Consider the following 115,343-nt stretch of genomic DNA (forward strand, 5'->3'; position numbering starts at 1 on the left):
ATTATCAGTGTCGTTTTAGCCGTTCTTGTTAGTATTATTATTTTCGGTGGTATTCAATCTATTTCAAAAGTTGCTGAAAAGATTGTTCCATTTATGGCAATTATTTACATTCTAGCAACTATCACTATTCTTGCTTTCCACTGTGATCAAATTATTCCAAGTATCGGCTTAGTCATTAAATCAGCCTTTACTGGAAAAGCTGCAACAGGTGGTTTTGCTGGAGCAACAGTCATTACAGCTATCCAAGCCGGTATTGCTCGTGGTATCTTCTCTAATGAATCAGGTCTTGGTTCTGCGCCAATTGCTGCTGCCGCTGCTAAAACTGATCAACCAGTTGAACAAGGTCTTGTATCAATGACTGGTACTTTCATTGATACTATTATTATTTGTACTTTAACTGGTTTGTCAATTATCGTCACTGGTGGTTGGTCAAGCAAACTTAACGGAGCAACGTTAACACAGTCTGCTTTCTCTACTGTTTTTGGCAACTTCGGTGTCTATGCATTGACTTTTAGCTTGATTCTCTTTGCTTTTACAACTATTCTTGGATGGGGTTATTATGGAGAACGTTGTTTTGAATTCCTTTTCGGAGTGAAAGCTATTCCGGTTTACCGTATCATTTTCATTGCTATGGTTGCTCTAGGTGGTTACATCAGCCTTGAAACTATTTGGGTTATCGCTGATATCGTTAACGGTTTGATGGCAATTCCTAACTTGATTGCCTTACTTGCCCTTTCACCAGTTATCATTAAAGAAACAAAACAATATTTTGATAGTCATAGATAAAAAAGCTAGGTTTTTAACCTAGCTTTTTTACTCTCTTTATCACTTATAAGAAAGCGCTTCTCAGGCGCATTCTAATGCCCCATCAGCTTGTTTTAGTGATATAATAGAAGATAGCCTTAATTTAAAACAATTTACTTATGTACTATTATAACCTCATTTGAATAAAGGAGGCATTTCTTATGTCAACACCAGAAGAAAATCTTCGTTTAGCAAAACGAGGACCCATTGTCAGTATCATCGCTTACCTTGTCATTACTTTGCTAAAGCTCATTACTGGTTACTTTTTAAATTCATCTTCATTGATTGCTGATGGTTTTAATAACTTATCTGATATCCTCGGAAATGTTGTGCTTTTAATTGGACTTCATTTAGCCAGTAAACCTGCCGATGAAGATCACCGCTTCGGACATTGGAAAATGGAAGACTTATCTAGTTTAATCACTTCATTTATCATGTTCTATATCGGTTTTAAAGTTCTCTTTCAAACCATCCAAAAAATCATCTCAGGTAGTTTAACACCAATTGATCCTGAAGGTGCTATTATCGGTGTCATCTCAGCTTTAATTATGTACGGTGTTTACCTTCATAATAAACGCCTCTCAAAGCGTGTTAAATCAAGTGCATTATTAGCTGCTTCAAAAGATAACCTTTCAGATGCTATTACTTCTATTGGTACCTCTGTGGCTATCCTAGCAGCCTCATTTAACTTGGTCATCATTGATAGGCTAGCAGCTATCGTTATTACTTATTTCATCTTAAAAACCGCTTATGATATTTTCATGGAAAGTGCCTTTAGTTTGTCAGATGGCTTTGATCAAAAAGAACTTAAAAAATACAAAGAAGCCATTCTAAAACTTCCAAAAGTCTCAAATGTGAAATCTCAACGTGGTCGCTCTTACGGAAGCAATATTTATCTTGATATCGTTGTTGAAATGAATCCAGACTTATCAGTTTATGAAAGCCATGAGATCACAGAACAAATCGAAGAACTTCTTCGTAAAGATTTCTCTGTTTACGATACTGATGTTCACGTGGAACCCGGAGCTATTCCAGAAGATGAAATTTGGGATAATGTTTACAAGAAACTCTATAAAGCAGAAAAAACAATCCTTGCTAAAATTCCGGATTACGAAGAATTAATCTCAGACAGCTTCTATCTCATAGATGTAGATGGCCAATCATATACCAAGTCTGAGATGACTGCTCGAGAAAGACATTATATGAGTAACATTAAAGATTTTGAAATGACTTCTATTAGCCAAAAAACAAAACTCATCACTTACAAACTTGATGATAAAACTCACACCAGTATCTGGAGACGTAAGGAAAAATGGTTCCTTGTCTTTCACCAAATCACCCCACAAATTAATAATTCTCAAGATTAACCGCAAAACCAGGATTAATACTCCTGGTTTTTTAGATGCTTAGAATTAATCAGTTATTTTAATTAACCGGTTAACCATTTTATATTATAACACTCTCAAATGGATATTCAAGTAAAAACATTTAAAAGATAATAAAAAGTTCTAAGCATTTCTACTTAGAACTTTAAGACATTATTTTTTAACAGCATCAGTTGCGACATCAGTACCAAACCATTTGTTTGAGATTTCTTGGAATTTACCTTCTTGATAAAGTTTTTGGAAAGCCTGATTGATTTTCTTAACCAATGTTTTATCAGCTTTTCTAGCACCAACAGCAAAGTCTTCGCCATCAAATTCGCTAGAAATGATATTGTAGTTATCCAGTTCACCTTCTTGCTCAAGGTAATAGTTGGCATAAACTTTATCAATCAAGAGTCCATCAATACGATCATTTTTAAGGTCAATAAGCGCTTGTGTGAAAGTTTCATACTGAGTTGCATCTCCACCAGATACAATATCTTTCAAAACTTTCGGATTAGCATTAAAAGCATCGTAACCTGACGAACCTGATTGAGCACCAAGAACTTTGCCTTTCATGCCAGCAAAGCTTGTAATACCTGATGATTTTTTAGTTACCAATACTTGTTCATTGACCATGTAAGGATTTGTAAAGAGAACTTTATCAGCACGTTCATCAGTCATAGAATAACCATTCCAAATCAGATCAATTGTACCATTGTTCAACTCAGTTTCTTTCATATCCCAGTTGATTGATTGCCATTTAACTTTGATACCATATTCTGCAAAAACTGCATTAGCTAAATCGATATCAAACCCAACATTTTTTCCGTCTTCATCTTCATATCCCATAGGAACAAAAGTATTATCAAAACCAATAGTGATTTTACCATCTTTTGTGTAAGTATCCCATTGATCAGTTTTAACAACTTTTTTTGAAGATGATGAACCACAAGCAGCTAAAGTAACTGTTGCAACTAGCGCAAAAGCACTTAAAAGAACTTTTTTGAATTTCATAACGCACCTAATAAGACTTTCTTTTATTTTGGATTAATTTTTAAAATGTGATCTGAAATAGTTTCTGCAAATTGCAAATCATGGGTTACTACAATCTGAGTCATTCCAGCTTCACGGTTTTGTAAAATCAACTTTTCAACTTCTTGACGCAACTCAGGGTCAAGTGCTGACGTTGGTTCATCGTAACCAATAATTTGTGGATCAATCATCATCGCACGTGCTAAAGCAACACGTTGCTTTTGACCACCAGATAGTGAGTAAGGATAGGCATCCGCATGTTCTCCTAAACCAAGACGTTTCAGAAGACCGAGCGCCTTTTCCTTTGCAGCTTCTTTTGTCATTCCCATTGTTTTAACAGGAGATAAAATCAAATTATCTAGTACTGATAAATGTGGGAACAATTGAAAATCTTGAAATACAAAACCAAGTAAATTAAGTGTCTCTAAGTGATCAATCGGAACAACTTCACCATTGTAGATAATCTCACCTGAATCAATTTTTTCAAGACCAGCTAACATACGAAGTAAAGTCGTCTTACCACCACCTGAAGGTCCAACGAGAGACAAAATTTTACCATCTTCAATTGTTAAATTAAAATGATCAAAAATTTTCTTTTGACCAAACTGTTTGGAAATATTTTTTAATTCTAACATCTGGTCACCTCTTATTTATAATAATCAAATTTTTTCTCAGTTTGTTTTGAAATCAAAGTTACAATACCAATCATAAGCAAGTAAATAGCTCCCGCAACAAACATTGGTGCTAAAGTTGCATCACGGTTGGCTGCTGTTTTACTAGCAAGTAATAAATCACCAACACCAAGGACATAAACAAGCGAAGAATCTTTGACAAGGTTGATAATTTCGTTGAACACACTTGGTAAAACAATTTTGAAAACCTGCGGCAAAATAATATAGTGAATAGTTTGCAACTGGTTCAATTTCAAAACTTTTGCAGCTTCATATTGCCCCTTAGGAATAGCCGCAATCCCACCACGGAAAATTTCAGCAAAATAAGCCGCATAATTTAAAGTAAAGGCTAAAATTGCAGCAGGCATGCGATCCATAACTACTCCTACACTTGGTAAGACATAGTAGAAGAAAATTAATTGTAAAAGCAATGGTGTACCACGCATAATCCATACATATAAAGTCAGCAACCATTGCAAAGGTTTAAATTTAATCTGCATTAAAAAAGCTAAGATAGCACCAAACGGAATGGAAAGCACAATAACAATACAGAAAACTTGCAATGTTACTGCAGCGCCATCTAACAAGCTTGGCAGAACTTGTGAAATATATGACATGTTATCTCCTAAAAAGAATTTGTTACTATTATAGTATTATATCAAATTTTAAACCAATTTGGGAGCAATGAAGAATATTTTATCATTTGACCTTATAAAAATAAAACGATATAACATAACTAAATTTACGTAAAACAATTAGCTAGTAAAAAACGCTATGGAATATTTAATCCATAGCGTTACCTTAATTATAGTTTTTTAACAAACTCTGATTTTAATTTCATAGCACCGAATCCATCGATTTTACAATCGATATTGTGATCACCTTCTACAAGACGAATGTTTTTCACACGAGTTCCTTGTTTAAGGTCTTTTGGTGCACCTTTTACTTTCAGGTTTTTTACGATAGTAACACTATCTCCATCAGCAAGACGAGTACCGTTGCTATCTAGAACAACCAAGCCATCTTCTTCTTCAGCTGAATCACTTGGGTTCCATTCATAAGCACACTCTGGGCAAACTAACATTAATCCATCTTCGTAGACATACTCAGAGTTACATTTTGGACAATTTGGTAAAGACATAATTTCTCCTTATCAAAAATAGCTATAACTTTATGACTGTCCTAAAGTTAAAAGTTACATTATCCATTCTACCTTAGAAAATAAGTTTTGGCAAGAGATTATTCAACAGTAACCGATTTCGCAAGGTTACGAGGTTTATCAACATCCAAACCGCGTTGAAGAGTTGCATAATAAGCAATCAATTGAGCTGGTACTACCATAGCAATTGATGACAAGAATGGGTGTACAGTTGTTACAATAATATCATCACCTTCGCGAGCTTGACTTTCATCAACAATTGTAAGAACACTTGCACCACGAGCGGCAACTTCTTGGATGTTACCACGAGTATGTGAAGCAAGAACAGGGTTACTTGAGATAAGAGCAATAACAGGTACTCCTTCTTCAATCAATGAGATTGTACCGTGTTTCAATTCACCAGCTGCAAAGCCTTCACATTGAATATATGAAATTTCTTTCAATTTCAAGCTTGCTTCCATAGCTACATAATAATCTGATCCACGACCAATGTAGAAAGCATTACGCGTTTCTTTAAGAAGTTCTTCTGCTTTAGCAGCAATTTTATCTTTTTCAGAAAGTGTTGCTTCAATTGATTGTGCAACGATTGCTAATTCATGAACCAAGTCAAATTCAGCAGCTACTTCATTACCATTAGCATCACCAACTGCTTTAGCGAGGATAGCTAATGTTGCAATTTGAGCTGTATAGGCTTTAGTTGAAGCAACCGCAATTTCTGGACCAGCATGTAAAAGCATTGTGTATGTTGCTTCACGTGATAGAGTTGATCCAGGAACATTTGTAATTGTCAAACTTGGAATACCCATTTGATTTGCTTTAACCAATACTTGACGGCTATCAGCAGTTTCACCAGATTGAGAAATCATCACAAAGAGTGGTTTTTTACTCAAAAGTGGCATGTTGTAGCCCCACTCAGAAGCAATACCAAGTTCAACTGGTGTATCAGTTAATTTTTCAAGGAATGATTTTGAGGCAAAACCAGCATGGTAAGATGTTCCTGCAGCTAAAATGTAAATACGATCTGCTTCTTGAACAGCTTTAATGATTTCTGGATCAACAGTCACTTGATTGTTATCATCTGTATAAGCTGTGATTAATTTACGCATTACAGTTGGTTGTTCATCAATTTCTTTCAACATGTAGTAAGGGTAAGTTCCTTTACCAATATCAGACAAATCAAGCTCAGCAGTGTAAGAATCACGTTCAATGGCATTGCCTTCATAATCCATTACTGATACAGAATCTTTTGTCAAAACAACTAATTCTTTATCATGGATTTCCATGAACTCACTTGTTTCACGAATCATAGCCATGGCATCTGAACAAACCATATTATAGCCATCACCCAAACCAATCAAAAGTGGTGATTTATTTTTAGCAACGTAAATTGTATCTGGATCTTCAACATCCACTAAAGCAAAAGCATATGAACCTTCAATAATATTCAATGCCTTTTTGAAAGCTTCAAGAACTGATAAACCTTGTTCAACAAATTCTCCAACTAAGTGAACTGCGATTTCAGTATCAGTTTCTCCTTTAAGATGGTGATTTGAAAGATATGTTTCTTTAATTTGTAAATAATTTTCAATAACACCATTGTGAACTAAGACAAAACGTCCAGTTTCAGATGTATGTGGGTGAGCATTTAATTCAGTTGGTTGACCATGTGTTGCCCAACGTGTGTGACCAATACCTGTATAACCAGCCATATCAATTCCGATTTTAGCACGTAGGTCAGCAATACGTCCGACTGATTTAATTAAACGACCTTGGTTAACGCCTTCAGTAACATAAATTCCTGCTGAATCATAACCACGGTATTCTAATTTTTCAAGACCTTGCATCAAGATATCTGTTGCGTTTTTATTTCCAACAACACCAACAATACCACACATATTTTTTTACCTTTAGTAGGGAATTCCTACCATCTCTTTCTTATTTTTTAAAATTGGTATAGTCTAATAAAGACTCTCTAAAACCTTACAGCAACAGTATATAACTTTACTTATAGCTTGTCAACAAAAACATTGGTATAGTTTTAACTATACCAATTAATGATTGGTATAAAAGCAAAAACAGAGTAGCTTAACTACTCTGTTGTAATAAATCCAAATTGATTAAGAGGTAAAACTTTAAAAGTTACAACACCTCTTATTTGACTGTCTTTAATTAGACCAAAACTACGACTATCATTTGTATTCTGACGATCATCATTTAAAACTAGATAGCTTCCCTTTGGAACCTTGTCATATTTTCCATTAGAAACAGTGTTAACAGAAAAATCAGAGGTAAAAGGTTGTTGCGTATCAGAAGTCGACAAATATTCAGATTTAATTTTACTAATGTATGATTCTTCTTTAACTTGATTATCGACGTAAAGAATATCATCCATTACTGTCGCACTTTGCCCTGCTGTTGCAATAACACGACTGATATAAAAAATACCATCTTTCTTGTAAACAATGAAATCTTTGTAGCGGGGTTCTCGATTACGATTAACAACTACAACATCACCGTTAGAGAGGTATGAATTAGCAGCATCTTCATGCACTCTAAATGTTGAAAAAACAAAAATTCTCAACAAGAATATCACTAAAATAGCAATTAAGACCAAAATAATATTTCGAATAAAATCGCGCTTAACCATAATTTCTCCTATTCTTTATTCCATTATACCATGTTTCGCAATATAAAAAAAGTAACCATGTGACTTTTGACACAAAGTTTCATAACTAATTTGCATAACATTCAAAAATTTTATAAAAGAGTTAATTACACCCCTTTTGTGTCCCTTGCTAGCATTTTGACATAAAAAAGCCCTATCACACAGGCGTTAAAGCTTGATATGATAGGCTTTTTTATTATTCAATTATTTTACAGTGCGGGAAATATAGTACTGTTTTTAGTGCGTGTATAATAGTAGAAAACACTGTAAAATAAGCATTTATGCAGGTGAAACATCTGAGCGTTTGAGGCATAAAAATACAAAAGTTTTAAACTTATGCCCCAAAAATGCCCCAAAAATAAGCATTCAATATGTTGCTGTTGTAACCACAATTTGCTAATAAGTCTATTACAACGACAACAAAAAAAGGCTAGCAGAAAGCTAGCCATAAACTCATCACGAGCCAAGATTCAAGTCTTGTTTCATGATCCTATTATATCAAATGCGCGTGGTTTTAATCATTTTTAATTGTGACTTCAATTTTTTGAGGTGCGTCTTTAGCCGCTTTTACTTCCTTAGTAATAGCTTCAGTAGTTGCTTTAGCCTGCTCTTTGGTAACTTTGATAGCTTCTTGGATTTGAGCTGATGTTGAATCTGGGTTTAACGCACGGAAAAAGCGGGCGTACCAAGGTGCTTGATTAGTCCATGTGTAAGACGGAATGTCATGACCGTTGTTGTCTTTATAAATTTGTTGGATGATTTTCATTTCGTCAATATGAGCCAATGCTCGAATTTGGTTTGTGTGCCCATTGTAAAAATAAAGTGTACCTTCGTTCCATTGAGGGTCGCCTTTGATATTAAATAGAAAATCCATTGTTTCTTCTCCTTTAAAATTATTTTGAATTGTGTCATCGTCATCAAGTAAAACTACATTTTTGTCTAATCCGCCAGCAATACCTGTACTGGTGAATTGCCACCAGCGAATACCGTCCATAGACGGGAATATTGACCATACAGGCGTTGGAGTCACGTTGTAGTTTGGATAAGCAGCAATCCATAAGCTGTTTGGATATTTAGTAATGATTTGTTCATAGTAAACATTGGCAAGCGTATACGGCTTATAGCTGTAGTATATCGGCTTGTAACCTGCATTGGCACATTTATCCATAAATGCCAAAACAGCGTCTGTATTGGCTTGTTTTGACGTACTAGCGCTGTCCTCATAGTCACATACAAGATAAGGTGTTTTAGTTGGCAAGTTAGCCAGGAAATAGTTTGCTTCCGCTACAGCTTGACTAACGTTACCGCCAAAACGTGCAAAATGATAATATCCGATTGGTTCACTTGTACTTGCTTGTGTAAAACGATTGGGTGAAAGATAGCCAGTACCTTCGCTAACCTTGATAATCGTCTTGCGTGTGCCTGCGGCTTGACAGATAGCTGTTAAATCTGCCGATTGATAGCTTGACACGTCAATAAAATAGTCATTCTTCTTCATCAACGCCACCTACTTTATTGTAATTAGCTGTGGAAATACCGATACAAGCACCTAGAAATGTCGTAACAGCCGTCACGATAACAAGTGTAATCTGTGTGTATTCCCAGTTGAACGCTGTTCCGATTGTCCCAATAAGTGTGCCTAGTGCTGGTAAAAGCACCACGACCACCCATTTTAAATAATCATAAGTTTTGTTAGTTAGTTTCATCTGTTTTCTCCTCGTCATTATCATTATTTGTGTAATCAGCTTTATCTACGTCAAATTTGTCAGTATCAATATTTTGTCTGATGAATTTGTCAATGTATGGAATATGAACGCCTAAAGCTGATAAGTTAGCCAGAACGCTTGACCCGTAAGCAAATAGCATAGAAATAATAAAAGCGTCTACAGCGACACCCAAACCAGCAAACACGCACAATGGATAAGCTAAAGCCGTCATCAAGAACATAGCCACATGACTGACTAAACCTTTGCGGAACTTAGAGCTTGAATAGCTATGTTGCGCCCATGCCCTGCTAAAACCTAGCAAAATGTCAAAGACAATAACGACCAACAAAGCAAATACTGCTAAGTGGTCGTCAATACCGTCTTCGTAAAAATTGCCGATAATGTGCAAAATGTGCATGAGTCCGTCTGGTTCTGGTTTGACATAGGTCACTTTTTCTTGTGTGATTACTGCTGCAAGAGTTAACACTTCAATAGAACCACCTCATCACTATTCTTCTGTCGTGTCAGCTTGTTCTTCCACAACTTTTTCTGGCAAACCGTAACTTTTACGTTGTTGGTCTGGAATAGTGACGTCTAAATCAGTCACAGTGTTATTGTGCTTATAGACATCAAATTCCATGTCAACACCGTGGATTTCAGCTTCTGCAATCAAGTTACGACAATAGAGCGTTGCAGCGTTTTGTGATTCAAAATTACAACGGTCTGAATATTCGTTTACCCACGTCCGAAGTCCGCTGTAGTTTTGGTATTCCAAAAATTGACCGTCACCGTTTTTGATAACAAATACTGTGTTTGTAGTTGATTCTGCCATAATTATTCTCCTTCTTTTGTTTCTTCTGGTGCAGTTGCTTCTTCTAATTGTTGTTGAAGCTCTGCGTTTTGTTGTTGTAATTGTTCAAGTTGTGCTTGTAGAGTTGCTTTGTCAAGTGACAATTGCGCAATCTCTAAAGCGAGCTTTGATTGAATTTGTTGATTAAGATTATCCATGTTTGCTCCTTATTTTTTCTTCTCTAGTACCCCGTAGTAATAAATATTTCTTACGTAGAGGTCAATTGTTCCACCTGAATTAAAACGTATGCTGTAAGTTCTACTTGGTATAGATGTTCGTCTAGTTGTTGCTGCCATGTATGCGTATTTTTCTGAACTAGTATTATATTCATTAATTGCAATAGAAACATCATTGTCAGGGTTATCGGAATCATCACTAAGATATCTCCAATTTGATAACGTTAAACCATTTCCAGAATAATCGAGTTGTCGACCATTAAAACGAGTTGATAAGTTTTTTTGAATCGTTATACTATCGTCTAGATAGTTTCCCCTTGTATCTCCTACAGCGAGTTTTTTGATTAACGTATAGTTACCCATTCCTTGCACTGTTGCTCCTGTTCCAGAAGATTTACTCCCCCAAAACTGGATAATAGAGGGGGAGATACGGATGGTAGGTGAATAGGTGGACGTTGAACTTTTTGAGCTTATACTTATATATTCATTCGTTATAGTCAATGTATTATTTGTAGAGTTATTAATCGCATTTGTTATGAAAGTTGCCGTGTTACCAGTTAATTTGCTAACGTCAATGGCATTAGCAGCTATTTTATCCGCATTGATTGCCCCTGCTGCTATCTTATCAGTCGTTATCGCACCTGTGGCGATATTCGCAGCGGTAATTGTATTAGCCTTTATCTGGTCACTTGTAATCGTGCCACTTGCGATTTGACTAGCTGTAATACTACCTGCTTTGATTTTGGCAGCGTCCAACGTGCCAGCCGTTATACGGTCACCATTGATACTGTTCGCTGTCATTTTGTCAGTCGTAACAGCCCCTGCTTTGATTGCGTCAGCTGTAATCGCATTGCTTGAAATCACATCAGCTGTGATGATTTTACCGTTAAGATGTGCCGTATTAATCGACTTGCTGGCTATTTTGGCGCTTGTGATAGCACCGTCAACAATCATATTCGCTTTTACGTTAATCTTGTCAGAAAACAGATTAATAGAGTTTTGGTTAACAGCAAAATAAGCCCCAATCGCATTCGCAACATCGGTTGTTGACTTGCCAGCTTTCATGACTATTCCGTCTGCATTAATAGTCAAGCTAGCACTCTTAACCGTTGAACTATCCAACGCGGACACGCTAGCTTTGATTGAATCAGTTGTCTGTTTGATTTCAGACTGCGCACTTGCTAACTTGCTGTCGTAGTCTTCTGGAGCTGGTTGCCAGTCGCTCTTAAGCGAGCCAACACGAATGCTTAAATTGGAAATCGTAACTGTTCCACTAGTAGTCGTCTGATTCAAATTAAGGTAGCGTGATGACACCGCTGTGCCATTGTATTTAATTTTCTTAAACGTACCAGAATAGTGACCTGAACCGCTTGACGTGCTAAGGTCGCTAGACGTATTGTTTAACAAAATCGTATTGTCCCACTGATTAGCTGTGCCGTCAGAGTACGTAATCACTCGATTAATTCGGAACTTAGACGTGCTTGTCGGTGCAGTCACGCTCCAGTCAAACTCGATGATAAGCGTTGCGTTATCAGCTATATCATCGAACGCACTTGATAAGTCATACAGCTTACCACCAGTTGACGACTTAGAATCACCAGTTTTAAGAGCGTAGTTCCGCCCACCAGCGGTTGTAGGTATTTGACCCTCAACGCTACTAATCTTACTGCTTAACTCGTTAGCTTTAGCTGTAATGTTGTTTTCAGCAGTCGTCACACGACCAGACAGCGTATTGAAATCTGTCTGCGAAACTTTAGCGCTTAGACCAGTAGTCAACGAATTAATCGAGTTAGTATGTGATGTAATTGTGTTTCCTTGTGACGTTACTTGCGTGCTAAGCTGTTCAAGACCGTTTGCGGTTTGAGTGAGAGTAGTGTTTAGTTTAGTGATGTCTGCTTCGGTATCCTCAATAGCAGGTACTGGGCTAGTAGCAATACTTCCATCTTCAAGCTGTACGTCACGAATACAAACAATATCGCCAACTTCAAAATCAACGCCATTCCCATAAACTATCCATTGCTTATAAGTGCTAGTCGTTGCTACCGTAAAAGTATTGCTATAGCGTTGCCATTCTGTCGTTACATTAATCGCTTTCGCAGCGTTGCCCCATTCAGGACCAACTTTGATTTTTCGGACTTTTGACATTTTGACATCCATTGCCCACGTCATCTGCTTACCAAAAAAGCGACCGTCAGAGAAATCAAACAAGTTTTTGTAAAAACCGCCACCGCCTGCTTTAGTGCAAGTTGCTTTTAAATACTGACCGCTTTTGGCTGTATTGTCTTTTATTATTTCAAAAGACCAACCGCTTGTGTTTTGAGTCCAACCAGTAGCCGTTAAACCATAATTTCTAATATAGTTACGAGCTCCAACACTTGTCGGTATCTTTCCCTCAACCGCACTAACAGCACTACTAATCTGACCAGGCACTGCTTCAACTTTTGTCTGCAGACTGCTCACATTTCCGTTCGTAGTTTGCAAGCTAGATTGCAAGTTAGCTACTGCCTTATCGTTGCTAGCTTGATAGTTAGCAAGATTAGTCTTAGTAGTGTCGGCGGTTGCTGTAGTTGCTGTTAAGTCATTGCGAATCCCAGTCACATCTTCAGTGTACGTTGATTTAGCAACGTAATCTTTAGCAATCGCTGTACGCTCCGCAGTCAATTGACGTGCTGTTTCAGTCTTAGCACTTTCGAAGTATTGGTTAGCTCGTGTCGATTCACCATTCTTGTACGTTTCAAGCGATTCAATACGTGTCTTAAAGCCCTCTGCGGTTTGGTCTGCAGTTGCTTTGTTTGATTTGACTGTGCCGTCTAATGTTTGGAGATTAGACTGTAAGCTAGCATAGTTTTGGTCTGCAGTCTGCTTATATTCTGCAACTTTTTGTGATAAGTTCCAATCGTTCTCTGAATAATCAGAAACGATATTGCCTTTTTCAAGTTGCATACCACAAATTTCAATGACACCACCACCAGATTGACCGAATTGTAACGAGTGGTTATTTGTTGATTCGGTCGTAAACGTTAACGTGTAACGTTTCCACTCTGTATTCGTGATAGCTGTTTTAAGCTCTCTGTTCGTTGCGCTTGTCGTCCAGCAACGCATTAATAAAGTAACTGAATCAGTGTCAGATTGTGACGAAACACGAGCCCAGCAAGAAACTGTGTACTGTTCACCAAAATCAACTGGTATCGTACGTTGACCTATATCTTTGTTACCGCCGTTGGTATTACCAACAATACGGATAGCTTTAGTGATTTCTGGTCGTGGTGCGTCATCAACATCAAAGACTTCAACGGTACCATTACCGCCAGATAAAGTTTGCCAAGTACCACGATTGTAACTGTCGGTATTGCCTAACGGAATCGTTGACGTGTTTCGCAGAATGTTCTTAGTACCAATTTGCAAGTTTTCAAACTTCGCATTAAGTCCATTCAAACCAGTTTCTAAAGTAGCTGTTTTCTTGCTAGCAGTTTCAGCAGTCGTTTTAACTTGCGATAGCGTTGTTTTCGTACCTGCTAAATCATCCTCAACCGTTTTAGTTCTGGCAGTAACACTTGCAATATTTTTAGTATTACTATCTACTGTCTTGCTTAACTCGCTAACAGTCGTCTTCGTACCGTTAGCGGTTTCTTCAACACTACTTACACGTTTGGTTAATTCAGACTGTGCGCTTGCTTGTGCAGTCAACTGGCTAGCTTGACTGGTTAAATCCTGCTTAGCTTTGGTTAAATCACTTTGCAAATTCGTAGCTTTCGTGTCAACAGCGTTAACAGCACTTTGCAAGTCTGTTTTAGCTTTAGACAAGTCATTAGCTACTGCGGTGAGTTGTTGTTTGGCTTCACTCGCTGACGTTTTAGCGCTGTTAGCAGTATTAGTGACTGTGGTTAAATCAGTCTTGACTTTGGCTAAGTCAGATTTCAGGCTGTTAGCAGTCGTGTTCGCTTGTTCTGCGACTTCTGCAGTGGCTTGGTTGATTTCATCAGCATAGGCTTTTGCGTTTGATTCTGCCTGTGTTTTAGCTGTGTCAATCTGCGTTTCAATTTCCGCTTTTGAGGTGGCGAGTTCATTTCTAACACTGTTTTGATATTCAAGTGATTGTTGCAACATCTCGTTGCTGACTTTTTTAAATTCTTCATCAGCATATTTTAATTGTTGTTGCACTTCTGCTTGAATTCGTGTTGATTTTTGGTCGATTTTTTTAGTAACGAAACTGCCATAAGTATACTGTGCGTCATTTCCAGCTACGCTATCAGCACTAATCGTACTTGTTAACCCACCACTAAAACTAAATGATTGATAAAGCACTGGTACTTTAAAGACTTCGTTTTTGTTAGTCTTGATAGTCACCCACTGACCAACGTCTAACTTTAAATGGCCTTGATAACTCAAATCGTATGGATAATAAACAATGTCTTTCAAAGTATAATAGAGCGAGTTTAACGTATCTTGTGTTGCTAATGGGTTTTCAATTTCAAGTGACCTACCAGTCTGCAAGCCAACTGTCAAAACTTCATCATCCTTAGTTTCGCAAGTGATACCCGCGATTTGATACTCAACTTCGCTTTTTTCAAGACCATGTAAAAAATAATTATCAGCAGTGATTGTAATACCAGATTCAGTCAGTCCTCTTACTTCCAATTCACCATTACGATTAAAGAAACAAGAAAAGCCAAGCAATTGGCTTGCTTGACTAAGAACATCTCTATAAGTGAGCTTATCACCTGTCGGCTCGTCAACGTGTTGCTGAATAGCTGTTGTTCCAAAATTATCACTAGCAAGTGTAACACCAGTCTTAGTGGCGATTTCTAAAATAACATCACGGATTTGCGCTGGGTATTTTAAATCGGTTTTAAAACTTTCATTGAGCTTAAACATTTCGTCCATAAGCTCAATTTCAGTAGTGTTGGCGTTTCGGTCAATCTTAATATCATCAATGTAATATTTCCCCATTTTGACCCATTCGACTTTACTGCCGACTAACAAACCAATTTCTGGATAAACAACATCTAGTTTTTTGAATGATTCGACAATGCTAGTAAACAATATCGAAGCCGTACCAGCATATGTTCCGCCAGGTGTAAAGTCATCACCAGTAATATAGCCATACTTGAAATTAGCACTCTTGATATTTTCTGATGTGAAATCACCTACTCTAATAGCCAAAGTACGGTCATTTGATAGCATTGCTTCGTTAAAAGTTACCATAAATTACCTTTCTATTAGATTGAATTTTAAACCACTCCACGGCTTAAATTTGTTAGTAAATGAATAAGCTGGCGCCGTTCTATCACCAACATAAAATGTCCGTGTTGATTGTCCCGAAATAGGGTCTGGATAGCTCACACTAAAAAATACAGCCGATACTGCATTAAGTATCGCACTGCATTCTGACTGTGTTAACATTCCCCACTCGATTTCTAGTTTGCGTTTAGTGGTTATTCTGTCTCTGACCATATCGCCGTTTGCGTTTCGACCAGTTTCGCCGTCAACGTCTTGTACACCAACTTGAAAACTTTTAGGCGGTACTACTGAAACGCCATTTATAATTAAATTGCTCATTGAACCTCCTAAATCTTAAGCAGTATTTGACCTGCTCGTTGTTGTTCTTTGTTGATTTCCTTAATAGCAATTCTTCCAAATTCACTACCACCAATTTGAATAATGATGTCGCCGTCACCTGAAAAGCCTGACTGTTGATTGCCTGACCCCAGAGCGTTAACGACTGCTGTGCTGACGACACGTCCCATAGTTTGAAGAAAACCAGTATTTTCAAGTGGTACGACCGCTTCTTTACCTGCTTCACCAATCATAGCAAGTGTTGGACTGTCAACAATACCACCACGAGCAAGTTTAGGAATATAAACACGACCAATGCGCCCAAGACTAACACCAGGGATTTTATTAATAACACCAATAACACCATTAATCATGCCTATGAACGAATTGACGACATTTTCAACCGTGCTAAAAGCTGCGTTCATTGCTGAGCGGAAAGCGCCAGAAACAGCCGAACCAATAGCAGTCCCAATATTAGTAAATGAACTTCTGATAGTGTTATAAATTCCTCTAAAGAAATTAGCGACACCACTAAAAGCAGACGTTACATTTGACCAAGCACCCCTGAAGGTATTTCCGAACCATGAACCAATACTAGAAAAAGCATTAGTAACATCATGATAACGTGATTTAAACCAATTACCAATGCCAGTAAAGACGTTTTGAACGTTAGAATAGGCAGTGTTAAAGTTTTGTCTAAACCAATTACCAACATTTGAAAATGCTTTAGTAACATCATTGTATCTATCAGTAAACCACTTACCTATAGATTGGAAAATTTTAGTCAGTCCATCCCACGCTTCTTGGAATTTCTTAGTAAACCATTGACCAGCGCCAGTAAAGGCTTTTACAATGTCGTTCCAACGCTCGCCAAACCATTTGCCGATTGGAGTAAATATTTTGACAATACCGTCCCAGCCTGCTTGTACAACGGCTACAATTGTATTCCACGCTGCTTTGAAGAGTCCAATAAGGGCATTCCATAACATCATGACAAGAGATTCTAGAATGGTAGAGAAACCAGAGAAGATTTGCTTGATACCATCCCATGCCAACGACCAATCACCAGTAAAGACACCTTTAAGAAAATCATTGATACCTTGAAGAATATCAATAACTCCACCAATAATATCAGCAATCTTACCCCAAACATCAAAGAAAACATCTGCCAAATATTGAATAGCAGGTGCTAATATTGGAACTATCCACTCTGCTAGCCAATTGAAGAACGGTTGTAAAACATTTTCCCAGATAACTTTTAAATCATCTATAATATCTCCGAAATAATCTAATGCTTTTTCAATCATTGGTTGAATGTGGTTAGACATTAAATCAGAGAAACCTTGTCCAATGTTGTCAAGCACTGGTTGGATATAAGTATTCCAGCTGTTTAAGAACGTTCCTACGATTTCTGACCAACCACTTGCCAAAGAATCAACAAATGGTTTGATATGTTCGTCATAGGTCGCATTGATAGCAGACATAGTATTTTTAACTAAATCTTTTAGCGAGGCAAAAGCTGGTTCAGCCGCTGAAAGTAGACCTGTTAAATTACGAGTAATCTTGTCTTGGTTTTCAGTCAAGATAGTATCAACAGCACCAAACATATCACGTAAAGACTTAGTGTATAACTCTGCTATGCCCATTCCTGCGTATGTAAACGCTGAAATAATATGGCTACCAATATCAGTAGCAGGCGTGCTTGTGATAGTGTCATAAAAGATTTGTCCAAGCGCTTGTGCAATGTTTCCGATGTGTGCTACTAAGTCACCAGATATTTCGAATTGTCTTATTAACCAACCTTTTATGTCAAATTTGGTTTCATTGAGGGATTTATTAAGGCTTTCAGCGATAAATACCGCAATTCCCATGATGACATTAGCTATAGCTCCTGTTATTTGCCCTAAAGCAAAAGCTAATTTTTCACCAAATTTCGCAGCTGCTGCTAATACTGTTCCGTCCTCAAAAATATCTTTCAGTGACTGCCAAATGCCTTTTAAAGCTTCCTTGAAACGTTCAAGACTATCAGACCTAAATGAAACATCAAAACCATCTTTGAACAAATCTTTTAATTTTGAAAGATAGTCTAAAAGAGGTTTTAACGTCTTGTCCCAACCATCAAAAATACTCTTAAAGTTATTGTCTAGGTCTTCAAGCGCCACTTCAGGCAGAATGTCACTTCCACCACTACCACCATCACCACCAGAACCTTTTTTAGATTTAGGTGTTGTTGTTTTAGGTGATGACGAATCATCAGAATCTTTGTTTGATGATAAACTGTTGATTTCGTCGAAAGATGCTAAACCTAACAGCTCTTTAACAGCTTTTTTAGCACTTTTAGCCGTATTATTTAAATTATCAGCTACATCATCTGATGAATCAGCCGCATCATCTAAATCATCAGCAATATCACCGACTGCATTACCTGCGTCGTTAGCGTTATTGACCACGCCACCTAAACTATCAGCCATGGACTCAAGCGCACTATTTTTAACGGTCGCTTTCTTGTTAAACATTAAGCTAACAAACTCAGCCAATTTAGCCGTTGCATTTTTTAACGCCATTGCTAAGGAGTTCAAAACTGGCATAACAGCATTAAGAATTGGTAATAACGCACTACCAAGATTAAACGCTGTATCTTTTAAAAGCGATTTAAAAAGACTAACACGACTATTTACAGAATTGGAAAGTGTATTACCATATTTCGCCGTTGCTTGTTCCAAAATCGCCATTAATCGGATTTGTTGTTGCGTGTTGTAGTCCAATTGTTGCCAAGACGAATCGCCAGCGTATTTTTTAAACGCTTCTGTTGATTCAATCATGGCAACGTTAACATTAATACCTAAATCTTCAATGGCTTCAGTATTACCAAGCAAACCAGAACGAATGCGTTCCATAACGTCTGTAATGCTTCGACCAGTCCCTTCAGCAATGACAGCTGACGTTTGAAGCATTTTACCTGTATAGGCACTTAGCTTATCAGAATCCTTAATAAAACCAGCAAATAAGTTTCCGTAAATTGATGCGTATTGTGTCGCGTCAGATACAGACATATTCATTGCGTTAGCATTGGTTTCAATCCATTTTAGGAATGCTTGCGAACTTTCGCCCATTTGGCGCTTGATTTGATTGACTGAAGCAACTACTTCTAACGCTGTTTGTGTTGAAGTAACACCAAGATCAAACATTTTTTTACCAAGATATGAAAATGCAGCAATCTTTCCAATTTTAGAAAATGCAGCTTTGATACTAGACGTACTGTTTTGAACTTTGCTATCTGATGCCTTCACTTGATTTTCAAGTTCTTTCATCTTTTGCTTGAATGGTGAAATTTTCGCATCAATAACGACTTGAAGCTCTTCTAAAGTCATACTCATACTTGCGCCCCCTTTCCTCAATTAATTTTTAAAACGTTCATTAAACTGTGTTGCAAACGCACGCATGCGTTCTTTGTGCATTAATAAATCACGTTGTCTGCGTTCTTCCTCGATTTGTTCACGCTCTTTATCAAATAAATCTGGTGCATATTCCCAGACCTCTAACAGTTTAGATTCCGAAGATAGTAAGCAAGAAACGTGATTAGCAATCATTTGCGATAATTGATAGTTGTTTATAATCTGTTCTTTTCGTTTTTGTGTATAGACACGATTATAGCTATTAATTAAATCAATGATTTCAGCAACTGTGTACTCCCAAAAATCAAAAGGACTGCCCTTGATGTCCAAAAACATAGGATACAGTCCATTGATATAATCCTTAGCAGAAATGATTTCAACAGACGTCGTTACTTCTACTTCACTGTAGTTAGTGTCGTTTGGTCGTCCGTTGTTTCTTTCTGACGTGGCATAAAACCCGAATTTTCAAAAAGTGGGATAATAACATCTGTCAATAAAGAAGTTTGGTCACCACCTGCGTCAACATAATCGTCATGCATGTCATAAACATCATCAAGTGTGACACCGTGTTCAAATTTTTGCAACGCTCCGTGAATAACCACCAACATCACTTTAAGTGGTGGTAATGGGAAATCTTCATCTTGGCGTGGCATGAATACCTTAAGAAGATTGACACCAAGTTTTTCTTCGACTGCTACTGCTTGACGTGTTGTTAAACGTAATTTGTGTTCAACTTCGCCGATTTTCCAAATTGCGTATGGTAATGACATTTAATTAACCTCCGATTGGGTCTGTAAATTCAAGTGCCGATTGCAACGCAATGCTTGCTGTAAACTCAATAACACCATTGACAGCACCGCTACCGATTTTAACTGAAACTTGACCAGAGAAATTAACTTTAGTACCGTCTGGGTATTTGTGTTCAAAGTTGGCAACAGTTCCTGCTTCTTGCAATTTACGCAAGACACGGTACGAATCAGCTTCATTAGTATTTGAAAAGGCAAATTTGTATTCCAATTCACCCGCATCACCAATACCAAGTTCGTATTGTTTAACTGAATCTGCCAATGTAGTGTTATCTACTTTTTCTGGATCAACCCCAATTTCAGGAACTTCTTTTAGTCCTGTCAAATTCGTAAAACTAGTTTTACCAGAAGTTGAGTAACCTAGTGTAATTCCATTTGCTAACATAAATTATCCTTCCATTCTTTGTTGATAAACAAGTTCAGAGTTAAGGTCAACGATACCTTCAAAACGCATTAACTTGTGACGTAAATTGCTAGGGTCTGGCACATCTTGGCAAGTCGTACGTTTAAGTCCCAAACTTGCAAATATAGAGTTGATAGACGTAGCCATATCGCTTGTTGTATCGTTGTTAAAGATATCGACCTTATATCTGACATATGTTTTTTGTTCTTGGTTATCGTATTGTTCATAAGGCTTATTTTCCTCTTCCAAATAGATAACCACTGGAAAATGTTCCCAATCATCTGGATAAGTGTCTGTGACATTATCCGTAAGCTTCTCAAGCTCTTTATAAATAAGCGGTTTAATATTAATCATTTGACAATTTCCTTTATCCTTTTGTTAACGTAAGTGCAAATATACTGTGAAACACGTTTCTCGTTATTTTTTAACGCAGGGTATAGATAAGGTTGTGCTGGCTGACCATACATCTTATAAAATTCACCTACTTTTTGGAAGTGATATGGTCCTACATCAATTTGACTTTCATGAACATACCACGGCGTCGAACGATAAGAGACACTGATTTCTGGTGAAATACCTGAATGGTTAGCTTGCCCAACTGGTCCTGTTCCAAGTTCAACGTATATACCGTATTCTTTCGTAACGTAAACAACTGCTATCGCTTCACCAACGCTTTTAGCTTCAGCTTTTACTTGTATGCCTTCATTACGCAATTCACCAGAATTGACAGGGGCTCCTAGCTTAGCTTCACCTTGTACCATTTTTCCACCGCCATTGGCAGCCGTCAAAACAATATCTGTAGTCGTCCTGCTGTCAGACAGTCTGCGTAATTTTGCAATCAATTTATCAGCATTAACGATTTCTGACATCTTCTAATTCCAACACCTTGTGATTGCTGTAGGTTTTTATTGAAATGACTTTATGTGTTATGTTATCACTATTAATACATAGCCCGTCAAGCTCATTAATCGTTGTATTGCGTTCAACTAAAGCATTTAAAATATAACTTAGTCGTTGTCCATATACTTCTGCTTGCACATTGCCTGACGCTGGCCATATTTCTGCATAAATCGTAACACCTTCATCACTATAGCCAGTCCTTTTTAGACCCTCGTTAGTTTTAATCGTCTGATGTTTCTTCAGTAGATACGGTTTTAGTCTGTTCTTTTTCAAACGCATATCCGCCCACCTTTGCCAATCGGTATTGATTAATACTAGCTTTTAACGTCTCTGAAACACCGTCTTTGTAGCTGACCGATACACCGCCTTCACTACGTGATGACTCACCTTCACTACCTTGTTTGTTGTACAGTTCCAGAGCCAACTCAAGCTGTAAGCCTTCCAAAACTGGAATTAGTTTTGTTCGGTTCGTCATTGTCAAAATAATATTTTTAGCCCGCAAAAGTAAAGGCGAAAGTAATTTTGAATCACTTTCGCCAGTTAACGTTTGTAAAGTTTCAAGATTATCCATGAAACCTCCTTACTTGTTACTTAGAAGATTTCTTATCTTCCTTAATAACTTCCACAACTGTATCAGTTTTGACTCCCTGCGATTCAAGATTTTTAGATAGTTCTTTGAAACGTTGTTCAGTCACTTCAATAACTGCTCCTTTTGGGCGTAAAACTTTTGCTTGCCAGTCGTGGAAATCTTGCAACACTTTTAATTTAACCATTTAGCACCTCCAAAAGTTCCTGCTTAGTTAGAGTGCTATAACCCTCAATACCACGTTGCTTAGCTAATTCTTTTAGCTCTTTAACGTTCAAATCTGACAAGCTATCAGCCTCTTCAACTTCCACAGCTTCTTCAACTTCCACAGTCTTTTTAGGTGGGTAATGGCGTCTTAGTAGCATTCCCATAAACGCTCCTTATTCTGATTCACCAAATTTGACGACTTTTGATTGGTCATATAGATAAACACCGTAGTGTTCATCACCAGTGATTACAGTTGTTTTCTTAATAATGTCGCGGTCTGTTTCAACAGCAATGTTACGTTTTAAATTAATAACAAATGCACCATATTTAGCTTCGTCGTCTGGGTCTGTTTCTTTAGCAGATACTTGCACAAGGAAACCTTTGCCTTGTTCTACTTTCTTAGAACGGACGATTTGAACTCCTCCAGCTTCACCAAATGTGCCAGCCACAACCATTTCAGCACCAAGTTCTGAACCTTTAATCCATTCTTTACCAATATTCGCTTTTAGTGAAATGGCATCTTTTGGATTGATGACAGCGACATAACGCACATCTTCTTCATCTTCGAAAATTTGAAGTGCCTTGTCAATTGTTTCAAGTGTTGTTGGCGCTTCAGCAACGTGCTGTGTAGCTGTTTTAGCGATTTCCACAAGGTCATTATCAATTTTGTTAGCAATAGCTAAACCAAGCTGATGAGTTGCTTGTCCGATAGGGTCACCAAGTCCAGATAAAACAGCTTCGTCGGTAATTTCATACCCTTTACCAGCTTTTTTGATAGTCATTGTTGTCTTTTTAGTTGTCAATTGGTCAAGTGGAATAGCTTCACCTTCAGCAACATCTGTGGCATCACCTGCATACTCGAAAGCTGGAACTGTCAGAGTGTCACCTGGTTGTCCTTCAAGCGCTGTTTCGACATAAGCAAGTGGTGTAAATTTTAATAGTTTTGGAAGTTTAGCAGAAACCATATCCGCCATAACTTCTGGATTAATCATGTTTGCTAATTTAGTAGTTCCTGTTGGCATAGTTTAATTATCCTTTCAGTTTGTTATATAGTTCGGGATTACGTTCGAACAGCTCGTTACGGCTCTTGTAACCCATTTTGTCAAACTGTTCTTTGGTAATTTCAGCTGGCGCACTTGGTGCTTTTGGAATTGGTTTACCACCCTTAATACGTTCTGAAACACCTTTTTGAACAGCTTCCTCCCAACTCTTTTGTAGTTGGTCAATTGATTCATGTACACTATCTGCGTCAGTCAAATTGACGTTGTTAACTAACTCAATTGGTAAGCCACGTTCGCTTAGAATAGATTTAGCTTCTGCTGTCAATTCGCGTTTGTTGATTTCTGCTTCACGGTCAGCTAATTCTTGCTCACGTTTTTTAAGTTGATAAGCTTGTTTATCGTCAGCGTTCATCTTAGCTAACTTTTTAGCTTCAGATTCTTTAGCTTCTTGATCAGCTTTCCATTTTGCAAATTTCTTATCAATAATGGCATCAACATCTGCGTCTGTGTACTTCTTTTCGTCTTGTGGCTTTGATTGTTCAGACCCTGCAGCAGTCTTGTCAGTTTCTACCACTTCAACGTTGTCGTTTTCTTCTGCCATATTTGGCACCTCCTACGTTTTAAGTCGTCCCCGACTATTAAATCCATAGCTTTTAACGTCTTCCATGCCTGGACAAACAAAAAAGCCGTATCACTACGACTATTCTTTTAGAGCTTTAATAACCACTTCGATAATCGATAAAATGCTTTAATAAACGCTATTAATGCAATCAATAAAAACACTACTGTAATAAAACCAAATAAAAAACTGGCTAATTGCCAGATGAAATTTACCATAATTTTATCTCCTTTTAAGCATAAGAAAAGCACCTAATCAAATTGACTAAGTGCTTATGATTTCTATTTGTTTAATATTGTCTTCTGAGTACGATTGATTATCTATGACAATTTCATCTTCGCCATCAATATCATAGCCGTCAAACCAATCAGAAACTTTCCCAGAAACAGACGTACCATCATTTAAAATGATACGAACATCTTTATTTATATATTCCCACAATTTCATGAGGTACCTCCTTTAGTTTTATTATCGCTTGGTATTCTTGGAACTAAATGCGTTGTCGATTTTGAAATATGTATTGTAAATTCATCAGTTGCAATTGGGTTAGCCCCTGTTAAATCGTGAATACTATAAGCTACACCACTCTTAGTATCTGTTTTAATAATAGCACTATACTGACCACCCTGACGTCTAATAATTGTGCCGTTCAAATAATTATCGTTTATAATCTTTTGAACAGTCGCATTGTCTACAGTAAGATAACCTGGTATGGGTTTTCCTTTTGACTTATTATGTTGTACATAATTATTATAAGCTTTATGATTTTGAGTGTGTCTATTTTGTTTATCTTGATTAATAGTCAAAGACAAATCACCATTATTTATGTGTTCTTGCAAACGTGATTTAAGCCTTAACTGCTTGTATCCCTCAGCGTTATTATACTTTAAATCAACAAAATCTGCCAATGTTTTAGGAGTTCTTTCAACCCCTAAAATGTCTTTGTATTTGATGTATTGTTGGTTAGCTCTATCAATATCAGACTGTTTCAAACCGTCAACTTTATACAGCGGTTTTACATGTTTAGCGTACCAGTCATCATAAGTCATATCAGCTGGAACAAGTATGTTTTTACCTGTTTTAGGGTCCTTCGCACGTCGTTTCTTACCTTTAGCCCACTTATCATCAAAGTAAGCAATGGTTGTCGAACGACACCAAGGGTGCATAGGTGGATAGTTAACGCCGACTGTCGCTTCTTTCGTCTTATACACTAGTTGGTCATGTTCACGGCAAATAGTAGATGTTCTTAAGTCAAGCGTAGCTACAAATTGATATTGATCGATGTCAGCTTCATCATAGCTTTTCAACTCCATTTGACCATGATAATATGCTGATTCTGTACGAACCAATCGCCTTGAAGCGTTCTTACCAACATCAAAACGTTGTGAAATGATTTCAGCAATATCACGAGTGCTGCGTCCAGTCATAAGTCCAATTAAAAGCTCGTTTTTTAGGCTATCTGCTAGCGCCTGCGTGTTGTTCCAAATTCTGCTTGAATAATTATCCCCATACCAATTAGAACGCTGTAAACGTGAAATCTCACGCTCTGGTAGGGTGTTAAAATCATATGCAACACCAAGGCGTTTTTGAAGCTCGTAAGTATGATGATAATAACTATCATTCATGAAATCAGAATAATAAGTATCCGATTGTTGCTTTTCGCTTCGATATACCTTATTAGAAATATTGTCAATTTGTTTCTGCAAGTCATTAAAGCGATTAATTCTAAAAGCAAATGCTGGGCTGTCTAAATCAGCTAACAACTGATTTATATTTGGGTTATCTGGTTGTGCTTGAAGCTGTCGTTTAAGATTATCAATTGTCTTATCATCTTTTATTGTCTTTAATACTAAACGTGCTTCTTTTTCAGTCAAGCCATAATCACGTTGAAACTTATCAAAAACTTTGTTAGATTGTCTGGTCAAATAGCGTTTGGCTTCGTCGTAAATAGCGTCAAACGAATCAGCCTGTTTTTCTGCTTTATCCATTTGGTTAAAGATAAGCTGTGCTTTACGACGTTCCCAGTAACTTAACTTCTTACTCATCTACATCATCTTCTTGATTTAATGGCAAATTTTGAACAAACGCTGGAACTTCGTCAGTTTTATTTTCTTGCTCTTCCTCGAGCGCTTTTAATTCTGCGTCTGGGTCTTCTACGAACGGCAATAAAGAAATCAATTGACGAAGACTTACTTTACCGTCAAGATTGTTGATAATTTGTGACAATTCAAGTAAGTTCTTAGGCAAACCACGTTTATATTGTGGCACGATTGCTTTTGCGTCAAGTGCAATTTGTTTCAAACCTAAATAATTACAAAACAGCTTAATACGCTTACGAAGTGACTTGCTATAATGCTGTTCTTTAGTCTTAGTAATCATTTCTAAGCCTAACAATTTGTATTCCATAGCCACACCAGACACATTACTAGCGAAATTCTCATCTGTTAAATTAGGAACATGACTAAATGTGTAGATGTCTTGTTTCAACGCTTTACGCAACACCTCAATAGCATTTTCATCTAACACATTATTTAAGAAACCAGCCTTAGCATCTGCTGGCAATTCAAGCAAGCCTTCCTCACTCAAAATCTGCATAGCTTCGTGCGCTTCCTCTGCACTATCTGCTAAACTAGCGCCGTAAAGCACCAAAATAGAATCGATAGCTTGTTCTTTATCATTCACACGATTAGCAGTCAATGAATTATAAGCGTCAATCAAACCTAATTGTTGTTCATAATCACCAATCATAAATCCATTATTTCGATATTCAACGATTGGAATAGCACCCATATGATGTTCTTCTGGTTTTGATGATTCATTATCAGCATTTTCAAAACCACGCAACGTCATGTGATAGTGATAGTTTTCAGTTAAAACTTCTGCTCTGTACGTTGTATTCTGACTGACATCGTCCATAATATCGTAATAATAAACCGCAAATAATGGACGTTGTTCAATCGAATCATCATAAACAATAAATGTGTTTTCTGGTTCGAGACTTCGAATGCTTAGCTCTGTTTCATTTTCTTTCGCAAATACAAATTCATATGCACGACCATAAATAGCCATGTTGAGGGCATTCTCGTTATCTACATGGTCCACATCTGCTTTATCAAACGCATTAAGCAACGCTTCAATATCTGCTTCTGACGTATTTGTGTATGTAATACTGTTACCCATGAAATAGCCAGTTGACGTGTCAGCTATATCTTTAGCATGGTTAGCAACGGTTTTAAAGTTTGGTAAATTTGACCGTCGTTTATGATTTAAAATATCATGCTTGCCAAGGTAATAATCTTTTAACGTTTTTAGTCGTTTGCTTTCTGAAGCATGAACGGTGATAAGTTTATAAATAATATCGAGATTTAAGTTTTCTTCGTCGTATTTGCTACGAGAATAAATCAATGTGTCGTCCTGCATGTGACTCCTTTCTACAAACCATAAGCTGACTTACGTCGAACTTTAGCTTTTGTTTTAATTTTGTTATTAATACTTTCAACAATACCTGTTAGAGCATCTGCTGCGTCATCATGTGCGTTTTTACCCTCGCGTTGGTAAGACATCAGTTCCTGATAGAGTTCAGGCCATTTGTGACGCCAGTTTTCTGGAAAGTAAATGTGTTCAATTGCCCATGTAGCATTTGTTAAAATACGAGCTTGTTTGTTTTGTGACTGATGAAACCAATTAAAAAGCGTGTAATGATTGTTATATTGTGTTTTAGTTAACCTTTCAACGTTACGGGCAAAGCCACGACCACCGTTATTACTTTCAATATCGCATGTATTGACTTCATGCTCCGCTAATTTTCTGGCAAGCAATGGTTCGGTGACTTCCATTGGTTCTTTAGTAAAGACAATATCAAGAATATAAGCTTCATTATCAGATGTCACACCGTAAATATAACTTGATAGATAGTCACTTCCTGTATCTGCCGTATCGGTATAAGCACTAATACGCTTGAATTTAGGTCTTGTATCGTAAGTTTTAAAGCCAGAATATAAACGCCCTTTTAAGTCAATTGGTTCTTGCTGATAGTTAGCAGAAGCTATGTCAGCTCCCATGGTCTTGGTCTTTTGAAGATAAGCTTGTTTACTCAAAACTTCATCACATAGCATGGTATCTGTCGCTTCATCATAAGCTTTCATGCTGATATGTTTGACCTTGTAATCAGACTTAGGAAGTTCAACCAGCGCCTTACCTGCTAAGTCTTGCGAATGCCAACGCGTCATGATAATGATAATTTTTCCGCCTTCTTCAAGGCGAGATAACATAGTATTTGTGAACCACTCCCAATGCTTTTCTAAAACAGTAGCATTGTTAGCTTCTTCGGCATTTTTAATAAGGTCATCAACGATAATAATATCAGCACCAAAACCAGTCGCTGTACCAGTTGGACTGGTAGCCAAATAATTGTTATATCCACCCTCTAAACTCCACAGGTTCATAGCAGCGTCACCATACTTGATATGCGTATCTGGAAAAATGTCATTAAACACAGTAACGTTTTTATCTGCTTTCGTTTCTTGAATAGCATTTCTGACATTCTTTGAAAATACAGTTGATAACGTTTCATTGTATGAACCAGTCATTATCTTTTTGTTGTTGTCATTTCCAAGTAACCATTGAACGAACATGCCTGCCGTCCTTGATTTTCCGTGTCTGGGTGGTTCGTTGATAACTAAAACATTATGCTCATCATCACTTAAAAAGCCTTGCAAATCATTGCAAAGCTCAACTAAGTATTTACGAGACGGCTTATAAAAATCACTTGCCATTAGATGACAATAATAAAAGAAATCACGACGAGCTAACTCAAAACGTGCTTGCTGTTTGATTGCTGTTTTATCCATCATCAATCAACTTCCTTAACTCATCCGTTGTCAGTCCTTCAAATGGGTTAGATTGGTTCACATCAGCCGTAACATTGAGTTGTTTAGGTTCTTCCATACCAGCGTAATCAAGTATCATTTTAGCGGCGTTTAAACGCGCTTGAGGTGATGCATCAACGTCTTTTAAAACATGAATAAGCTCATCAAACGCAACTTCCGCCATTCCTTGAAATCGACGGCGTAAAGCTTGTTTTTTAACCTCTTGCAATTTATCAATTTGTTCAAGTATTTCACTGTTTTTCATGTTTTCAGTTGCTAAATTATCTGCTACTTTATCTGAATAACCAGCATAACGTGCCGCTTGACCTTGCTTCATACCTAAAGCGATTCCTTCAGCAAATTTCTTTTGTAGTTTCGTTAACGTCAATTCATCACCCCCATGCAAAAAATAAAAAGCCACACAAACGTGTGACTACGTATTCCTTTGAACCTTTACACTCTTGCATCAAAGGAGAACGACAAGAGAAGGATTTGAACCTCCAATCTCTGAGTTATCAGCCCAGCGTTTTGCACATGCGTTTCTTTTTTTGATACGTCTATCAACTGTCCACGCTTTATAACTACCTTGTCAATAGAAACAGCAGGATTCGAACCTACGCCTACAGATTAAAAGTCTGTCGCATTCACCCCTTTGCTATGTTCCTACTGCTTATCCAAAAGGTTGCACGAACAAGCATGATACACTCAACCTGGATTGTGTATCGTTTTTTAGGCATCTGTCCACATGATGTTGCATCCTTTACCCTTTATTTTCAACTCTAGCCAGTGTGGTCTGACCTGTTGCGGAACCTATAACTAAAAGGTAAGATTTATTATCTTACCCCCAAACCTTGATGATACTATAATAACACTTTAAAACTGCAATGTGCTGCCTCTTTATGCCAAAATATGCCAATAGCTGTCAACACTTTTCGAGCTGTTTTTGAGCTATTTTCTTAAGCCTGAAATAAGTGCGTTCGCTTATCTTCATTTCGTCCATTACTTCATACATTGACATCTTATCAATGTATATAAGACTTAAAATAGTTCTGCTTGCCGTATCTTCCAGATTATCAATCATATCTTGCAACTCTCTGCGCTTTTGAATTGCTTCAACGGTCTTATTATCAATCTCATCAATCGAATCAAGTAATTCAGCGTATACATCATCTTGCTTACGACTTAGTCCACCTTTGACCTTGTCAGCAGACCACCGAGGGCTTGAAAGTAGTGAAGCATTAAGCCTATCTCGCCGTCTGATTAGACTTTGAATGTATAAATCTAAATTTCTTAAATCTTTCAAAATAGTCTTAGCTCTGCTCACTTTCAAACCTCCGATATGATATAATAGTTATAGCATTTTAAATCATATCGAGCTTGCGTGAGCAGGCTCTTTTTTATTAAAAATGGGCAGGCGCACGACCCAAACATTGAATTACCATGAGGAAATATAGCAGCGCCTTGCATAATCACAGTCGACTGATAAACTGCTTTGAAATGTTTTACAGAAAGATTTAAGGAGTTCCTCTTTTCTAAAAGATTTCAGTCTGTTGCTAGCTAGCCACCCAGTAGACCAACAAGCTATATACTAATTTGCGTAAGAAGAAGTGCGTTAACACCTCTATTCCATTTTTAAATATTCTGGGTATATCTGCATGTGGAATCGAACCACACTAAAGACCGTCACAGATACCGTAAAATAAAAAGATTTGATTAAGGTCTAGGCTACCGACTAGGGAATAGCCATCATGGAACCTGCTTTCTTTATTGTTTTTAATTCCTAGCCTATACCCACGCAAGGATTCGAACCTTGCTACTTGCCTTTGTGGGTAACCAGATTATCAAGCCTGATTTCTAGCAACCGTGCTTTCGCTTGCTCTGGTGACATTTTTTGATAATGCCGCTTGTAGAACGTTCTTAGTTCGGCAGTTGACACCTCGAAAAGATTATCTGGACTAAAGTTAGTATTATCACCGTCAAGATGAATATACCCTTTTGGCATATCTACTCACCTAACAATTTTGGCATATGTTTTGGCGTGCCTTCATATTCTTGACTCATCTCATATGCTTTCAATTGTGTTTCGGCTGCCTTGATAATCTTATCGCTGATTGCGCTGATTGACTTAGCACGTTTTACTTCACGCTCTAGCTCGTCAGCTGATAACTCATCATCATTCAATCGCTCGATTTGCTCGAATAGATGATTATTTAAATCTTCAAATGTATTTCTAACCATAACTACTCCTCAAGTAAGCCTGCATAGCTATCTAAAATCATTTCAAGGTCATCTGCTTTGACCTGGAATTCGTTGAACCAGACACCGCTTTTTGAGATATGCAAATCTTTTTTGACATCTACGAAATTCATTGGAATTAGTAAAATGTAAGGCTCGTTTAGCTCTGCGCCTTTCTCACGTTCCAAAAACGCCACAATAATGTCTTGACTGCCTTTAGCGTTAATTTGCCAAGCTATCGTATCAGTTTTGTAACATTTTCTCGTGTGCGCCGAACTGTATTTAACATCAATCGTTAAATTGCGATAAACAAAATCATAGACTGGATTGTTCTTCATGAATTGCCTGTTGGCGTCAATCGCTTCTGGCACTAGTTTTTGGAATAATGCTTCAGCTTCACCACCCATTTTTTGTGAATGATTGCCATATTTTATCTTGTCTTGGATTTTTAAAACACCTGCTTGTGTCAAAATAATATGCACAAGATAAGGTGGCAAGCCAGATTTTTGTTTGACCTCGTGAAAATCGTTAGTTTCAACGTACAAGTCTATCATTTCTTGCTTAGTCATAACTACCTCCCCAGCTGTCAGCATAATAAACAATCACTTGATTTTCTTCCAAGAGTTTAATTTGTGCCTTAGCCTGTTCAAGTTCTGTTTTTAACTCTGTCATTTCAGACTTGCTTTCACGTTTGCCGATGTCATATCCAACAGCGATGAACAGAAATGCTGCAAGCATGACAATTAATCCAATCACTAAATCTTCATTTTTCATGTTTCAACCTTTCTCACTTTAAAGCTGTATAAACGCTTGTTTCGGTACTGCCATTTAAGACTATTCACTTTTTCAAGCGCTTCTTTGTACGTATCAAAACGATACGTCTCATCAACCATATTGTCAAAATACAACACTACCTCATACATTGCTTACTCCTTTCGCTTGTTTATCTAACCAATCCCAGATAAGATGAAACTGACCATTGACTAACTCATCATTACCGTATTTTTCGCAGATTGCCACAATGGACTGATTAGCCCATTCCCAGTAAGCATAGGTTCCAAAACCAAGTTCTTGTGATTTTTGATTACTAGCTTTCATCCAAGCTGTGACTTCATTTTGAAAGAAATCAATATAATCAATTTTCATGGCTCATGACCTCCTTCATTCTTTGAACTATATTTTTATCTTCTGGTAAGACTTCTCTGTGCAGCAATCGATTTGCTTTGTTTGGAGAAACGTTCAACATCTTACCAATCTCAATATAGTTTTTGAGATGTTTCTTGTGAGCCCATTCGATAAAATCATCTAACACTTCCAAAGCATTTTCTGTGTGACGTTCATAAAATCCAACACAATGCTTTGCTTTTAACTTATTTCCACCCTTGCTACTCATAAGCTTTCTAACCTCACATAAATTCCTACTGTGTCAGCCCAAAATTTCTCAATCACTTCACTAGCTACGCGCGAATCATTCACATAGAATCCTGTTCTTTCCATGCAATCTTTTAATAACTTCACCAGGTTATCCGTGTCGGGTTTCGTATGCTTGTATTGACCGTTAGTTGTTCCTTTTATTTTTGGAAACAACCATTTAGTGGTCAATCTCAACGGACCATCCAACGGTTCATTTGGTGCATATGGTACTAACAACTCCATAAACATTGCTCGTGTTTCCTTTAGCTCGTCTGGCTCATAGAACTGTGGCTTACCATGGATGACACGGACCTTTTTTTGTTGATGTGTGACTGTCGGAATTTTTTTCATCGGGATAAAGAATTCAATCATTCTTCCACATTTAACTTTTTGTTTACTCATTGTACAGCCTCTTCAACGCATCACATATAATGTCTATTTTTTGTTGATCAATCTTGTTCTTCATTTCAAAATATTCATTTGTTGCTTTACAAAAAATCGCTAAAGCAGCCAGTACACAAAAGAAATAAAAAATTAGTATTAGTACACATATCAATGTGTTCATTATTTTAACCTCACCTCAATTTCAAATTCTTTATCCTGAAAGGTAGCTGGAACAACAACACCTTTCATAACACCGTCTCTAAAATAGATTTCTATCATGCTTTCAAGAACTGCTTTACCAATGTCGAGCTGTGGTTCTAATAATTGTTCTTGTAATGTTTCCATTTTATTCTTTCCACTCCGCTTCATAACCACGCGCTGTTAATTTAATTTTCAAACGTACAGGAACATCATCAACGTCAAAATCAATATTGATAGTATCTGCATTACTATCTGTCATTATTTTAAAAATTTCTGCAAGTGTTGTTTGTGTTGTAATCATTTTTATACCTCATTTTTCCATTTTGATTTACAATTGTTTTTCACGCGCTTTGTCAAAGATGAGACAAAGGATAAAGGGGCAGAGCTTACAGCCCCTTTTCCTTTTCTCTTTGACTTTTGACGAAGGAAAAACACTTTTAATAACTCTGGAAGAGTTATAACTTGTTTTCTTCCGGAAAATAACATGTTTTTTTCTCGTTTTTTTCCTAGTAAGAAATTTTTGAAAAAAACGTTATTTTTCGTACCAAGAAACGAAAATAACATACTCTTTCATGTTGTTTTCAACATGTTTTTTTCTTTCTTTCGTAAAATGCAGTTTTTGAAAAAAACGTTATTTTTCGTTTTTTTCTACCTTAGCAACTTGATAAATTATTCCTTTTTGAGCAATAAACCCTTCATGTTCTTTTACATAATTCAGCACAGTTCTCTCTGTAGTGTCCAAATACTCAGCTAATTCTTTTTGAGTTACTGGAGTCGAACCATCAGATAATACACTATAAGCCGTTTCTAATTTTTCTTGTCGCTCTTTGAGCTTTTCTTTTTTAGACTTTCTACTATCCTTAGCTTTTTGCCATGCAGGCTTACTATCTTCCAACTGAATATCTGCAAGAACGCCTGTTGTATCCACGTTGTGAACTGGATAGCTGAACCACATGTTGAGCGGTGAGAACTTCGCAAACTCACGAAGTGTACCTTCAACGCGCCATGCTGTAGCGATTTTAATTGAATGCTCAACTTTTTGAATTTCATGCAGATATGGTTTTCTGATCATGATGTCATCAATTGCTTTATCAAAATGTTTGCTCATCTGTGCGACGCTATGCATGTCATCAAGCGTGATTTCATGTTGATAATAATCTAAGTTGCGTTCCTGAATAGCACGCTTGAACACTTCGCATTTTGCCTCATCAGTGCGTTGTTTGATGATAGTTTCAGTCAAATCAAGTTCTACTAAGTCAATAAGTGCGTCTGGGTCACGCGCAAACACTCCCGAACCACTGGCACGGTCCATTGATTTCTTACCACCTTGTGCACCTTTACTGTGGTGGTGACAGTAGATGACTGAACAGCCTAACTCAGTAGCAACCTTGTCAAACTGATTAGTAAAGTGCGCCATTTGGTCCGCGCTGTTTTCGTCACCAGTCAACACTTTATAGATTGGGTCGATGATAACAGCTTGATAGTTCTTTTTAAGTGAACGTCGAATCAACTTAGGTGCCAATTTATCCATTGGAACGGTCTTACCACGCAAGTTCCAAACGTCAATGTTTTGGACGTTGTTTGCTTGAAGTCCCATAGCTGCGTACACATCTTTGAAACGGTGCAGCGCTGACGGTCTATCAAGTTCTAAGTTGACATATAAGACACGTCCTTGTTCACATTGCCAACCTAACCATTTGCTACCCTCTGCTATGGCAATTGATAACTCAATCAATGCGAATGACTTACCAGCTTTTGACGGACCAGCAATCAACATCTTGTGCCCTTGTCGCAAAATCCCGTGAATAAGCTCAGGTGCTAAGTCTGGCATGTCATCCCAGCTGTCTAACAGCCCTTCTGGGTCTGGTAAGTCGTCATTTAAATCTTCGACCCATTGGTACCATTCGTCGTAGTTTGCTTTACCGATATTCGTATCAATTAAGAACTGCTTGTGTCCGTTTCGTGTGACACCAGGCATGCGTGATAGACGGCTAGGATTACGGTTTTGCGTGTCAATATCAAGACCATTTTTTTTACAGATTTGATAGATGTAATCTACACGTTTCCTATATTCTTGATAATCACGCGCATCTACTTTCACGACTGCGTGCAGTGATTTTTTACCAGAATGAACAAGCGTTGCAATTGGTAACTCTAGTTCTTTAAACAGTGCGTATTGCTTACCAATGTCTAATGTATCTGATTCGACCAAAGCATAACGATATTCAGTGACATTATCATTTTTTACACCTTTACCATCAAGCGGATTGAATCGAATCCACGCACCTGCTTCTTCCTTATAGTCACCAAAAACAGCGCCGATGTCGTCAGGTGTCTTTTGTAGCAACTGGATAAGCTCACCAGCGGTCCTATCAAAGTTACCTTGCGTTGGTTTGTAAATCGTACCATTGTCTGTTTCAATTGGATAAGTTGCTGTTACGTAGCCAACCAAATCCGTTGAGTCAAACAAGGTTTCTAGATATCTAATCAAATCTTGTGCAGGTTGCCAATTAAGTGGCTCTCTGATTTCTTTTGATTCAATCCAGTTCTTATCAACGATTTGATAGTCACGGTCAATGGTATCTTCCCAATCTAGCTCGTGGAAATCACCACGACCACTTGACGCAGGTTGCCAACCGTTATCTTTTGCTAATTGTGTGATTGTGGCTCCTGTTACGACACTGCCTGCTTCTTCGTTGAAAGTATCCCATTTTTTGAAACACTCCCCACGTTTATAACGTGTATCAGCTTGTGACCAGTTATCCCAGTCCATAGCCGTGTAGCCTTCGTGTTTAAGTGCAAAACCAACATTTACCCAGTCTTGATAAGACAACGTTGACGGGTCTATATAATCTAGTAAAGGTAATAAATCAAAATCTTTATCTAGCATTTCTCTCCTTTCTTATTATTCTGGTTTAAATTCCGCTGGTCGAATACCACGAGGAACGCGCCAACCATTTGCTGCAATGCGATTAATTAAGCTACTTGCGCTGTCAAATGTCCACATACCAACGTTTTTAAAACCGTAACGTTCCAACAGACGAATCTGTTTAGGTGTTGTAAGTCCTTCTGTTTGACGTTTCTTAAGTCGGTCTAACAACTTGCTAGCTTTACCAAAGTTACCAATGTCATCTGTGAAGATGCCATACTTCTCTAATGCTTTAAGTTGTTTGTCTGTTGGTGGTGTCATCTCAATTCCGAAAGCTGGCACGTAGTCTGCTAAATCTTCAGCTTGGATAGACATTTCAAATTGCAATGGGTCAACTAAACGACGTTTACGCTTACGCATTTCTGACAACTGCTTAGCAAGTGCCTCTTCACGTTCAGCCACAACATCCTTGCTTGCTGTTTCTTCAGCTTCCAGCAATTCAAATTGTTGGTTAGTCTGTTCAGCCATGTTTTCAACCATCTTCTTAGCCACTTCAGGACTATCTGTGATTAGATGCGCTGGCCTGCATAGCTCATGACGTTCGGTGTGCCAAAGGAAATCTAAAATCAATAAATTATCTTTACCTTCAGCTAATCGTGTACCACGCCCAACCATTTGGCTGTACAGTGCCCTGACTTTTGTCGGTCTTAATACCACCACACAGTCAACGCTTGGGCAGTCCCAGCCTTCAGTTAGTAACATGGAATTACAAAGAACATTGTATTTGCCTTTATCAAAATCTTCTAAGACCTCTGCACGGTCTTCTGACTCACCGTTAACTTCAGCAGCTTTAAAACCTTTCTTATTTAAAATGTCACGAAATTTCTTAGACGTTTTGACAAGTGGCAAGAACACAACTGTTTTGCGGTCTGCGCATTGCTTAACCATTTCATCTGCGATTTGTTCTAGATATGGATCTAACGCTGTTCCAACTTCACTAGCTTTGAAATCACCAGCTTGTTGACTGACGCTTGATAGGTCCAATGTTAACGGTATAGTAACTGCTGTAATCTTTGATAAATAACCAGATTTGATAGCGTCCACAATCGAATACTCATAAGCGAGAGAGTCAAAGAACTTACCTAAATTCTTTTTGTCTCCTCTGTCTGGGGTAGCTGTAACACCTAAAACATTGGCATCTTCAAAATGTTGCAATACTCGTTGATAACCATCTGATATAGCGTGATGTGCTTCATCAATCACAATCGTGTCAAAATAATCTGGTGGGAATTGGCTAAGTCGTTTCTCACGTTGCATTGTTTGGACTGAACCAACAACAACACGGAACCATGAACCAATTGATGTGCTTTCTGCTTTTTCTAGTGCTGTTCCTAAGCCTGTAGCGGTTTTTAATTTATCGCTAGCTTGTTCTAAGAGTTCTGACCTATGTGCCAGGACAAGCACGCGCTCGCCCTTTCTCACACGGTCTTCAATAATCTTAGAAAATACGATAGTCTTACCGCAGCCTGTAGGAAGAACGAGCAGTGTGCGTTTTCTACCCTCTTCCCACTCACGCTGAACAGCTTCGCGGGCTTCTTCTTGATATTTTCTAAGCTTCATTAGCTACCTCTTAAAATTGCCCAGCTTGAAAACCTGCAGGTTGTTGTGGCGCTTGTGGTTGTTGTGGGTATTGTTGAGGTGCTGTTGGTTGCATTGGTTGTTGATATGTAGGTTGCTGTGGTTGACTTTGCACATTTGCATTCAATACTTTAGTCCAATCGACTTCATCTGCATAAATCATTGCTTTAACATTGTCATATTCACGGTCTGCATATTGACCAGTACCTTGTCGTTTGTTTACTCGACAAACACCTTTTGCACCAACCACGCTGTTCCAATTCATTCGAAGTGGCTCACCATGTTTCTTTTGACCAATAGAACCAAAGAATGCTGACAACATACCTTCAGTTGATGTATGCAAGAATAGATTGTGTGTCAATTGTGCAATACCTTCTGCTGTTTCAATTTGAAGGGTAAGTGTTGCTTTATTACATGCTGGAAGTTTTCCTGGATTTTGTGGGTTTGGCGTGTGGCGTCCACGTTCAAGGTTAGTTACTGTAAATTGATAATCACCAGGTGTGAGCTGTACGAATTCTTTCGCGTCCGTTACGATTTCATCATCCCATCCAAGTTCGTGATCAAAGTTGTTGTTAAATTGTGTCATGTTAATTTTTCCTCTTTCTGTTAATTATTAAAATGGTAAGATACGATTGTCTTTAATCATACTAAAGACTTGTTCCCAAGCGCCAATAAGCACGCCGTCGATAAATCCAGGATCATACATCACTACTGGTGTATTTTCTGGATAGTAACCTTTTTGAGCTACTGCCTTTTGAACTTCAAGCTCTGTGACTTGGTTTTGAATCATCAAATCACGCAAAGCTTGTGGTAAAGCTAAGTTAGGTTCTTGGTATGGCTGACGTTCTGGTGCAGGCTGTGTCAAGCTTTCAGGTACTTCTGGTTGAGCTTGTGGAACTGGTTCAACGGTTGGTGTCTGTTCCTGCACTGGAGCTTGTGGAGTAGGTTCTGGCACAGTTTGTTGCGGCTGTGTTTGTGCAGGCGCAGGTACTTGATTGAAGATGTGTGCAATGCCTGCATAATCAAACGGCATTTCCTCTGGCAAGTTGTGACGGTTCTTAGCATCCCATGCTGGGTGATGTTGCGTGTACAGAACACGCTGACCACCAGTAGCTTTTTTCTTTTTGTTATCAGCAGTCATTACGACTGTTTTATAATTTGCAAACAAAACCATATCAGCCCATTCTTTAACGAGTGGTGCAGTTTGTGAACTTGTCTTTTTGCCAAGTTTCAATTCCCAACGGTCATAAGAACCCATTTCATCAGGCTGTTCAAACTTACGAATTTGAGCATGTGCTGTTAACACAATATTGATACCTAAATCTACAAGCTCTGATAAACTGTTCAAAAAACGTCCTAACTCTTCTTTGACGTAAACATAACCGTTACCATAGCCAAAATCTTCAATACCTTTTTTCTGATGCAGTGCGCAGATATCATCTACTATTAAACTTTCTGCCCAGTCAATCGTGTCAATGATAAGTGTCTTGCAGCAAGTAGGGTTAGCTTTGACCCATGCAATTTCATTTTTTAACATGGTATAGCTTGACGGTTTATCTAAGCGTGAAACGTCCATGTTGTCGGTTGATCCTTCAGTATCAATGAATACTGCTTCTGGGAATTGTGACGCAAAGGTTGACTTACCAATACCTTCAGGACCATAGACGACTACTTTTTGAGCTCGTGCGCGTTTTCCTTTTGTAATTTGCATTAATCATCACCTCCGAAAATATCGCCAAGTGCATCAAACAGCATTTCAGCTTTACTTTGACTGCTCACTTTGATTTCTTCTGGTTCTTCACCGTCTAATGTTGTGAGCGTGTATTCTGCTTCAACTTTAAGCGGTTCTGCTCCAAGAGCTTGTAGTAAACCGTCGTATTTTTCTTTATCTTTTTCAAAATATCTTTCAGGGATAAAAAGTGCTGGTTGAATTTCTTTTTTATAGCCTGCTGCGAATGATAGAACATCTTCGTTGTTTTTATACTCGTTTAGAAAACGACCGCTTTCCTTATCACGAAAGACGATAAATGTTTCAGTTTGTTTCATTGTTTTTCTCCTTTTTAAAATGTTCCTGCTGTAAATGTTGGTTTTGTAACTGGTGCTTGATGCGTTTCGTTGACGACTGAATAGCCATCTTCGATAATGACAGCACACTCTTCACCAGTTGATACGCGAGTGGCAATAGCTTGTAAGCCTTCTTGTTCTAACCAAGCACCGAACTGTTCGAGTGTGATTTGGTCCATTTGTTCCAATTTGTCAATCAGAACAAAGCCACATTCTGGTTTGAGCTTGCGGACAATCGCAGTAGCCACCATGAGTTGCTGTGAACCGCTCATGTTATCCCACTCTTGACCTTGATATAGAAGCTTACCGTCAGAGACTGACAAGCCTTCAAGCGGCAAGTCTGCGTTAGTTAGCAAGTCTGCTTTTTGCTGACGAACAGCTTCAATTTTGTTAGTCAATTGGTTGTATTGTTCACGTTGCTGTTTAGCGTCTTCTTCCGCTTTATCTTTATCCAGGTTAGCGCGAACACGTCTGTTAGTTTCGTCGATGCGTGCAATGTTTTCTTCAATTTCAGCTGTTGACTCATCATGCAAGTCCATAGCGTCAGTCTGTGCAATTTGCAAGTCTTCTGTTAGCTGATCCAATTGCTGTTCAGCCACTCTAAGTTTCTTCTTAAGTTCATCAACTTCTTGTTGTTTAAAGCTGTAGTTTTGTTGGATAATCGTCACATTCTGACGTTTACGAGCATTCTCACCATTCTTAGCTAAAATGGCTTGTTGCTGTTGGATAAGGTCTGAAATACTGACAAGCTCTTTTGGTGCATCTGGATAGTATGGCTGCTCTTTGGCGAACTTCTCCTTTTGGTCAGCAATCACACCAATCGCATGACGCTGGTTGTAAATTTCCTTTTCTTGCAGCTCCAATTCAGCTAACTGGTCACCAACACCAATGATTTGTAAAAGCGTGTTAGCCTTGTCTTTTGGCGTGCTGTCCATGAATTTAGGAAGATTGATAGCCAATTCTTCTACAAAGCTGTCAAGTAACTGTTGCCCTGCTTTTTGGCCGTTTGGGTCAATCACCTTAAGCGAGCTATTCTTACCTTTACGTTCAACGATAAGACCATTTGAGAGTGTCACTTTTAATGTTGGCGGTACCATTGAACCCTCACGCTCTGCTTTACTTGGTTTGTATTTGTTACCACCTAATGCCCAAGCAATCGAATCTAACACACTTGTCTTGCCTTGATTATTATTTCCACCAATCACTGTTAAACCAGTTGCAGACGGTTCGATTTTGACAGCTTTAATACGCTTGACATTTTCAATTTCTAATTTATTGATCGTTACCATTTACCATAGCCTTTCTAATTTCTAGCTGGTCAACTTCATCGAGTTGATCAATACATTTTTCAAGAGTTGATTGTAAAATGTAGCCTTCTTCGATAATGATGTCTAATAAATTTGCTTTTGCTACAGTCGCAAAGTAATGTTTAGTCAGTTCATTATTTAGACGTCTGTTTTCATCTCTCAAAAATGTGTTTTCATTAATGATTTCCTGCATCATGTGCTTGACTCCATTTTTGACTATTGCTACGTGCTCGTTCTGTGAAGATGTGGTTTTTGTAATCTTCGCTGCGATAATAGCGAATGTCTTCATTACGTCGTTTAAGTAAAGTCAATGTAAGTACTTCAGTTAATCCTAAAATCGCTACTGCTACGATTAAATATGTCATGTTAAAACTCCTGTTTCTAATTTCATGTTCTTTAGCATTTCAGCTAATGTTTCTTTCTTTGATAAATATCTGTTACGTGATTTCCACTTTACGAACAGTGCAAAACCTTCATAATTGATAAAGACTATTTTATGCGTTGGATTGTCAATGTACCTGTTGAAATCTGGATGTTCACGCATTTCTGCTGCCCATTGCTTAGCGACCGGCTTACTTAAGCCTTCCCAACGTTGCATGAGATGGTCATAATCGCCCCATTCAGCATCTTCGTTAACACCGACAGCCTTGTAAGTTATTTCGACCTTTGGCATAGCGTGCTCCTTTTAAATATGCTATAATTTAGATAAGTTAATTTTTGTTAGTGACTGATTTCCGTCAGTCGCTTTTTTTGTGTCCAAAATACATGCACCGTCCTTCCGATTATTTGATATAATTAAAATAAAATGATTGGAGAATCACTATGAAATTAAATGCTGATTGTATTCGCGATATTCTTTTAGTTGTTGAAGAAAACGCAACTTACTCTAATGATGTCGAAGAGGAAATCATATATAAAAATTTAACTCCAAAATATTCTAAAGAAGAGATCCTTTATCACGTCAGGCAATGCGAACATAGTGGATTATTTTTAAAAGTAACTCACTATTTTGGTGGTTTCATCATTCAAGACTTGTCACCGTATGGACATCAATTCGTCAATAACATTAGACAAGATAATAATTGGAATAAAACTAAAGAAATAGCTAATAAGGTAGGCTCATCATCATTAGATGTTTTAAAAGACATTGCGGCTCAAGTTATCTCCAATTTGATATCAGGACAATTTAACAAGTAACTTTAAATATACTTCTGCAAAGCCATTCTTGGCTGTGCTTTTTAGTTTGAATTTTTCAACACCAGAAACTTCATTGCCAGATAGAAAAATTTTGCCTTCTCTAATTTCAATCTTTTCCATAATCGCTGTTCCTTTCAATAACATTTATGCGTGAGGCTAAAATCGAAATACCTGTTGCATACATTGTTAATTTACTTTCCAACTTTGCAATCTGTTTATCAGGTTGCTTTTTTTGTCCGCAATACGGATAACGTTTTGGTTTCATGTTTGCTCCTTTCTTTTGTGTTCTACTGCTCTCAACTAGCAGTTATAGCTCTAGCAAGTCTCTGTGATAATGTCATGTATTTTTGGAGGAAATACATAATTTTTGATAGATATTTATATAGGAGACCATGAATGAATTAATAACTGCTTAAATGTGTAAATATTAAAATAAAGAGAATACTGACTTGCTAGAGCTGTAACTACTAGCTGAGAGAATTTTAAATTTTAATCAATTTTGTAATCTTCAATAACTCGTAAGATAAATTGATTAGCTTTCAGGCCACGAGTTGAGCCACTTAAAATATTAGTAACTTCTTGTCGACTCATGCCATAAGCAGCTGCTAAAGCTGTTTTTTTGATATTGTTTTCTTTTAAGAAGTCACAAATTTTTTTGCGTCCGTTTGCAATATCAGGCATCTTTTTTCCTCCCTTATTTAAATAACTGTAAACAAGAAACAACTATTTTTTAAACTTTTCTTTATATAACGCTTGACATTTTTTAAAGAGTTTTATAAAATCAAGGTATACTAAAGAACGCCTATAAATCAATATTCCTAGCTCGCCAAAGCATTTTATAAAGACTTATTTGGTTGGTTGTTTTTTTAGTTGTTTCTTACTTACAAAAAATATTTTACAGAACTCTTTAAAAATTGTCAAGGATTTTTACAAAGTTTTTTAAAAATATTTTTTGTCATACCCTAGAAAGGTTGATAAATTAATGTTTCCAACATTTGATATAGTTAAAGAACTATGTAAAAAACAAGGTATTTCTATAAATACTTTAGAAGAAAGAGTTGGTTTCTCTAGAAATTCACTTTATTCTTGGAGAAACAGCTCACCAAAACCTGAAAAGCTAAATGTAATTGCAGATTATTTCAATGTATCTACTGATTATTTATTAGGAAGGACAAAAATCCCTTATGTAGCTACATCTGAAAATGCTACTACTTCTACTAATAATAAGATAGAAGAACAAGCACTTGTCATGTTCCGTAAGGAAACAGAAAATATGACAGATTTGGAAAAAGAACGTTTTAATAACGCTCTTTCAGGTTTAATGCAAACAGCACGCAGTCTTATTGAAGACGATTCAAACTGGAAGTAGGTGTTTTTATTTGGAATATCGTTTTATCAATTCCGCTGATTACTATAGTTATCAGCATAAAGCTAATCTTTTCTTAGCTGAAATTAGCCATTATTTTAATTTGCCATTATCTACAATCACTAGCAGACACGTTATTGATTATTTTGAAAGAAAATACAATATTTTATTTGTTTTTCTTGATGTTGATCAATACGAAGAATATTTTAGAGATATTGGCGGACGTCAAGCTACTAGAGAAAATATAAAATACAAGGGTATAGTCAATAACTGCAAAATAAAATTTGTACCTAAAGAATTTTGTGACTCTTTATCTGGTGTAACTATGACTTATGACTATTCAGATAGATACGTTGTCTATATTAACCAAAGACCTATTTTAGGCCGTGTTATGTTTTCGATTCTACATGAATTAAGTCATATATTTGCACATTTCGAAGGTAGCAAAAGTCAACGCATGTACGCTTCTATGATGTCCAATGTGTCCGACATTTCTACTGGAAATTATCCAAAAGAATTGCAACCAATTGAAGACGAAGCTAACACACTCGCTTCTCTGTTCTTGCTAAATGATGAGAGACTAAAAAATAGTATTTTAAATGGTAAAAATTTCAATGATTTAATCAGAGAAAATTATATGTCTGGTGCAGCAATCATGAACCGTTTAAAGAATTTTTTAGTCTATAACTACTGCATTCCTATCCAAGAAGCAGTTCAAATAGTATTGGATTATCGAAATGGTTACAATTCCACAATTCAATCAATTGTATTTTGATAAAGCGATAACAATAATAGAACATACTAAAAGTTGATACAGGAGGAAAAAGAAAATGGGATTTTTAGACAATAACGGTTATAAACGTACTGACAAAATCGGACCTTTGGAAATTGATAGAGCTAACAAGGTATATCGAATCCATGGAGCGAATAAAGCTAAAGGTTCAAGTCTTGTAGGTGGTACAGCTAAAGCCATTGGTAAAGTTGGGGCTGTTATGGGAACAGGTGGACTAGCTCTTATACCAGGTATGGTTAAAAAAGATAAAAACGATACTGACTGGTACTCATTTGAAGATTTAGTATCTTATGATTTAATCATTAATGACCAAGCTGTTGTGTCTGGTGGTGTTGGTCAAGCACTTGTTGCTGGTGCTGTTTTCGGTGGCTTAGGCGCTATTGCTGGTGGTGTTACTGCTAAGCGAAAAACGACAACTAAAATATTAAACATGACCATTCGTGTTACTTCAAACGACTTTAGCAAACCTGTTGTCTTTATCGACCTTCTTAGAAAACCTGTAAAAAATACATCTAAAGAATACAAAGAAGCGATTGAAAACGCTCAGCGTATTATTGGGGCTTTAGATGTCATTGCGCATAATGCTTAAATATGGGGAATAAAGATTTATGACTAACCATTTTAGGGGACTTGTTCAAGAACTACTTGAACATATCGATAAGAATCCATTAACTGATGAACAATTAGAAAAAATCGAAAAATGGATTGAGGAGAATAGGAAAGAATAGTAGAGAGGGAAGGACGGAATAATAATATGAAAAAAAAAGAAACTAAAGTTATAAAAATACTAGATGAGTTTACAGTCGTAATTAATGCTGGGGCAACAGATGTACAATTGAATGACAAAATTATAATTTTTGAGCCTGGACCTACTATCAACGATTTGGACGGTACAGAATTAGGAAGATACGATTTTAAAAAGGCTGAATTAATTGTTACAGAAGTTTATCCTAATTTTGCCATTGCAAAACATTTGAAAGAGGGGAATGCTTTTTCTCTAGCAAAAAATTTAACAGGCACTACTTTCATGTCAAATGGTCCACTGGTCGTAAATAAAAATGAGATAACAAAAATCTCTCCTAAAAATCCTAGTATCGTAATTGGAGATTTAGTAAAACTTATTTAATTGACACACATAGTTATTTATGATAAGATATTAAGGAATTAAATGGTTGCTGATGCGACTAGGAATAACCTCCTTTCTATCTTAAGAAAGGAGGTTTTCTTTTTGTGAGTGATAAACCATTTTTAACATATAGACAACAACTAAAAAGAATTAAAGATAAGCGGATATTGGTTGCTGATGATGATTTTGTATTAGAGATTTTAAAAACTATGTCTTATTACGGGATTGTAAATGGCTATAAAGATATTTTTGGTGTTTATTATGATGAGGAAATGAAGTTAGAAAGATTTTCCGATGTAGTTACCTTCGAACAACTTCATCGGATTGCTTTAATTGATAATAGTCTAAACAACTTATTATTTAAATATATAATCTATATCGAAAAAGCATTAAAAACCAAATTAGCATATATTGTAGCTAGAAAATATGGAATTTTAGAAGAGCAGTATTTAGATTTTAAAAAATATACAAGCCGTGGTTTACTGGATCGAAAAAATGAAATTGAAAATATTAAAAATCAGATAAAGAGTAATAAAAATAGTGCCTCAGTACAGCATTATAGAGAAAAACACGATTGTATTCCACCTTGGATTTCTGTAAATGCACTCTATTTTGGAACTGTAATAAACTGGTATAAGATATCTGAAGATAACATAAAAACGGAAATTTCAAATGATTTTTTACGTTTAACTAATTTAAATGATGATGAAGAAAGAAAAGAACTTTTTGTATCAGCAATTAGTCTTCTTCAAGAATATAGGAATAACATTGCACATGGAAATCGTACTTTTCTATCGAACGTAAGCCATGAATTAAGTAAAAATATATTATTAAAGTCAATAAACAACAAAATTCTTACAGAATCAGAATATCTATCTGGAATTGGTCAAAAAGATTTGTTTGCAGTTATGTTAGTTCTAGCAATTCTGACAAACGATCCTATTCTTTTTCAACAATATATTTTCGACTTAAAAGCAGTGTTACTTAATTATTTAGACGAAACACTAATAATTAGTCCAAAAGGAAATATATTCCAGACGTTACATATCCCTAACAACTTTTTAGATAGACTTTCAGAAATATATAATATTAAATTCAGTAATTAAAAAACAAAAATCCCTACACTCCCTGTCGCCAAACTTTGAGTGTAGAGATAATGAAATGTATAGTAAAAACCTGCATGCAGTAGGCCTCTTTACTATACCCATTTTAACATAGAAATGAGGTAAAAACAAATGTGGTCAGAAAATCATAAAAGTGGAAAAATTAATTTTGTCGAAAGATACAGAGATCCATATACAGGCAAGTGGAAGAAAGCGTCTGTATTGATGGAAAAAGATACTCCTCGCATAAGAAAACAAGCTCAAAAAATACTTGATGAAAAAATTGCTGCAATCTTACAAGAGCTAAATTCAAGCGAAGTTTTATACACTGATGTTTTAAACAACTGGTGGAAATTCCATCAAAAAGAACTTAGGCGCACTTCTATAAGCTCGCTAAAAAGTAATGTTCAGTATGTGAGAGAAAATTTTGGTATTGATGTCAAAATATCTAAAATAGATACTTATTATGTTCAACAATTTATAAACGGTCTTGAATTATCAAGACCAAGACTTGAACGTGTTAAATCAATATTGAATCAATCGTTTGATTATGCCGTGTCTCTTAACCACATTAAAACTAACCCAGCACGACAAGCTAAACTTCCTAAAAAGGTGCTAACTATTGAAGATTACGAAAAAATCAAGAACAAGTATCTGGAAATTGAAACAGAACTTATTCCATTAATTAATGAATTACGACGCACGAAACGGACTTACTTGAATTCACTGATTGCCGAATTTCTATTTTTAGATGGTGCACGTATTGGTGAAGTCGTTGCATTAGAAGATATTAACTACCGTAAAGACAATAATTTTGTAGATATTTTTGGCACTTTAGACAGTGTCCAAGGGTACAAGAAAGCAAAAAAAGAACCACCCAAAACACCTGCTGGCTATCGTAGCAATAAGTTATCAAAACGTGAATCAGAAATATTAGATGAAGCTATTAAGATTCGTGACTTAAATAAAAGCTTAAATCCTAACTGGATAACCATGGACCGTAGCTACATCTTCGTAACAAATCGTGGTGTTCCTATTCAACGCAATTCATTTAATGAATCCATTAAAGCTGCTAACCAACGTCTTGAACATCCGATCAATAAACCGATTAGCTCACACATCTTTAGACACACACTTGTCAGCTATTTAGCCGAAAAAGGTGTACCGCTAAAAGCAATTATGGACCGAGTTGGACACGAGGACAGCGAGACTACAATAAAAATTTATACGCACGTCACAAACAAGATGAAAGACAAAGTTGTTGATGTAATAGATGAATTATGTCTGTAGCGTGCCCCAAAAATGCCCCACAGCATAAAAAAAGCCCTATCACACAGGCGTTAAAGCTTGATATGATAGGCTTTTTTATTATTCAATTATTTTACAGTGCGGATACGCATTGTGTTTGTACCACCTGAACCAACAGGAACACCAGCGACGATAACGATGTTATCACCTGATTGAACCAATCCAGATTCAAGAGCAGCTTTTTCAGCAACTTCAAACATGTCATCAGTTGATGCAGGTTTTTCAGTTACAACTGGAATAACACCCCAGTTAATCATAAGTGATTTTTGAGTTTTTTCGTCAAATGTTACAGCCAAGATGTCAGCATCTGGACGGTATTTAGAGATAAGACGAGCAGTGTTACCAGATTCAGTAAGAGCAACTACAAGTTTGATATCCATTGAGCTTGTTGCGTCTTTAACTGCTGAAGCCACAACTTCTGTTTTAGAAGTACGAGCGAATGATGATGAATCAAGACGTCCGTATTCGTTAAGAAGAGTTTGAGCGTTTTTATCGATTGTAGCCATTGCACGAACAGCTTCAACTGGATATTTACCATTTGCAGATTCACCAGAAAGCATTGTAGCATCTGTACCATCGATAACAGCGTTGAAGACGTCAGATACTTCTGAACGAGTTGCACGTGGTTTTTCAGTCATAGATTCAAGCATGTTTGTTGCTGTGATAACTGCTTTACCAGCTGCGTTAACTTTAGTGATGATCATTTTTTGGTAAACTGGAACCATTTCAAATGGAACTTCAATACCCATATCACCACGAGCAATCATGATACCATCAGCAGCTTCGATGATTTCGTCGATGTTTTCGATACCTTGTTGGTTTTCGATTTTAGCAAACAAACGAACGTGACCGTTACCAGTTTCTTCACAGATTGCACGAACTTCTTCAACGTCTTTTGCAGTACGTACGAATGAGATAGCGATGAAGTTAAGACCTTGTTCAAGACCAAAACGGATATCAGCGTTATCACGTTCAGCAAGAGCTGGGAATGGGATTTTAGTGTAAGGAATGTTTACACCTTTTTGTTTAGCGATAATACCATCGTTTTCAACTTCAACAACAAATTCACGAGTTGCATCGTCTTTAGAAACAACACGAAGACCAAGTTTACCATCGTCAACAAGAACTTGTTTACCAACTTCAACATCATCGTAGATGTCAAGAGCACCGGCAACGTTCAAAGCGATAACATCGCGAGTTGATTTGATACCTTGTTTTGTAGCAACACGGATTTGTTCACCAGTTTTGTATGAATATTCTTTAGCGTCGCCTTCAAAAAGTTCAGTACGGATTTCAGGACCTTTAGTGTCAAGAAGGAAACCAACTTTTTGACCAGCAATTTCTTCTGCACGACGTACAGTAGCCATACGTTCACCTTGTTCGGCGTGGTCACCGTGTGAGAAGTTGAAACGGAAGACGTTTGCACCTTCTTTAATCAATTGAGCGATTTTTTGTGCTGATGCTTCAACATCAAGGCTTTCACCCCAATATCCATCTTCACCAAATTTTTTACCGCCACGGATTTCAACCGCAGGACCAAGTGTTGCAACGATTTTTACGCGTTTATTCATGATAATATGAAACTCCCTTTATTTTTAAGCCGAATGAACGACTATTAATAACAATAATTTTTAATCTATAAATACTATACTATTATAAATGAGCAATGTCTCGATTTAATTGAGCAAAGTCAAGACGTGCTTTGTGTGGCATGTTAACGATAATGCTACCATCTTCTGCCAATGAGAATAGAGCACCTTCTTCTTTAGTACCAAGAATTGGGCTTTCTACTAATTCTTCGTTGTGGATACCAACAGCAAGTCCACCACGACCTTGTTGAAGCAATTCAACAGCGTGAGCACCCATCCAAGAAGCAAGAACACGATCACGAGGTGATGGTGCACCACCACGAAGGATGTGACCAAGGTTAGTTGCACGAAGGTCGCTAGTGTCACCAGCTTCTTTCATCAACTCTGCAAATTTTTCAGCATGCATTACACCTTCAGCAAGAACGATAAGGTGACGTTCTTTACCTTTGTTTTCGTAACCATCTTTAACTTTTGCAACAACATCGTTGATGTCATATTCTTCTTCAGGAATAATGATTTGGTCAGCACCTGCAGCAATACCTGCCCAAAGAGCGATATCACCAGCGTTACGTCCCATTACTTCAACAACGAATGTACGTTTGTGACTGTAAGATGTATCACGGATTTTATCAAGAGCTTCCATAGCTGTGTTTACAGCTGTATCAAACCCAAGAGTGTAATCTGTACCAGCGATATCGTTATCGATTGTACCTGGGATACCAACTGCTGGGAATCCGTGTTCTGTCAAGCGCATAGCACCGTGATAAGAACCGTCACCACCGATAACAACGACACCTTCGATACCGTGTTTTTTAAGTTGTTCGATACCAGCAAGTTGTCCTTCAAGAGTTGCAAACTCAGGGTAACGAGCTGATTGAAGGAAAGTACCACCACGTGACAAAATGTTTGAAACACTTTGAGCGTCCAATGGGAAAATGTCGCCATCGACCATACCAGCATAACCGCGGTTGATTCCGAAGACTTCCATTCCTTCTTTAATTGCTTTACGAACAACTGCACGAACAGCAGCATTCATACCAGGAGCGTCGCCGCCACTAGTCAAAACAGCAATACGTTTCATTTTGCTAATACTCCTTTTATTAATCTAACGTTCTTATTATAGCACATTACTTTGTAAAAAGCTTTACTTTATTTTATTTTTACTAAATTTTTATTGATAAATCGTTTTCACCGTATATGGTTTCAAAGCCTGTAAAAGCTCGCTATCCTTTTTAACAAGATGTCTCTGGCTCTGTAAGGTTTGCTTACTATCTTGATAATGCAAAATAACAGGAATATTTCCAGGATACTCTGACAAGATATCTGATACTTGAGCATCGTGTAAATGATTTGGCAACAATAACCACAAGCGTTCACTACTTGCTTCTTGTACATAATTTAAAATCATTTGCAAACGATTGTTGCGATTTTGAATTTTACCTGTCAAATAATAGAAACGGCCTTCTTGTAGCATTTCTTTATAGCGCGCAAAAACTTCTGGGAACAAGGTGACATCAAATTTTTTCTGCGTATCAGTCACATTTAGAAAGGCCATTTGCTCACCCTTTGTTTTGGTTCTAATCACACGAATCTGAGATAACTCTATAAGGATAGTCGCTTCGGTATTTTCATGTAAATCAGCCAAAGCTGTGAACGCAACAGAGGATTTCTTTCCAATTTCAAGAAGAGGATGGGGACTGATTCCCACTCCTAATAAACCCTGCTCTTGTCGATATTTTTCAGCATTAGGAAAATCTTCAACATCAATCCAGCTATAAGAGTTTTCGGCAAATAAGCTACCTAACTCGTTGACAAAGATAAAGAGTGACTCAAGATTTTCAATGATTTTCCTGCGATTTTTTTCAAAAGAATCAAATGCACCGATTTCCACCAAAGGGGTTATCAGCTCCTTCTTCTGATAGTTTTCAGGTAATTTTGTTAAAAAGTCTTCAATACTTGAAAAAGGTCGATTATCAATAATCCAGTAACACAAGTCACGAGAAAGAGCGCGCAAATTCTTCAATCCAAGATAAATTTGACCGTCAGATATTTTATCATTGTAAGGCACAGTATTGATATCAATCTTCTTAATGCGGAATTCAGATTCCATAGCATCTGTAATATAGTCAGCACTTGAATAGTTAAGCATGACATCGTAGAAAACAGCTGGATAATGTGCCTTAAAGTAGGCCAATTGAAACGCTAACGCTGAATAAGCAAACGCGTGACTTCTATTAAAACCATAGCCAGCAAATTTAGCCATTCGTGAAAATAGGTCCTTAGCAGTCTCAATGGGACGCCCTAATTCTTGTGCTCCTTTTAGAAATTCGCTTTCCATTTTTTGCATGTCTTCTGCCTTTTTCTTCGACATAGCCCGACGTAGCAAATCAGCTTTACCAAGTGTAAAACCAGCATAAACTTGAGCAATCTGCATGACCTGCTCTTGATAAAGCATAATTCCATAGGTTGGCGCTAAAATTGGCGCTACCAAAGGATCAATCAAATCCACTGCTTCTTGTCCAAATCGACGCTTGATGAAGTTTTCCGTATAATCGCTAGCCCCTGGACGATTTAAACTTGTTGTCGCTACAATATCTTCAAATTTTTGTGGCTTAATTCGTTTCAGGAGATTAATAGCTCCTGGTTGCTCAAATTGGAAAATTCCCTTAGTTTTTCCAGCAGCAAATAAAGCAAGCGTCTTCTGATCCTCTAAATCAATAGACTTGATATCAATGTTAATGCCATAATCTTTAGCCACTTTTTCTTGCATGCGTTGCACAAACGTAAGGTTTCGTAAGCCAAGAAAGTCCATTTTAAGAAGACCGTTTGCTTCAACCGCTTGAGCATCATACTGGGTAATCATCATGTCTTCCCCAGCTTTTAAAGGAATATGCTCAGTCAAATTATCATCACTCATCACAACACCAGCTGCATGGATAGAGGTCTGACGAGGATTCCCTTCTATCCGCTTAGCAATAGCAAAAGCTTTTTGATATTCAATCTTAGCATTAATAATTTGACGAAAGGCTAGATTTTTTTCATAAACTGATGTCAAATTATCTTTGAAACCAATTTTCTTTGTGATATTTGTCAGTTCATGCTCTGGGGCACCAAAACGTTTAAAAACATCGCGGATAGCCTGCTTCGCACCAAAAGTTGAAAAAGTTACAATCTGAGCTGAATGAAGGCTACCATATCGATTGCGAACATAGTGGAGAAACTCGCTACGATAAACATCCGGAAGATCAATATCAATATCGGGCATGCTGTATCGTTCTTCATTCAAGAAACGTTCAAAAAGAAGATTGTTTTTAACAGGATCAATTCCTGTGATATCAAGTGCATATGACACTAAACTTCCAGCAGCAGAACCACGTCCCATCCCCATGTAGTAGCCACGACTACGACCAAAACGAAGTAAATCCCAGACAATAAGGAAATAATCATCAAATCCCATTTTATGAATGACAGATAATTCTTTGCTTAAACGTTCTTGATATTCTGGTAACCAAAGATTTTTAGCCTTAAGTCCTGCCTCAGTCAATTCGACCAATTCTTCTTGGGCTGGCTTTTGTCGATTAAAACGTGGTAATTTCAATTCACTATTAAATTCATAATGAATGGAAGAAACAAGCTTTTCTAAATTATCTAATGCCTGTGGAAATTTCTGCTGAAAAGCTTGTGTTAAAATGTCACATGCCATTAAGTGCTGACCTTGAGGTGCAGGGGAAGCATCCTTTAAACTAATGTTATCGCGAATGGCATGAAGCATATGAAGCGTCTCGACTTCCTCAGTATTGAAGTAACGAACCGTATGTAAAGGAATCAGAGGCTTGTCATAAGCTTTTTCTTCTGCGTGGATATCTACTCCAATAAAATAATCAAAAGGAAGAGATAAAGCCTCTACTCCGTCAAAATAAGGCACAATAACAGCTAAACCTGATAAATAGTCTTTAAGGTCCTCTAACTGAATGCCAGAAGTCATTTGACGACTAGACACTTTCATCAAGTTTTTATATCCAATTGTATCACGGGCAATCAAATACATGGATAACGCAAAATTATCCTGTATGTTAAGACTTATTTCAAGACCTAAAACAGGATGCAAACCATTTTCTTTAGCTTTTGTAATAAAATGAAAGGCGGCATAGAGATTATCTTTGTCCATAATCCCAATGGTCTGGTAGCCTAATGCTTTGGCTTCTTTGACATAGCCCTCTAAGTCAATTAAACTATCCATAAAAGAATAGACTGATTTGGTATCTAATTGGGCAAACATAAAAAGCTCTCCTTTCTTTTTTGATATACTTCTTCATCTATTATACACTAAAATGAAAGCTCATTTCGATTTAAAGCAAAATAAGAGGACTTAACGATTGATTCCTTGACATTTCAAACTTATTTCTGTACCATTTATTTAGTACAAGACTTCTTCTAATTAATACAACATAAGACTTCTTTAAATTTTTAATAGAAAGGGGTTATCGTATGTCCTGGAAATTTGATGAAAAATCACCTATTTACGTCCAAATTGCACAACATATTAAAATGCAAATCATCAGCCAAGAGATAAAAAGCGGTGACCAACTCCCAACCGTTCGCGAATTAGCCGAAGAAGCCGGTGTCAATCCCAACACTATGCAACGTGCTTTTTCAGAATTAGAACGTGAAGGCATGGTCTATTCTCAACGAACATCTGGACGTTTTGTTACAGACGATACTGATTTAATCATGCAAAAACGTCGCGAAGTTGCCGAGGCTGAACTTCAATCATTCGTTTGCAACATGCAAAAAATAGGATTTGAAATCGACGATATTGTGACAACACTAGAATCGTATATTAAGGAGAAAAAATAGGATGAGTCAATTACTCCAACTACATCACGTTACCAAAAAATACAAAAAACATGTAGCTGTTGATGATGTGACGCTTTGCTTACCTGCCGGAAAAATTATTGGATTACTTGGTCCAAACGGTAGCGGGAAAACAACACTTATAAAACTAATCAATGGGCTTCTTCACCCAACAACTGGAGAAATCGTTATTGATGGCTATCGTCCGTCAATCGACACTAAAAAAATCATTTCATATCTCCCAGATACCTCTTATCTCAGAGAAGATATGAAAATCAAGGATGCACTCACTTTTTTCGAAGATTTTTATGAAGACTTTTCACGTGAAAAAGCTGAACACCTTTTAAATGATTTAAATCTTAATCCTGATGATATTCTCAAAAATCTATCAAAAGGTAACAAAGAAAAAGTGCAATTAATTTTAGTTATGAGTCGACAAGCCAAACTCTACGTCCTTGATGAGCCAATCGGTGGCGTTGACCCAGCTGCACGTGACTACATTTTACGCACAATCATCAACAATTACTGTGAGGATGCTTCTGTCATTATTTCAACGCATCTAATCTCAGAAATCGAACCAATTCTTGATGAAATCATTTTCCTTAAAGACGGAAAAATTATTTTACAAGGAAATACGGATGATATTCGTGAAGAGCACGGTCAATCCATTGATTCACTCTTCCGTGAGACTTATAAAGCTTAGGGAGGAATTATGTTTTCGAAACTTTTAAAATACGAACTTAAATCAGTTGGAAAATGGTATTTTGCACTTAATGCTTCGATTATCGCCATCTCATTTTTCCTTGGCTTTAGCATTAGATCACTGACAGAATACGCTGAAAATCATTCTGACATTAGTGCTCATAACTTTGCACAGCTATTTCCAATTCTTTTAGCAATTATTTTTGGTGTTCTAGTAGCAGGTGCTTGGATTGCTACTTGGGTTATCATCGTCCGTCGTTTTTACAAAAATCTTTTCGGACGCGAAGGTTACTTGACCCTAACCTTGCCGGTATCAACACACCAAATTATCTTATCAAAACTTATTGCATCATTGATTTGGATTGCCTTTAATACTTTAGTTGTGGCATTTGGTATTACACTACTTGTCTTGCCAGTATCAGGAATCGGTCACTTCTTAGCCTTTCTTCCACAAATTGGAAAAATGCTAACGCTTAAAAGCTGGTTGATTTTATTACTCGCACTAATTGTTTCAACCTTATCTGGTACATTAATGGTTTATCTTGCCATTACAATTGGACAATTATTTACCAACCGACGCGCTCTTATGGCCTTCATCATTTACTTTGGTTTAAACATTGCAGTGATTACCATTTCTGAACTAACAGGTGGCAATCTAACTCATAATGGTATCAGTAGCGAGTATCTAACCTTCACTACCATAGAATCGCTCATCGAAGGTATCATCTTCTACTTTGCTACTCATTACCTCTTGAAAAACAAAATTAATATTCAATAGTATTAAAAAAACCACCAGAATCTGGTGGTTTTTGTGTTTCCTTTTGGGTCTCCCAAAAAGGCAAAACTAGGGAAAGCAAAAAAATAAAAAACGTTGATATATCAACGTTTTGCGTAACTTTGCTAAACTATAAAAAGCTTTGATGGAGCCGGTGGGAGTCGAACCCACGTCCAAACACCTGCCAATACATTCGTCTACAACCATAGGTTATGTCTTTTATTTAACTTAAGCTCGATACATAACTCAAACCTAGATTAAGCGAGCCTATTAATCTCTTTTTAACTAGCTAGGCAATAGTTAAACGTAGCTTGCTAATCAATGAAACCTCTAGCAAAACACAAGCAATTCTGTAGAGATCACGCGAGCTGGTTTTTAGGCAGCTACAGCGTAAGAATTTGTATTTTTTGCAGTTATATTTAACTGGCATTTTTACATCTGCCGATGAGTCGCAGAATGTACCTCATAATGCCTGTCGAATCCGTAACGACCCCAGAAATTATAAAGTAGTCAAAAGCTACGTTTGTTATTATAGCAAATAATGTTTAAAATAGCAAAAAAGAAATTCTTATGATATGATAAGAGTTATGAAAATGAAGATGTTTGACCATTATGCCTTTTGGCAGCGACTAATTAAGTTTCTAGGAATTCTAGCCTTAATAGGAACTTTTGTACTAGTCATCTGGTTCTACCATTTAGGAATATTAAACGATAGCAATGCACTCAAGGATTTTGTTAATGAACATAGCATTTGTGGACCGCTAGTTTTTATCTTTGTGCAAATTTTCCAAGTCGTTTTCCCAGTTATTCCAGGTGGCGTCACAACAGTTGCAGGGTTTTTAATTTTTGATCCGATACTTGCCTTCTTTTATAACTACTTTGGCATTGTCATTGGTAGTATCATACTATTTATCCTTGTTAGGCTATACGGACGTAAGTTTATCTTACTGTTTATTGACGAAGAGACCTTCTATAAATACGAAGCTAAACTTGATACCCAAAATTACGAAAACTTCTTCATTATCTGTATGTTATCACCAATTTCCCCAGCCGATGTCGTTGTTATGATAACAGGATTATCCAGAATTTCATTAAAACGTTTCACGTTCATTATCCTATTAGCTAAGCCGATTTCAATTATTTCTTATAGTTATATCTGGATTTTTGGAGGAAACATTCTAAAATTGATATTACAACACTAAGCTTGAGCCTTGCTCAGCTTTTTCTTATTGATTTCTGACTGTAATTTTTTCAAAAAAATTTCATGTAAACATTTTCACAGTATTGAAAATTTCTTACATAGTAGTAGACTTATAACGAAGGAGTTTACTAATGAAGTTATACGTTCAATTTATGATTATTCTCATCTTTTCATTTATTGGGGAGGCGATTTCTAATTTACTCAATTTACCTGTTCCTGGTAGCATTATTGGGTTAGTGCTACTTTTTCTTGCCCTGGAATTCAAAGTCATTCGTCTGAGGCATATTGACGTGGTCGGAAATTTCTTGCTCAATAATATGACCATTCTCTTTTTACCTGCAGCTGTCGGAATCATGGATAGATTCAATGACATCAAAGATTATTTACTTCCTATCACCATTATTATTCTAGTAGCCATCTTCTTAAATGTCGCTACCATTGGTTTTGTTGTTCAATTCATCAAAACACGATTTGAAGGTGACTACGTTGATAAAGGAGGTCATCATGACTGATATTCTTACTAACCCTATCTTTGGTATCATGCTATCAATCCTAGCATACCTTATGGGCATGCTAATTTATAGACGCTTTCCACACCCTATTACTACACCTTTACTCTTAGCAACCTTTTTTATTATTCTCTTTTTGAAGGTTACTAAAATTTCATATCATGATTATTATATTGGCGGAAGCTATCTTAACACACTGATTGTCCCTTCAACTGTAGCACTTGGAATTCCACTTTATCGTTCATTCCACTTGATGAAACATCACATCAGAAGTATCTTAACTGGGATTCTTGCTGCTTGTATCGTTAACACAACGTTTACCGCATTTGTCGCAAAAACTTTTGGTATCAAATATTTCTTAGCTATTTCATTATTCCCTAAATCAGTAACAACCGCTATGGCTGTAGGCATTACTGAAAAAATGGGTGGAATCACAACCGTAACACTTGTTGTCGTTGTCATTACTGGAATTTTAACCAGTGTTCTTGGACCAGTTTTTTTAAAACTCTTAAAAATCGAAGATCCAGTTGCTATCGGGCTTAGTCTCGGAGGAACAGGACACGCTATTGGTACTGGAACTGCTCTAAAATATGGACTAGTCGAAGGTGCTATGGGAGGTCTTGCAATTGGCATTACCGGAATCACTTACGTCATTATCAGTCCAATCGTTGCGCAAATCATTTTGAAATAATCAACATACTCAAAAAACCTGTAACATTTGATTGTACAGGCTTTTTGAGTAGCAATATTATGCTATAAGCAGGCTACATAAGCGTTTAACAAAGATTTAAGCAAAGTGTTCACGAAGGTTAAAAACAAGTCCTATATGGACCATTCAGAGATAACAAAAAGAAGCCATTAAGGCTTCTTTTTAATGGATAACATAGTCCACTCTAGGGGAATCGAACCCTTATTTCAAGAACCGGAATCTTGCGTGATATCCATTACACTAAGAGTGGCAACTACTATATTATACCACATCGAAGTAAAAAGAAAAGACTTACAAAGTAAGTCTTTTTCTCATTTATAATTACAATTCAATATCGCCAAACAAGTCAGCCATTGAGAATCCAGTTTGAGTTTCTGGAAGTTCGTAATCACGTTTAGCTTCACGTTTTGGACGACGTGGACGTGATTGACGTTTTTCTTCGTTTTCAGCTTGTGCTGGACGTTCTTCAAGAGCTTTGATTGAAAGTGATACACGTTCTGCAGCAGCGTTAACATCAAGAACTTTAACTTTAACTTCTTGACCTACTGAAAGAACATCTTTTGGATTTTCAACACGTTTGTGTGAAATTTGTGAAATGTGAACAAGTCCATCGATACCAGGCAATACTTCAACGAAAGCACCGAAGTCAGTCAAACGTTTAACTTTACCATCAACAACATCACCAGCAGCAAGTTTTTGTTCTACACCGTCCCATGGTCCAGGTGTTGTAGCTTTAAGTGAAAGTGATACACGACCTGCTTCTTCGTCGATTGAAAGAACTTTAACTTCAACTTCTTCACCAACTGAAACAACTGATTTAGGTGAAACGTTACGTTCGTGAGACAATTCAGTCACGTGAACAAGTCCGTCAACACCACCAAGGTCGATGAAAGCACCGAAGCTTGTCAAGCGAGCAACTTTACCTTTAACGATTGCGCCTTCTTCAAGTTTAGAGAAGACTTCTTTACGAGCTGCAGCAGCTTTTTCTTCAACTACTTCACGACGTGAAAGAATGAAGCGGTTTTCAGCTGGAACAACTTCTTTGATTTTAGCTTCAAATTCTTGACCAACAAATTTTTCAGTGTTACGTACAAAACGTGTATCGATCATTGAAGCTGGGATGAATCCACGAAGTCCTTCAAATTCAACTGAAAGACCACCTTTAACAGCGCGTGTACCTTTAACAGTAACAACTTCGCCTTCGCGACCAACAAGTTTATCCCAAGCTTTGCGAGCTTCCAAGCGTTTTTTAGAGACAAGGAAAGTAACTGTATCAGTATCTTTACCTACAACTTGACGAAGAACAAGTACTTCAACTGTGTCGCCAGTTTTAACGAAATCGTTAATATCAGCATTGCGATCGTTAGTCAATTCACGAAGTGTAAGAACACCTTCAACACCTGTTCCTTCGATAACAACGTTTGCTTGATCATTATCAACAGTTAAAACTTCCGCAGTGACAACATCACCAGGGTTTACTTCGCTAACACTGTTTAGCAAATCTTCAAATTCATTCATTCTAAAAAATCCTCCAACAAAAGCTAGCTTAAGCTAGCTTTTGACAACAATAATATTTCTCAAGGTAACCCGCAACGACAACAACTTTTATCTTTGACGGTGTCAAGCCGAAACTCGATACCTTTGACTGGGGTAGCTGGATTCGAACCAACGCATGAGGGAGTCAAAGTCCCTTGCCTTACCGCTTGGCTATACCCCAAAAACAATGTTCAATTACTTTCTAAAATTTTCATTTCAAAAATGGAAGGGGAGGGATTCGAACCCCCGAACCCGAAGGAGCGGATTTACAGTCCGCCGCGTTTAGCCTCTTCGCTACCCTTCCGTTACGACAAAAACTATTCTAGCATAGTTTTTGTTCTCTGACAAGTACTTTTCGCTATTTTTTAGCGATTTAGGTTGTAATTTTCAATAATACTTTCAATTGCTTGCTCTAAAGTTTTGAAAAGTGCTTCCACTTCTCCACTTTTGACAACAGCAAATTTGTTATCTAGTTCAGCAATTTCACCAATGACTTTTTTTCCAGCAGTCAAATTGTAGCCATCGACATTGGCATTATTGATAGCAACTTTGGCGTCAGCAAGTTGAATTTCGATTTTTTTATCTTTTTTGCTCATTTTTCCACCTCACGCTATTCATTTTACCGAAAAACAAAAAAGCTTGCAAGAGCAAGCTTTAAAATATTAGTCAACTTTATAAATCCAGCCTTCTGGAGCTTCAATGTCACCAAATTGGATGCCGACAAGTTCGTCATACAATTTGCGTGTCACAGGACCAACTTCTGTTTCGCTATAGAAGACATGGAAATCATCACCGTGTTGAACACCACCAATTGGGGAAATAACAGCCGCAGTACCACAGGCACCTGCTTCAACGAATTTATCCAATTCATCAAGTTTAACATCGCCTTGGATAGCTTTCATGCCAAAACGGTGTTCTGCCAAGTAAAGAAGTGAATATTTTGTAATAGATGGCAAGATAGATGGACTAAGTGGTGTGATAAATTCGTTATCCGCTGTAATACCAAAGAAGTTTGCAGAACCCACTTCTTCGATTTTAGTGTGAGTAGCTGGATCAAGATAAATAACGTCTGAAAATTTGCGGTCATGCGCCATTTTACCTGGAAGGAGACTTGAAGCATAGTTACCACCAACTTTTGCAGCTCCTGTACCATGTGGAGCAGCACGATCATATTCGTCTTGAATCAAGAAGTTTGTTGGTGCCACCCCCCCTTTGAAGTAATTTCCAACAGGCATTGCAAAGATTGTGAAAATGTACTCGTCAGCAGGATGAACCCCAATAATGTCGCCAACACCAATTAAAAGAGGACGTAGATAAAGTGTAGCACCTGTACCATATGGTGGCACAAATTCTTCATTGGCACGAACAACTTGTTTTGCAGCATCAATGAATTTTTCTGTTGGCACTTGTGGCATAAGGAGACGATCTGCTGTGCGTTGCAAACGTTCTGCATTCATATTTGGACGGAACAATTGAACTGAACCATCTTTTGTGCGGTATGCTTTCAAACCTTCAAAGGCTTGTTGACCATAATGCAAAGCTGGAGAGGATTCTGAAATGTGAAGCATTGAATCTTCAGTTAATTTTCCTTCATCCCATTTTCCGTCTTTGTAATATGAAATATAACGAAATGGTAATTTACGATAGGCAAAGCCTAGATTTTCCCAGTCTAAATCTACTGTCATAACTATTCCTCTTTCTTTGTTTTTATCCTATTGTACGCTTTTTAAATCTTTTTTCAAGTACTTTTTCATAAAATTCTGAAAATTTGTTCAAAAAAATAAATCGGAGAAAAACTCCGACTTATTATCGCTATTTAATTCTTGCACTAAAGACACCTTCATCAGAAATTTTATCTGAGATAAAGGAACCGTTACTTGTGCGCTCTGAGAGTGTCAAATCTTCCAAAATGGCTTGATAATGATTGCCCTTATTTGAGTAAACTTCCAAGGTTTCAATCTTATCAGAATCAAGTGGCTCAATGGTGAACAAATCAATATTCTGCACATCATTTGAAGCGTGTACTGGTCCTGCCATAAAGACGCGATGTGGTTTTGACTTAAGCTCACGAAGGACTTGCAAACCGCGATTAGCACGACTTGTTACTGGAATCAGTTCAGTCGCCATACGTTTCAAGCTACCACGTTGAGTTAAGATAAAGAAACTTTCAGTATTAGCAATAAAGGCCGCTGCTACAAAATCATCATCCTTAAGATTGATTGATTTAACCCCTGCAGCTTTTGCACCAACTACCGGCACTTCATCAATATTGAAATGAAGGGCATAACCGTTGTGTGTGACAACCATGACATCATCCAAAGTAATTGGAGCAATGGTTACAATCATGTCATCATCATTTTTCAATTTAGCATATTTAACAGATTTTGACTTGTAGGTACGCCATGGGGCGAACTCTTTACGTTCGAAGCGTTTCATTTGTCCAAGTTTTGTAGCTGCAAAATAAGTTTGCGGTCCAAATTCATCGACAATTTCAGCATAAAGAACGTATTCGTCTGTCGCAAAGTTAGTAATAGTTTGTGACAAATGTTCACCAATATCTTTCCAACGAATATCTGTCAACTCATGAACTGGACGATAGATAACATTGCCAAGATTTGTAAAAATGAGCAAATGTTGTGTGGTCTTAGCTTGAGAAACGAAGATCAATTCATCATCATCACGTTTACCAATTTCTTCAACCGTTGAAGCGTTATAAGAACGCGGACTTGTACGTTTGATATAGCCACCTTTTGTTACGCTGACATAGGTATCTTCTTCAACAATCAAGCTTGCCACATCGATTTCAATGGTTTCAGCTTCATCTTGCAATTCTGTCAAACGTGGATTAGCAAATTTCTTCTTAACCTCACGTAGTTCACGTTTCATGACATTGTACATGGTACGTTCGTCACCGATAATGGCTTTAAGCATTGTGATGCGTTCACGAAGTTCTGCTTCTTCGTTTTCAAGCGCAACAATGTCGGTATTTGATAAACGATACAATTGCAAAGTTACAATAGCTTCTGCTTGTTCTTCAGAAAAATCATAGCTGACTTTTAAGTTTTCTTTAGCATCAGCTTTATTTTCAGAGGCACGGATAAGTGCAATAACATCATCAAGAATTGAAATGACACGAATCAAACCTTCTACGATGTGAAGACGTTTTTCAGCTTTTTCTTTATCAAATTTTGAACGGGCAACGATAATTTCTTTACGGTGTGCAATGTAACTTGTCAACATTGGAATAATACCAACTTGACGTGGTGTGTAGTTATCAATGGCAACCATATTGAAGTTATAGTTGACTTGCAAATCTGTGTATTTCAAAAGATAGTTGAGAATGGTTTGTTCATCAGCATCTTTTTTAAGTTCGATAGCAATACGAAGACCATCACGGTCAGATTCATCACGAACTTCCGCAATGCCGGGTACTTTGTTATTGACACGAACGTCATCAATTTTCTTAACAAGCACCGCTTTATTGACTTCATAAGGAATCTCAGTAACAACGATTTGTTTTTTACCGCCTCGAAGACTTTCAATGTCGGTTCGTGAACGAACCACGACACGACCTTTACCAGTCTCGTAAGCTTTACGAATACCGTCTTTACCTTGGATAATTGCCCCTGTTGGGAAATCTGGTCCAGGCAAGAATTCCATTAATTTGTCCAATTTAGCATTTGGATGGTCAATGAGGTAAACAACCGCATCAATCACTTCAGCCAAGTTGTGTGGTGGAATATCTGTTGCGTAACCAGCTGAGATACCTGTTGCACCATTAACCAAAAGATTTGGAAAGGCTGCCGGTAAAACCGTTGGTTCCTTTTCAGTATCATCAAAGTTCCAAGCAAATGGAACAGTATTTTTCTCAATATCATGAAGCAAATAGCCAGCAATCTCTGACAAACGTGCTTCGGTATAACGCATGGCTGCCGGTGGATCACCGTCCATAGAACCGTTGTTACCATGCATTTCAATCAAGGCCTCACGATTTTTCCAGTCCTGACTCATGCGCACCATGGCGTCATAAATAGACGAGTCACCGTGTGGGTGAAAATTACCCATGACGTTACCGACTGATTTAGCCGATTTACGGAAACCTTTATCAAAAGTATTGCCGTCCTTATTCATTGAATAAAGGATACGACGTTGAACAGGCTTCAAACCATCACGAATATCTGGCAAAGCCCGCTCTTGAATAATATATTTGGAGTATCGTCCAAAACGATCCCCCATAATGTCTTCAAGAGACATATTTTGTACATTTGACATAATTATTATCCTTTACATTTCACGTCAAAAAATTAACTTTTTCTATATTAACTAACAAAGTTTTTTACAACATTAAAAACTTTTTCTGACCAGGCAGAAAGACCATCACCATCGTACTTCAAATAAAATACTTTAGGGACTAAACAACTTGGAACCAAAGGCTCAATAACCTCTCGTTTATCCTCAGGAATAATGCAAAGATAAAGCTTGTTCAAAGAAATTTCATCTTTAACCTTCGCAGCGTGATAGCCATCAAATACATAACCATCACTTTCAATAATATCATCATATTTGAAATGGAAACTTACCCCCGGAACAAAAAGCGGACCTAATTCATCTTTTGTAGGTTCTCGTTCCAAAAGCCTTTCCATAGCAAGACGATAACCAGACGTTGTATTTGACCAGCCAAGCATCACATATTGAAAATAGTCAGCTGGATCTCCCGCAGCATTACGAGAACTCTGAACTAATTTCTCAGGTGACAATCTAAATGCCTTAACCGCTGATAGAATCTTGTTTTCTCTAAATATTTCTTTCGCTACTTGAACGGTACAGGTATGGCTTAAAAAATCTGAATATACATATTTACCTTTTTCGTCATAAGTTGAAGCAACTATTTTAGAACTTGGAGTATATGGAAATTCCTTACACGGCCTTCTCTCAATATCTTTTATCTTGTCACGAAGTACTTTATTCTCGCAGATAATTTGGGTAGTTCGAGCATTTAATTTCTCGTATGCTATAAAAGCAGAAATTTTTTCCAATTCCCAATCTTTTATCAAAGGATACTCTGATAAAACCAAATGATAAACTCCAGCCCATTGAATACTATATTTTTCAGTCCAGATATCTAAAAGCATTAGCTTGTCCTCTAAAGATATTAATTGACTATAATATCACTCATTAAAAATCAACTTTGTAAATAGCGATTAAAACACTGTATTTTCTTCCAAGGTGAATTTAACGTTGTCTTCGATCCATTTACGGCGTGGTTCAACTTTGTCGCCCATAAGGACGTTGACACGGCGTTCAGCACGCGCCAAATCTTCAATTGTCACACGGATAAGTGTACGTGTTTCTGGGTTCATAGTTGTTTCCCAAAGTTGGTCAGCATTCATTTCACCCAACCCTTTGTAACGTTGGAGTTGAGCTCCTTTACCGAATTTTTGACGTAATTCTTCTAACTCACCATCTGTCCAAGCGTACTCAACTTGCTCTTTTTTGCCTTTTCCTTTTGACATTTTGTACAAAGGAGGAAGGGCAATATAAACATGTCCAGTTTCAACCAATGGACGCATGTAACGGTAAAAGAAAGTCAACAGAAGTGTCTGGATGTGGGCACCATCGGTATCGGCATCGGTCATGATAATAATCTTATCGTAGTTAGAATTTTCAACGTTAAATTCAGCACCGACACCCGCACCAATGGTATAAATCATGGTATTGATTTCTTCGTTTTTCACGATATCAGACATTTTTGCTTTTGCCGTATTAAGCACTTTACCACGCAATGGCAAAATAGCTTGGAATTTACGGTCACGACCTTGCTTGGCTGAACCGCCGGCAGAATCCCCTTCGACTAGGTAAAGTTCATTTTTCTTAGGGTTCTTAGATTGTGCTGGAGTCAATTTACCAGAAAGAAGTCCTTTATCTTTCTTGTTCTTCTTACCATTACGAGATTCATCACGCGCCTTACGAGCCGCCTCTCTGGCATCACGCGCTTTAATTGCCTTACGAACAAGATTTGAAGCCACTTCACCATTTTCCAAAAGGAAGAAAGTCAATTTTTCAGATACAATACTATCAACAATTGGACGTGCTAGAGGACTTCCTAATTTATCTTTGGTTTGTCCTTCAAATTGCAAATGCTCTTCTGGAACAAGAATAGAAAGCACCGCAGATAACCCTTCACGGTAATCAGAACCTTCTAGGTTCTTATCCTTTTCTTTTAATAAACCAGACTTACGAGCGTAGTCATTCATAGCTTTGGTAATAGCTGATTTCAAACCAGTCTCATGAGTTCCACCATCTTTTGTGCGAACATTGTTAACAAAAGAAAGGATGTTATCAGAAAAGCCATCATTGTATTGAAGTGCTACTTCAACTTGGAAGCCTTGATCTTCACCAGTTACCCAAATGACCGGTGTCAATGTTTCCTTATCTTCGTTAAGGTACTCAACAAAGTCTTGCACCCCATTTTCATAATGGAATTCTAGGTGTTCTGCTTCTTCTGGACGATTATCAGTTAATGTCAAGGTAACATTTTTAAGCAAGAAAGCTGATTCTTTCAAACGTTCAGCAATCGTGTTAAATTTAAAATCAACCGTTGAAAAGATTGTGTCATCAGGCATGAAAGTGACCATAGTACCTGATTTAGATTTTGGTGCTGTTCCAATCTTTTTAAGAGTTGTAACAGGTTTACCACCTTTTTCAAATCGTTGTTTGTAAACAGCGCCATCACGAGTGATCTCAACTTCTAGCCAGCTAGAAAGGGCATTAACAACTGAAGAGCCTACCCCGTGAAGACCACCAGAGGTTTTATAACCACCTTGTCCAAATTTACCACCAGCGTGGAGAACCGTGAAAATAACCTCTACTGTCGGAATCCCCATGGCATGCTTACCAGTCGGCATTCCTCGACCTTGGTCTTTTACCGTAACACTACCGTCTTTGTTAATAATCACATCAATCTGATTACCAAAACCAGAAAGTGCTTCATCGACGGCATTGTCAACAATTTCCCATACTAAATGATGTAGTCCTGTCGCATCTGTTGATCCGATGTACATTCCGGGACGTTTACGAACAGCGTCCAATCCTTCTAATACTTGAATGGCATCGTCATTATAATTATTTACATTAATTTCTTTTTTAGCCAAAAGCGACCTCCAAATAATTCATCTTTTTTATCTTACAAGTTTTTTCAGTATTTTGCAAAAAAAAATCAAAGTTAATAACGATTTTACAAGGAAAATCACCAATTTTTTCATGAAATAGTATATCAAATTTAAAGCGTTATCACAAATTTAGCTTGATTCTTCAAGTCATTTATTTTTCAAATTTCTCCTTTTCTTAATAAGCGATTGTGTTATAATGAAAACATGAAAATTTTAGTTATGATTCTGATTGCTTACTTGTTGGGGTCAATCCCAACTGGACTTTGGATTGGAAAATTCTTCTACCACACAAATCTTAGAGAACATGGTAGCGGAAATACTGGAACAACTAATACTTTCCGAGTCCTAGGTGCTAAAGCAGGTATGATTACCTTTATCATTGATATGTTAAAAGGGACGCTTGCTGCGCTTCTCCCTCTTATTTTTGGGGTTACTGGCGTCTCTCCAATTCTAATCGGACTTTTCGCCATAATCGGTCACACATTCCCACTTTTTGCACAGTTTAAAGGTGGTAAGGCAGTTGCAACAAGCGCTGGTGTACTCCTTGGTTTTGCGCCACTATTTTTACTTTTCCTTGTTGTTGTCTTTGTCATTACCCTTTATCTCTATAGTATGATCTCTTTATCAAGTGTAGTTGCCGCTAGCGTTGCTGTCGTTAGTGTTCTAATTTTTCCAGCCTTTGGCTTTTTGCTTCCGCACTACGACCTGCTCTTCACATTAGTGATTATTTTAATTGCAGGTATTATTATTGTGAGACATAAAGATAACATTACACGTATTAAAGTACACAAGGAAAATCTTGTTCCTTGGGGATTGAATTTAAGTCATCAAGAACAAAAAAAGAATTAGCAAAACGCTAATTCTTTTTTATTACTCTTAAGCTTTGTAGACAATGTTTCCATCACAGATAGTGTATTTCACGACACCTTGTAGTTTTTCACCAATAAATGGTGAATTTGAAGCTTTAGAAGCAAAGTGGTCAGACACGACACGTTCTTCTTTGTCAGCAAAGATAACGATGTCTGCAGGACCATTTTCAGCCAAATATCCAGCGTCAAAATCATACATTGATGATGGATTAATGGTCATCTTAGCAAGCAACTCTGACAAGGTCAAATCACCTGTAGCCACCAAGTTTGTCAAGCCAAGAGATAATGATGTTTCAAGTCCTGTCATACCTGATGGGGCTTTTGTGATGTCTTCGACATTCTTTTCATCAGCGTGGTGTGGAGCGTGGTCAGTCGCAATCACTGAAATAACGCCAGATTTCAAACCTTCAATAACTGCCAAACGGTCTTTTTCAGTACGAAGAGGTGGATTCATCTTAGCTGCAGAGCCTTTGATGAGAAGCAAGTCTTCTGTTTTTGAGAAATGTTGTGGTGCTGCTTCTGCAGTGACATTTGCGCCTAATTGTTGAGCAAATTCAACCACTTTAACAGATTCTGCTTTTGACAAATGTTGGATATGTAAGTGCGCACCACGGTCATAAGCAATCATAACATCACGCGCAATCATACTATACTCTGCCACCCCAGTTGCTCCGCAGAAATGGAATTTATCACGTGCAATCCCTTCGTTAAATCCAAGGATACCATTTAATTCTGGGTCTTCTTCGTGAACAGCAACAAAGGTATTATTTGCTTTTGCCAAATCCAAAGCTTCTTTCAACACTTTAGTACTTTGAAGTGGGATACCGTCATCTGAAAAACTGAGTGCACCATTTTCAAGAAGTTCTTTAAAGTCAGTCAAATTTTGACCATCAAAGTTTTTAGTGACTGTAGCGTTTGTATAAACGTGGATATTTTCTTTGCTAGCGCTCGCTAATACTTCTTTCAACGTTTTAACATCTGAAATAGTCGGATTAGTATTTGCCATCATAACAACTGATGTAAAACCACCAGCTGCTGCTGCAAGAGCTCCTGTATGAATATCTTCTTTGTGAGTTTGACCAGGTTCACGAAAATGCACGTGAATATCAACCAAACCAGGAGCTACAACAAGACCACTAGCATCAATGACCTCTGCATTTGCTTCTTCGATTGAGTCAGCAATTTTAACAACTTTTTTTCCATCAACAAGAACGTCCGCAACCTGATCAAAACCAGACTTTGGATCAACGACACGACCATTTTTAATAAGTAACATGTTAAACTCCTATCATTTCAACCAATCAATTGGTTCTAGGCCATCCTGACTGAGGTAAGCATTAGCTTGTGAGAAAGGACGGCTGCCGAAAAATCCGCGATAAGCTGAGAGTGGACTTGGATGCGCACTTTCGATGACATGATGAATTGGATTCGTAATCAAAGCTTTTTTCTTACGAGCATACCCACCCCAGAGAATAAAGACAACCGGTGTCTCTTTTTGATTAACCACTTTGATAATCGCATCGGTAAATGGTTCCCAAATTTGTCCAGCATGACCATTGGCACGACCTGCAGGAACTGTTAAGCAAGCATTTAGCAAAAGCACACCTTGCTGTGCCCATGGGGTTAAATCGTGGTGATCGCGTTGACCTAAATCATCAGCCAATTCTTTAAGAATATTTTGAAGAGATGGTGGTGCTGGAATATTCTCTGGTACTGAAAATGATAGTCCTTGCGCTTGATTCGGACCATGATAAGGATCTTGACCAATAATCACTACTTTAACATCTTCTAATGCTGTTGTTTGAATAGCATTAAAGACTTTCTCACGTGGCGGATATACCAATTCTTGCTGATAAACAGCATCCATAAATTGATTAATGCGACCAAAGTAATGCTCTGGTAATTCATTTTTAATTAACTCATGCCATGTTGAATGTTGCATGTTCACTCCTCTGTAGCTTTAGTATTTCCCTACTAAATCTAGCTTTTCTTTTGCCAAGACATGCCCTTCCATGGCATGAAGCAAATCATTCATGTAAAAACCATCTGTTAATGGCAATTCACAATCCAAAGCATAGACTGTTAGGGTATAAATATGGTCTCTATCCGGTGGATATGGCCCCATATAGCCATCATAAATATCTGAGTTATCCTCATTTAGAAACTTACTAACTAAGCTATTTTTACCATGAGTATGATTAGTATCTAAACGAGAAAAATCTTCTGAAATAGCTTTTACATCAGCTGGAACATCAGCTGGAACATTAGCAACTACCCAGTGAATATAAGCAAAACCACAGACTGGGATAGAATCATAGTCGACGAATGTCCAAGCAAATGTTTTCGTACCTTCAGGAGCATCCTCAATCGTAAACGGGAAAGAGATGACTGCATTTCCCCTAACCTGAACACTTGCTTTTTTAGCGTATGCATCAGGCAAAACATTATTTTCAAATGTTGATGATAGTTTCATTATAACTCCTTTCAAGCTTTAAACCAAGAAGGCCACTAAAGTTTTATCCTTAGTAGCCAAATACTAAATTTTATTAGTCACGCCAAGTTTCTTGGTTTTCTTTAAATTTGTGTAGCAAAGTCAAATCATCTGCAGTGATGTAACCTTGCACCTTAGCTACTTTGATAAGCTCTGTATAGTTAGAAAGTGTCACCAATTTCACACCTGCTTTGTCAAAGTTTTCAGTTGCTTTAGGCAATTCGTAAGTAAAGATTGCCACAACACCGATAACATCAGCGCCTTCACGTTCAGCTGCGGCAACTGCTTCTAGCACAGAACCACCAGTTGAGATAAGGTCTTCAACGACGACCATTTTTTGACCTTTTCTCACACGACCTTCAATTTGGTTACCTGCACCATGATCTTTTGGTTTGCTACGAATATAAGCAAATGGAAGATTCATTTTGTCAGCAATAATAGCTCCATGAGGAATACCTGCTGTTGCTGTACCTGCAATAACTTCCACTTCTGGAAATTCTTCTTTGATTTTTTCTACAAATCCATTTTCAATCAATGTACGTGTTTCAGGATATGAAAGTGTCACACGATTATCTGTATAGATTGGTGATTTAATCCCAGATGCCCAAGTAAACGGATCATTTGGTTTCAAGTAAACCGCTTGAATGTCAAGCAAATCTGATGCAATTTGTGATGCTAAAGTCATAATATTCCTCTTTTCTATAATAACTCAATGGTTGATGTAAAATATTGTTCTAAAAAATGGGTTGCTTGTTTTATTTGGTCATAAGTAACTATTTCACCAGCGGTTGTTAAAATCCATTTAGTCTCCACATCATCAGCACGATGAATAATGGCTACTAATTCCCCTTCGAATACTTCTAGGGGAGCTGAGACACTCTCTGAAATAATATAGACATCTTGCCACTCACCATCACCTCCAATCAAATTTGGAATGTAACCATAATTGATTGGATAGTTATTCCCGTATCTATCTTGATAACCGATTGGTCTATCAATAACCGCTGTGTAAGATTTCCTCATTGTTAACTCCATACCAACTCTAAAATAATTTTAGTATTCCAATACTAAGCATTCCATTCATCGTAAATGGCTTTGTAAGCCGCAACAGGATCATCCGCTTTTGTAATTGGGCGTCCAACAACAATATAGCTTGAGCCAATGGCGCTTGCTTGGCTTGGTGTCATCACGCGTTTTTGATCACCAACAGCAGCTCCTGCCGGACGGATACCAGGTGTCAAGCAAACAAAATCTTCTGACGTTGCCTCTTTGATGACAGCAACCTCACAAGCAGAACAGACAACCCCATCAAGTCTAGCTTCTTCTGCTTTTTTCGCGTAATGCATAACAGATTGAACAAGACTTGTCTGGATATTTTGATCTTCTTTCATTTGCTCTTCTGATGTTGATGTCAACTGTGTTACCGCGATTAATTTTGGACCTTGTCCAAGACCTTCACGCGCAGCTTTCATCATCTCAACACCACCTGCCGCATGAACATTAGTCATGTCAACACCAAGATTTGAAAGCACACGCATGGCTGACTTAACCGTATTTGGAATGTCATGCAATTTCAAATCTAGGAAAACTGAGTGTCCAAGAGATTTCACATAACGAACAATCTCTGGCCCTTCAGCATAATAAAGTTCCATACCAATTTTGACATAGAGCTTTTCATCAGCAGGAAACAAAGCAAGAAATGATTTCACATCATCAAATGACGGAAAATCAAGAGCAATAATCGGACGACTTTCGTGCATTTTTTCTCCTTTTTCTACAAAGAAAACCCCGCCCAAGGGCGAGGTTACACGAAAAGTAGGGCAGCAAGCACCCATTATTCAAAGATGATATCTTCTTTTTTCACGAACCTTTCTCGCCTCTCTGGACTCAATTAAAGGTTATTCAGTTGTTATTATTATATCTTTTTTTAATATCAAAGTCAAAAACTTACTGACTTTTTTAATAAAATAGCAAAACTTACTTGCCACGCAATTCTTGGCGAACTTCACGTCGTAACGTTTCAAGATCTTTGATGCCATATTGATCCATAACCTCAGGTAAACGGTCAATAATATTAGGACAGGCATAAGGATCTGCAAAATTAGCTGTTCCAACTCCAATAGCTGATGCTCCAGCAATCATCATTTCAATAGCTGCTTCTGCTGAATCTATCCCCCCCATACCAATGATTGGAAGATCTGTACTTTGAGCTACCTGACGAATTAATTTAAGCGCTACAGGAAAAACTGCAGGTCCACTCATGCCACCTGTACCATTAGCAATGATTGGTTTACGAGTCTTCAAGTCAAAACGCATACCAACCAAAGTATTAATCATGGTAAAGCCAGTTGCTCCAGCTTCTTCAACTGCCTTAGCAACTGCTGTGATATCAGCCACGCTCGGTGTTAATTTAACATAAACTGGCACATCTGAATGCTCAACACTAGCTTTCACAGCTGCATAAGCTAGCTCTGGCACTTGTCCAATCAACAAGCCATGATTTCCATGGTCAACATTAGGACAAGAGATATTAAGTTCGATAGCTTTAACATTTGCTGCTTTTGAAATCTTTTCAGACACATAAGCATACTCTTCGTTTGAAAAACCAGCTACATTAGCAATAATTGGTAATTCTGGGAAGTGTTCTTGCAACCAAGGTAATTTTTCAGAAAGCACCACATCAACACCTGGATTTTGAAGCCCAATAGCATTTAACATGCCTGAAGGTGTTTCTGCCACACGTGGCGTTGGATTCCCAAAACGAGCATCCTTAGTTGTCGCTTTAATCATAATTGAACCTAACTTATCCAAATCATAATATTTGGCATACTCTTGGCCAAAACCGAAGCAACCTGATGCAGGAATAATCGGATTTTTCAAATCAAGTCCTGGAAGGCTAACAGCTAAACGATTTTCTGACATAAATAAACCTCCTTACAAGATGATTTTTCCAGTTTCAAAAACCGGTCCATCTTCACAAACACGTTGATTGGCAGCATCTTGGGCGTTTTTCAAATGCACTACACAAGCATAACAAGCCCCCATACCACATGCCATACGAGATTCCATAGACAGATAAGCATGTGGATGGTTTTCAAATTTTTGGTCAACGTATTTCAACATTCCTGGTGCGCCACACGAGTAAATAGCATCAAAAGAATATTCTTTTGTAAGCTCATCAACAACCGTTGATACATATCCTTTAGTTCCATATGATCCATCATCAGTGGTGACATAAACCTTACCATATGCTGACAAGGCCTCTTCTAGGATAACAGCATCTTTATTCGCAAAACCAAGAACAGAAATCACTTCAACACCTTTAGCAGCTAATTGCTTAGCTGTTTCAACCAAAGGCGGAACACCGATTCCCCCTCCGATTAACAAAGCTTTTTGCCCTGCAGAAACCACAGAAAGATCAAAACCATTTCCCTGAGGTCCCATAGTATCGACACGATCACCAGCTTTCAACTGAGATAAAATAGCTGTCCCAGCGCGTTCCACACGATAAACAATGGTTGCGACTTTATTAACTTTATCAATCTGGCAAATCGAAATCGGACGACGTAATAATTTACTTGGATCAGGTACTCGAAGATGCAAAAACTGACCAGGAGCCATGTCCATGACCATCTCACCAGAAAGCTTCATCTCAAAAATACAAGGAGCAATCTCTCGTTGACTAACAATCAATAAGTTTTCTTTCAATACAGACGTTTTGTCTTTACAACTTGAATGCATAGTGTTCCTTTCACACAAAAAAACCTCGCCAGAAGGCAAGGTTACAGCAAAATAAGCAGAGCACACCAAAGCATACTCACACTTTTTATTAGAGATAAAACTCTTTTTTACAGTAACCTTGAAAGTCTCTCTGAACTTAATTAAAGGTTTTCAAATTTTAAATATTATAACGCGTTTTCATTTGCTTGTCAATTATTTTTTGTAGCAAGTGAAGATCCTTTTTATTCTCGTGATACTTACCTTATGTGGTGCCAACGGTAGCTTCAATATTTTAGGAAACTAAGGAATTCCTAAAACTTTCGAAATGTAAGAGAAACTTCGCTTCTCTTATCCCCAACCTTAAACAATCTCCCAGATTATTTAAGCAACACATTCAAAACAAACGCAACAACCATTAACCTGAGTTTTCTTTGAAAACAAAATTAAAGACAGTAGTTGCAGCTACTGTCTTTTTTGCGTTGTGCTATAAGTATCTTCAAACTTTAGCGTTAAATGTGTTGTAACACGTTATCGGAAAAAATTGTCAAGAAATAAGTTTTTCATTATTTATAAGCTTGATAAGAATGAATGTGTAAGTCTGAACGGCCAGTAAAAGGAGCAATTTCAGACATCAAGGTTTCAAAACGACTATCTTGCATCAAAACATTTTGACCATAAACCATTAAATGAATTGGTTCAGTCGCTTCGCTAATCAAGTTCCCTTCAGCACCAAAGATTTCTTTTTTACGACTACGCAAATCATCTAAAATTTCTTCCAAGATGACTAAAGACGCAGTCACATCATCAGAGGCGCCTTCAAATCGATCAAATGGGTTATAAAACTTGATTTCACGCTTCAAATCTTCGCCAGCATCGATGACGTAGACCATTCCCTTGTGATCGAAAAGATAATGACGGAACTGCTTCACAGCATCCTTAGGATTAATCTCTGGCAAGTTAGGCTCAGAAGCATTATTAACCTCTTCCTCTTGTTCAATGTCAAGATTATCAAGTTCTTCATCTTCTTGAGCTTTCTCTACTTGATGATCAGCTACCTCAAGCGCAGATTCCGCATCTTCATCAAGGCTAGTTGCTTCAGAAACTACTTCTTCAGCTACTTCATCTTCTGACTCTAGACTTGATTTTTCAGGATTTTCAGCAAGTTCTACCTCTTCAATTAAATCATCAGCTTCAGAATCAACACTTTCATCACTTTCCGGTTCAAGCTGATGATTATCTTCTAGTTCTTCACTGCCATCAGTTGCTGATTCTTCGTCCTCTTTGACTTCCTCAAGCCTACTATCTTCCAAAGCAGATTCTTCCTCAAGAGATGTCTCCTCAACTTCGACTGCCTCACCAAGTTCGTGATCAGGTAATTCTTGGCTACCAAGTGTTTTATCAGCAAGATTAGTTGCTTCAGATTGTCCTTGAGACTCTTCAACCTCTTCCGCTGATACATCTTTGTTATCAACGTTATCAGTAGATTCAGATAACTCAGCAAACTCTTGTCTTTTAGCTAATTCTTTTTCAAGAAGCTCTGGAATTGTCTCAGCTTTTTCTTCTTCAGGTTCATGATATTCTTCTTGAGACTTTCTAGGCACCAAAGCATCGATTTTAGCCATCAACTCTGCCTTATTGATTTCTCTTTTTTTGTATTCAACAACTTGGAGAGGATCCACCAAAATCGGATATTCAGATTCTTCTTTGATTGACAAATTAGTCACTCGAAGAGAGGTGAAAACATCAATCAATACCCCAAAAACACGTTGACGATTATCACCCAAAATTGCTTGAAATACTGATTTTGATTCACAAATTTCTAAAACATGATCAATCCCGCGAACCCAGCTACCTACAATATCCAAAGAATGATTCATCAACCTAAACGATGGTTCATCATACCAAAATGTTGACTTAATTAACTTCTCTTGCTTAGAAAGCGCATCCACAGAAGCCAAAATTTCACCTAACTCTGATTGCACAACATTTGGCGAAAAAGAAGCCCCCAATAAAGATGGGGTCTTCTCAACCAAAACAATCTCATCTCTGAAAAGTGTTAGGTAATGAATGCTGACAAGTAATTTTTGAATTAATAAACGATGTCCATTTGAGTTCATATCTTTCTTCACTACCATCACACTCACCTTACAATTTATATTACATTTTTATTACAATCTTTCACTACTAATATATCATATAATAAGCAAAAGAACAACGAAAAAAAGACAAGAAGCCTGAAAATAAAAAGAAAAACCGAACGATATTTTGAAAGACTAAAAAAAGAAACCGAGTCGTAACTCAGCTTCTTCTATTTATCAAGATTATTTTTTAACGTCTTGTTTGTAGAATTCTTTCAAAGCTTCTTGCCATGTTGGGATAACAAAGCCTGTAGCTTTTGCTTTTTTAAGACTCATTGTTGAGTTAAGTGGACGTTTTGCTTTTGCTGGGAATTGACTTGAATCAACTGGTTTAACCACAACGTCAGTATCTTTCAAGATTTCAACAGCAAAGTCATACCAAGTTGTATCTTCAGCAGCATCATTTGACAAGTGGTAGTAACCAAATTCTTTTTGGTTTTCTGTCAAGTAAGTCATGAATTCAGCCAAAGTACGAGTCCAAGTTGGACGACCGTGTTGGTCATTAACAACTGTCAATGTGTCATGAGTTTTGGCAAGGTTTTGCATTGTGAAAACAAAGTTTTTACCATAGTTACCAAATACCCAAGCTGTACGGATGATGTAGAATTTTTCAGCGTATTTTTCGACAGCTTCTTCACCCAAACGTTTTGTACGACCGTATTCAGTTTGAGGATCTGGAGTATCATCAACTTCCCATTCTTGACCAACTGGTTTTTTACCATCAAAAACATAGTCAGTTGAAATGTAAACAAGAGTTGCACCATATTTTGCTGCAGCTTTAGCCACGATTTCAGTACCTGTTACGTTAATCGCGTAATCAAGTTCTTTACCTTCATCTTCAGCAGCATCAACCGCAGTGTAAGCCGCACAGTGGTATACAAGTGTTGGTTTGACTTGTGCAAACACTTCATCAACTTTTTCAGCATTAGTGATGTCCATTTCTGCAACGTCAACCGCTACATACTCCTCACCACGTTCATCCAAAAGATAACGTAATTCTGTTCCTAATTGCCCATTGGCACCTGTAACTAAAATCATTTTAGCACTCCTCATAATATCTAATTAAAGGCTTTCAAACCTTTTAAATCATTCCCTACTATTTTACACTATTTTTACAAAAAAAGCAGTAATTAATGAGATTGTTCTGGTGTAGTAAATTGGTAACACTATTACTTAATGAGTTAAAATAGGAAAAGTGGCACAAAACACTATCCAAATGAAGTTCATCAAAAGACTGTTTAACTTTATATTTGATTAAACGTTAAAGAGCTTAGCTGCTAAATATGGTATATCTTCAGCCTCAATCTCGAATCAGGTACGTCCTTATCGTAAAGAATACCAGTCAAACCTAAATGAAAAAATCAAATCTTGAACTTATGAAAAAAGTTCGCAAATTACACCAGAAAAAAACTGAATCAGAAATAGCAAATGACTTCTTAAAAAACTGTGTCATTCTTTGCAAAGAGAATCGAATAGAGACATATCATTTTATTGATAATTATAAAGAAAAATAAGTCTTGAGATGTCTATTTCTAAATATGAACATTCATTCTAACGATCATTACAATTATCTCAAGAAAGAAACAAGCGACTATCATTGATAAGAGCAAACTCTTCTTAGTCCAATTCAAATTATTTATCATGAGTACAATGGAAATATCGCTCACAGATTCATGAAAGTTTTTCTAGAAAGACGAGATATCTATCTTTCTAAAACTACCGTTCACAAATATATGAATAAATTACTAAACTTAGTAAGTATTTCTCGAAGAAGGAAATCGAACTATAGAAAGGTAACATTCATAGAGTCTTTCTAAAACTCCTCAAGTGAATCTTTCCCTCAACTGAACCTAATTACATGTGATGTATAGCAGAACTGTTCAATATAACTGTACAATCATTGATTTATATGACCGTAGTGTAGTTGCAAGTAAAAATGTGAAGAAAATTACGGCTGATTTAGCTATTTCCCCTTTAGCAAAGCAACCTTGTGACCAATCAAAGTTCTGATAAATATGTTTAGTTCAAAAGAATTTCTTCATCATTATGCATTTCACAAAATATGAGTCGTCAGGTACTCCATGTGACACACCACAATAGAATGGTATTACAATTCATTAATTTAGCCAATACTGATATGATACTATCGAGGAATTGAAACAAGTTATAAACGAATTTACCTATGTATGGTACAACCAAATCAGATAAAATTCTTATAAAATACCTAACACCTCTAGAAAAACGATTCGAATAATTCTATTTAGCTAATCATGATATAAAAAGATTGCCCCAGGGCAGCTTATTGATATCTAAAAAAATATTATAATTAAATCTTTATAACATTGAAATTTAAAATAGTCTACTTTAATCGCATAAAAAAGAGGAGATTTAATTAATCTCCTCTCATTATTTACTATACCTAAACTGATTAACTAACAATAACACTATTAAAATTTATTTGATTTATAAAATCGATAACCCAAAGCAATAAGAACTAAAGCAGTCCCAATCAATAAATAAATTCCAAAAGTTCCTGTTTTAATAATCGGTATTTGATTTTTTGTTAATTCAGTATTAGTAATTATCATACCGTGTTTTTTTGACATTTTTGTGTAAGTTGCTGCATATCCTTGGGGAACAACTTCTTCAACAGAATATGTAGCGTCAACAAGTAAATTTGAAAAAGTAAATGACCAATTATTACTACTATTTAACTCTGCAGTATCAACGATTCTTCCAGATTTTTTTAATCTAACAATTACACTACTAAGTTCCTTTCCGACCCATTTTTTTTTGACCGTATAAGTCGCCATTGCTGGTAAATTATTTTCTTCTGTTTTAGGATAAACTGTAGTAGGTTGATTAGGTAAGAGCAGTACAACAAAAGGTACACTCTTCCAAAGCTGCTGAATATTCGAGGATTGATTAACCTCCACAACATAATAAACACCTGGCGTCATATTCGAAACTGTTGTTGAACCATTCAAATCCGTCACTTCACTATTATAAAATTCTCCGTCATAGGCCATAGACTTCAACTCTTCAATAGTTTTATCAGCATACTTAAGAACTAAAGCTTTTTGATTATCTACACTTAACTCTTCGGTAGGAGCTATCTTAAATAAACTATAAGAACTCCCAGAAATAGGAACAGCCTGACTTGAGTCTTCACTATTTTTTAATTTTATTATAGTAATAGCAGCATTAGTATCATCTTGAGCATGTACTGGAATAGCAAAAACGTGAAAAATCACTATCAAGGATAATAAACAAAAAACAAAATTCTTCAGACAAGATTGCAGTTTCATACCTAACATCTCTCCTTTTCTCTTCTTCAGTAAAGCGTTCAACAATTGAACGCTTTACTGAAGAGGCAAGAAAATCTTGCCTACCTCATGTTTTCTAAAACAGTTTATTTAGTAACACGACGTTTTACAAATAAACCTACAACTGCTAGAACAACCCCCACCGCAACAACAATAATCGAACCAATACCACCAGTCTGTGGAATAGTAACTTTATTATTCTTTACTTCTTGAGAATCTGATTTTTTAAGCTCAACAGCTGTTGGATCTTCATAATAAGAAGAAGAGTTCACTACAAATTCAATTGGTTGTTGTAAAAGCGCATAATCTTTTGGAGCCTTTGTTTCAACAATCTTATAAGTTGTTTCACCATCTTTTGCAGATTGATTAGCATTTCCATAAGGTAATCCAATAACTTCGAAATAACCATTTTCATCTGACTTGAAGACAGTTGCATTATCTTTAGAAGATATCCATTCGTTCTTAATAACCGCACCATTTGAAACAGTCTGTTTCAAATATCTATCTCCAACTTCGTTTGTTACAACAAATTCAGCACCAGATAGCTTTTCGCTTGTTGCTTTATCCACTTTTTCAAAACGTTTACCACCTGTATGAAGCTCAGGGTTTTCATCTGGAGTATCTTCTTTTTGTTTATCCTCTGAAGGATTTGTACCATAAATTATTTTTACATCATTAGGATTTTCCGCTCCGAGTACAGCATCTTCATTAATTGTTGCATCGTATGAAATAGTAATTTCATCACCAGCTTTTAGAGTAGCAATGTAATCATTAGTGAATGCGACTGTAATTTTTGCTTTTTTTGTTCCTACAGATGGAGCTGTAAGAGTATAGTTGCTTGTATCAATATCTGCACCATTCAATTTGACTTTAAGATTTCCTTGATAGCTTAATCCCTTTGAAAATTCGTCATCAAATTTCAAAACTTTATATTCAGCAATTCCTTCGGGCATTACTGAAGAAACTTTGAAAGTTTTTGTTTCACCAATTAGTGCTGTATCATGTTTGTCAGTTTCATTGACAACTTTATTAATTGTTGGTTTATCAACAGTATTCTTTGGATAAACATGAACAGCATCTTCTCCAGTTGTATACCATCCTCCGTCAGCTTTAAAAACTGGAAGTTCAATTTCAACTGGTACAGCAGCAGAATTAGCAAGCTCTTCATCACCAGATACTTCAGATTTTTCTTTATTTTCAACAATAAAGTATTTACCTGCAGCTAGATTGGTGAATGTGATGTTGCCATCTGCGTCTGTGAGACCTTCTTTGATAACTTCGCCATTAACACTGCCTTTATGCACTTCAAAATAAGCGCCTTGAACAGTATCGGTAGTTCCAAAATAAGCCCCTCTATCAAGTTTTTGACCAGTGTATGCTGTACCATCATTACCAGTTTGTTTTGGCCAACCATCTAAGTTGGACATTTTAACTTTAGTCAAAACAACATCGTATTTGTCGTCAGTACCAGGTGCATTATCCTGGGCAAAGGCAGTCACAGATCCAAGTGCTGAAAATACCAAACTTAGAGCTGCAAAAGTTGTAAACAAGAGTTGGGTAATCTTTTTCATTTTTCCTTCCTCCTAAATTTCCTTTCTATTTTGCATGTAATATAACATTACTGCCATTAATAATATAACTAACCCAATCGAGATAAATGGTAATATACCGATACCACCCGTTACCGGATAGGTAGGATTCACTTTATTCTTGAGAGTCAATGTTACATCGGATGTAGCATTATCATCTGAATATTTTATAAATTTATCATTATCATCACTGATTTCCAAATACTCTTTTGGAACATCTTCTTCGATGTAGTAAGTGTAATAACTTCCACCACTATCACGAACTGGTACTGATTCAGTTATTCTCCAGGTATATTTTCCGTCATTATTTTGACGTTTCAATCTTACTTCTTTATATAACTCACCATTATTAGTTGAGCCATCTGTTGTTCGGTAAAGTTTTACGCTCAAAGATTCTGGTAATTTTTCATTACTTATTTCTTTTCCATCTTTGTTGTACCATTTTTTTTGAATAATTAATTGACTGCTCTCACGATTATTTGTTACACCCAAATGATTATTATCCTTTGTTTGTGATAATTCAATACCATTGTTTAAATAATCCTTAATATAGAAGAAATCAGGAATGGTACTCATATCTTCTTCAATAAAATAGGTATATTTTACACCATTTTCATCTGCTATTGGTAGCCCATCAATTGACTTCTTCCAAGATTTAGTACCATCAGTATCATATAAGAGTTCAACATCTTGTTGAAAAGTAGCATCAACTAAATTACCAACTTTACGCTTTAAAGTCACTTTTATCTTACCAAAATCCTTTGTAGATTCATTATCAATAGCAGCGCCATTTTCTTGCCATTTTTTAGTAATAGTTAGGCCAGTTTTGACTTTTTTATTTGTTACCGTAAAACCAGTCTCCGCAGTTGAATCTCCGCTATAAGAGGGCTGATAATCAGAGGAAATCTCACGTTCCCGAACATCATAATGGATCTCTCTTGCATCCTGAGTAAAGTTTTGACGAATTATCTTTTCCAAAGATTCTTGATCTGGTACCTGCTTGAAGACTGTATTCCAATTATTCTCATCACTCAATGTTTGAGATTGAATAAGTGTTTCTGCTTTTTTTCCATCTGCAGTCCAGACTGCATACAAATCAATAGTCACTGATTCATGGCTATTTTCTTCGTCTTGCCAAACTTTTTGAATTGGAATATCAATATACTTAACGAAATTATTAGTAAAGGCCTCCGTACTAATTGTTGCCCATACATAATTCGTACGTGGAACGCGCTGACTAACTGGACTCCTTTCAAGATTTCCAAGAGTTACAGTGACATGTGTCGTTGCTGAAGTTGTGAAAAGTACAGAGTTAAGCGACCACGTATCGGATCCAGGAACATCATCAATCGACTCACGTCCGGCAACTGTTCCCCAAGGTGTAGTACCCCCATTATAGGCAGTTTGATTACCGTTTGGTCCACCTGCATATGATGTAACAATATTAGAATTTGGAACTACATAAGCACCAGATACAGTTCCCTCAGCTGGTACAACTGATTCAGGCCCATAAGCTGCTGGATTCGGATAATCCCAAGAAGGCTCACGTTGAGGATCCAACGAATTGATAGTGTAATAAGCAGCATTTTTACTATTTAAATCACCCTCAGGCATAAGTATAGCTTGACTTTCGTCACCTCCTCTTGGAACAAACTGCAAGTCAACCTGAAATTTATTAACATTCTGCCAAACCCAACCACCAAATAACAAGTCACTAATTTCAATAAGTGGATAATACTGTGAATAAGCAGAGTAATACTCACTACCATTGTTAATATTGATTGTTCTGTTTTTATAGGGTGTAACCTTAATTGTAGCAATTGCATCTACCAACTGTCCGTCATAATAAGCTGCATCAGTGTATCTAACTTTAACCCACATTCCTGTTGTATCTAACGACAAATCAGATTCGCTCCAACCAGAATTTGGATCTGTTTGATACCCTCTATCAGACCAATTTGAAGGTTTAAATCTCACTAACATCGCTGTTCTGGAACTATTATCCATGGCCTTTCTAATATTAGGATCAAGTCCATAGCCAGTATCTTCAATCCTATAATCACCACCATGAACTCTATTATTTGTCTGTGTTTGATTACCTCCCGATACACGAACATAGCTGTCAACTTGACTACCAACATCTATAATTTCTACTCTAGAAGTTGATGGCATATTTTTAATAATCTGCATATTATTAAAAGGGGCAATGTCACCTTCTGTAATTGTTTCAGGCTGGGTGATACCACGTGAAGCACTTAATAGTTTAGAACGTTTTAACTTTTTGATAGCAATATTGATAACATCTACTTCTTTCCAACTATCATCTATATACTGTTCAAACTTACCATTTGCAGTGATTCTAATTTTTATAGGTTTATCATTATCTTGAAATTGATAGACATCAGATTCTTTCAAATCATAAACTACTCCAACTTCTAAATCAAGTGTCGGAGAGTCTTCTGCACTTACCCAACTTGCCAATGTCATTTCAGGTTCACTCTCCTTATAAAACATAAAGGAAGCAGGATACCAATCTTTTGTATTATCCTCAGCATCATAAACATTTATCTTAGGAAGAGTAACTGTTAAAATCTTCTTTTCTTCAGCCTTAAGTGTATTTTCTTTGTCCGATGAATCATCATTCGTCGTTTTATCGTTTCCAGAATCTATACTTGGTATCATTGACAAAATCAAAGTCCCGGATTTTTCTTCTTTATCCCACTGATTACCATCCGATAAAACAAAAACATCACCGTTCTCATCAATCTTAAATATTTCATCATCAAAAGCATCATATCCTTTAACACTGTTAACTTTAATAAGATACTCTTTGTTAATCTTTAGATTAATATTTTTAATTTCATCACTTGTCGCCCATTTTTCAACAATATTATTACTATCCCTTTCTCGAATCTCAATACCTACATTATTGATATTTTCATCTGTTTTTTTATTTTTTAAGAAAATTGCAACTTCCTTTTCTTGTGATTTTTCTTGTTGAACCACATTTTCTGATTGAGACAATCCCTTGCTACTATCTATTGCATATACAATAGGACATAACAGAACGGAAGAAATTAAAATAATCGAAAGAAAACCCGATATAACTATTTGTTTGCTATCTAATATTTTTTTTAAAAAAAAACTTAAATAAGTAAATTTACAAACGCTCACTCTCTCTTTCATTTTCAACCTCCTTATGGTATTATCCTTCAACTCCTAGCTATATTGTAATACTTTTTTAAAAAAAAGAAAACTAAAACCACAACTTTCTTTTATTATTTATTCATTTTCATCAATCCACCAATTATTTTCTGAAAATTTCATAAGAGTTATGCTTTTTTATTTTTTTACCTACATTTTCTTTTTAAAAACACCCTATTTTATTATTTTATTTGTTTTTCTATATCATTTTTTATAGAATGAGGTGTGAAGATAGGAGTTGACGAGGAGGTATAAAAGTGAAAAAGATTATAAGGGTTTTAACATCGTTTATCATTATTCTTGGTATATTAATCATCTGTTATCCTGTTGTTAGCCAAATTTACTATAATATTATTAACAAACAAGAAATCATTGACTTCAATTCTGGCTCTAAGGCTTTATCAGAATCAGAAATTTCTAATCGTATTGCCTTAGCAAGAGACTATAATAAATCTTTACGAAACATTACCATTACAGATCCATATACTAGAGAAAAGATAGAAAAAGGACTAAAAGAATATGCTAGAATGCTAGAAATCAATGAAAAAATTGGAAGTATTTCTATTCCAGCTATTGGTGTTAATCTTCCGATTTTTGCAGGTACCTCTGAAAATGTTCTTCAAAAAGGTGTCGGTCATCTTGAAGGAACTAGTCTTCCAATCGGTGGTAAAAATACTCATGCTGTCTTAACTGCACATACAGGGCTTCCCAAAAATCGTTTATTTACAGATTTAAACAAAGTAAAAATAGGTAATAAGTTTTTTATTACTAATATTAAGGAAGTCATAGCATATCAAGTTGATTCTATCACCGTAATTAAACCTACACAAATTGATAAATTAGCTATCATACCCGGGAAAGACTATGTAACTCTCTTAACTTGCACACCTTACATGATTAATTCTCATCGCCTTCTCGTTAGAGGACACCGTGTTCCTTATCATCCAAAAGATAAGGAAGCGAATTTAAGAACAGCAATTTTTAATATTCCAATACTATATTTTGCTATTAGTTTTATTATTCTTATCCTCTCATTTGTTCTTTTTAAAATGAAATTAAAAAGACTATCAGCAAAAGATAGGAGGATGGCATGAAGCAACCAATTAAATTCGGAAAATTTCTTTATCGTGTTTTAATCACCATTGGCTTATTTACTATTTTTTTTCCTTTCGCAAGTCAAACCTACTATCAATATATTTCTAAACAAGAGACAAATCAATTTGAAGAAGAGTGTAAAAAAGTAAATCCTTATGAAATACGACACCGTATTGAATTAGCTAAAGCTTATAATCGAACTCTTTCACCTGCAAAATTAGGTGACCCATTTACAAATAAAGAAAAAGCTGGGATTGCTGAATATGCTCGAATGATTCAATTACAAGAAAAAATTGGTTACATTACTATTCCTAAAATCAATCAAAAAATCCCTATTAGAGCAGGAACTAGTGAAAACGTTTTACAAAAAGGTGCTGGTCACCTTGAAGGAACTAGTCTTCCAATCGGGGGTAAAGGTACACATACAGTTATTACGGCTCACCGTGGGCTTCCAACTGCACGTCTTTTTACAGATCTCAATAAATTAAAGATCGGAGATTTTTTCTATATTACTAATATCAAAGAGACGTTAGCTTATAAGGTTGATCAAATATTAATAGTTGAACCTGATGATTTTACACCGATTCTAGTAGATGATTATCATGATTATGCAACACTATTAACTTGTACACCCTATATGATAAATTCACATCGATTATTAGTTCGTGGAGAACGTATCAATTTACCAAAAAGAAAAGTCGCTAAAGATAGTCAGATTAATTTCTTTAGTCAATATAAATGGTTTATCGTTATCATATCACTATTTCTTTTGGGAATTATTGTTTATTTGATTTGTCGACTAATATGTAAAAAAGGAAGAAAGCTATGAAAAAGAAAAAAATATTTGGACTCAGTCTCTTACTAATTGGTCTAATAATCTTAAGTTATCCGTTCGTATTAATGGTTCACTATGATATCGCACAACTAGAAACTAATCAAGCGTTTATCACTTACCAAGAGAATAGTCAAGTAAATCTCAAAAGAATTTATAGTGCCATAAAAGAAACAACTATCTCTACTCCTATACGGGATGTTTTTACGGAAAAAAAAAAGAATGGACAAAATGGTCCATACTCTACTGTGCTTGATACAAATAAAGTATGGGGACAAATTGTCATTCCTTCTTTAGGACAACGTTTTGATTTATACCTTGATGCTGATTATAACAAATTGACTAAAGGTGTCGCCACTTTAGTAGGAACAGGTGCACCTTTGGGAATTAAAGGACAACGTCCTATTATTGCAGGTCATAGGATTACTTACAACAATATGTCTTTTAATTTTATTCCAGAATTAAAAAAGGGGGATAAAATCTTTATCATTTTTTTAAACCAAACATTAATCTATTCGGTTTACAGTAAAGAGATAATTGATGAATATGATAGCAATAAACTGAAACCAATCTCAGGTCAAGACACTATTACTCTAATGACCTGTACTAATGCTCCACAGTATAATCAACGCTATCTTGTTAATGCAAAAAGAGTAGAAACAACCTACCAAGTACCACAAAAAACAATTAATAAAACATCTATTTTAAATGTCATCACAAGTAAGGATAATTCTACATTATTTAAAATCAAACGTTCTTCTCCATATCTTATACTTATCCTAAGTTTTTCCCTATTAGTTTATTTTGGAAAAAAGTTCTACCAGCTGGTGAAACAACTAAAAGAATAGTTCTCTATGCTACATACTATTCTTTTCCACTATCATATAGAGATCATAGCTACACTAGATTATCCCCCTCCTAAGTGCAATTATTGCAAGGGAAAGCAAATTAAATACGACTTCCAAAAGCCTTCTAAGATTCCATTTATTGTGATAAACGGACTGCCTAGTCTCATTCGTTTAAAAGAGAAAATTTCAATACAAAGACTACCGTAAAGTGACCGTATCGAAACAAACATTGTCAAGAAAAACTGTCAAATCTCTGAGCTAGTGAAGCAGAAAACAGCTCAACTCTTACTTAATCGAGAACCTTTAACGCACATCGCTGAAAAACTTGCCATCTCTACCTCAACTGTGTATCGTAAGCTTAAACAATTTCAGTTCAAGGATAACTTTTCAACCTTATCTGAAGTACTGTCTTGGGATGAATTCTCTTATCAAAAAGGAAAACTAGCTTTTATTGCTCAAGACTATAACACGAAGAAAATCATTACGATCCTTGATAACAGACGACAAACAACCATTCGCAATCACTTTTTCAAATACTCTAAAGAAGCTCAAAAGGAGTGAAAATCGTTACTATGGACATGTCTGGTAATTACATCCCTTTAATCATGTTGCTTCGCTCTCCAGTTTCTAGGCTCAGGCTGAAACAGTCTATTCCTAGACTGTTTCACTCCCAAACGCTAAAATTGTTCTTGACCGTTTTCACATTGTCCAACACATGACAGAGCACTAAAACAGACACGTATTCAAATAATGAAACAATTTGAGCAATCTCTTGAATATCGTGTTCTAAAATATTACTGGAAACTCATTCAAAAGGATAGTCGAAAACTATCGCATATTGCTTTTTATTCAAGGACTTTCAGAGAAACGTTAACGCCTAAAGAGTGTTTAGACAAGATTTTTAAACACGTTCCGCAATTTAAAAAATACTACAACCTTTATCAATTACTTCTTTTCCACTTACAAGAAAAAAATATCGAACAATTTTTTGGATTAATTCAGGAAGCTTTACCTCAACTTAATCATCCTTTTCTAATGTCAAACTTGAAGCAACCAACAAGCTCATCAAAAATATTAAACGAAACGCTTTTGGTTACAGGAACTTTGACAACTTTAAAAAACGCATTTACCTCACTTTGAAAAGCAAAAAAGCGAGAACATCATTTGTTCTCGCTAGAGCTTAACTTTGCCACCCACTACAGTTGACAAAGAGCCATTTATTTTTATTCATAAGCTTTGTAGGCTGAAATGTGTAAATCTGAACGATTTGAAAAGTGCTGAAGCTCCGATAAAAGACTTTCAAAGCGACTATCTTCCATTAATGGATTTTGTCCATAAATAAGAAGAAAAATTGGTTCTGTTGGCTCACTCGTTAAGTTTCCTTCGTCATCAAATGTTTCTTCGTCACGTTCTTCCAAATCTTCTAAGATTTTTTCCATAAGAACTAGAATATCTGATATTTCATCAAAAGCACCCTCAAAACGATCAAATGCATTGTAAAATTTGATTTCACGTTTTAAATCATCTTGAGCATCTGCAACATAAATCATCCCTTTATGGTCAAAAAGATAATGACGGAATTGCTTGATAGCAGCCTCACGACTAATTTCTGTAAGCTCCAGCTCTGACTCTTCCTCATCAAGAAGCGTAGCAAGAGGGGTATCAGACACATTCTTTGTCTCTTTAAACTCTTCTTCGACCTCAGCTACCGATTCGGTAGCATCCGCAACTTCAGGCTGAACACTAGCAACCTCTTCTTCAACATCATTATAGGGCTCTTCCTCGTCAACCTCTGGCTCAACTGATTGCGGTTCAACTACAAGCTCATCTTCTTTATTCTCAAGGATAGGAGCATCTCGGATATCTTTGTCTTTATCAACTTCAAGACTCTGTTCTGATTTTCTAGGGGTCAAGGCATCAATTTTAGCCAATAATTCGGCTTTTTTCGTTTCTCTTTTTTGATATTCTACCGCTTGCAAAGGGTCAACTAAAATAGGGTATTCTGATTCTTCCTTGATTGATAAATTGGTAATTCGAATTGAAGAAAAACATCAATCAGCACGCCAAAAACACGCTGGCGCTTATCACCAAGAATCGCTTGAAAAACAGATTTTGACTCACAGATTTCTAAAACATTATCAATCCCACGAATCCAATTACCGACAATATCCAAAGAATGATTCATCAATCTGAAAGATGCTTCATCATACCAAAATGTTGATTTAATCAATTTTTCTTGCTTAGAAAGCGCTTCAACAGCCGCCAAAATTTCACCCAATTCTGATTGAACCACATACGGCGAAAAAGACGTCCCCAACAATGACGGAGTCTTTTCAACCAAAACAATCTCATCTCTGAAAAGTGTCAAGTAATGAATACTAACAAGTAACTTCTGAATCAACAATCGATGATTATTTGAATTAGTATTTTCCATCACTTCCACCACTACCTTTATCTATCAATATTACAATTTTATTACAATCTGTTACTACTAATAAAACATATGCTTGGAAAAAGAGAAGGAAGTTAGCAAAGAAAGACAAAAAACGAACGATGATAAGTAAGAGATGATTCTACTAATTAAAATCACAAGAAAAGTAATTCCCATATAATATATACAAAATACACTTAGAAAAGAGCTTAGCAAGTGTAAAAGTAATATAATTGGAAGTTAAGTTCTATCGTTACTTTCTAGAAATTAGATGATTAAAAATATTAAAATCAAAAGAAAAGGACTCCTTGTCGAAGTCCAGTCTAAAAAGTTGACTGCTTTGTTAATCCGTTTCAATTACACACCTTTGATTATAAAGTGCGCCAAGTTGAAAAAAATAAAGCTATTTGGCAACCTATTTCTTTAAGGCTGAAGATAAATAATGACCTTCTCTGATTCTTTTACCTACTACTTTAGTATTATCAATAAGTTTTTCGTATTCTTTACTACTCATCGCATCAATCTTATCAGATAAATCATAAAGACTTTCTACAACAATACCACATTCATTTTTTAGTACAAAATCAGCCATTGCTGATTGTTTCCATACAACTAATGGAAACTCCGAAGCTAAATATAGTGAAGCCTTATGTGAATTGTTGTACTTGAGATACTGACCAAAAACACCGCTACAAGTAGTAGATTCAGGACCATCCCAAACCAAACCAAATGCTCCTTCTAACTTAGAAGGAAGCTCATCTGGCAAAAATGAACCTTTATATGAAATATTTTGACTTCCAGCTTTTTCATCATAACCTACTCCATATAGATTAAAATCAATATTTTCAGGTAAATTATACAAATAGCCTGATTTTGATTTAATAAGATTTCCAGCTACAATAAATGTTTTAGAAAAATTTTTCTTCGTTTTATCTAAATGGAAATTTGGAATTAAATAATCAAAAATTTCTAAAGTAACTAAATTATCAGGTGAAAAACCTCTTTCAACCAAGGTTTGTTGCATCTTCGTATTATGCACAATAACTTTATCAGCTTTATTCAAACTAAATTTTTCTTGAATATTTAATCTAATTCTCTGTTTTAATGTAATTTTTGAATCTGAAGAAAGGATTCGGAGACTTTCTAAATCATGAATCAAGAATTTCACTGTTACATTTTTCTTATTCAATGCGGTTAATAATTGAGGAAGAAAAATTGTATGATAGATTAATGGAAATTGAATAACAATTTCATCATTAGGCTTTAAAATCGAGAATGTCGATTTAAGAGTGTCATATTTCTTTTTATGAGATTTCAAGGTCGATAATTTATCCAAATCGCTAATGCTCACCTTTAGGGGACTATAACCCTCATTAGTTAGAATTTCATTTGCGTCATCTCTTGCCTTATTACCAGCATTTTTTTTATTATATGTATAAAGAATTTCTTCACTTAGATAATATTTCATCTAAAACCTTTCTTTTTAAACTTAATTTATTAATACCTACTTGATATAGCATGCTTAATGTCATCATTCGTTTGTGAAAATAATACTCCGATAAAAATTAAAAATGGATTATAGAAAATATCGAAAAACTGTGGATCCCAAATTGAATGAAGTATTAAAATCATAAAGCAAACTGAATATGTAATGGTTCTATATGGATTCTTATATCCCAATATAATATAAGAAATAATTAAGAAAAGAAGAATTACAACTCCATAGGTGAGTAAAATCCTCAAAAACGAAGAATCAATAAAATTATAACTTTCGTCATACTTAAGAACAGTACCACTAACTTTCGTTCCTATTACTTCAACTTCTTGTCCAAACAACTTGATTCCATAATTATTAATCGCTTCATATCCTAATCTCAGACGATTATTTAAAATACTATCTAATAATTTAAATAAATTTGATTTTGTTCCATAAAGAATCGATAACGCAATCGGAACTATTGCACTTATTAATAGTAACCACCTATCAGTAAAATTCGTAAGCCAGTTTTTAAATTCAGGTTTAATTTTAAATAATTTTAAAAATAAAACTAAAATAATTGCTAAAGTTCCTAAATAAAATGCAGAATCAGTATTAGTTTTCACATACAAATAAAAACTAATTGCAAACAAGAACAATAGTTCTCTAAATCTTATTTTATTGCCTCTTACATATAAATATGCTAACTCCAAATGAAAGAATAAATTGGGAGCATAGGTAATGTAATTATATCCGAGAGCATTACGATAACTACCGCCTGAGATAGCATAGTAATTTGGAAGTACTCCTGACCAGTATCCAATAAATACTAAAACTAATAAGAAACTCAAAACTCCACAGAAATATTTAATCACATTTCTGATATCAACATTTTTTGTTGATAAAATTAGTAAAAAGAAGTAACTTAAATACTTTAAATTATTCGAAGAAATGGCACTCACTATTATTAATACTGTTAGCAAACTTGACTTCACTAAACTATTAAAGGAGAAACTTCTATCAATAACAACTTTTGCTAATAATAGTATGACACAAAGGTAATAATAATAATTCACAAAAGTCTGAAATAACGGAAACACCGTTGGAATAGTTGAAACACTCAAAATCTTACCAATTAAATAAAAACTATAACTAAGTATATAAAGAAATTCAGGAACTCTTATCTTTAATTTCATAAAATTCAATTACTCCTTATTAAATTCTTTTTACACTTCAAAACTTGATTTATTAGGTAATAATTGATTCAAAGCTGCATTTACATCTTTTTGAATAGTCTCAAAGTTACCGATATCTAAGCTATCATTTATGCACAACATTTTACATTTCTGCGGATTTTTTAGTGTTTCAATAATTAATTCTTTATTATTAGGCAATACAGTATATTTAGAGAATTTGATATTTCTTGGTTCAAATTCGCCTTTCATCAACTGCCAGTCTCTCATTAACCAAGGACTAACATTTCTCTTATCCCTAAATTTACATTTACATGTATCATGGAGCGCATCAAATTCTTTGTTCCAAACTTCAGAAAAAGTTGATTTTTTAAAAGGTATCGGCGAATGAGGCTCATAAATCCCATTTATAGCAGACCAGTTAGAGAATACTAATGTTCTCAATAAAAGTTTTCCTGAAAGTGGTGAAAACCATTTTTTCTTATTCTTTTTTATGTCTCCCATACCAAAGTGTTTATTAATAATCTCTAAGTTATTTACAACTATTGGTGCTATTCCATTGGGCTTAATTACAAATGGCGTTAAAGCTGCAATATCTCTTGTCTTTCCATTAACAAAGAAATCTTCCTTCTTAGTTTCTTGTATAACAAACATATCATCATTAAACTCAATAAAGTTTTCAGATAAGTTAGGAATTCTGTGCATGTTCAACTCTATTGTATGTGAATTAAAAGTTGGTAAATATTCTTTTGGAATAAAATCTTCATGTCTGACAACATTTAATTTAGGATTTTTTAAATTTAACCACTTGGGTAAATGTCCATAGGTTACAAAATGTATCTTATTAACCCATGGCATGAAATTTTCAATTCCTCTAAAAATATACTGTAAATTATCCCAGTCTCTAAATCGAATTTCACTTGTGGTAGAGTCAATTCTTTTTTCTTTAGGAAGATATTTATTCTTTTCCTCCTGCCACTCTTTATCATTACCATCAACCCACAATAATACAATATCCACTTTGTTATCAGTTTCCATTACATATTATCCTCTTCCAATATCTTATAATGTGTTTTACGGCTATCCTCAGGAGGTAACTCCATATAATCTCCATATGTGTATTTCAAATACTCGTGATAGTTATCAAATCCAATAAGTTCAATATCTTCAAACTTATATTTTGTTCCCTCACCATACCATTCTTTTGGAACTATCTCACGTGTTCTATAAGCTCCCATGATATTACCTATGTAATTAGAATTATCAATATTTTGATGTGAAAGTAATCTATCAATTTTCTCTTTTTCGTTATATGGATTAATTATTTTTTCAAAAGGAATTTTTTCCATTACCCAAAGAAAAGCACTTTCTAGTTTTCCACGTTTTCGCTTCCTATCGATTGAATCTTTATAATGCAATGACATTAATGCTCTGTGGGTCAATACTCTAAAATAATATATTTTCCTAAGTAATTTATTATTTGGGGTACCATCAATTGGAAAAATATCAATTGATGCAAAAGTAAACTTCGAGTCATTACCGATACGTTCCTCAATTACCTTAACGTTTGTATCTTGAACCCTTGTAATATAATATTGATATGATGGGGTATTCTTGTAGTTAACAATTTGTAGGTGACTAGGTAGCTCATCTTCTGCAACTTTCAAAAATTTCTCATAGTCCTTACGAGGCATTCCCAAATCAATATCATCATCCCATGGAATAAAACCGCCGTGACGAATCGCACCAAGCATCGTACCGCCAAGCATAAAATATTTTAAATCATATTTTTCAAAAACTTCAATGACACTCTTTACTATTTCTAAATCAATTTTATGTAATTTTTCAATTGGTTCCATGGTTATCCCTTTACTTATTCAAATCTTTTTTTATCTGTGTTGTAGAAATTTCAGGCGTGCGTGGTAAATAGACAACTTCTACACCTTCTTCTTCAAGAAAGTCAAATTTACCTTTCCAGTCATCCCCCATGACAAATGTATCGATATGATACTCATGAACATCAGATTTTTTTTGCTCCCAGCTTGTTTCAGGAATGACAAGGTCTACATAACGAACAGCTTCAACTAGGGCTTTACGTTGTTCGTAACTGAAATAACATTTCTTCTGTTTCTCATTCCAATTAAATTCATCTGATGAAATAACAACAACAAGATAATCTCCTAAAGCTTTAGCTCGTTTTAAAAGATTAATATGTCCATAATGTAGAAGGTCAAATGTTCCATAGGTAATCACACGTTTCATCTCGTTTCCCCTTTTATTTTTTAGTATTGTATTTTCAAAAGTGATATCTAAAATTGATTTTTCACATTCAGATTTCTTATCTCGATTCATCAATTCTTTTACTACTTGAGCTGGATTACAGCCTTTATTAATAATATCGTTGACGGCAAAAATAATTGGAAGTTCAATCTGATAAGTATCTGATAATTCTAAAGCTGCTGGCAGCGCATTAACGCCCTCTACAACCATTTGAACTTTATCCAGTGCTTCTTGAACTGAGTGTCCTTGACCAATGAGTTGCCCAGCTTTATTATTACGGCTATGTTTGCTAGTTGCTGTAACGATTAGATCACCAACACCAGCAAGTCCCTCAAAAGTGCTTTCTAAACATCCCATCGCTAAACCTAAACGTTTAATTTCAGACATTCCTCTTGTAATTAACGCTGCCTTAGCATTGTCACCATAACCTAGTCCTTGAGAAATTCCTGCAGCTAGTGCTACAATATTTTTTAGCGCCCCACATAGTTCAACGCCTTTGATGTCATTATTAGTATAAACACGTAGGTTTTCACTCATAAAAATATCTTGAACCAATTTAGCAACGGTTTCATTTTCACAAGCAGATACTATGGTAGTTGGCAAGTCAAGTGCAACTTCCTCAGCATGTGTAGGACCAGATAAAGCTACAACTTCAATGTTATCATGTTTCCCATCTTTCTTTATTTCAGTTGTAATCACTTCTGATAACATATAGTGAGTTTTTTTCTCGATTCCTTTAGCTACATCAACAATTATTTGATTTTTAGGAATAAACTCCCGAATTTTTGCTGCTGTCTCACGTACAAATACAGATGGCACGGCAAATAAAATGATATCTCTTTTTTTACAAACTTCTTCAATTGATTTTGTAAAAACAATATTATCTGGAATAACCATGTCAGGCAATCTATTATTTTGACGTGTTTCTACTAATTCATCAATTTCTGATGGGATAGCTGACCAAACGGTCACATTATTCCCGTTCAATGAAAGTATACGTGCTAAAGCTAATCCCCATGTTCCAGCACCAATAACACCTATTGAAAACAATTAATCAAACTCCCCAAACAATCCTTCGTACTCATCAACAATAAAATCCCAACTAAAGTGTTCTTGGACTTGTTTTGTTGACAGTCTATCTAATTCATCAATTTGTTCTTGTGATAAAGTTTCAGATTCCTCAATAACATTGTGAAGATTATCTTTATCCCAATAAATCGCTCCATTTTCACCAACTTCTTTATTAAATCCTACATTTAATAAAAGATTCAATTTAGTTGAAGATAATGCTTCTAATAATGATGGATTAGTTCCACCAACTTCATGACCGTGGAAGTAAGCAAATGCATTTTCACGAATATATTTAAGAAGTTCTTGATTATAAACAGTTCCTACAAATTTAATGCGAGAGTCTTTGTCAAAACCTGTTTCTTTTTTCAGTTTTTCGTAAAAGGCATTTTGTTCAACATTAGTAATCAATACAAAATCTTTTTTTGTATTTGACTTCATAAACTCTCGAAGCATTGCCTCATAGTTATTTTCTGGAACGAATCGTCCAACAACAAGGTAATAATTATTCTCTGAAACTCCCTTTTCTGAAAACCATTCACGTACGACACGGTCTTTTGAAGAGAGACTAGATTTTTCAAGCTCTGTTCCATAAGCAATATACGTTGTCTTTGGTGAATATTTTTTATAGTCATTTTGAATATATTTTTCAATATTCTTGCTATCACATACCAATAAGTCGGCATGTTTTACCATTAACGACTCAGAAACTTTCCAATAACGACGAACAGGTGCACTCCATTTTTGACGCATCCATTCATGTCCATCTGGATTAACAAATAATTGACCACCAAGAGAGTGGATTTGCTTTTTAAAATGATTAATGAATGGTCCTATGCGACAAGCTAAAACATAAAAGATTGGATTAACATCACCATTTTCTTTTGCAATTTCAATCGACTTGTTTAGAGCAGCGATGTCATAGGCAATTGCTCGCGCTGGACCAATATTTGGCACATCAATATTAAAACAAGTTGCTCCATTATGTTCAAAAATATCATCTGTGATATTTGACTTAGTAGAGTTTTCTCGCATACATGCCACATAATATTTGATATTTTTATCTTTTTGATTTTCAGTTAGTTTTTCTACAAAGGTTTCAAACCCACCGTATTTAGCAGGTATCCCTTTAGAACCTATAATATAGACACTTTTCATTTTCACTCAATTATCCTTCATCCACTTCTTCACGCACACATTCCAAAGCCGCTTCGATGACTTTGTGCATGTCATAATAACGATATTGTCCAAGTCGCCCACCAAAAATAACATTTCCTTGCGCATCTGCGAGTTTCTTATATTCTTGGTAAAGATTATTATTACGATCGTTATTTACTGGGTAGTAAGGCTCATCACCTTTTTCCCAAGTTTTAGGATGTTCTTTCGTGATAATAGTTTTCTCTTGAGTTCCGAATTCAAAGTGTTTATGTTCGATAATACGAGTGTATGGTGTTTCAGAATCTGTGTAGTTAACGACAGCATTCCCTTGGTAATTTTCCATATCAAGGAGTTCTGTTTCAAAACGAAGGCTGCGGTATTCTAACTCACCAAGTTGATAATCAAAGAATTGATCAATCATTCCTGTAAAGACAATTTTAGGAAATTCTTTCAAATAGCCATCTTTGTTATCAAAGAAATCTACGCCAGTTTCGACATCAATATTATCATGTGCTAGCATTTTTTCAATGATTTGTGTATAACCACCAATTGGAATACCTTGGTAAGTATCATTGAAGTAGTTATTGTCATAAGTCAAACGAACTGGCAAGCGGCGAATGATAAAGGCTGGCAATTCAGTACAAGCTTTACCCCATTGTTTTTCAGTGTAATCTTTGACAAGCTTTTCGTAAATATCTGTTCCCACAAGTGAAATAGCTTGTTCTTCTAAATTTTCAGGCTCTTTTCCGTTAAGAACGGCACGTTGTTCATCAATTTTAGCCTGTGCTTCTGCTGGTGTTACAACTCCCCAAAGTTTATTGAACGTATTCATATTGAAAGGAAGATTATAAATTTCACCTTTATAATTAGCAATCGGAGAATTTGTATAACGATTAAATTCTGCAAATTGATTAATGTAATTCCAGATTTCCTTATCAGAAGTATGGAAAATATGTGCGCCATATTCATGCACTTGAATACCTTCTACTTCTTTAGTATAGATATTCCCTGCAATATGATCACGTTTTTCAATAACTTTAACTTTTTTTCCTTTTTTAGCAGCTTCGTGTGCAAAAATCGCGCCGAATAACCCTGAACCGACAACTAAATAATCATAATTTGACATAAAATCTCCTATTTTTTCATATAATGTAGTAAGTACATAGTAAATTCTTCTTTTAGCAACAATCCTACTAAGCCGTAAATCAGCCCAAAAATAATAGCCGAAATAACTAGCACCATAAAGAGTGAAGAAATATTACTAATAAATAATGTATTTGCTATTAAAACAAGAATAGTAGCTAATAAAGTAGATATGATATTTTTACATAATTTGACATTAGCCACAATTTCTTTCAAAAAGTCACGTAATACATAGATTTGATAGCTTGTGACAAAGAATTCAGCAACTAAGGTACCAAATGCCGCACCTGAGGCTCCAAATCTAGGGATAAAAATAGCATTTATTATTAGATTGACAATCGCACCAAGGGAAACCGATTTTAAGACATCATTTTCTCTATCCATTGGAACTAATATTTGAATACCTAATAAATTTGAAATTCCTATAAAGAAAAGTGTAGGCATAATAATTTGCATAGGAAGTATTGAACCTGTATAGGCATCACCTGACAAAAAATAAATACCTTCCTTAGCAAAAACTGAAAAATAGACCCACAAAGGGATTGATACAAAACATACAAATTGTAAAGAACGAACGGTTAATTCTTTAAATTCTTTAGTCTTTCCTTCCTTAATGTAAAAAGATAATCTAGGAAGAAGAACAGCTCCCATAGACGTTACCAAACTAACAAGTATTGTTTTTATTTTTACAGCAGCATTATAATATCCTACTGCTTCATCACCTTTCATAAATCCAAGCATTACTGAATCAAGATTAGTATATACAGTAGTTGCAATAGTCATCATAAAAAAACTAAAAATAGGTTTTATATGTTGACTAAGGTTCATATTAGGATACCATTTTAGATTAAGAAAACGTCGTAAGTTAATAAAATTAAAGAAGTTAGATCCGACACTTGCCAAAATAGTAATTGCACCATAAATGACATAGTCGCTTTTTTGATGTACCATCAAGAACATTAAAACAAGTGAAACTAATTTCAAAAGAATTGATCTGATTGTGATATAAGAATACTGCTCCAATGCTTTATACAGCCACTCACAGCCAATCAAATTAAAGAATAGAGTAGCAATATTAATCATAAATAGAACCTTATCTTGTGCCATACGAGGTACTAAGATTATGGCAATAATATAGACAAGCATTGATAATCCCATCGCAACAGAATTTATCACCATAATTTCTTGAACAGTTTTTGATAATTTGTTTCTGTCACTTCTAACTTTTGCACATGCCCTAATACCATAGGTTGGAATTCCTAACATACCAACCATTGAAAAATATGAAACTATTGACGTTGCAAAAGCAACTTTACCTGTTCCGACAGGCAAAAGAACACGTGATACATATGGAAAAGTTATCAATGGGAAAATAAAATTTGACATAGTCAGAATAAAATTCATAACTATGTTTAATTTTACGGAGCTTCTTTTCCTATTTTTTTCTACTATCAACTCTACCTACTTCCCTCTCTTTTTAGTACGACTCCAAATGTTTTGGCAATAATTTTAATATCTTCACTGATGCTCCAGTTTTGGATATACTTCATATCAAGTGCCACGACTTCTTCAAAGTCGGTAATGTCACTACGACCGCTAACTTGCCATAAGCCAGTGATTCCTGGTTTGGTTGTTAAGCGTTTGAAATGATGTAACTCATAGTGATGATACTCATCAAGCGTTGGTGGACGTGTGCCCACAACAGACATTTCACCTTTTAGGACATTGATAAATTGTGGTAATTCATCAAGTGACCAATCACGTAACTTATGTCCAAATGGGAAGATACGAGGGTCATCTTCCATCTTAAACATTAAGTCAGTATCCAAATCATTTTGTGCTAGTAATTCTTTTTTGCGTTCTTCGGCATCGGTGTACATGCTTCTAAATTTGTAAATTTCAAAAACTTTACCGTTTTTACCGACACGTTTTTGTTTGAAAATTAGAGGTCCTGGTGATTGTTTCTTAACTATCGGTGTGATAACAATGGCTACAATCCCAGTGATCACTAAGCCAACTAAAGCCATTGCAATATCCATAAGACGTTTTAAAGCAATCTGACGGAATTTCACAATATTAAATGCTGTCGTTATGAAGGTCGTATCACCAAGTTTTTTAAGAACACTATTTCCAACATAGAAGTCCGAATAATTCCCAACAGCAACTGTCGTTGGAATTCCCAATAATTTTAAACAATGAGCAAATTCTATAAAATCATCTTGGTGATTTCTGGCAACAAATATCTCGTCAACTTGGTGATTTGCCACAAAATCTCTAATTTCTTTAGTACTTTTTAAGATAGGCTGTGAAATGTCAGGATTATCACGACGACTGATATAAGCAGCGATATGGTAATTGGAATTATTAAGTTCTTTAATGACTTCCTTACCATTCGTAAAATCTGTAACAAACAATACCTGTTTAATATCCGTTGCATGACTTTTGAAAAGACTCTTAACTAAAATACGTCCAATGAAGACAAAAAGACTTACTAGAATAAATATTTGCCCCAAGAAGAAATAAGACATCTGTGAAATGTCATGGATAAAACGAATTTTACCAAGCGTCAGTACAAAAGTAAACAAAACTAAAACTTTCATACCATAAATTACAGATGCTTTCAATTCTTTTAAATAACCACGATTTGTAATTGAAGAGTATTCATCGTTCAAGACACTAACGATTACAACCAAAATTCCAAAAACAACTGCAAAGAATTTACTATCAAAAAGGTGATAAGGATAAAATTGCGCTAAGATGAGGTAACTTACCACTAAAGCCACAATATCCGACAAAAGGTAATAAACTTTCTTTTTCGAATCTTCGCTATACATATAACTCCCTGTTCCCTACTCTATGGTAAAAGTATCAGCTATTTTTTTCGTTTACCTCTACCATTTTTTGATTTTTCGTCACTTTTTCCGTAATCGCCATAGCTACCATACCCACCGTAACTACCATATGAACCATACTTATCTAAGTGAATATCATATTTATTCAAAATAACGCCAAGGAACACTGAACCACTTTGTTCCAATTGTTCCTTTAGTTTTGTAACTGTACGACGTTTATCAGCTCCCGCTTTTACTACAAGCAAGCTAGCATCTGAATGGTGTGCTAGGATAGCAGCATCAATAACCAAACCAAGCGGTGGTGTATCAATGATAACATAGTCGTAAAGTCCACGAACAGTTTCAACCATCGCTTTGAAGTTATCATTTTGAATCAATGATGTCGGATTTGGTGGGACTTGCCCAGCAGGGATAATCATCAAATTATCAACATTTGTGTCACAAATAACATCTGACAATTCTGCATTTCCAGATAAGAAACTTGTTAACCCTTGATAACGTCCATTAGATTTAAACGTTCCTGACATGACTGAATTACGTGTATCAGCATCAATCAAAAGTGTCCGAAAGCCAGCACGCGCAAAAGAAATTGCAAGGTTAACAGACGTTGTTGATTTTCCTTCGCCAGGTTGAGCAGAAGTCAACGTGATTACTTTTAAAGCACGTCCACTAAATTGAATATTGGTACGGATAGAATTGTAATATTCCTCCATAGATTTAACCATTTGAGCTTTAGCTCTCACTAATTCTAATTGTGGCATTACAATTTTTCTCCTTATAATTTATCAATATCTGGTACAACTCCTAAAAGTGTCATACCAAGCACTTCTTCGACGTCTTCTGGACGACGAACACGATCATCAAGCACTTCAAGCACAAGAATACCAACGATAGCCAAAAAGCCACCAACAAGTGCACCTAAAGCAGCATTGCGTTTGATATTTGGTGATGATGGTTTGCTAGCGACTTCGGCAGCCTCTAAAGTTGTTACATCATCTACCTTGGTTACAGATTTGATTTTTTCAGCAGCAACTTCACGAATCGTATTAGCGATATCAGCTGCTTCTTGTGCATCTGTATCTTCAACAGAGATTGAAATGACACGTGTATCTGTTGGAATATCTACAGAAATCATATCTGATAATTCACTTGTTGAAAGAGAAAGATTTTCTTGGCTAATGACAGATGACAAAACTTCATTTGACGTAATGACTTCTTTATAGTCATTAACAAGATAAGAACCTGCTTGCAAATCTTGATTAGTCAAGTTGCTATCACTACTTCGGCTCACAACATAAATACGAGTTGTTGATGTGTACTTAGGTTTGATAAAAAAGATACTACCAAGCAAAGCTACTGTCCCGACAACTAGAGCAATAAAAATAATGAAAAATTTTCTACTCCAAAGTTTTCTTAGCAAGTAGAGGATATCAATCTCGATACTTGCATTATCATTTGAATTCATATTAACTCCTATAAATCTTTATTTTCTAATAAGGTTTGAGGATTTCCCTCGAAAAGAGCATAAGCTCTATTTGGTCCAAAATCTTTTGTAATGATTTCCCTAGCTTCGCCCATAAATGGCGGTCTTGGTCCGAGATTATGCATGTCACTTGCGACACAATGAACAAGATTTTTTTCCAAGAAATAACGTGCTCTTTTTTTGAATTGACGGTATTTATCACCGAACAATTTTGGTTTGAGAACATGTGAGCTATTAATTTGTGTATAACACCCCATGTTAATCAATTCCTTAACACGTTCTTCATTAAATTCAAGCGCATTATAGCGTTCGATATGAGCAACAACTGGTGTGATTCCAAGCATAATCACGTTGCTAAGTGCTGTGTGAATCTCTTTCCATGGTGTTGTCATACTAAACTCAATCAATGCAAAACGTGTATCGTTCATTCTTGGAACTTGATGATGTTCCAGTCTTTCCAGAATATCGCTACTATAGTAGAGTTCGCCACCATATAAGATTTCTAAGCCTTCATATTTGGCTTCAGCAGCTTCTTTGACATGACTAAAATTAGCAAAAATCTTATCTTCTGGTGTTTCAAACATTCCTTTGCGACGATGTGACGTTGAGACAATCGTACGCACGCCCTGACGATAACTTTCCCCAATCAAACCTAAACTTTCTTCAATAGTAGTTGGTCCGTCATCTACATCAAAAACAATATGCGAATGAATATCAATCATCTACTTACCTTCCATAACATCTTTAATGGCTTGTGATGCACTTGCTACACTAGAATCATCCAACTGAATCATATAAAGGCTTGCAGTTGGCATGGCATAAGAAGTCAACTCTCCTGTTGAACCTGTACCAGTTACTTCTTGTGATGTAATTGTAAATTTCTTACCTGAATCAAGCTGAGCATTAGCAAGGCTCATCATTGTATCTAATGAAATATCCGTTTGAACAGAATCCTGCAAGGTAGAAATAATTGTTGAGTAATTTGAAATTGAACTAAATGATGTTAATTTATTAATGATTGCTTGAATAACCTTAAGTTGATTATTTCCACGGTCATAGTCACCATTTGTAAGACTGTAACGTTCACGAACAAAACCTAGAGCTTCTTCTCCTGAACTCAAATTAACATTACCAACTTCAAAATTATAATTACCATGGAGACTTGTAAATGCCTGATCGTTATAAACTGTTACACCACCAACAGCATCAATAAGACTCACAAATGATGTAAAGTTGATACGGGCATAATAATCAATATCAATACCATAAAGATTTTCTAGTGTCTTTTCAGATGTTTCAATACCATAGATACCAGCGTGTGTCAGTTTATCGTATTGATCTGCACCACCGTCTGGAATTTGAACATATGAGTCACGTGGTGTTGTTGTCATCAAAATCTTGTGCGTATTCATATTAACTGTCAAGATGATATTAACATCTGAACGTGAAACGGTTGAAATAGAACCGTAGGTATCAATACCACTAATATAAATGTTAAAGACATTAGCATCAGATGATTTTGCTTCGCTTGAAACACTCTTCTTAATTTTATAAGTATAAATTGTTTTCAAGTTTGATTCGTAATCATCATATGATAGCTCAAGCAAACTTGAATAAGCACTGTTCAAAACCATTGCTTGACTTGAACCATTAATCAAATTTTCATAAGCGGCTTGATAAGAATCTACTGTTTCTGTCGCTAAATCAACACCTTTGTCAGATTTGATTTGTGAGATTAAGGCATCAATGTTACTACCGTCAGCATTAATCGGTGCTTGAACACTTGATAATTCTGTCACATCTGAAATAGAACTATCTGCTGGCACCACAACACTCATCTTAATTTCTGAATATGAGGCTGATTTATTCATATCATTAGCCACATCAACCAATGATTTAAAAGCAAATAAAGAAATAGCTGAAATAATAGCGAAAACAACCATAAAAACAGTTGTCAAAACCTTCCCTTTTTTTAGAATAGTCAAGACTAAACCTATTAAAAACACTGCAGCTAGAACAAGAGTATAAATAAGGTTTATATGACGAAATGCCAGAATATTATGTGTATACATGACATATATTGTAATTCCTGATAAAAGAGTGTACAAGAATAAGAGTGAACTATTAACAATAGATAGACTACTAAAATGAATCTGCTTACGTGAGTTCTCACGCTGCCGATTACGGCGTGATTGGGTCGACATTTTTAACTCCATTTTTTCTTAGTGATTATTAACATTCTAGCACTTTATAAATTTTATTTCAATTTCTAAATTTTTTGAAATATTGTAGTAAATATATATCTAACAATTAAAAAATAGATAGAAAACAACTTATTTCTCATAAAAATTCCTTTTAAAAGAGAAGATTCGGCTTTTAAAAAGAATTCTAATACAATTTATCAACTATTTATCTTTACAAAAATTTACAAACTGTCAACAAATTATTATCTTGCGGGATTTGCGATTTTGAGCTAAACTAAGGCTATGAGAATACAACAATTACATTACATCGTTAAAATCGTGGAAACGGGCAGTATGAATGAAGCTGCCAAGCAACTCTTTATTACTCAACCAAGTTTGTCAAATGCTGTTCGTGATTTGGAACGTGAGATGGGGATTGAAATTTTTATTCGAAATCCTAAAGGAATTACCTTAACAAAAGATGGTGTCGAATTTCTATCTTATGCGCGTCAAATCCTTGAACAGACTGCACTTCTTGAGGAACGTTACAAGAGTAAAAATACCAATCGTGAACTCTTTAGTGTCTCTGCTCAACACTATGCTTTTGTGGTCAATGCTTTCGTTTCTTTACTCAAGGGAACTGATATGTCACGTTATGAACTCTTTCTTCGTGAAACCCGAACATATGAAATCATCGATGACGTCAAAAATTTTCGTTCAGAAATCGGAGTACTATTCTTAAACAGCTATAACCGCGACGTTTTGACTAAGATGTTTGACGACAATCACTTGACTTATACAAGTCTTTTTAAGACACGTCCACACATTTTCGTCAGCAAAAACAACCCGTTAGCTGAGAAAAAACTCGTGACTATGGAAGATCTTGAAGATTTCCCTTACCTAAGCTACGATCAAGGAATTCACAACTCATTCTACTTCTCTGAAGAGATTCTATCTCAAATTCCGCACAAAAAATCAATCGTTGTTAGTGACCGTGCTACACTGTTCAATCTTTTGATTGGTCTTGATGGCTATACCATTGCGACTGGTATCTTAAACAGCAACTTAAACGGAGATGATATTGTATCTATTCCACTTGATGTTGAAGATATGATTGATATTGTCTACATTCGCCACGAAAAAGCTAACCTTTCTAAAATGGGCGAACGTTTCATTGACTATCTTTTGGAAGAAACAACCTTTTAAGAGTATGTAAAAACGCCAATGATTATAAAATCATTGGCGTTTTTGATAAGATATTATGAAAGGTTAATCTTCCAGTTCTGCTATTTCACGTTTAGACTTGAAAGAATATCACTTTCAAGTCTAATCGGAAATGGAAGCCCCTTTGTTATCACACTTTGAACCAGAAATAAACGAATAGCTGTCGACATATCAAGACCTAGTTCTCGGTAGATTTTTGAAGCTTCATTTCTTAGCTCATCATCGATGTCGATTTTGATTAATGACATACCGCCCACCTCTTTTCTGAATATTCTGATAACTGTATTATAGCACATTTTTTTCCGTTGGAAACACTTATTTATCATTTTTATGGTATGATGTGAGCTTTTTGGCATCTTTTCGTTCCAAATAACCAAAATACCACTTGGAAAATTTCCAAGTGGTATTTTTCAATCCTTCAGTTCTTCTTTGATCATCTCATTAACACTATCAAAATAGAAATTTTCTTTATCATATTTGACACCAGCATAAATAGCTAAGTCGATGATTTTGTCTAAGAAGGCTTGCGACGAGAAATTTGTTGTTCGATGTAACTCTTCTTCATCAAAAGGTTTGATGAGGTGAGCTAGAGGATTTCTGACTGATTTTTCAAATTGACGAAGTTCTACGATTAGTTCTTTAATATGCTCTGGAAGCTGACTGTATTGTAAAAGCTCCGCTAAACTACGAGACGTTACCTTTGCATCACGACGAGTGGTTAGATATTTGTGAAAAATAGCATAATCGCTCTGCTTCATTTCCGCAAAAAGCCAAGTATCATATTGGTCATTCTTGGCATCATGAATAAAGCCCTCAAGATTTGGAATATCACGTTTAGCCAAGCGGTAAAAGAGTCGGTAAAGAATTGGGCTAACAGAGCGCACAAAATCGATAATGTTACCATCTCTGACCTTAGCCTCCAAGTCCATGATGTAATTAGCCAGCTGCTCTTCGCGGTGATGGTTAGCTATTATATCGAAGTCATAGCGACGTAAAATAGCTCGATTTTCAGCTTGATGTGCAAAGGCAAAATCAATATTTAGTTCACGGCGTTCTTTTAGCATTTCTAAAAGATAGCGGCTTTGCGTTGGAAAATTCACTTGCTGCTCTGCTATTTTCCAAGCGTGATTATAAGCATAGACATCCAAAAGGATGTCTATTGTCTCATAAATCTCCTGCATTAATCAGCAATAAGAGTCTCAAGACCAACTTTCATCATGTCAGTGAAAGTTGTTTGGCGTTCTTGAGCTGTTGTGTCTTCATCAGCAACAAGGCTATCAGAGATTGTCATGATACCAAGTGCTTGAACACCGTGTTTTGCAGCGAGATAGTAAAGAGCAGCAGCTTCCATCTCAACAGCTTTAACACCAAGTTGACCAAGTTTGACGTTGTTTGCAGCAAAGTCTGAGTAAAAAGCATCAACTGACAAGACGCTACCAACATGAGTTGTCATGCCAAGGTCTTGTGCAATGTGATATGCTTTATCAAGCAAAGTGAAATCAGCGATTTGTGGGAAATCGTATTGTGGCCATTCGTTTTTAATCATGCTTGAAGTTGTTGCAGCAGCTTGTGCCAAAACAAGTTCACGCACGTGAACGTCTTTGTTAAGTGAACCTGCTGTTCCAACACGGATTAATTTTTTAACACCGTATGATTGGATTAATTCAGTCGCGTAAATTGAGATTGATGGCATACCCATACCTGTTCCCATAACGCTGACACGATGACCTTTGTAAGTTCCTGTAAAACCAAGCATACCACGAACATTATTAAAGCAGACAGCATCTTCTAAAAAGTTTTCTGCGATGAATTTTGCACGGAGAGGATCTCCTGGAAGTAAGATTTTATCTGCGATTTCGCCTTGTTTGGCTTCGATATGGATTGACATAAAAATTCCTTTCAATACGTTTAAAAATATTATTTATACAAACAGCTACCGCTACCGCAATGAGTAAAACTGGCAAAGCTTGTAAATTTTGCCCTGTAAATGAGACAACTAATCCGACTGCTGTTAAGGGAGCATTCATTGTAATCCCTAAAAAGACACTTGATCCAATTAGCATGGCTGAGTTCATCGAAATATCTGGAAAAACTAACTGACAAAGCACAGCAAATAGAAATCCTAAAACTGCCCCCATTGAAAACGATGGTGTCAAGGTACCTCCGTATGCGCCATTTTTTAGCGTCAATAAGACAAGACAAGCTTTGATGATAAGAATAGGAATAGCATAAGATACAGCCATGCCATCAAAAACAGCTTGCGCCAAAGCTCCTCCATTCCCCAAAATCTCTGGAAAATAGAGGGCAGCACTAGCTAAAAGTAAGAAAGTTAAAGGTAACTTCCACAAGATAGCCTCATGAGTCTCTTTTTTAACTTGTGCTTTTTGCGTCAGACGTCGAAAACCTTCTGCAAGTGGCGTGACAAGTACTGCTACCAAGACGGCTAACAGACAAGTGGCAAGATTAAGTGAAACTTGACCACCATGATAAAGGGGTGCATCCGATATAACGAGCCCTGCGATAAGGCTAGCAAAAATACTTGTCAGAGACACAGCCATAACATTCTTCAATGAGAGCCCAACACCTAAAGTCTCAAAAGCAAAAAAGATGCTAGCAATTGGTACTTGATAAACTGCTGAGAGACCAGCTGAGGCCCCACAAGCAATTGCAAGGCGTCTATCAGGCAAGTTTAAACGCATATAATCAGAAATACGACCTGCTCCAAGTGCCCCAAGCTCTCGTGGCGCTCCTTCTTTTCCAATCGGAGATCCCGCACCAACCGAAGCTACCTGTAAGAGAATATTCATCAAGTGAATCCCTAAAGCTGGACGTTCAGAACATGGATTATCTGCTTTCATCTGAGATTTAACAGAGATAATGCGACGATTTTTTCGTTGCAACATATACCAGATTGATGCTGAAATAATCCCAGCAACAACAATCATTAGAAATTGTCTCTGAGAAATAGCTAGCACTTTTGTCTCTTCACCATGCCCTAAAACAACCTTCTCGACCAATTCTAAGAATTCATGAAGTAAAATACCGCCTAACCCAGCAACAAGACTCGTTGTAAGCAAGACTACTCCAAAACGTAAACAGTAGCTAAAATTTTGAAATCGATTATTTTGTAATGGCATTTAAAAATTGTTCTAAAACATGACTTATTTCAAGTTAGCTAAAAATAGTTATTTTGAAAGTAAGGGCATATAAGGTCTTCAAAAACGAAGACCTCATGTGTTTGTTTTTTGCGTTTTATAGAATAAAATGATTAAAGTTCTGCCAAAACAGCTTTAACAAGTGTTTTGAAATCTTCTTTAATTTGTTGTGTTACAGCAACCACTTCTTCGTGGTTAAGTGAACTTTGGAAACCAGCTGCATGGTTTGTAATAGCAGAAATTCCCAAGACTTTCAAACCAGAGTGTGCGGCAACAATAACTTCTGGAACTGTTGACATACCAACTGCATCAGCACCAAGTGTTTGGAAAGCACGAATTTCAGCAGGTGTTTCGTAACAAGGACCTGATACACCAAGGTAGACACCTTCATCAAGTTTGATACCGATTTTTTCTGCCACTTTGTGAGCAATAGCACGATAGTCTGCTGTATAAGCATCAGACATATCTGGAAAACGTGGTCCAAAGTCATCAAGGTTTGCACCAATCAGTGGATTTTGACCAGTCATGTTGATGTGATCAGAGATTGCCATCAATGTTCCAGGACCAAAGCCGATTCCTCCAGCAGCATTTGTCACGATAAGTCCTTTACAACCAAGAGCTTTCATCACACGAACTGGGAAAGTTACCAATTCCATTGGGTTTCCTTCATAAAAGTGGAAACGACCTTGAAGAGCAAGAACTTTGTGACCACCAAGATCACCATAAACCAATTGTCCTGCGTGTCCTGCTACTGTTGATTTACCCCAGTTTGGGATTTTTTCATATGGAATAACAACAGCATTTTCAATTTCTTCAGCAAGCTCGCCTAAACCTGAACCAAGGATTAATCCAAATTCTGGAGCATCACAGGCTTGTGACACTAGAAACTGACGAGCTTCTTCAATTTTTTCAATAATGGTAGACATATTTAACCTCTTATACTAATTTATCTAAGAATGATTGACCAATCATTGCTTTTTCAACACCAAAGTTTTCAGCAATTGTTGCTGAGATGTCCGCAAAATGTCCGACTGGCAAGACACCATTTCCTTTGAATGATGGGCTGTAAGCCAAAAGTGGAATATATTCACGTGTGTGGTCTGTTCCTGTGTAAGTTGGATCATTACCGTGGTCAGCAGTAATCAATAGAAGGTCATCTTCCTTCATGTTTTCTAAGATTTCTGGCATACGTTTGTCAAAATCTTCCAAGCAATCACGGTAACCTTGAGCGTTACGACGGTGACCATACATCGCGTCGAAGTCCACTAGGTTTGTAAATGACAAACCTTTTGTGAATTCAGGCAACTGCATTGTTTTAAGAAGAGTATCAACACCGTGCATGTTTGATTTATTGTGACCCATATCATTTGTGATACCTGAACCGTTGAAGATATCATTGATTTTACCAACACCGTAAGTTGGTACTCCAGCGTCAGCTAATTTGTTAAGAACAGTTGGTCCAAATGGCGACAATGCATAGTCACGACGGTTAGCTGTACGTGTGAAGTTTCCAGGTTCTCCAACGTATGGACGCGCAATGATACGACCAAGAAGTGCTGGACGTACTAGTGTGATTGAACGTGCGTATTCACAGATTTTGTAAAGTTCTTCTACTGGGATAACGTCTTCGTGGGCTGCGATTTGAAGAACTGGGTCAGCTGATGTGTAGATAATCAATTCGCCAGTTTCCATTTGACGTGGTCCAAAATCATCAATAACTGCTGTTCCTGAATATGGCTTATTAGCTTCACGAATGACTTTACGACCTGAAAATTCTTCAATTTTTGTCAAAATGTCTTCTGGGAATCCACCAAGGAAAGTATCAAATGGTTCTGTAATATTAAGTCCCATAATTTCCCAGTGACCAGTCATTGTGTCTTTACCAAGTGACACTTCTTCAAGTTTAGTTGCATAACCTGTTGGTTGAGCTTCAGCTGGAACAGTTTTTAAAGGTGTTTCACGAGGAATATTTCCAAGTCCAACTTTAGCCATGTTTGGAACATTAAGTCCAACGGTTTTTGAAATGTGACCAAGTGTATCTGAAGCACCATCTGGCACACCAGCATTGACAAAGTTGTTAGCATCTGGTGCAGCACCGATACCAACTGAATCAAGCACAACAAGGTGAATACGATTAAATGTTGACATATTTTTCCTACTCTAGGGTGGTTACGGTTGGCACCCAAAACCTCCTAATCAATATCTTAGCAATAATGATTAGAAATAATAATTCTTTGATAACATACAAACAGGAGACTATCGGCCATACATCAGTCAAAACATCTCCTGTAAACTTTCTTATTTAGCTTCTAAAATTTTAACGCCATCTTTTCCGGCAACGATAACTTTATTAACCATACCATTGAAAAGACCATGTTCAACAACACCGACCATGGCTTTCAATTCTTTACCAAGTTCGACTGGATTTTCAATGACACCAAGGTCAAGGTCGATGATATAGTTTTTCATATCAGTGACAAAGCGTTCGCCGTTTGCCATGCGGTATGATGGTTTGTAACCTTTTTTCTCAAATTCACGGAAAATGCGGTCAGCACCATATTGAACAACTTCAACTGGCAATTTGAAAGCACCAAGTTTATCGACTAATTTAGATTCATCGACAACCCAGATATATTCTTTACTTGGTGTTGCAACGATTTTTTCCATAAGAAGGGCACCACCGCCACCTTTGATACCATTGAAGTTGCTATCAACTTCGTCAGCACCGTCAACAGTAACGTCGATAACATCAATGTCATCAACAGCTTTCAAAGGAATACCAAGGCCTTCTGCTTGAGCAGTTGTTTGACTTGAAGTTGTGACACCAACAACTTTAAGACCTTCTTCTTTCATACGACGTCCAATTTCTTCAACGAAGAAATAAGCTGTTGAACCAGTTCCAAGTCCAACGACCATACCGTCTTTAACATACTGGGCAGCTGTGACACCAGCCATTTTTTTAAGTTTTTCCATAACAACCTCACCTAATTTATATAAAAAACAAAAAATACCTATTTCCAACTATCTATTATATCATGATTTGGGGTGTTTTTGCTAGGATTGATTGCTAGAGAATGTAAACTTCTCTCAATTTTTCTTTTGTGAAAATTCGAAAAATTATCTTTCTTCTGCCTTTACTTGAATAATCGCTTTAAGTTGCTTGAAAGGGGCTTTTGCGTTACAATTAAATAAGATTTATTTTGAAAAAAATGTAACAAAAATAGATAGGAATGAATGGTAATGATAACAAAGGAATTCGATACAATTGCTGCGATTTCTACACCACTTGGTGAAGGGGCAATTGGTATTGTCAGACTTTCTGGGACAGATGCGCTAGCTATTGCCCAAAAAGTATATCATGGAAAAGACCTTAGCAAGGTTGCCTCTCACACTATCAACTATGGTCATATTGTAGATCCTGATAATGATGAAATTCTTGATGAGGTAATGGTGTCTGTTATGTTGGCACCAAAGACTTTCACACGTGAAAACGTGATTGAAATCAACACACACGGTGGTGTTGCTGTCACTAATGAAATCTTGCAATTGGTTTTACGCCAAGGAGCTCGTCTTGCTGAACCTGGTGAATTTACCAAACGTGCATTTTTGAATGGCCGTGTTGATTTAACACAAGCTGAAGCTGTCATGGATATTATCCGTGCCAAAACTGATAAAGCAATGAATATTGCTGTTAAACAACTGGATGGTTCACTGTCAAAACTCATCAACGATACGCGTCAAGAAATCCTTAATACATTAGCTCAAGTTGAAGTAAACATTGACTATCCTGAATACGATGATGTTGAAGAAATGACAACAGCATTGATTCGCGAAAAAACACAAGAATTCCAAGAACTTTTGGAAAATCTCTTGCGCACTGCAAAACGTGGTAAAATTCTTCGTGAAGGTTTGTCTACTGCTATCATTGGACGTCCAAACGTTGGTAAATCAAGCCTTTTGAACAATCTTCTTCGCGAAGATAAAGCCATCGTTACAGATATCGAAGGAACAACCCGTGATGTGATTGAAGAATACGTGAACATCAAAGGTGTACCTTTGAAATTGGTCGATACAGCTGGTATCCGTGAAACTGATGACGTGGTTGAAAAAATTGGTGTGGAACGTTCTAAAAAAGCTCTCGAAGAAGCTGATTTGGTTCTTCTTGTCCTTAACAGTTCTGAACCACTCACTGATCAAGACCGTGCACTTCTTGAACTAAGTAAAAATAGTAACCGCATCATCTTGCTTAACAAGACAGACTTGCCAGAAAAAATTGAAGCTGATCAATTACCTGATGATGTCATTCGCATCTCAGTGCTTAAAAATCAAAACATTGATTTGATTGAAGAACGTATCAATCAACTCTTCTTTGATAATGCTGGTATTGTTGAAAAAGATGCCACATATCTGTCAAACGCTCGTCATATTGCTTTGATTGAAAAAGCTGTTCAAAGCCTTCAATCTGTTAACGAAGGACTTGAAGCTGGAATGCCAGTCGACCTTCTACAAATTGATTTAACACGCTGTTGGGAAATTCTCGGTGAAATCACTGGTGATGCTGCTCCTGATGAACTCATCACAAAACTCTTCACACAATTCTGTCTTGGAAAATAGGAAAAACTCGCCAAATATGGCGAGTTTTTTAATACCTATTTTTCTAAAATACTTTTAACTCGTTTTTGAAGTTCTGGGATGACTTCTGCTTCAAACCAAGGATTCTTACGTTGCCAGATGTTATTTCGTGGTGATGGATGAACCAATGGAAAAAATTCTGGTAGGTAATCTTGATAGTGTCTTACAGTTTCTGTTAATTTTGCCGAAGATTTTTGGTGCAAGTAATAACGCTGCGCATAAAAACCTACTAAAATATGTAATTCAATATCTGGAGCCAAAGCTAAAGTACGTTTATGCCATTTATCAGCAAACCCCTTACGAGGCGCTAAATCACCAGATTTTCCCTTACCAGGAAAATAATAATCCATTGGAACCACAGCAAAAAGTCCTGATTCATAAAAAGTTTCTCGGTCAACACCAAGCCATTTTCGCAAATTATCACCACTTGGGTCATTCCAATACAGTCCCGACTCTTGCGCACGAATGCCAGGAGCTTGTCCAACAATATTAATTCGAGCTGTTTTTGGAACGGTAAAAAGTGGCTTAATGCCTTGCTCGGTGTATGAAGCATTTTGCTCATCAGCCATAATATCAGCCATCAATTGTTCAAGGCTGTCCATATCATCACTTCTTTCTAAAAATAAAGAAGAGTCTTTGTCGTAAAGAACTCTTCTTTTCAATTTAAAGGTTATTATTTGATCAATTCATAAAGAGCTTCAGCGTAGATAGCTGTTGCACGGTAAAGATCTTCAACGTCAGCAAATTCATTTGCTTGGTGCATTGTGTTCACGTAGTCTGGGAACATAGCACCGAAGGCAACACCGCGTTTAAGAAGACGACCAAATGTACCACCACCGATAACTTGTTCGTAACCTTTCAAGCCAGTTTGTTTTTCATAAACTGAAAGAAGTGTTGAAACCAATGGATCATCAGCTGGAACATAATGAGGTGTGTGTTCGTGATCTGAAAGAGTTACTTTTGTCACGCCAGCAAGTTTTTCAAGTTCAGCTTTGATTGTTTGAGCATCTGTACCTTGTGGGTAACGGAAGTTAAGTGTGATTGTGTTGTCATCTGAGTTGCGGTCAAATTTGAAGACACCAGCGTTCATGCTAAGAGCACCCATTTTAGCATCTGTGTAAGCTACACCAAGATTTTCACCAGCAAAGTCTTTGTGAAGAACATTAGCTGTTGTATCAAGATAAGCTTTAGCAGCACCATCAAAGGCAAATTGGTTCAAGAATTTTGCAAGGTATGTTGCACCGTTGATACCAAGTTCTGGTGTTGAACCGTGAGCTGATTTTCCGACAACTGTCAAACGGAAAGCGTCGCCTTCTTGAGTAAGTTCAGCAGTCAAGTTTTCAGCTGTTGTGTATGCTGTTAATTTTTCTTGAAGTTCAGCCAACGTGCTGTCTGCAGTAAAGACGGCTGTTGCTGATTCTGGAACCATGTTATCACGAAGACCAGCTTCAAAGGTATTCAATGTGAAAGCACCATTGTTACTTCCTGCGAAGTGAAGGTATTCAGTAATATTACCTTTTTCACCATTGATAATTGGGAATTCCGCATCTGGAGCAAAACCAAAGTCAGGATCTTTCAAACCGTTGTGTGCGAAATAGTATTCCATATCGCCCCAACCTGATTCTTCGTCAGTACCAACGATGAAACGAACTTTTTTAGAAACTGGCAAACCAAGTTCTTTGATGATTTTAAGACCATAGTAACATGCCATTGTAGGACCCTTATCATCAGATGATCCACGCGCATAAAGGCGACCATCTTTAATCACTGGTTCATATGGATCTGTGTCCCAGTCGCTACCTGCAGGCACAACATCCAAGTGAGCAAAGATACCTAGAACTTCATCACCTTCACCAAATTCAAAGTCACCAGCATAGTTATCGATGTTACGAGTTTTGTAACCATCGCGTTCAGCCATTGACAAGAATTGTTCCAACGCTTTAACTGGACCAGGTCCAAATGGGTGTTCTTTGTCAGCTTTGCTGTCATCACGTTCAGAGTTGATGCGCAAAAGTGCAAAGAGATCTTCCATCATGGCATCTTTACGTTTTTCAACTTCTGCTTTAAAGTCTACTGTCATTTCTTATAACTCCTCCATAGGGCTAGTTTTTCCGACGAAAGAAAAACTGCCAA

119 protein-coding genes, 5 tRNA genes, 1 other RNA gene and 4 pseudogenes (1 of these 129 running past the window's edge) are annotated in these 115,343 nt (G+C 36.4%); 24 read left to right on the plus strand and 105 right to left on the minus strand.

The window, feature by feature from the left end; genetic code table 11:
• Both JG537_RS04940 and JG537_RS04945 read left to right on the plus strand, forming a co-directional pair.
• Positions 1 to 786, plus strand: partial view of an alanine/glycine:cation symporter family protein gene (locus JG537_RS04940; protein ID WP_199544058.1) — the 3' portion only. Its footprint begins 546 nt before the window's first position; 786 of the gene's 1,332 nt are visible here — the last part of the coding sequence; its start codon lies off the left edge, out of view; the stop codon is at positions 784 to 786.
• Positions 787 to 965: 179 nt separating this feature from the next.
• Positions 966 to 2,171, plus strand: coding sequence for a cation diffusion facilitator family transporter (locus JG537_RS04945; RefSeq protein WP_132869867.1), 1,206 nt, complete (start codon positions 966 to 968; stop codon positions 2,169 to 2,171).
• A gap of 171 nt (positions 2,172 to 2,342) precedes the next feature.
• Here the strand turns inward: JG537_RS04945 and JG537_RS04950 are convergent, their stop codons facing one another.
• The 52 genes and pseudogenes from JG537_RS04950 to JG537_RS05205 form a co-directional block, all read right to left on the minus strand.
• Positions 2,343 to 3,185, minus strand: a complete 843-nt coding sequence (locus JG537_RS04950; protein WP_199544060.1) for an amino acid ABC transporter substrate-binding protein — start codon at positions 3,183 to 3,185, stop codon at positions 2,343 to 2,345.
• 23 nt (positions 3,186 to 3,208) lie between these two features.
• Entirely contained in the window at positions 3,209 to 3,838 is a 630-nt protein-coding gene (locus tag JG537_RS04955; RefSeq protein ID WP_074482136.1) for an amino acid ABC transporter ATP-binding protein, read from the minus strand.
• A gap of 11 nt (positions 3,839 to 3,849) precedes the next feature.
• Positions 3,850 to 4,491: an amino acid ABC transporter permease gene (locus JG537_RS04960; RefSeq protein WP_199544062.1), complete on the minus strand. Its 642-nt coding sequence runs from the start codon at positions 4,489 to 4,491 to the stop codon at positions 3,850 to 3,852.
• Positions 4,492 to 4,679: 188 nt separating this feature from the next.
• Positions 4,680 to 5,015 (minus strand): zinc ribbon domain-containing protein YjdM, encoded by a 336-nt coding sequence (locus JG537_RS04965; protein WP_199544064.1) that lies wholly within the window; start codon positions 5,013 to 5,015, stop codon positions 4,680 to 4,682.
• Positions 5,016 to 5,113: 98 nt separating this feature from the next.
• The gene (gene glmS / locus JG537_RS04970) at positions 5,114 to 6,928 is read right to left on the minus strand and encodes a glutamine--fructose-6-phosphate transaminase (isomerizing) (RefSeq protein WP_199544066.1); all 1,815 of its coding nucleotides are present in this window, start codon (positions 6,926 to 6,928) and stop codon (positions 5,114 to 5,116) included.
• A 194-nt stretch (positions 6,929 to 7,122) separates the two neighbouring features.
• Entirely contained in the window at positions 7,123 to 7,680 is a 558-nt protein-coding gene (gene lepB / locus JG537_RS04975) for a signal peptidase I (RefSeq protein WP_199544068.1), read from the minus strand.
• A gap of 922 nt (positions 7,681 to 8,602) precedes the next feature.
• A pseudogene (locus JG537_RS09795) lies at positions 8,603 to 9,196 on the minus strand (GH25 family lysozyme); the annotation flags it as partial.
• Positions 9,183 to 9,428: a phage holin gene (locus tag JG537_RS04985; RefSeq protein WP_425507473.1), complete on the minus strand. Its 246-nt coding sequence runs from the start codon at positions 9,426 to 9,428 to the stop codon at positions 9,183 to 9,185. The gene JG537_RS04985 and the pseudogene JG537_RS09795, both read right to left, overlap by 14 nt.
• Positions 9,391 to 9,891, minus strand: coding sequence for a phage holin family protein (locus tag JG537_RS04990; protein ID WP_199544081.1), 501 nt, complete (start codon positions 9,889 to 9,891; stop codon positions 9,391 to 9,393). The genes JG537_RS04985 and JG537_RS04990 overlap by 38 nt, the downstream gene beginning before the upstream one ends.
• A gap of 21 nt (positions 9,892 to 9,912) precedes the next feature.
• Positions 9,913 to 10,236, minus strand: a complete 324-nt coding sequence (locus JG537_RS04995; RefSeq protein WP_199544082.1) for a hypothetical protein — start codon at positions 10,234 to 10,236, stop codon at positions 9,913 to 9,915.
• Between the two features lie 2 nt (positions 10,237 to 10,238).
• Positions 10,239 to 10,412: a hypothetical protein gene (locus JG537_RS05000; protein WP_199544083.1), complete on the minus strand. Its 174-nt coding sequence runs from the start codon at positions 10,410 to 10,412 to the stop codon at positions 10,239 to 10,241.
• Between the two features lie 9 nt (positions 10,413 to 10,421).
• Positions 10,422 to 15,635: a phage head spike fiber domain-containing protein gene (locus JG537_RS05005; protein ID WP_199544089.1), complete on the minus strand. Its 5,214-nt coding sequence runs from the start codon at positions 15,633 to 15,635 to the stop codon at positions 10,422 to 10,424.
• Between the two features lie 3 nt (positions 15,636 to 15,638).
• The gene (locus tag JG537_RS05010; protein ID WP_132868864.1) at positions 15,639 to 15,989 is read right to left on the minus strand and encodes a DUF6711 family protein; all 351 of its coding nucleotides are present in this window, start codon (positions 15,987 to 15,989) and stop codon (positions 15,639 to 15,641) included.
• 8 nt (positions 15,990 to 15,997) lie between these two features.
• Positions 15,998 to 19,363: a hypothetical protein gene (locus tag JG537_RS05015; RefSeq protein ID WP_199544091.1), complete on the minus strand. Its 3,366-nt coding sequence runs from the start codon at positions 19,361 to 19,363 to the stop codon at positions 15,998 to 16,000.
• A 21-nt stretch (positions 19,364 to 19,384) separates the two neighbouring features.
• The gene (locus JG537_RS05020) at positions 19,385 to 19,717 is read right to left on the minus strand and encodes a hypothetical protein (protein ID WP_199544093.1); all 333 of its coding nucleotides are present in this window, start codon (positions 19,715 to 19,717) and stop codon (positions 19,385 to 19,387) included.
• 59 nt (positions 19,718 to 19,776) lie between these two features.
• Positions 19,777 to 20,151, minus strand: a complete 375-nt coding sequence (locus JG537_RS05025) for a DUF6096 family protein (protein ID WP_199544095.1) — start codon at positions 20,149 to 20,151, stop codon at positions 19,777 to 19,779.
• 4 nt (positions 20,152 to 20,155) lie between these two features.
• Positions 20,156 to 20,572 carry a phage tail tube protein gene (locus JG537_RS05030; RefSeq protein WP_199544097.1) on the minus strand — a complete coding sequence of 139 codons (417 nt, stop codon included), beginning with the start codon at positions 20,570 to 20,572 and terminating at the stop codon, positions 20,156 to 20,158.
• 3 nt (positions 20,573 to 20,575) lie between these two features.
• Complete coding sequence (locus tag JG537_RS05035; RefSeq protein WP_058692254.1) at positions 20,576 to 20,944, minus strand: hypothetical protein; 369 nt, start codon at positions 20,942 to 20,944, stop codon at positions 20,576 to 20,578.
• Positions 20,941 to 21,459, minus strand: coding sequence for an HK97-gp10 family putative phage morphogenesis protein (locus JG537_RS05040; protein WP_132868869.1), 519 nt, complete (start codon positions 21,457 to 21,459; stop codon positions 20,941 to 20,943). Before JG537_RS05040 ends, JG537_RS05035 begins: the two co-directional genes overlap by 4 nt.
• Entirely contained in the window at positions 21,443 to 21,769 is a 327-nt protein-coding gene (locus JG537_RS05045) for a hypothetical protein (RefSeq protein WP_199544099.1), read from the minus strand. The genes JG537_RS05040 and JG537_RS05045 overlap by 17 nt, the downstream gene beginning before the upstream one ends.
• Complete coding sequence (locus tag JG537_RS05050) at positions 21,711 to 22,061, minus strand: phage head-tail connector protein (protein WP_199544102.1); 351 nt, start codon at positions 22,059 to 22,061, stop codon at positions 21,711 to 21,713. The genes JG537_RS05045 and JG537_RS05050 overlap by 59 nt, the downstream gene beginning before the upstream one ends.
• A gap of 16 nt (positions 22,062 to 22,077) precedes the next feature.
• Entirely contained in the window at positions 22,078 to 22,263 is a 186-nt protein-coding gene (locus JG537_RS05055; RefSeq protein ID WP_199544105.1) for a hypothetical protein, read from the minus strand.
• Positions 22,256 to 22,447 (minus strand): Rho termination factor N-terminal domain-containing protein, encoded by a 192-nt coding sequence (locus JG537_RS05060; protein WP_199544107.1) that lies wholly within the window; start codon positions 22,445 to 22,447, stop codon positions 22,256 to 22,258. Before JG537_RS05060 ends, JG537_RS05055 begins: the two co-directional genes overlap by 8 nt.
• Before the next feature lie 9 nt (positions 22,448 to 22,456).
• Complete coding sequence (locus tag JG537_RS05065) at positions 22,457 to 23,305, minus strand: N4-gp56 family major capsid protein (protein ID WP_199544109.1); 849 nt, start codon at positions 23,303 to 23,305, stop codon at positions 22,457 to 22,459.
• Between the two features lie 7 nt (positions 23,306 to 23,312).
• Positions 23,313 to 23,885, minus strand: a complete 573-nt coding sequence (locus tag JG537_RS05070; protein ID WP_132868875.1) for a DUF4355 domain-containing protein — start codon at positions 23,883 to 23,885, stop codon at positions 23,313 to 23,315.
• Positions 23,886 to 24,167: 282 nt separating this feature from the next.
• Positions 24,168 to 24,350, minus strand: coding sequence for a 4-hydroxy-3-methylbut-2-enyl diphosphate reductase (locus tag JG537_RS05075; protein ID WP_199544110.1), 183 nt, complete (start codon positions 24,348 to 24,350; stop codon positions 24,168 to 24,170).
• The gene (locus JG537_RS05080) at positions 24,347 to 25,948 is read right to left on the minus strand and encodes a minor capsid protein (protein ID WP_199544113.1); all 1,602 of its coding nucleotides are present in this window, start codon (positions 25,946 to 25,948) and stop codon (positions 24,347 to 24,349) included. The genes JG537_RS05075 and JG537_RS05080 overlap by 4 nt, the downstream gene beginning before the upstream one ends.
• On the minus strand, positions 25,941 to 27,323 hold the full coding sequence (locus tag JG537_RS05085) for a phage portal protein (RefSeq protein WP_199544116.1): 1,383 nt from the start codon (positions 27,321 to 27,323) through the stop codon (positions 25,941 to 25,943). The genes JG537_RS05080 and JG537_RS05085 overlap by 8 nt, the downstream gene beginning before the upstream one ends.
• Positions 27,324 to 27,334: 11 nt before the next feature.
• A complete protein-coding gene (gene terL / locus JG537_RS05090) occupies positions 27,335 to 28,756 on the minus strand; it encodes a phage terminase large subunit (protein WP_199544120.1) in 1,422 nt (473 codons plus the stop codon).
• A complete protein-coding gene (locus JG537_RS05095; RefSeq protein ID WP_199544123.1) occupies positions 28,746 to 29,192 on the minus strand; it encodes a terminase small subunit in 447 nt (148 codons plus the stop codon). Before JG537_RS05095 ends, terL begins: the two co-directional genes overlap by 11 nt.
• Positions 29,193 to 29,248: 56 nt before the next feature.
• Positions 29,249 to 29,362, minus strand: a tRNA-Ile gene (locus JG537_RS05100).
• Positions 29,363 to 29,364: 2 nt separating this feature from the next.
• Positions 29,365 to 29,436 (minus strand) — tRNA-Lys (locus JG537_RS05105).
• A gap of 257 nt (positions 29,437 to 29,693) precedes the next feature.
• The gene (locus JG537_RS05110; RefSeq protein WP_199544125.1) at positions 29,694 to 30,095 is read right to left on the minus strand and encodes a DUF1492 domain-containing protein; all 402 of its coding nucleotides are present in this window, start codon (positions 30,093 to 30,095) and stop codon (positions 29,694 to 29,696) included.
• Positions 30,096 to 30,584: 489 nt separating this feature from the next.
• Positions 30,585 to 30,773, minus strand: coding sequence for an HNH endonuclease family protein (locus JG537_RS05115; protein WP_199544127.1), 189 nt, complete (start codon positions 30,771 to 30,773; stop codon positions 30,585 to 30,587).
• A gap of 2 nt (positions 30,774 to 30,775) precedes the next feature.
• Positions 30,776 to 31,009: a hypothetical protein gene (locus JG537_RS05120; RefSeq protein WP_199544129.1), complete on the minus strand. Its 234-nt coding sequence runs from the start codon at positions 31,007 to 31,009 to the stop codon at positions 30,776 to 30,778.
• 2 nt (positions 31,010 to 31,011) lie between these two features.
• Complete coding sequence (locus JG537_RS05125) at positions 31,012 to 31,575, minus strand: hypothetical protein (RefSeq protein ID WP_199544131.1); 564 nt, start codon at positions 31,573 to 31,575, stop codon at positions 31,012 to 31,014.
• Positions 31,568 to 31,780 (minus strand): hypothetical protein, encoded by a 213-nt coding sequence (locus JG537_RS05130; protein WP_199544133.1) that lies wholly within the window; start codon positions 31,778 to 31,780, stop codon positions 31,568 to 31,570. The genes JG537_RS05125 and JG537_RS05130 overlap by 8 nt, the downstream gene beginning before the upstream one ends.
• The gene (locus JG537_RS05135) at positions 31,777 to 31,929 is read right to left on the minus strand and encodes a DUF7204 family protein (protein WP_199544134.1); all 153 of its coding nucleotides are present in this window, start codon (positions 31,927 to 31,929) and stop codon (positions 31,777 to 31,779) included. The genes JG537_RS05130 and JG537_RS05135 overlap by 4 nt, the downstream gene beginning before the upstream one ends.
• The gene (locus tag JG537_RS05140; RefSeq protein ID WP_199544136.1) at positions 31,922 to 32,152 is read right to left on the minus strand and encodes a hypothetical protein; all 231 of its coding nucleotides are present in this window, start codon (positions 32,150 to 32,152) and stop codon (positions 31,922 to 31,924) included. The genes JG537_RS05135 and JG537_RS05140 overlap by 8 nt, the downstream gene beginning before the upstream one ends.
• Positions 32,142 to 32,399 carry a hypothetical protein gene (locus tag JG537_RS05145; protein ID WP_199544138.1) on the minus strand — a complete coding sequence of 86 codons (258 nt, stop codon included), beginning with the start codon at positions 32,397 to 32,399 and terminating at the stop codon, positions 32,142 to 32,144. The genes JG537_RS05140 and JG537_RS05145 overlap by 11 nt, the downstream gene beginning before the upstream one ends.
• Positions 32,396 to 32,791, minus strand: a complete 396-nt coding sequence (locus tag JG537_RS05150) for a RusA family crossover junction endodeoxyribonuclease (protein ID WP_199544536.1) — start codon at positions 32,789 to 32,791, stop codon at positions 32,396 to 32,398. Before JG537_RS05150 ends, JG537_RS05145 begins: the two co-directional genes overlap by 4 nt.
• A gap of 192 nt (positions 32,792 to 32,983) precedes the next feature.
• Positions 32,984 to 33,148, minus strand: coding sequence for a hypothetical protein (locus JG537_RS05155; protein ID WP_199544143.1), 165 nt, complete (start codon positions 33,146 to 33,148; stop codon positions 32,984 to 32,986).
• Between the two features lies 1 nt (position 33,149).
• The gene (locus JG537_RS05160) at positions 33,150 to 33,305 is read right to left on the minus strand and encodes a hypothetical protein (RefSeq protein ID WP_199544144.1); all 156 of its coding nucleotides are present in this window, start codon (positions 33,303 to 33,305) and stop codon (positions 33,150 to 33,152) included.
• Positions 33,306 to 33,635: 330 nt separating this feature from the next.
• Positions 33,636 to 35,894: an AAA family ATPase gene (locus JG537_RS05165; RefSeq protein WP_199544146.1), complete on the minus strand. Its 2,259-nt coding sequence runs from the start codon at positions 35,892 to 35,894 to the stop codon at positions 33,636 to 33,638.
• Between the two features lie 15 nt (positions 35,895 to 35,909).
• A complete protein-coding gene (locus JG537_RS05170; protein ID WP_199544148.1) occupies positions 35,910 to 37,493 on the minus strand; it encodes a DEAD/DEAH box helicase in 1,584 nt (527 codons plus the stop codon).
• A 10-nt stretch (positions 37,494 to 37,503) separates the two neighbouring features.
• Complete coding sequence (locus JG537_RS05175) at positions 37,504 to 38,097, minus strand: hypothetical protein (protein WP_199544150.1); 594 nt, start codon at positions 38,095 to 38,097, stop codon at positions 37,504 to 37,506.
• Positions 38,098 to 38,124: 27 nt separating this feature from the next.
• Entirely contained in the window at positions 38,125 to 39,222 is a 1,098-nt protein-coding gene (locus JG537_RS05180) for an ATP-binding protein (protein WP_199544152.1), read from the minus strand.
• The gene (locus JG537_RS05185) at positions 39,222 to 39,557 is read right to left on the minus strand and encodes a hypothetical protein (protein ID WP_199544154.1); all 336 of its coding nucleotides are present in this window, start codon (positions 39,555 to 39,557) and stop codon (positions 39,222 to 39,224) included. The genes JG537_RS05180 and JG537_RS05185 overlap by 1 nt, the downstream gene beginning before the upstream one ends.
• Positions 39,558 to 39,571: 14 nt before the next feature.
• Positions 39,572 to 40,864: an AAA family ATPase gene (locus tag JG537_RS05190; RefSeq protein WP_199544156.1), complete on the minus strand. Its 1,293-nt coding sequence runs from the start codon at positions 40,862 to 40,864 to the stop codon at positions 39,572 to 39,574.
• Positions 40,848 to 41,078, minus strand: a complete 231-nt coding sequence (locus JG537_RS05195; RefSeq protein ID WP_126402490.1) for a hypothetical protein — start codon at positions 41,076 to 41,078, stop codon at positions 40,848 to 40,850. Before JG537_RS05195 ends, JG537_RS05190 begins: the two co-directional genes overlap by 17 nt.
• Complete coding sequence (locus JG537_RS05200) at positions 41,059 to 41,247, minus strand: hypothetical protein (RefSeq protein WP_126402489.1); 189 nt, start codon at positions 41,245 to 41,247, stop codon at positions 41,059 to 41,061. Before JG537_RS05200 ends, JG537_RS05195 begins: the two co-directional genes overlap by 20 nt.
• A complete protein-coding gene (locus JG537_RS05205) occupies positions 41,244 to 41,555 on the minus strand; it encodes an excisionase (protein ID WP_199544158.1) in 312 nt (103 codons plus the stop codon). Before JG537_RS05205 ends, JG537_RS05200 begins: the two co-directional genes overlap by 4 nt.
• Positions 41,556 to 41,704: 149 nt before the next feature.
• Between JG537_RS05205 and JG537_RS05210 the strand changes: the two genes are divergently transcribed.
• Complete coding sequence (locus JG537_RS05210; protein WP_144356666.1) at positions 41,705 to 42,079, plus strand: DUF2513 domain-containing protein; 375 nt, start codon at positions 41,705 to 41,707, stop codon at positions 42,077 to 42,079.
• On the opposite strand, the gene JG537_RS05215 is transcribed toward JG537_RS05210, so the two are convergent.
• The 3 genes from JG537_RS05215 to JG537_RS05225 all read right to left on the minus strand — a co-directional run bounded on the left by JG537_RS05215 (position 42,059) and on the right by JG537_RS05225 (position 42,760).
• The gene (locus JG537_RS05215; protein WP_186288308.1) at positions 42,059 to 42,199 is read right to left on the minus strand and encodes a hypothetical protein; all 141 of its coding nucleotides are present in this window, start codon (positions 42,197 to 42,199) and stop codon (positions 42,059 to 42,061) included. The two genes, JG537_RS05210 and JG537_RS05215, sit on opposite strands and share 21 nt — an antisense overlap.
• Positions 42,186 to 42,344 (minus strand): hypothetical protein, encoded by a 159-nt coding sequence (locus JG537_RS05220; RefSeq protein WP_199544160.1) that lies wholly within the window; start codon positions 42,342 to 42,344, stop codon positions 42,186 to 42,188. The genes JG537_RS05215 and JG537_RS05220 overlap by 14 nt, the downstream gene beginning before the upstream one ends.
• A gap of 224 nt (positions 42,345 to 42,568) precedes the next feature.
• Positions 42,569 to 42,760 carry a helix-turn-helix domain-containing protein gene (locus JG537_RS05225; RefSeq protein ID WP_199544162.1) on the minus strand — a complete coding sequence of 64 codons (192 nt, stop codon included), beginning with the start codon at positions 42,758 to 42,760 and terminating at the stop codon, positions 42,569 to 42,571.
• Positions 42,761 to 43,061: 301 nt separating this feature from the next.
• Here JG537_RS05225 and JG537_RS05230 point away from each other — a divergent pair, with 301 nt between their 5' ends.
• From JG537_RS05230 to JG537_RS05260, 7 genes are all read left to right on the plus strand, one after another.
• On the plus strand, positions 43,062 to 43,448 hold the full coding sequence (locus JG537_RS05230) for a helix-turn-helix domain-containing protein (RefSeq protein WP_199544165.1): 387 nt from the start codon (positions 43,062 to 43,064) through the stop codon (positions 43,446 to 43,448).
• 10 nt (positions 43,449 to 43,458) lie between these two features.
• On the plus strand, positions 43,459 to 44,220 hold the full coding sequence (locus JG537_RS05235; RefSeq protein ID WP_199544172.1) for an ImmA/IrrE family metallo-endopeptidase: 762 nt from the start codon (positions 43,459 to 43,461) through the stop codon (positions 44,218 to 44,220).
• A 55-nt stretch (positions 44,221 to 44,275) separates the two neighbouring features.
• Positions 44,276 to 44,827 carry a hypothetical protein gene (locus JG537_RS05240; protein WP_012961469.1) on the plus strand — a complete coding sequence of 184 codons (552 nt, stop codon included), beginning with the start codon at positions 44,276 to 44,278 and terminating at the stop codon, positions 44,825 to 44,827.
• Between the two features lie 19 nt (positions 44,828 to 44,846).
• The gene (locus tag JG537_RS05245; protein ID WP_199544173.1) at positions 44,847 to 44,966 is read left to right on the plus strand and encodes a colicin immunity protein; all 120 of its coding nucleotides are present in this window, start codon (positions 44,847 to 44,849) and stop codon (positions 44,964 to 44,966) included.
• A 26-nt stretch (positions 44,967 to 44,992) separates the two neighbouring features.
• Positions 44,993 to 45,364, plus strand: a complete 372-nt coding sequence (locus tag JG537_RS05250; protein WP_126402479.1) for a hypothetical protein — start codon at positions 44,993 to 44,995, stop codon at positions 45,362 to 45,364.
• Between the two features lie 104 nt (positions 45,365 to 45,468).
• On the plus strand, positions 45,469 to 46,470 hold the full coding sequence (locus tag JG537_RS05255; RefSeq protein WP_199544174.1) for an Abi family protein: 1,002 nt from the start codon (positions 45,469 to 45,471) through the stop codon (positions 46,468 to 46,470).
• Positions 46,471 to 46,599: 129 nt separating this feature from the next.
• Entirely contained in the window at positions 46,600 to 47,757 is a 1,158-nt protein-coding gene (locus tag JG537_RS05260; RefSeq protein WP_199544175.1) for a tyrosine-type recombinase/integrase, read from the plus strand.
• A gap of 86 nt (positions 47,758 to 47,843) precedes the next feature.
• On the opposite strand, the gene pyk is transcribed toward JG537_RS05260, so the two are convergent.
• The 3 genes from pyk to JG537_RS05275 all read right to left on the minus strand — a co-directional run bounded on the left by pyk (position 47,844) and on the right by JG537_RS05275 (position 53,643).
• Positions 47,844 to 49,346 (minus strand): pyruvate kinase, encoded by a 1,503-nt coding sequence (pyk, locus tag JG537_RS05265; protein WP_199544178.1) that lies wholly within the window; start codon positions 49,344 to 49,346, stop codon positions 47,844 to 47,846.
• 82 nt (positions 49,347 to 49,428) lie between these two features.
• The gene (pfkA, locus tag JG537_RS05270; RefSeq protein WP_039696988.1) at positions 49,429 to 50,445 is read right to left on the minus strand and encodes a 6-phosphofructokinase; all 1,017 of its coding nucleotides are present in this window, start codon (positions 50,443 to 50,445) and stop codon (positions 49,429 to 49,431) included.
• Positions 50,446 to 50,535: 90 nt separating this feature from the next.
• Positions 50,536 to 53,643, minus strand: coding sequence for a DNA polymerase III subunit alpha (locus JG537_RS05275; RefSeq protein WP_199544180.1), 3,108 nt, complete (start codon positions 53,641 to 53,643; stop codon positions 50,536 to 50,538).
• A 209-nt stretch (positions 53,644 to 53,852) separates the two neighbouring features.
• Between JG537_RS05275 and JG537_RS05280 the strand changes: the two genes are divergently transcribed.
• Genes JG537_RS05280 through JG537_RS05290 form a run of 3 tightly spaced genes read left to right on the plus strand, consistent with a single transcriptional unit; the run spans position 53,853 to position 55,698 of the window.
• Complete coding sequence (locus JG537_RS05280; protein ID WP_132869862.1) at positions 53,853 to 54,221, plus strand: GntR family transcriptional regulator; 369 nt, start codon at positions 53,853 to 53,855, stop codon at positions 54,219 to 54,221.
• Between the two features lies 1 nt (position 54,222).
• Positions 54,223 to 54,921, plus strand: a complete 699-nt coding sequence (locus JG537_RS05285; protein ID WP_199544182.1) for an ABC transporter ATP-binding protein — start codon at positions 54,223 to 54,225, stop codon at positions 54,919 to 54,921.
• Positions 54,922 to 54,930: 9 nt separating this feature from the next.
• Positions 54,931 to 55,698 (plus strand): ABC transporter permease, encoded by a 768-nt coding sequence (locus tag JG537_RS05290; protein WP_199544184.1) that lies wholly within the window; start codon positions 54,931 to 54,933, stop codon positions 55,696 to 55,698.
• 140 nt (positions 55,699 to 55,838) lie between these two features.
• Here JG537_RS05290 and ssrA read toward each other — a convergent pair.
• Positions 55,839 to 56,189, minus strand: a transfer-messenger RNA (tmRNA) gene (gene ssrA, locus JG537_RS05295).
• A gap of 93 nt (positions 56,190 to 56,282) precedes the next feature.
• Here ssrA and JG537_RS05300 point away from each other — a divergent pair.
• From JG537_RS05300 to JG537_RS05310, 3 genes are all read left to right on the plus strand, one after another.
• Entirely contained in the window at positions 56,283 to 56,897 is a 615-nt protein-coding gene (locus JG537_RS05300; RefSeq protein ID WP_199544186.1) for a TVP38/TMEM64 family protein, read from the plus strand.
• 130 nt (positions 56,898 to 57,027) lie between these two features.
• Complete coding sequence (locus JG537_RS05305; protein ID WP_039697045.1) at positions 57,028 to 57,408, plus strand: CidA/LrgA family protein; 381 nt, start codon at positions 57,028 to 57,030, stop codon at positions 57,406 to 57,408.
• Positions 57,401 to 58,096 carry an LrgB family protein gene (locus JG537_RS05310; protein WP_132869671.1) on the plus strand — a complete coding sequence of 232 codons (696 nt, stop codon included), beginning with the start codon at positions 57,401 to 57,403 and terminating at the stop codon, positions 58,094 to 58,096. Before JG537_RS05305 ends, JG537_RS05310 begins: the two co-directional genes overlap by 8 nt.
• Positions 58,097 to 58,292: 196 nt before the next feature.
• Here JG537_RS05310 and JG537_RS05315 read toward each other — a convergent pair.
• From JG537_RS05315 to parE, 9 genes are all read right to left on the minus strand, one after another.
• Positions 58,293 to 58,364 (minus strand) — tRNA-Arg (locus tag JG537_RS05315).
• A 71-nt stretch (positions 58,365 to 58,435) separates the two neighbouring features.
• A complete protein-coding gene (gene rpsA, locus JG537_RS05320) occupies positions 58,436 to 59,632 on the minus strand; it encodes a 30S ribosomal protein S1 (RefSeq protein WP_132869670.1) in 1,197 nt (398 codons plus the stop codon).
• Between the two features lie 127 nt (positions 59,633 to 59,759).
• Positions 59,760 to 59,831: transfer RNA gene (locus tag JG537_RS05325), tRNA-Gln, on the minus strand.
• A gap of 42 nt (positions 59,832 to 59,873) precedes the next feature.
• Positions 59,874 to 59,954, minus strand: a tRNA-Tyr gene (locus JG537_RS05330).
• A 61-nt stretch (positions 59,955 to 60,015) separates the two neighbouring features.
• A complete protein-coding gene (locus JG537_RS05335) occupies positions 60,016 to 60,246 on the minus strand; it encodes a DUF2969 domain-containing protein (protein ID WP_132869669.1) in 231 nt (76 codons plus the stop codon).
• Positions 60,247 to 60,312: 66 nt separating this feature from the next.
• Positions 60,313 to 61,335 carry a branched-chain amino acid aminotransferase gene (locus JG537_RS05340; protein ID WP_199544187.1) on the minus strand — a complete coding sequence of 341 codons (1,023 nt, stop codon included), beginning with the start codon at positions 61,333 to 61,335 and terminating at the stop codon, positions 60,313 to 60,315.
• Between the two features lie 127 nt (positions 61,336 to 61,462).
• Positions 61,463 to 63,922: a DNA topoisomerase IV subunit A gene (gene parC, locus JG537_RS05345; protein ID WP_132869903.1), complete on the minus strand. Its 2,460-nt coding sequence runs from the start codon at positions 63,920 to 63,922 to the stop codon at positions 61,463 to 61,465.
• A gap of 47 nt (positions 63,923 to 63,969) precedes the next feature.
• The gene (locus tag JG537_RS05350) at positions 63,970 to 64,782 is read right to left on the minus strand and encodes a hypothetical protein (protein WP_039698295.1); all 813 of its coding nucleotides are present in this window, start codon (positions 64,780 to 64,782) and stop codon (positions 63,970 to 63,972) included.
• A 69-nt stretch (positions 64,783 to 64,851) separates the two neighbouring features.
• On the minus strand, positions 64,852 to 66,801 hold the full coding sequence (parE, locus tag JG537_RS05355; protein ID WP_074482126.1) for a DNA topoisomerase IV subunit B: 1,950 nt from the start codon (positions 66,799 to 66,801) through the stop codon (positions 64,852 to 64,854).
• A gap of 222 nt (positions 66,802 to 67,023) precedes the next feature.
• Here parE and plsY point away from each other — a divergent pair, with 222 nt between their 5' ends.
• Positions 67,024 to 67,668, plus strand: a complete 645-nt coding sequence (gene plsY, locus JG537_RS05360; RefSeq protein ID WP_132869044.1) for a glycerol-3-phosphate 1-O-acyltransferase PlsY — start codon at positions 67,024 to 67,026, stop codon at positions 67,666 to 67,668.
• 27 nt (positions 67,669 to 67,695) lie between these two features.
• On the opposite strand, the gene JG537_RS05365 is transcribed toward plsY, so the two are convergent.
• The 10 genes from JG537_RS05365 to rfbD form a co-directional block, all read right to left on the minus strand.
• Positions 67,696 to 68,964: a dihydroorotase gene (locus JG537_RS05365; protein WP_132869043.1), complete on the minus strand. Its 1,269-nt coding sequence runs from the start codon at positions 68,962 to 68,964 to the stop codon at positions 67,696 to 67,698.
• A gap of 12 nt (positions 68,965 to 68,976) precedes the next feature.
• Positions 68,977 to 69,630: a uracil-DNA glycosylase gene (locus JG537_RS05370; RefSeq protein WP_132869042.1), complete on the minus strand. Its 654-nt coding sequence runs from the start codon at positions 69,628 to 69,630 to the stop codon at positions 68,977 to 68,979.
• 18 nt (positions 69,631 to 69,648) lie between these two features.
• Complete coding sequence (locus tag JG537_RS05375; protein ID WP_132869041.1) at positions 69,649 to 70,161, minus strand: YbhB/YbcL family Raf kinase inhibitor-like protein; 513 nt, start codon at positions 70,159 to 70,161, stop codon at positions 69,649 to 69,651.
• A 73-nt stretch (positions 70,162 to 70,234) separates the two neighbouring features.
• Positions 70,235 to 70,864 carry an orotate phosphoribosyltransferase gene (gene pyrE / locus JG537_RS05380; protein ID WP_132869040.1) on the minus strand — a complete coding sequence of 210 codons (630 nt, stop codon included), beginning with the start codon at positions 70,862 to 70,864 and terminating at the stop codon, positions 70,235 to 70,237.
• A gap of 14 nt (positions 70,865 to 70,878) precedes the next feature.
• A complete protein-coding gene (locus JG537_RS05385) occupies positions 70,879 to 71,202 on the minus strand; it encodes an inorganic diphosphatase (RefSeq protein WP_199544188.1) in 324 nt (107 codons plus the stop codon).
• Positions 71,203 to 71,246: 44 nt separating this feature from the next.
• On the minus strand, positions 71,247 to 71,939 hold the full coding sequence (gene pyrF, locus JG537_RS05390; RefSeq protein ID WP_132869038.1) for an orotidine-5'-phosphate decarboxylase: 693 nt from the start codon (positions 71,937 to 71,939) through the stop codon (positions 71,247 to 71,249).
• A gap of 217 nt (positions 71,940 to 72,156) precedes the next feature.
• Positions 72,157 to 73,101, minus strand: a complete 945-nt coding sequence (locus tag JG537_RS05395) for a dihydroorotate dehydrogenase (RefSeq protein WP_132869037.1) — start codon at positions 73,099 to 73,101, stop codon at positions 72,157 to 72,159.
• A gap of 12 nt (positions 73,102 to 73,113) precedes the next feature.
• Entirely contained in the window at positions 73,114 to 73,920 is an 807-nt protein-coding gene (locus JG537_RS05400) for a dihydroorotate dehydrogenase electron transfer subunit (RefSeq protein ID WP_199544189.1), read from the minus strand.
• A 542-nt stretch (positions 73,921 to 74,462) separates the two neighbouring features.
• Complete coding sequence (locus JG537_RS05405; protein ID WP_132869036.1) at positions 74,463 to 76,034, minus strand: hypothetical protein; 1,572 nt, start codon at positions 76,032 to 76,034, stop codon at positions 74,463 to 74,465.
• Positions 76,035 to 76,220: 186 nt separating this feature from the next.
• Positions 76,221 to 77,075 (minus strand): dTDP-4-dehydrorhamnose reductase, encoded by an 855-nt coding sequence (rfbD, locus tag JG537_RS05410; protein WP_199544190.1) that lies wholly within the window; start codon positions 77,073 to 77,075, stop codon positions 76,221 to 76,223.
• A gap of 825 nt (positions 77,076 to 77,900) precedes the next feature.
• Here rfbD and JG537_RS05415 point away from each other — a divergent pair.
• Positions 77,901 to 78,047 carry a hypothetical protein gene (locus tag JG537_RS05415; RefSeq protein WP_199544191.1) on the plus strand — a complete coding sequence of 49 codons (147 nt, stop codon included), beginning with the start codon at positions 77,901 to 77,903 and terminating at the stop codon, positions 78,045 to 78,047.
• A gap of 437 nt (positions 78,048 to 78,484) precedes the next feature.
• Here the strand turns inward: JG537_RS05415 and JG537_RS05420 are convergent, their stop codons facing one another.
• The 3 genes from JG537_RS05420 to JG537_RS05430 form a co-directional block, all read right to left on the minus strand.
• On the minus strand, positions 78,485 to 79,345 hold the full coding sequence (locus tag JG537_RS05420) for a Cna B-type domain-containing protein (protein ID WP_199544192.1): 861 nt from the start codon (positions 79,343 to 79,345) through the stop codon (positions 78,485 to 78,487).
• Between the two features lie 104 nt (positions 79,346 to 79,449).
• On the minus strand, positions 79,450 to 80,934 hold the full coding sequence (locus JG537_RS05425; protein WP_199544193.1) for a SpaH/EbpB family LPXTG-anchored major pilin: 1,485 nt from the start codon (positions 80,932 to 80,934) through the stop codon (positions 79,450 to 79,452).
• Between the two features lie 12 nt (positions 80,935 to 80,946).
• Positions 80,947 to 84,138 carry a Cna B-type domain-containing protein gene (locus tag JG537_RS05430; protein ID WP_199544195.1) on the minus strand — a complete coding sequence of 1,064 codons (3,192 nt, stop codon included), beginning with the start codon at positions 84,136 to 84,138 and terminating at the stop codon, positions 80,947 to 80,949.
• A gap of 275 nt (positions 84,139 to 84,413) precedes the next feature.
• On the opposite strand from JG537_RS05430, the gene JG537_RS05435 reads away from it, so the two are divergent.
• The 4 genes and pseudogenes from JG537_RS05435 (at position 84,414) to JG537_RS05450 (ending at position 88,115) form a co-directional block, all read left to right on the plus strand.
• A complete protein-coding gene (locus tag JG537_RS05435; protein WP_199544197.1) occupies positions 84,414 to 85,250 on the plus strand; it encodes a class C sortase in 837 nt (278 codons plus the stop codon).
• Positions 85,247 to 86,080: a class C sortase gene (locus JG537_RS05440; RefSeq protein ID WP_199544199.1), complete on the plus strand. Its 834-nt coding sequence runs from the start codon at positions 85,247 to 85,249 to the stop codon at positions 86,078 to 86,080. Before JG537_RS05435 ends, JG537_RS05440 begins: the two co-directional genes overlap by 4 nt.
• Positions 86,077 to 86,931 carry a class C sortase gene (locus JG537_RS05445; protein WP_199544200.1) on the plus strand — a complete coding sequence of 285 codons (855 nt, stop codon included), beginning with the start codon at positions 86,077 to 86,079 and terminating at the stop codon, positions 86,929 to 86,931. Before JG537_RS05440 ends, JG537_RS05445 begins: the two co-directional genes overlap by 4 nt.
• A gap of 6 nt (positions 86,932 to 86,937) precedes the next feature.
• Positions 86,938 to 88,115, plus strand: a pseudogene (locus JG537_RS05450) (transposase).
• 39 nt (positions 88,116 to 88,154) lie between these two features.
• Here JG537_RS05450 and JG537_RS05455 read toward each other — a convergent pair.
• The 15 genes and pseudogenes from JG537_RS05455 to cpsA all read right to left on the minus strand — a co-directional run bounded on the left by JG537_RS05455 (position 88,155) and on the right by cpsA (position 104,220).
• Positions 88,155 to 89,365 (minus strand): annotated as a pseudogene (locus JG537_RS05455) (hypothetical protein).
• A gap of 412 nt (positions 89,366 to 89,777) precedes the next feature.
• Complete coding sequence (locus tag JG537_RS05460) at positions 89,778 to 90,830, minus strand: glycosyltransferase (RefSeq protein WP_199544202.1); 1,053 nt, start codon at positions 90,828 to 90,830, stop codon at positions 89,778 to 89,780.
• A 29-nt stretch (positions 90,831 to 90,859) separates the two neighbouring features.
• Complete coding sequence (locus tag JG537_RS05465; protein WP_199544204.1) at positions 90,860 to 92,035, minus strand: hypothetical protein; 1,176 nt, start codon at positions 92,033 to 92,035, stop codon at positions 90,860 to 90,862.
• 30 nt (positions 92,036 to 92,065) lie between these two features.
• Complete coding sequence (locus JG537_RS05470; protein WP_199544539.1) at positions 92,066 to 93,070, minus strand: Stealth CR1 domain-containing protein; 1,005 nt, start codon at positions 93,068 to 93,070, stop codon at positions 92,066 to 92,068.
• Complete coding sequence (locus JG537_RS05475; protein ID WP_199544206.1) at positions 93,070 to 93,891, minus strand: LicD family protein; 822 nt, start codon at positions 93,889 to 93,891, stop codon at positions 93,070 to 93,072. Before JG537_RS05475 ends, JG537_RS05470 begins: the two co-directional genes overlap by 1 nt.
• Positions 93,892 to 93,901: 10 nt before the next feature.
• Positions 93,902 to 94,294: a glycerol-3-phosphate cytidylyltransferase gene (gene tagD / locus JG537_RS09750; RefSeq protein WP_043878653.1), complete on the minus strand. Its 393-nt coding sequence runs from the start codon at positions 94,292 to 94,294 to the stop codon at positions 93,902 to 93,904.
• 57 nt (positions 94,295 to 94,351) lie between these two features.
• Positions 94,352 to 95,362: pseudogene (locus JG537_RS05480) on the minus strand (NAD(P)H-dependent glycerol-3-phosphate dehydrogenase); the annotation flags it as partial.
• Complete coding sequence (gene cps2T / locus JG537_RS05485; protein ID WP_199544540.1) at positions 95,363 to 96,538, minus strand: beta 1-4 rhamnosyltransferase Cps2T; 1,176 nt, start codon at positions 96,536 to 96,538, stop codon at positions 95,363 to 95,365.
• Positions 96,539 to 96,548: 10 nt separating this feature from the next.
• A complete protein-coding gene (gene glf, locus JG537_RS05490; RefSeq protein WP_199544211.1) occupies positions 96,549 to 97,664 on the minus strand; it encodes a UDP-galactopyranose mutase in 1,116 nt (371 codons plus the stop codon).
• 8 nt (positions 97,665 to 97,672) lie between these two features.
• Complete coding sequence (locus JG537_RS05495; RefSeq protein ID WP_199544543.1) at positions 97,673 to 99,085, minus strand: flippase; 1,413 nt, start codon at positions 99,083 to 99,085, stop codon at positions 97,673 to 97,675.
• A 53-nt stretch (positions 99,086 to 99,138) separates the two neighbouring features.
• Positions 99,139 to 100,515: a sugar transferase gene (locus JG537_RS05500; protein ID WP_199544213.1), complete on the minus strand. Its 1,377-nt coding sequence runs from the start codon at positions 100,513 to 100,515 to the stop codon at positions 99,139 to 99,141.
• 38 nt (positions 100,516 to 100,553) lie between these two features.
• Positions 100,554 to 101,294 (minus strand): tyrosine-protein kinase, encoded by a 741-nt coding sequence (locus JG537_RS05505; protein WP_132869837.1) that lies wholly within the window; start codon positions 101,292 to 101,294, stop codon positions 100,554 to 100,556.
• Positions 101,295 to 101,308: 14 nt separating this feature from the next.
• Positions 101,309 to 101,998 (minus strand): Wzz/FepE/Etk N-terminal domain-containing protein, encoded by a 690-nt coding sequence (locus tag JG537_RS05510; protein ID WP_132869836.1) that lies wholly within the window; start codon positions 101,996 to 101,998, stop codon positions 101,309 to 101,311.
• Positions 101,999 to 102,006: 8 nt separating this feature from the next.
• Positions 102,007 to 102,738, minus strand: a complete 732-nt coding sequence (cps4B, locus tag JG537_RS05515; RefSeq protein WP_132869835.1) for a capsular polysaccharide biosynthesis protein Cps4B — start codon at positions 102,736 to 102,738, stop codon at positions 102,007 to 102,009.
• On the minus strand, positions 102,739 to 104,220 hold the full coding sequence (cpsA, locus tag JG537_RS05520; RefSeq protein WP_199544215.1) for an LCP family glycopolymer transferase CpsA: 1,482 nt from the start codon (positions 104,218 to 104,220) through the stop codon (positions 102,739 to 102,741).
• 282 nt (positions 104,221 to 104,502) lie between these two features.
• Here cpsA and JG537_RS05525 point away from each other — a divergent pair, with 282 nt between their 5' ends.
• Positions 104,503 to 105,405: a LysR family transcriptional regulator gene (locus tag JG537_RS05525; RefSeq protein ID WP_074482092.1), complete on the plus strand. Its 903-nt coding sequence runs from the start codon at positions 104,503 to 104,505 to the stop codon at positions 105,403 to 105,405.
• Between the two features lie 80 nt (positions 105,406 to 105,485).
• On the opposite strand, the gene JG537_RS05530 is transcribed toward JG537_RS05525, so the two are convergent.
• The 7 genes from JG537_RS05530 to rpiA all read right to left on the minus strand — a co-directional run bounded on the left by JG537_RS05530 (position 105,486) and on the right by rpiA (position 111,551).
• Positions 105,486 to 105,671 carry a type II toxin-antitoxin system RelB/DinJ family antitoxin gene (locus JG537_RS05530; RefSeq protein WP_199544217.1) on the minus strand — a complete coding sequence of 62 codons (186 nt, stop codon included), beginning with the start codon at positions 105,669 to 105,671 and terminating at the stop codon, positions 105,486 to 105,488.
• Positions 105,672 to 105,833: 162 nt separating this feature from the next.
• Positions 105,834 to 106,604 carry a LytR family transcriptional regulator gene (locus JG537_RS05535; protein WP_132868796.1) on the minus strand — a complete coding sequence of 257 codons (771 nt, stop codon included), beginning with the start codon at positions 106,602 to 106,604 and terminating at the stop codon, positions 105,834 to 105,836.
• Complete coding sequence (gene deoD, locus JG537_RS05540; protein WP_074482089.1) at positions 106,604 to 107,311, minus strand: purine-nucleoside phosphorylase; 708 nt, start codon at positions 107,309 to 107,311, stop codon at positions 106,604 to 106,606. The genes JG537_RS05535 and deoD overlap by 1 nt, the downstream gene beginning before the upstream one ends.
• Positions 107,268 to 108,500 carry a chloride channel protein gene (locus JG537_RS05545; RefSeq protein ID WP_246454322.1) on the minus strand — a complete coding sequence of 411 codons (1,233 nt, stop codon included), beginning with the start codon at positions 108,498 to 108,500 and terminating at the stop codon, positions 107,268 to 107,270. Before JG537_RS05545 ends, deoD begins: the two co-directional genes overlap by 44 nt.
• Positions 108,501 to 108,691: 191 nt before the next feature.
• Positions 108,692 to 109,504, minus strand: coding sequence for a purine-nucleoside phosphorylase (locus JG537_RS05550; protein ID WP_074482086.1), 813 nt, complete (start codon positions 109,502 to 109,504; stop codon positions 108,692 to 108,694).
• A gap of 10 nt (positions 109,505 to 109,514) precedes the next feature.
• A complete protein-coding gene (locus JG537_RS05555) occupies positions 109,515 to 110,726 on the minus strand; it encodes a phosphopentomutase (RefSeq protein WP_199544228.1) in 1,212 nt (403 codons plus the stop codon).
• 150 nt (positions 110,727 to 110,876) lie between these two features.
• Complete coding sequence (rpiA, locus tag JG537_RS05560; RefSeq protein ID WP_074482084.1) at positions 110,877 to 111,551, minus strand: ribose-5-phosphate isomerase RpiA; 675 nt, start codon at positions 111,549 to 111,551, stop codon at positions 110,877 to 110,879.
• A gap of 267 nt (positions 111,552 to 111,818) precedes the next feature.
• Between rpiA and mnmE the strand changes: the two genes are divergently transcribed.
• Positions 111,819 to 113,192, plus strand: a complete 1,374-nt coding sequence (gene mnmE / locus JG537_RS05565; RefSeq protein WP_132868792.1) for a tRNA uridine-5-carboxymethylaminomethyl(34) synthesis GTPase MnmE — start codon at positions 111,819 to 111,821, stop codon at positions 113,190 to 113,192.
• A 35-nt stretch (positions 113,193 to 113,227) separates the two neighbouring features.
• Here mnmE and JG537_RS05570 read toward each other — a convergent pair whose 3' ends face one another.
• Both JG537_RS05570 and pepV read right to left on the minus strand, forming a co-directional pair.
• Positions 113,228 to 113,812: a uracil-DNA glycosylase family protein gene (locus JG537_RS05570; RefSeq protein ID WP_199544230.1), complete on the minus strand. Its 585-nt coding sequence runs from the start codon at positions 113,810 to 113,812 to the stop codon at positions 113,228 to 113,230.
• Between the two features lie 71 nt (positions 113,813 to 113,883).
• Positions 113,884 to 115,290 (minus strand): dipeptidase PepV, encoded by a 1,407-nt coding sequence (gene pepV / locus JG537_RS05575; protein ID WP_132868790.1) that lies wholly within the window; start codon positions 115,288 to 115,290, stop codon positions 113,884 to 113,886.
• Positions 115,291 to 115,343 lie beyond the last annotated feature (53 nt).

Source organism: Streptococcus vicugnae (assembly GCF_016461705.1).
In the GTDB taxonomy this organism is placed as follows: Bacteria; Bacillota; Bacilli; order Lactobacillales; family Streptococcaceae; genus Streptococcus; species Streptococcus vicugnae.

Excerpts from the sequence above, each read along its gene's own strand:
- JG537_RS04945 (WP_132869867.1), top strand. The coding sequence starts at position 966 with ATGTCAACACCAGAAGAAAATCTTCGTTTAGCAAAACGAGGACCCATT.
- JG537_RS04950 (WP_199544060.1), bottom strand. The coding sequence starts at position 3,185 with ATGAAATTCAAAAAAGTTCTTTTAAGTGCTTTTGCGCTAGTTGCAACA.
- JG537_RS04955 (WP_074482136.1), bottom strand. The coding sequence starts at position 3,838 with ATGTTAGAATTAAAAAATATTTCCAAACAGTTTGGTCAAAAGAAAATT.
- JG537_RS04960 (WP_199544062.1), bottom strand. The coding sequence starts at position 4,491 with ATGTCATATATTTCACAAGTTCTGCCAAGCTTGTTAGATGGCGCTGCA.
- JG537_RS04965 (WP_199544064.1), bottom strand. The coding sequence starts at position 5,015 with ATGTCTTTACCAAATTGTCCAAAATGTAACTCTGAGTATGTCTACGAA.
- glmS (WP_199544066.1), bottom strand. The coding sequence starts at position 6,928 with ATGTGTGGTATTGTTGGTGTTGTTGGAAATAAAAACGCAACAGATATC.
- lepB (WP_199544068.1), bottom strand. The coding sequence starts at position 7,680 with ATGGTTAAGCGCGATTTTATTCGAAATATTATTTTGGTCTTAATTGCT.
- JG537_RS04985 (WP_425507473.1), bottom strand. The coding sequence starts at position 9,428 with ATGATAATGACGAGGAGAAAACAGATGAAACTAACTAACAAAACTTAT.
- JG537_RS04995 (WP_199544082.1), bottom strand. The coding sequence starts at position 10,236 with ATGGCAGAATCAACTACAAACACAGTATTTGTTATCAAAAACGGTGAC.
- JG537_RS05000 (WP_199544083.1), bottom strand. The coding sequence starts at position 10,412 with ATGGATAATCTTAATCAACAAATTCAATCAAAGCTCGCTTTAGAGATT.
- JG537_RS05005 (WP_199544089.1), bottom strand. The coding sequence starts at position 15,635 with ATGGTAACTTTTAACGAAGCAATGCTATCAAATGACCGTACTTTGGCT.
- JG537_RS05010 (WP_132868864.1), bottom strand. The coding sequence starts at position 15,989 with ATGAGCAATTTAATTATAAATGGCGTTTCAGTAGTACCGCCTAAAAGT.
- JG537_RS05015 (WP_199544091.1), bottom strand. The coding sequence starts at position 19,363 with ATGAGTATGACTTTAGAAGAGCTTCAAGTCGTTATTGATGCGAAAATT.
- JG537_RS05020 (WP_199544093.1), bottom strand. The coding sequence starts at position 19,717 with ATGTTTTTGGACATCAAGGGCAGTCCTTTTGATTTTTGGGAGTACACA.
- JG537_RS05025 (WP_199544095.1), bottom strand. The coding sequence starts at position 20,151 with ATGTCATTACCATACGCAATTTGGAAAATCGGCGAAGTTGAACACAAA.
- JG537_RS05030 (WP_199544097.1), bottom strand. The coding sequence starts at position 20,572 with ATGTTAGCAAATGGAATTACACTAGGTTACTCAACTTCTGGTAAAACT.
- JG537_RS05035 (WP_058692254.1), bottom strand. The coding sequence starts at position 20,944 with ATGATTAATATTAAACCGCTTATTTATAAAGAGCTTGAGAAGCTTACG.
- JG537_RS05040 (WP_132868869.1), bottom strand. The coding sequence starts at position 21,459 with ATGTCAGAAATCGTTAATGCTGATAAATTGATTGCAAAATTACGCAGA.
- JG537_RS05045 (WP_199544099.1), bottom strand. The coding sequence starts at position 21,769 with ATGCGTTTGAAAAAGAACAGACTAAAACCGTATCTACTGAAGAAACAT.
- JG537_RS05050 (WP_199544102.1), bottom strand. The coding sequence starts at position 22,061 with ATGGATAATCTTGAAACTTTACAAACGTTAACTGGCGAAAGTGATTCA.
- JG537_RS05055 (WP_199544105.1), bottom strand. The coding sequence starts at position 22,263 with ATGGTTAAATTAAAAGTGTTGCAAGATTTCCACGACTGGCAAGCAAAA.
- JG537_RS05060 (WP_199544107.1), bottom strand. The coding sequence starts at position 22,447 with ATGGGAATGCTACTAAGACGCCATTACCCACCTAAAAAGACTGTGGAA.
- JG537_RS05065 (WP_199544109.1), bottom strand. The coding sequence starts at position 23,305 with ATGCCAACAGGAACTACTAAATTAGCAAACATGATTAATCCAGAAGTT.
- JG537_RS05070 (WP_132868875.1), bottom strand. The coding sequence starts at position 23,885 with ATGGCAGAAGAAAACGACAACGTTGAAGTGGTAGAAACTGACAAGACT.
- JG537_RS05075 (WP_199544110.1), bottom strand. The coding sequence starts at position 24,350 with ATGAAATTGTGGGAATATATAAATAAAGATGTTCGTATCATTTTAAAT.
- JG537_RS05080 (WP_199544113.1), bottom strand. The coding sequence starts at position 25,948 with ATGAGTAAGAAGTTAAGTTACTGGGAACGTCGTAAAGCACAGCTTATC.
- JG537_RS05085 (WP_199544116.1), bottom strand. The coding sequence starts at position 27,323 with ATGCAGGACGACACATTGATTTATTCTCGTAGCAAATACGACGAAGAA.
- terL (WP_199544120.1), bottom strand. The coding sequence starts at position 28,756 with ATGATGGATAAAACAGCAATCAAACAGCAAGCACGTTTTGAGTTAGCT.
- JG537_RS05115 (WP_199544127.1), bottom strand. The coding sequence starts at position 30,773 with ATGCCAAAAGGGTATATTCATCTTGACGGTGATAATACTAACTTTAGT.
- JG537_RS05120 (WP_199544129.1), bottom strand. The coding sequence starts at position 31,009 with ATGGTTAGAAATACATTTGAAGATTTAAATAATCATCTATTCGAGCAA.
- JG537_RS05125 (WP_199544131.1), bottom strand. The coding sequence starts at position 31,575 with ATGACTAAGCAAGAAATGATAGACTTGTACGTTGAAACTAACGATTTT.
- JG537_RS05130 (WP_199544133.1), bottom strand. The coding sequence starts at position 31,780 with ATGAAAAATGAAGATTTAGTGATTGGATTAATTGTCATGCTTGCAGCA.
- JG537_RS05135 (WP_199544134.1), bottom strand. The coding sequence starts at position 31,929 with ATGTATGAGGTAGTGTTGTATTTTGACAATATGGTTGATGAGACGTAT.
- JG537_RS05140 (WP_199544136.1), bottom strand. The coding sequence starts at position 32,152 with ATGAAAATTGATTATATTGATTTCTTTCAAAATGAAGTCACAGCTTGG.
- JG537_RS05145 (WP_199544138.1), bottom strand. The coding sequence starts at position 32,399 with ATGAGTAGCAAGGGTGGAAATAAGTTAAAAGCAAAGCATTGTGTTGGA.
- JG537_RS05150 (WP_199544536.1), bottom strand. The coding sequence starts at position 32,791 with ATGATTGAATTCTTTATCCCGATGAAAAAAATTCCGACAGTCACACAT.
- JG537_RS05155 (WP_199544143.1), bottom strand. The coding sequence starts at position 33,148 with ATGGAAACATTACAAGAACAATTATTAGAACCACAGCTCGACATTGGT.
- JG537_RS05160 (WP_199544144.1), bottom strand. The coding sequence starts at position 33,305 with ATGATTACAACACAAACAACACTTGCAGAAATTTTTAAAATAATGACA.
- JG537_RS05165 (WP_199544146.1), bottom strand. The coding sequence starts at position 35,894 with ATGCTAGATAAAGATTTTGATTTATTACCTTTACTAGATTATATAGAC.
- JG537_RS05170 (WP_199544148.1), bottom strand. The coding sequence starts at position 37,493 with ATGAAGCTTAGAAAATATCAAGAAGAAGCCCGCGAAGCTGTTCAGCGT.
- JG537_RS05175 (WP_199544150.1), bottom strand. The coding sequence starts at position 38,097 with ATGACACAATTTAACAACAACTTTGATCACGAACTTGGATGGGATGAT.
- JG537_RS05180 (WP_199544152.1), bottom strand. The coding sequence starts at position 39,222 with ATGCAAATTACAAAAGGAAAACGCGCACGAGCTCAAAAAGTAGTCGTC.
- JG537_RS05185 (WP_199544154.1), bottom strand. The coding sequence starts at position 39,557 with ATGAAACAAACTGAAACATTTATCGTCTTTCGTGATAAGGAAAGCGGT.
- JG537_RS05190 (WP_199544156.1), bottom strand. The coding sequence starts at position 40,864 with ATGGTAACGATCAATAAATTAGAAATTGAAAATGTCAAGCGTATTAAA.
- JG537_RS05195 (WP_126402490.1), bottom strand. The coding sequence starts at position 41,078 with ATGATGCAGGAAATCATTAATGAAAACACATTTTTGAGAGATGAAAAC.
- JG537_RS05200 (WP_126402489.1), bottom strand. The coding sequence starts at position 41,247 with ATGACATATTTAATCGTAGCAGTAGCGATTTTAGGATTAACTGAAGTA.
- JG537_RS05205 (WP_199544158.1), bottom strand. The coding sequence starts at position 41,555 with ATGCCAAAGGTCGAAATAACTTACAAGGCTGTCGGTGTTAACGAAGAT.
- JG537_RS05210 (WP_144356666.1), top strand. The coding sequence starts at position 41,705 with ATGAAATTAAATGCTGATTGTATTCGCGATATTCTTTTAGTTGTTGAA.
- JG537_RS05215 (WP_186288308.1), bottom strand. The coding sequence starts at position 42,199 with ATGGAAAAGATTGAAATTAGAGAAGGCAAAATTTTTCTATCTGGCAAT.
- JG537_RS05220 (WP_199544160.1), bottom strand. The coding sequence starts at position 42,344 with ATGAAACCAAAACGTTATCCGTATTGCGGACAAAAAAAGCAACCTGAT.
- JG537_RS05225 (WP_199544162.1), bottom strand. The coding sequence starts at position 42,760 with ATGCCTGATATTGCAAACGGACGCAAAAAAATTTGTGACTTCTTAAAA.
- JG537_RS05230 (WP_199544165.1), top strand. The coding sequence starts at position 43,062 with ATGTTTCCAACATTTGATATAGTTAAAGAACTATGTAAAAAACAAGGT.
- JG537_RS05240 (WP_012961469.1), top strand. The coding sequence starts at position 44,276 with ATGGGATTTTTAGACAATAACGGTTATAAACGTACTGACAAAATCGGA.
- JG537_RS05245 (WP_199544173.1), top strand. The coding sequence starts at position 44,847 with ATGACTAACCATTTTAGGGGACTTGTTCAAGAACTACTTGAACATATC.
- JG537_RS05250 (WP_126402479.1), top strand. The coding sequence starts at position 44,993 with ATGAAAAAAAAAGAAACTAAAGTTATAAAAATACTAGATGAGTTTACA.
- JG537_RS05260 (WP_199544175.1), top strand. The coding sequence starts at position 46,600 with ATGTGGTCAGAAAATCATAAAAGTGGAAAAATTAATTTTGTCGAAAGA.
- pyk (WP_199544178.1), bottom strand. The coding sequence starts at position 49,346 with ATGAATAAACGCGTAAAAATCGTTGCAACACTTGGTCCTGCGGTTGAA.
- pfkA (WP_039696988.1), bottom strand. The coding sequence starts at position 50,445 with ATGAAACGTATTGCTGTTTTGACTAGTGGCGGCGACGCTCCTGGTATG.
- JG537_RS05275 (WP_199544180.1), bottom strand. The coding sequence starts at position 53,643 with ATGTTTGCCCAATTAGATACCAAATCAGTCTATTCTTTTATGGATAGT.
- JG537_RS05280 (WP_132869862.1), top strand. The coding sequence starts at position 53,853 with ATGTCCTGGAAATTTGATGAAAAATCACCTATTTACGTCCAAATTGCA.
- JG537_RS05285 (WP_199544182.1), top strand. The coding sequence starts at position 54,223 with ATGAGTCAATTACTCCAACTACATCACGTTACCAAAAAATACAAAAAA.
- JG537_RS05290 (WP_199544184.1), top strand. The coding sequence starts at position 54,931 with ATGTTTTCGAAACTTTTAAAATACGAACTTAAATCAGTTGGAAAATGG.
- JG537_RS05300 (WP_199544186.1), top strand. The coding sequence starts at position 56,283 with ATGAAAATGAAGATGTTTGACCATTATGCCTTTTGGCAGCGACTAATT.
- JG537_RS05305 (WP_039697045.1), top strand. The coding sequence starts at position 57,028 with ATGAAGTTATACGTTCAATTTATGATTATTCTCATCTTTTCATTTATT.
- JG537_RS05310 (WP_132869671.1), top strand. The coding sequence starts at position 57,401 with ATGACTGATATTCTTACTAACCCTATCTTTGGTATCATGCTATCAATC.
- rpsA (WP_132869670.1), bottom strand. The coding sequence starts at position 59,632 with ATGAATGAATTTGAAGATTTGCTAAACAGTGTTAGCGAAGTAAACCCT.
- JG537_RS05335 (WP_132869669.1), bottom strand. The coding sequence starts at position 60,246 with ATGAGCAAAAAAGATAAAAAAATCGAAATTCAACTTGCTGACGCCAAA.
- JG537_RS05340 (WP_199544187.1), bottom strand. The coding sequence starts at position 61,335 with ATGACAGTAGATTTAGACTGGGAAAATCTAGGCTTTGCCTATCGTAAA.
- parC (WP_132869903.1), bottom strand. The coding sequence starts at position 63,922 with ATGTCAAATGTACAAAATATGTCTCTTGAAGACATTATGGGGGATCGT.
- JG537_RS05350 (WP_039698295.1), bottom strand. The coding sequence starts at position 64,782 with ATGCTTTTAGATATCTGGACTGAAAAATATAGTATTCAATGGGCTGGA.
- plsY (WP_132869044.1), top strand. The coding sequence starts at position 67,024 with ATGAAAATTTTAGTTATGATTCTGATTGCTTACTTGTTGGGGTCAATC.
- JG537_RS05365 (WP_132869043.1), bottom strand. The coding sequence starts at position 68,964 with ATGTTACTTATTAAAAATGGTCGTGTCGTTGATCCAAAGTCTGGTTTT.
- JG537_RS05370 (WP_132869042.1), bottom strand. The coding sequence starts at position 69,630 with ATGCAACATTCAACATGGCATGAGTTAATTAAAAATGAATTACCAGAG.
- JG537_RS05375 (WP_132869041.1), bottom strand. The coding sequence starts at position 70,161 with ATGAAACTATCATCAACATTTGAAAATAATGTTTTGCCTGATGCATAC.
- pyrE (WP_132869040.1), bottom strand. The coding sequence starts at position 70,864 with ATGACTTTAGCATCACAAATTGCATCAGATTTGCTTGACATTCAAGCG.
- JG537_RS05385 (WP_199544188.1), bottom strand. The coding sequence starts at position 71,202 with ATGAGGAAATCTTACACAGCGGTTATTGATAGACCAATCGGTTATCAA.
- pyrF (WP_132869038.1), bottom strand. The coding sequence starts at position 71,939 with ATGCACGAAAGTCGTCCGATTATTGCTCTTGATTTTCCGTCATTTGAT.
- JG537_RS05395 (WP_132869037.1), bottom strand. The coding sequence starts at position 73,101 with ATGTCAGAAAATCGTTTAGCTGTTAGCCTTCCAGGACTTGATTTGAAA.
- JG537_RS05400 (WP_199544189.1), bottom strand. The coding sequence starts at position 73,920 with ATGCATTCAAGTTGTAAAGACAAAACGTCTGTATTGAAAGAAAACTTA.
- JG537_RS05405 (WP_132869036.1), bottom strand. The coding sequence starts at position 76,034 with ATGGTAGTGAAGAAAGATATGAACTCAAATGGACATCGTTTATTAATT.
- rfbD (WP_199544190.1), bottom strand. The coding sequence starts at position 77,075 with ATGATTTTAGTTACAGGTGCCAATGGGCAATTAGGAACAGAATTACGT.
- JG537_RS05415 (WP_199544191.1), top strand. The coding sequence starts at position 77,901 with ATGTATAGCAGAACTGTTCAATATAACTGTACAATCATTGATTTATAT.
- JG537_RS05420 (WP_199544192.1), bottom strand. The coding sequence starts at position 79,345 with ATGAAACTGCAATCTTGTCTGAAGAATTTTGTTTTTTGTTTATTATCC.
- JG537_RS05425 (WP_199544193.1), bottom strand. The coding sequence starts at position 80,934 with ATGAAAAAGATTACCCAACTCTTGTTTACAACTTTTGCAGCTCTAAGT.
- JG537_RS05430 (WP_199544195.1), bottom strand. The coding sequence starts at position 84,138 with ATGAAAGAGAGAGTGAGCGTTTGTAAATTTACTTATTTAAGTTTTTTT.
- JG537_RS05440 (WP_199544199.1), top strand. The coding sequence starts at position 85,247 with ATGAAGCAACCAATTAAATTCGGAAAATTTCTTTATCGTGTTTTAATC.
- JG537_RS05445 (WP_199544200.1), top strand. The coding sequence starts at position 86,077 with ATGAAAAAGAAAAAAATATTTGGACTCAGTCTCTTACTAATTGGTCTA.
- JG537_RS05460 (WP_199544202.1), bottom strand. The coding sequence starts at position 90,830 with ATGAAATATTATCTAAGTGAAGAAATTCTTTATACATATAATAAAAAA.
- JG537_RS05465 (WP_199544204.1), bottom strand. The coding sequence starts at position 92,035 with ATGAAATTAAAGATAAGAGTTCCTGAATTTCTTTATATACTTAGTTAT.
- JG537_RS05470 (WP_199544539.1), bottom strand. The coding sequence starts at position 93,070 with ATGGAAACTGATAACAAAGTGGATATTGTATTATTGTGGGTTGATGGT.
- JG537_RS05475 (WP_199544206.1), bottom strand. The coding sequence starts at position 93,891 with ATGGAACCAATTGAAAAATTACATAAAATTGATTTAGAAATAGTAAAG.
- tagD (WP_043878653.1), bottom strand. The coding sequence starts at position 94,294 with ATGAAACGTGTGATTACCTATGGAACATTTGACCTTCTACATTATGGA.
- cps2T (WP_199544540.1), bottom strand. The coding sequence starts at position 96,538 with ATGAAAAGTGTCTATATTATAGGTTCTAAAGGGATACCTGCTAAATAC.
- glf (WP_199544211.1), bottom strand. The coding sequence starts at position 97,664 with ATGTCAAATTATGATTATTTAGTTGTCGGTTCAGGGTTATTCGGCGCG.
- JG537_RS05495 (WP_199544543.1), bottom strand. The coding sequence starts at position 99,085 with ATGAATTTTATTCTGACTATGTCAAATTTTATTTTCCCATTGATAACT.
- JG537_RS05500 (WP_199544213.1), bottom strand. The coding sequence starts at position 100,515 with ATGTATAGCGAAGATTCGAAAAAGAAAGTTTATTACCTTTTGTCGGAT.
- JG537_RS05505 (WP_132869837.1), bottom strand. The coding sequence starts at position 101,294 with ATGCCACAATTAGAATTAGTGAGAGCTAAAGCTCAAATGGTTAAATCT.
- JG537_RS05510 (WP_132869836.1), bottom strand. The coding sequence starts at position 101,998 with ATGAATTCAAATGATAATGCAAGTATCGAGATTGATATCCTCTACTTG.
- cps4B (WP_132869835.1), bottom strand. The coding sequence starts at position 102,738 with ATGATTGATATTCATTCGCATATTGTTTTTGATGTAGATGACGGACCA.
- cpsA (WP_199544215.1), bottom strand. The coding sequence starts at position 104,220 with ATGTCGACCCAATCACGCCGTAATCGGCAGCGTGAGAACTCACGTAAG.
- JG537_RS05525 (WP_074482092.1), top strand. The coding sequence starts at position 104,503 with ATGAGAATACAACAATTACATTACATCGTTAAAATCGTGGAAACGGGC.
- JG537_RS05530 (WP_199544217.1), bottom strand. The coding sequence starts at position 105,671 with ATGTCATTAATCAAAATCGACATCGATGATGAGCTAAGAAATGAAGCT.
- JG537_RS05535 (WP_132868796.1), bottom strand. The coding sequence starts at position 106,604 with ATGCAGGAGATTTATGAGACAATAGACATCCTTTTGGATGTCTATGCT.
- deoD (WP_074482089.1), bottom strand. The coding sequence starts at position 107,311 with ATGTCAATCCATATCGAAGCCAAACAAGGCGAAATCGCAGATAAAATC.
- JG537_RS05550 (WP_074482086.1), bottom strand. The coding sequence starts at position 109,504 with ATGTCTACCATTATTGAAAAAATTGAAGAAGCTCGTCAGTTTCTAGTG.
- JG537_RS05555 (WP_199544228.1), bottom strand. The coding sequence starts at position 110,726 with ATGTCAACATTTAATCGTATTCACCTTGTTGTGCTTGATTCAGTTGGT.
- rpiA (WP_074482084.1), bottom strand. The coding sequence starts at position 111,551 with ATGGAAAAACTTAAAAAAATGGCTGGTGTCACAGCTGCCCAGTATGTT.
- mnmE (WP_132868792.1), top strand. The coding sequence starts at position 111,819 with ATGATAACAAAGGAATTCGATACAATTGCTGCGATTTCTACACCACTT.
- JG537_RS05570 (WP_199544230.1), bottom strand. The coding sequence starts at position 113,812 with ATGGACAGCCTTGAACAATTGATGGCTGATATTATGGCTGATGAGCAA.
- pepV (WP_132868790.1), bottom strand. The coding sequence starts at position 115,290 with ATGACAGTAGACTTTAAAGCAGAAGTTGAAAAACGTAAAGATGCCATG.